Below are 115,343 nucleotides of genomic sequence, written 5' to 3' on the forward strand. Positions count from 1 at the left end.
TGTTATTTCAAGGTATCTAAAACTATAACGTCTTGGCAATTCAAGTCTAGTGGGTAATGTATCCAAATGAATATATTCTTCTTGAATCCAAGACTTACTTAACCATCCCTTATAATTGGCACTATCTTCAGCAAGTTCAACAGGCATTTCCGCAAATTTGAATTTAGGAAATAATGGCGCATCCATAGGTGAACCAAGCTTTTTTATATTCATACTAAATCGACCAACATAATGATCACCAAAATCCAAGATAACTTTTTCATCTTGTGTAAAACTATGCTTTGGTAATTCGCTTATATCAGCAACTTTTTTAATGTTATAGCCGCCCAATGAATTCGTAATTTTGTTCAAGTTACCTAGAGAGGTGGCATTTACAGAATGATAGTTTATCGTTGGTCGATACTGATTTGCTTTATTCAATAGATCTTGATTATACTTGAACTTTATATCGTTATTAATTTGAAAAGTAAATGCCATATCGTCTTCGTTTCTTATGTTGGATCTGAGTCAAGTTTTTAGACACGATTACGTAGAATTTCTAACTGACTAATTGTTCCTTTTCATCTGGAGTTAAATAGCCATCGGCACTAATGATCCGCCGAGAATTATAAAATCCTTCAATGTAACTAAATTGAGCCAAATTGGCTTCATGATAGTCTTTGTAAGTCCGTTGGTAAACCTCCTCCTTCTTGAAGCTGGCATGAAATGACTCCACCACAGAATTGTCATACGGATAGCCACGTTTACTGTAAGAGTGCCGGATAGCGTGTTGCTTCAATGCTGTTTCAAGGGCAGTACTTCGATACTGGCTGCCCAAATCAGTATGCAGAATCAAACCAGCCTTGACAGTTCTAGTTTCACAAGCTTGATTAAGTACGTTGACAACCAACTCGGTTGTCATGTGTCGGCTTAATTTATGAGCGATAATTTTGCGAGAATACAAGTCCATGATGATTGCCAGATAGCACCACCCATCAGTTTTGGTCGGAATATAGGTAATATCAGCAGCCCATTTTTGATTAGGTTTGACAGCTTTAAAGTCTTGTTTTAACAAATTAGGGTAGGTCATTTGGTCAATATAGTTGTTGTGCTCATAGCGCCACTTTTTGACGACAATTGACCGGAGGCCTAGGTGTCGCATCAGCTTTTGAACCAGCTTCAAACTGGCATGATAGCCCTCACGTAAAAGTTCCTCGTGAACTTTAGGAGCGCCATAAACCCGCCGATGATCAAAGTAGATGCGTCGGATTTGCTGGTATAAAACTTGGCGCCGCTTAAACTGTTCGGGCTTAGTCTGGTGCTGGTACTGATAGTAGGTTGATCGACATAAGTGCAACGTCTGACAGACTTCTTTAACGCTATGCGCTGATGCCGTTACTTTAATAGCTGACTGCCAATCTTTGATGCTTACTTTTTTGCGAATATGGTTAATGCTTTTTTTAGGATATCGTTTTCACTTTCCAGCTTGGTAATTCTTGCCTGCATTTCTAATAAGTCGGCCTTGGAGACCCCGGTATCATTATCTTTCTTGTACAAATCATTCCATTTATAAATGGTGGCACTGGCAATCCCATATTCGCTGGTAAGATCAGTGACTGATGTCCCGCTTTCATACAGCTGAACGATCATTTTCTTGAATTCGACAGAATATCTCTTTCTTTTGCTCATAAGACACGATCCTCTCTAGTAGAAATTCTATCAAATCGTGTCCACACTTTCATCCTAAGTCCATGTGTTCTTTATATTAATCTCCATTAAACCATCTTATCAGCTGCTCCACATTATTCATTTCGCGCTCTTGTAGCCGTTTGCCAAGTGTGGTGAGCTTCTTATCATAAACCAGCTTTACAAAGGCTTCTAGATCATTAACTAATTGAATCGAATGCGTTTTCCCGACTGTGCTTAAAACTAAATCTAAACTCTGATCATTATTTTCAATAATAGAAGTCTGGTATAGACTTTCTGACAGGTTATCAGAGAACTTGTGAGTAAGTTGATAATATCTTTGATTTACCTTTTGCGCATCCTTAGACACAAAATGATAAATGTAACCCTTCTGTTTAATTTCCACAATTGCCACTAAGTGTTTATACATGATGTTAGCCTGCTCCTCTTTTAACGTCATTTGCGCCTCATATCTACATTATGTGGACATTAAGAATCACCGTCAAATAAAACTAATCAAAAAAATGTAACCACTTTCTTTATAGCTAACTACCAAAAGTCTGATTACATTTTTTAGATATAAATCTGTTTTCATTTAATTAAGTTAAAAACTTCTTCTTTAGTTTTGGCTTGATGAAGTTCCTGTACGAAGTCCTCATGCGTCAACAGTTTTGCCGTATTTGAAAGGTACTTCAAGTGTGCGCCACTGTCATTTTCAGGAATCAAAAACGAAATGATCGTATCAATCGGTTTACCATCAAAAGTTTGCCACTCAACGGGATGTGCTAATTTAACGACCAACATAGCAGAACTATGAATCGTAGCATCTTGAGCATGCGGAATCGCAATACCGTCTTGCATCCCTGTTGATCCCTCTTCTTCACGTTTTAAATACTTATTAAGCACTTTATCCGCATCAGTGGCTAACCCATTCTGAACGGCAAATTGAGCCAAATACTTTAAGACATCATCTCGTGATTGTACCTCAACATTTAATTGAATATTATTCAGTGTCAAAATGTCTCCTGGATCAAAAGCGACTTCTGTCTTCGTCTCTGGCTGTGCAGGCTGTGCTTCCGTTGTTTCACCAGTCAACACATCAATCGTGCCGACATTGTCAGCTACCGCATGTTTTTTAGCTTGACGGCCGGCAATCATGGCTAATAAGACCCCCGAAACCAAGGCACCAATCACAATCCATAGGACCCACAAGAAGGGATGATTAACTAACGGTAAAATGATAAAACCACCATGAGGAGCCGGGACTTGGATTCTGGTGACATACGTTAAGATCGCAGCAATGGCAGATCCCACCATAAACGATGGAATATTCAACAACGGATTCTTAGCAGCAAAGGGAATGGCACCTTCCGTAATATGCGTCGAACCTAACAGAAAATTGACATATCCCGCACTTCGCTCATTGCTAGAATAAGCTTTGGGATTGAAAAGGACTGCAAATCCAGTTGCCAATGGTGGCGCGATACAAGCTGCCGAAACGCCGGCCATAAAGTAAAAATTACCTTGAGCAAGCAACGCTGTTCCCGTCAGGTAGGCTGCTTTATTGATTGGACCACCAAAATCAGAAGCCGCCATCACACCGATGATTAGCCCCAAAAGGACAGGGCTAGTGTTTTCCATGCCCTTCAAGAACGTCATCATTCCGGTATTTAAATCCTTCATTGGTAACGAAATGAACCACATAATCATTCCTGAAATTAACACGCCTAAAACAGGATATAGGAAAATAGCTTTCAAGCCACGAAATTGTTTATCTGGTAGCGGTTTCAAAAGATGCTGCAATAAAATGATCGTGTAACCTGCCAAGTACCCACCAACAATGGCGCCATGAAGCCAGTCCCGGTGTTAAAAGCAATCATTCCAGTTGCAAAACCGACTACCAAGCCAGATCTTTTACTGATTGCTTCGGCAATGTACGCACACAAGACAGGAACCATTAAATTCATCGTGGTGGACCCAATCGTGTTTAACAAATACGCAAAGTAATTGTATTCACTGCTCTTAGGATCCGCTGAATTGATGCCCCAGAAAAATGAGACAGCGACTAACACACCACCAGCCACAACCAGTGGCAACATGTGAGAAACCCCATTCATCAAAGAAACATAAATGGTGTTCCACCAAGTATCCCCATTTTTACCCGAATTGTTTTGTGAGGACGAGACCTTTTCTTTAACTTCCTTGCTTTTATATACAGGCACAGACTTATCATTTAAAATCCGGTCAACTAATCGATCCGGCTCACGAATTCCCTGAACCACCGGTACCCGAATGAGCTTCTTTCCCGCAAAGCGATCCGCATCCACGTCCACATCAGACGCAATAATGACGCCACTTGCCCCGTCAATTTCTGCTTGGGTCAAGGGATCATCCACACCAGTCTGTCCATGAGTTTCTACTTTAATAGACACACCCACTTTTTTGGCTGCTTGTTCCAAAGCTTCTTGGGCCATATACGTATGCGCAATTCCGGTTGCACAACCGGTCGCCGCAATTAATTGATATTTTCCCATGATTTAATTCCCCCATTCTTCAATCGTTTGAATTTGGATTTGTTTTTCTAAGTTAGGCACATTTTCGAAATTTGTAATCCAAGACTGAAATGCCGTGTCGCTGCCAGCAGCAAGCGCGCGTTTCAAGTTGGTTGGTGCCCTTAAACCCGTGATGAGTCCACCCAAAAACGCGCCTAACATTGTATCTCCGGATCCTGCCGTATTGACTACTTCGCCTTTGGCCGCATTTCCATAAAGAACTTGTGTGTCATTTATATATAAGGTACCTTCAGCTCCCAAAGAAATCAACACATTTTGCGCACCTTTTTGAATTAACGTCTTTCCCATTTGAATGAGGTGTGCTCGATCTGGCACGTCACTGTACCCGAACCAATTAGCCAGCTCATGGTCATTAGGTTTAATGAGATATGGCTGATACGACAAGGTTTGCATCACTGCCGAATAACTAGTATCCAAAACCAATTTAAAGTGGTTTTCCTGAGCAATCTGGGCAATTTGAATCAAGATTTCCGGTTCAATACCTTCTGAGAAGCTCCCGGATAACGACAGGACATCATCTGCTTCCAGTTGACGCAACTTATCCAATAACTGGTCCACTTGTTCAGGCGCTGTATGAGGTCCCTTATTAACTAACTTGTACTCTTGCTTTTCATCCTGAACGCGGGTGAACACATTTATTCTGGTGGGATCTTTCACGTGAACAAAGTCGTTTTTAATACCAGACTGGTCAAGCACCTCTTCAATATAATTTAAAGTAAAGCCACCACCAATTCCTAAGGCAGTATTTGATATCCCCAACCGTTTTAAAATGAAGGAAACATTGACCCCCTTTCCATTAGCCTGAATATCATAATTTTCAGTTCGATTCACTACATTAGGGTGCATTGATTTGGTATCGATAAACAAATCAATGGCCGGATTTAGCGTTAACGTATAAATCATGTGCTCACTCCTCTCTCAATCTTCTTTCCTAGCATACCATTTTCAAAAATGTAAATGTTTTCAAAACGTGCTATCATGAATTCAAACCTGAAAAATTCTTTACATTCTGGAGGTTATCTTGTGAAAGAATCATCCCTTAGCACATCGGAAAGCTATCTCTGGCAATATGTCCAAGAACATGCCAGTGAAATCGTCAACACATCAATCATTGAACTTAGTGAAAAAGCCAATGTATCCACCGCGACGATTGTCCGTACTATGAAGAAAATGGGCTACTCTGGCTATACACCGTTTCGTCAAGAAGCCATTAGAAAATTATCAAATCAAGAACAAGATTTTAAAGTTTTAAAAGAAACCGACCACGAAATTCGGGCCGCCATTTTAAAAAATCAGTACGAAGTGGACAATACCATTCGTAATCTTAATATTGGGGTCATGGAAGACGCCATCCAAAAGGTCAATAATGCTAAACACGTCTATATTTTTGCGCGTGGCTTATCAAAATTGATTGGTGAAGATATTCTCCTTAAATTCGAGTTGTTGGGCAAAGACGCCCAGCTTCACGATGATCCCAACATCATTAAAACTTTGAGTAAACAAATTAAGAGTCGCCATACCGTCGTCATTTTTCTGACGTTAAATGGAAATACGCCCGAGTTAGTTAAAGCAGCACAGTCGTTGGCAAAAAACGAAGTGACCACCATCACATTCACATGTAACAGTCGGGGAAACATCATTCCTTATTCGGATCTCATCTTTTTAGGGGTGAAATCTGCCGAATCCTATTTTCCAAAATATGAAATTCGCTCAAGGCTCCCCTTACAAATCCTTACCCGTATTTTTTTAGATGCTTTCGCAATTCGTATTCAGGAGCATCAAAACTGATGACAGCTGATAACTTAAAATGCGACCGTTACTTTAGTTTCTATAAAGTAACGGTCGCTTGAATTTAAAAAAGGAACTGGAAAAATTCCAGTCCCTTTCTGTTTTTGAACTTTAAACGTCGTATGTGCGAAATAAAAGCACCTTTTCCAACGCTTCTTTAGATCGATTAGGCTTTTTATACCGTGACTCACCATCAGGTCTCACTTATCGGTTTTGATGATATTACATCGGCAAAATATGTATCTCCAAGCTTAAGTACGATTCATGTATCGCGAAATTCAATGGCCAAAGCAGCCTTTGATTTACTCACTGAACAATTTCAAAAACGGCAACTCATCCCCCGGAAAATAACGGTCGGAACAGCGCTGGTCTTGCGAGATAGTAGCATTTAATTTACATAAAACTCCACATCCAACTCATGGATAGCTAGACCACTTTTATAGTTTGGTAGCGTTTTAGTTGACGAACACCATGTCTCTCTGTAATAATGAACGTATAATAACAATTTTGTTATATATACTGATGGGTTACCCAATCTAAGGGAGATGTGTTATGTACTCACAAGATTGCAAAGATGTGCTTAATGAGTTAAAAACTTCACGCCATGATGGTTTAACGACAGCAGATGCAAACGAGAGATTGGCCAAGTATGGGCCAAATGAAATTCAGCAAGAAGTTCAAGAACCAGCTTGGAAGGCCTATTTACATGCTCTAACGGAACCCATTATTATTATTCTTTGGATTGCTATTGGGTTAACTTTAATCAGTGCAAGTTATGATTTCTTTATTAAAAAGGATCCGCCCAGTGGTATGTCCGCGATTTATGAGGGTATTGTCATCCTGATTGTGATTCTGATTAACTCTGGGCTTACTTACTGGCAAAGACTAAGTGCTCAAAAGTCGCTAGATGCCTTAAGCTCAGCTTCCAGACACCAGTCTAATGTGTTACGTGACCAAACTTGGGAGAAAATTGACGCCTCCAAATTGGTCGAAGGTGATATTGTCGAAGTCAAAATGGGTGACTTTATTGAGGCCGACATGCGTTTTCTTTCGGTAAATGAGCTACAAGTTAACGAATCCCACCTTACCGGGGAATCATATGCTATCCAAAAAAACTTCCAAACTTTGCCAGAGCATACTGACCTCGCCGATCGAACTAACATGGGTTTCTCTGGTTCTACTGTGGTTAATGGAAGTGGAATTGGTGTGGTGACAGCCACAGGAAGTCATACCGAACTCGGAAAAATTGCCGATCTTCTCAACCGTACTCCTACCGGTAAAACACCCATTGAGCGTGCGATTAACCAATTAACCAAACGTTTGATGATTGCTGCCATTGGTGTGGTTATGATCGCCATTACCTACGATTTGGTCAAAGAATATTTGGCCACAAATACAATTACTTTTAGCGGTTTGATGGCCAGTGTTTCTGGGGCCATTGCCTTAGCTGTCGCAGCCATTCCGGATTCAATGCCTGTCGTTCTTTCCATTGTGCTCACAATCGGTGCCCGAACACTGGCACGCAATCATGGTCTGATAAAATCCTTAAGTAGTGTGGAAACTTTAGGAGCCACCACCTTTATTGCTTCAGACAAAACCGGAACCCTAACAAAAAATGAAATGACGGTAACCCGCTTTTTCGCCAACGGGCGGCACTTTGCGGCAGACGCAAATGGCTACGATCCTGTAGGCGAAATTACCTCCCTTGAAGAAGATGAAACAGGACAACCAGCTGATTACCTCCCCTTCATCAAAAGCGCAGTGTTAAATAATGAGGCTCAAATTCAACGTAACGAAAATGGCAACTATGAACCGCTTGGTAACCCGACAGACGTTTCCTTAATTGTCCTCGGCAGCAAAGCCAAAATAACGCGTGCCAATTTACTCAATCAAACGGACGATGAAGATTTTGACATTCTTCGTGTCTTACCTTTTGAGAGTGATCGTAAAATGATGAGTACGGTTGTAAAATTTGGCGACTCCTACAAGTTATTCACAAAGGGAGCTCCCGATGTGATTATGCAGCATACCACTGATGTCAGTTTAAAAGACCAAATTGTGCCGCTTGAACAAGGCCGCGAACTTTTAGAAAAACAAATCTTAGATTATGCCGATGACGCTTTGCGTACCATTGCCGTAACCAAAAGAACCTTAACCAAACAACAAGCACTTCATGCCACACAGGCTGAATTGGAACAAGACCTGACACTACTTGGCATTGCTGGTATTATTGATCCGCCCCGCGCTGAAGTTCGCACTTCAATTGCCAATTTGCACAAGGCAGGTGTACAGGTCGTTATGATTACTGGGGATCATCCTGCAACTGCGCAAGCTATTGCCTATCGTCTAGGCATAATTAGAAGCCAACAGGCGCGTACGCTGGAAGGTCAAGAAATTGAAGAACTCTCCGATGCACAACTATTTAAGATAGTACCAGATATTCGGGTTTATGCTCGGGTTTCGCCAGAACACAAGCAACGCATTATCAAAGCTCTGCAAAAACACGATCAAGTTGTCGCCATGACTGGAGATGGTGTCAATGATGCCCCAGCGTTGCGCGCGGCCGATATTGGAATTGCAATGGGCATTAATGGCACAGAAGTCACAAAAGATTCTGCGGATTTAATTTTATTGGATGACAAGTTTACGACTATTGAAACGTCGGTGGCTGCTGGGCGAACCATTTTTGCCAACATTAAAAACTTTATGCGCCAAGAGCTTACCACAAATGTTGCGGAAGTGCTCTCCATCTTGTTGGGAACCTTCTTTATTACGCGGTCGATTGGCCATGTTTCCGAACTCACACCTACACTTACAGCAATCATGGTCTTGTGGGTCAACATGATCAGCGACTCGTTACCTGCGTTTGCACTTGGCTATGACGGCGCAGAACATGATGTTATGTCAGAAAAGCCACGAAATGTACACGAGTCCCTACTAGCCAATCATCTTTTGTCTAGAATTGCTGTCCGGGGTGCCGTTATGGGACTCACCGTCTTTGTCGCCTTTTATTGGGCCGCACAATCCGGCATGCCAGTAAATAAAGCGCAAACTGTCGCCTTCCTTACGCTGGTGTTTGGTCAACTATGGCATGTCTTTGACGCACGAACCACACACACCTTGTTTCGCCGCAATCCGTTCAGCAATCCCTATTTAATGGCCGCCGTACTCTTTGCCGCCATCTCCTCTTTAGCCATTACCATGTTGCCCTTCTTTAATACCTTGATGGGGACTAGCAGCTTGACTTGGCCGGTTTATCTAGCGGTTATTTTCGTTCCCGCCCTACCAACATTTGTTTTATCCGGCTTAAAGGAAATGTTCAGAATTAATTTCTGGTAATAATTTTCATCACAAAAAAACGTACTATCGAAACCTCAAAGGTTAACGATAGTACGCTTTTTAATTAATTAAGTGGTTTTAACCCATTTTCAATCGCACGTTTACGATAAGTTTCTAACTCATCTTCACTAGCACTCACGAAATGTTGCGGGGTGATTTCAACCATTTTTCGTTTTTTGTCATCGAACTCAGGCGAAGCATCGTAAACGACTTGACGACGATTACGTTCAAACTCAGGATCTGGCTGTGGTACAGCAGAAACCAAGCTCTCCGTGTAGAGATGTAACGGATGGTTATAAACCTCTTCCGCCGGTCCGATCTCAAGCAATTTACCATAATGCATGACACCAATTCGGTCACTGATGTACTTCACCATGGATAAATCATGCGCAATAAACAGATAGGTCAACCCTTTTTGAACTTGGAGTTCCTTCATTAGGTTAACAACCTGGGCCTGAATGGAAACATCCAAAGCTGAAATTGGTTCGTCAGCAATAATGAAATCTGGTTGAACAGCCAACACACGCGCAATTCCGATACGTTGACGCTGTCCACCTGAGAACTCATTTGGATAACGACTTGAGTGATCTCGGTTCAAACCAACCGTTTCAAGCAAATCTTCAACTTGATTAGTCCGATCTTGATCATTCTTAGCTAAGCGATGAATATCAATTCCTTCAGCCACAATATCCTTAACCTTCATACGGGGATTTAAGGAAGCATATGGATCCTGGAAAATCATCTGCATTTCACGACGGAAGGCCATCATGTCAGTTTTACTCTTCAATGAAGCAACATCACGTCCGTTAAACAACACCTGACCGTCAGTTGGGTCAAGCAACCGAATAATTGCACGTCCGGTTGTAGTCTTTCCTGAACCAGATTCACCAACTAAACCGAAAGTTTCACCCTTATAAATATCAAAGGAAACATCATCAACGGCACGTACTTCATCTTTTTTTCCAACATTAAAGTATTGCTTTAAATGTTTTACTTCTAGAATTTTTTCTCGTGTATCCATGATTAGCCTCCTTTACTCACCAATTGCGTCATCATCGTCAGTTCCAAAAGTTGTATTACCTGTGGAATGAATATGACCTTGATTGATCGTACCTTCCTGTAAACGCTTCTTGTAAACTTCTTGACGACGTTTAATTTCTACTGGAGGCTCAACATGTGGTGCATCTGGATGTAAAAGCCAAGTTGCAGCATAGTGTGTATCCGAAACCTTGAAAAATGGTGGCTCTTTTTGTTCATCAATTTTCATTGCATATGGATTACGAGCAGCAAATGGATCTCCAGCTGGTGGGTCCAACAAATCTGGCGGTGTCCCTGGAATAGATTCCAGTTTACCTTTAGCTGTATCCAACGTAGGCATTGAATTCAACAGTCCCCATGTGTAAGGATGTTGTGGATTATAAAAGATTTCATCAACCGTTCCATATTCCACAATTTTTCCAGCATACATAACAGCCACCCGATCAGCCATTCCCGCAACAACACCCAAATCATGAGTAATAAAGATGATTGAAGTTGAGATTTTTTCCTGTAATTCTTTCATCAAATCCAAAATTTGAGCCTGTATTGTCACATCCAAAGCAGTTGTTGGTTCATCAGCAATCAAAATTTCTGGGTAACATACCAACGCAATCGCAATTACGATTCGTTGACGCATACCACCTGAAAATTGATGCGGATAATCATTAATTCGTTCTTCAGCATTTGTGATACCGACTAATTTAAGCATTTCAAGAGCCTGCTTATTAGCCTTTTCACGACTGTAACCCTTATGAATACGCAAAGGTTCAGCAATTTGCTTACCAATCCGCATCGTTGGATCCAAAGAAGTCATGGGGTCCTGGAAAATTTCCGCAATATCTTTACCACGAATATCTTCCAACTGTTTTTGAGTCATTTTTAAAATATCTTTGCCACGAAACTTAACTGTTCCTTCAACAACTTCAGCATTGTTTGCTAACAATCCCATAACTGTTTTGGTTGTCACAGTTTTACCAGAACCAGACTCGCCAACAATTGCTAATGTTTCTCCCTTTTTCAAATGGAAAGAAACGTCACGAATCGCCTTAACCGTACCTGCATAGGTGTGGAAGTCAATGGTTAAGTCTTTTACTTCCAGAATGTTTTCTTCTGCATTTTCCATTGTATCTTCCTCCTATCTACGAGCTGTCCGAGGGTCAAACGCATCACGCAAACCATCGGCGAGAATATTGAACGCAATCATGATAATTGAAAGCATAATTGCGGGATACCACATTTGATATGGTAAGAATTGGAAGTTCCTCTGTCCATCACTAATCAATGTTCCTAGTGAAGCTGTTGGTGCTTGAATACCAATTCCGATATAACTCAGGAATGCTTCGAAGAAAATTGCTGATGGAATAGTGAACATCGTTTGAATAATAATGACACTTGAAAGGTTAGGCAGTAAATGTTTAACAGCAATCTTAAACGTTGATTCACCCAACGTTCTAGCTGCTAAAACATACTCCTGTGATTTCAATTGTAGTGTTTGAGCACGCGTTAGTCGCGCCATAGTAGTCCAGCCGTTAAAGGCGATTGCCAAGATAATTGGTAACATACCACCTTTTAAGATCAGCATTAACAAGACCATGATAACGATATTTGGAACAGATGAAATAACTTCAATAATCCGTTGAAGTATAATATCCGTTATACCACCTTTCCAAGCCGAAATAACCCCGTACCCGACACCTACGATTAAATCAATCAAGGTGGCAAATAAACCAATTAATAAGGAAACCAAAGTTCCTCGTAAAATACGTTGAGCAAGTGAACGACCCAAATAGTCAGTTCCCAAAGTATAATGCACCTTACTTGGCACATTGTTTTGTTTATATGCATCAACTCGTTTTCCAGCAACTACAGAGGTACCATTAAACCCATTGATATTCACACCAGGAATTTTTGGTGGTAAATTAGCATAATTTGGATGCGAAGTATTTGGATGTGAAGCTGTTATGGGTGATGTAAAAGCAATCAAACCAATGACAACCAAGATCCATAAACAAACATAAGAAGCCTTGTTTTGACGTAACCGTCGCCAAGCATCCTGGATAAATGTCCGGGAAGGCGCAACGATTTTTTCATCGTCTAATTCATCTTTTTTAGAAACCGGCTCAAAAGCGTCCGGTGCTAACTTCATTTTTTCTTCCATTTATTTACCCCTCTTTCCCAGCAATTCGGATACGTGGATCAATAATTCCGTAAACTAAATCGGTTAACAATAACATTGCACATAGTAAAGCAGAGTACAACATAGTGACACCCATGATAGTTGGATAATCGTTTACCAAGATTGACTTAACAAATTGTTCACCAATTCCTGGTACTGAGAAGATATTTTCAACAACCATGGAACCAGTCATAATAGCCGCCGTTAAAGGTCCAATAACTGTTACCAACGGAATTAAACTATTACGTAGCGCATGGTGCCAGACGATTCCGATTCTGCTCAATCCCTTTGCCCGAGCAAGTTCGATATAGTCGCTCCCCAAAACATCGACCATTTCTGTTCGAACAAATCGAGATGTTTCCGCAAATGGTGAAGCAGCTAACGCAAGTGTTGGTAACACTGTGTATGAAAAGCCGCCCCAATCAGCAATTGGGAATAATTGTAATTTAAGTCCCAAATAATACTGAAGTAAAATAGCAAGGACGAAACTGGGAATAGAAATTCCTAAAATTGAAATAAATGTTGAAGTTCCATCAACCCAAGTGTTTTTACGAATAGCACTTAAAGAGCCAACAATAATTCCAACAACAACGCCGACAATCATAGCTTGACCACCTAATTGTAATGATGGTCCAATTCGACTTGAGATTAAATAAGATACAGGTTGATCACTAAATTGGAATGAAAGTCCAAAATTACCGTGTGCTGCATCCACAATATAACTTAAATATTGCTGCCAAACTGGTTTATTCAAACCATAATGCTCATAGATTACTTTGATTTGCTGTGGTGTTAGTTTTGCCTGGTTATTCAACGGTGTTCCGGGCATCAACTTCATTAAGAAGAAGGTGATACTTGCAATCAAGAATAGCGTTAATGCCAGATAAAAGATTCGTCTTACTAAATATCTTGCCATTTATATTCCTCCCTATCTTTCTTTACCTCAAGCCAACATTGCCTTTATAACAAAGGGGTAAGAGCCAGCAGTTACGCGAACCCTTACCCTTCTGTCCAAAAAATTAACGCTTAATTAATGGAACATTATTTTGTCAGATACAAGCCCTTGTAGTCAAAGTTAACGCCAGCAGTGTTATAAACAACACCCTTTAACTTAGAACTCCAAAGTTGTGATTGAGCTTGCTGGAAGACTGGTGCAACTCCCTGTTCGTTCATCAAAATCTTTTCAGCTTGAACCATGTCATCCCAACGTTTTTGAGGATTTGTGGCATCCGTTGTATTAGAAGCTTTAATCAACTTGTCATACTGTTTGTTGCTAAATCCACCGTTATTCTGTGCATTTCCTGTAACAAATAATTGTAGGAAGGAAATTGGATCAGAGAAATCGGCACCCCAAGCAGAAAGAACAACATCGAACTTACCATTTGATGAGTTAGTCAAACGTGTCTTAAATGGTACGTTTTGAAGACTAACTTTAACATTTGGAATCTTTTCGATTTGTGACTGTAAGAACTCTGTGATTTGCTTTGTTGAAGCTGTATCATCACCAAGAAGTGTAAATGATAGGCTTGATTTACCCTCTTCTTTAAGTCCTTCAGCCATTAACTTCTTGGCTTCGGTTAAGTTTTGAGTAACTGCTGATTTAACTTCTGCTTCGGAAGCAAAATCTTCACCAGTCTTAGGATTGCTTGCTAAACCATTTGAAACAAGCCCCTTAGGATTACCAGATCCATCAGCTAAAACTTTACCAGTTAATTGTTTACGGTTAATTGCTAATGAAATAGCTTTACGAATTTTAGCATTACGGAAAACTTTTTGTTTCTTCATATTATACTGAAGATAGAACATAGAAGATTTTTTCCGTAAAACGTAATCCTTGTTGTTCTTGTATTGTGCAACTTGGTTACCAGTAATATTAGCTACATCAAGTTTTTTACTATTGTAAAGATTCAAGCCTGTACTTGCATCTTTAACAACCTGATACTTAATGGTATCCATCTTGACGTTCTTTTTATCCCAGTAATTGTTATTCTTAACAAGTTTCCAACTTAAGTTAGTACCTGTCCAACCAGTTTGCTTGTATGGTCCATTATAAACAAGCTTATCAGATGCGGTTCCGTACTTAGAACCATATTTTTCAACAACTTTTTGATCTTGTGGGAAGAATGTTGGGAAGCCCATTAATAACTTGAAGTAAGCAATCGGTCGATCAAGCGTAACAACTAGTTTGTAGTTACCATCGGCCTTAATTCCTAACGTCTTATAATTAGCTTTCCCAGCAGCAATCTTGTCAGCATTCTTAATACCTGAGAATAAGTAAGCATATTCAGAAGCTGTCTTTGGATTCACAGTACGTTGCCATGCATAAACGAAATCTTTGGCCGTAACAGCATCACCATTACTCCATTTAGCATTTTTACGAAGTGTAAAGGTCCAAGTTTTACCATCTTTGGATTCCTTTGTACTTGTAGCAAGGGCATTCTTGACTTTACTCTTAGCACCTAAACGATAAAGTCCTTCTTGCGTGTTACCTAATTGGGTAAAACCAACAACATCGGTAACCTTCGACTGATCCATCGTAGCAATCTCAGCACTTTCTTCAAAGTTAACTGATTCTTTTGACGAACTACTATTCTTGGACCCACATGCAGCCAAAACAAATGTTGAAGCTAGCGCGACCGCTCCAACCTTCACTGCTGATCTGACATTCATAATTATTTTTCCAACCCCTTTGTGAAATCTTAACTGATTTCATCATTATGTACTTTCTTAACAAAAGTTGTTCTTATTATATATTAGAAGAAGATTAAATTCAATCGCTTGTTCTAATTATATCAAGATTTTAGCACTACTTTGTTAATACTCACACTTTACGAGGCACCGTCGTTATTGAATGTATGCGTTTTTTATTACATTTTTAAAATTGCTCATTTTTAGCTCATGTAATTGACCGCATAAACTTAATTTTCGACGATTATAATCATCTAATTCTTAGAGAGATCACATTTGAAAAAATAGAGAGATGAGCAACAACATAAATGCTCTTCTCTCTAAGATTTCAATTAAGTTTTCACTTCAGTCTATTTTTCTAAATAAAGACCAGAGTAATCAAAGTTAACACCCGAAGTATTGTAAACTTCACCCTTCAACTTAGTGTTCCACAATTGTGAAGCAGCTTGTTGATAAAGTGGTACGATACCTTGTTCTTGCATTAAGATCTTTTCAGCCTTAACCAAGTCATTCCAGCGTTTTTGTGTGTTGTTAGCATCGGTTGTGTTCGAAGCCTTGATTAACTTGTCGTATTCCTTGTTACTCCAACTTCCGTTATTGTTTGAGTTACCAGTAACGAAGAGTTGTAAGAAGGAAATTGGATCAGCGAAATCAGCACCCCAACCAGTAACAACGGCATCAAACTTACCATTAGTTGAGTTAGTCAAACGAGTCTTAAATGGAATATTTTGAACAGTAACCTTGACGTTGCTACCCAATTTTTCGATTTGTGATTGTAAGAATTCGTTTGTTGACTTACCAGCTGGTGTATCATCAGCCATCAAAGTAAATTTAAGGCTTGTCATACCCTCTTCTTTCAAGCCTTCTTTTAATAACTTCTTAGCTTGAGTCAAGTTTTGGGTAACTGCTGATTTAACTTCTGCTTCTTTGGCAAAGTCTTTACCAGTCTTAGGATTTTCTGCTAATCCAGCAGAGACATAACCAAGTGGATTCTGAGAACCATCTGCAAGAACTTTACCAGTCAACTGATTACGATCGATTGACATTGAAATTGCTTGACGAATCTTCTTGTTTTGGAAATACTTGTCTTTCTTTTCATTCAACTGCAGGTAGAATGTAGAAGCTTCTTTACGTAGCTTGTATGCTTTGTTGTTCTTATACTGAGCAACTTGGCTACCAGTAATAGTTGTGACATCAAGTTTCTTACTATTATATAGGTTTAATGCAGTAGATGAGTCCTTAACTACTTGATAGTTAATTGTATCCATCTTGATGTTCTTCTTATTCCAGTAATCTTCGTTCTTAACTAACTTCCACTTCAAGTTAGTTCCAGTCCAACCAACTGACTTGTATGGTCCGTTATAAACCAACTTGTTAGAAGCCGTTCCGTACTTAGAACCATACTTTTCAACCGCTTTTTGGTTTTGTGGGAAGAAGAGTGCAAATCCCATTAACAACTTAAAGTATGGAACTGGACGATCCAAAGTAACGACTAACTTGTAATTACCTTCGGCCTTAACTCCCAATTGCTTATAGTTAACTTTTCCAGCCGAGATCTTGTCAGCATTCTTAATTCCTGAGAACAAGTATGCATATTCAGAAGCTGTCTTAGGATTTACAGTACGTTGCCAAGAATAAACAAAATCTTTAGCGGTTACTTTGTCGCCGTTACTCCATTTAGCATTCTTACGTAAGGTAAATGTATAAGTTTTCTTATCCTTTGAAACAACAGTCTTGGTTGCCAAAGCATTATGCACTGAACTGTTTTTACCTAAGCGATAAAGACCTTCCTCAGTATTAGCTAACTGAGTTAAACCAATTGTGTCTGTTACCTTTGAGGTATCCATAGTAGGAATTTCAGAAGCCACCATAAAATTAACAGATTGTTTCTTCGAGCTACTACTGCTATTGCTTGAACCACACGCAGCTAGTACTAATGTTGAAGCTAACGCGACAGCGCCAAGCTTAACTGCTGATTTGACTTTCATAGCTTACAACTCCATTTCCTTTTTGTCCTGTTTTTACTCTTTTTAAAAGCTGATATCATCTTACATTAAATTAAGATTAAATACAATAGAAAAACTTATTTTATTTTAATATTTCTTTTGCTTTTTTAAAAAAATATCTAAAAAGTCGTGTGTACCTGCGTTTAATATAAAAATAAGTAATTAATAAGTTCTAATTTATTTTAATTTAATTCACATAAAAAAAGATATCGAGCTTTATATTCGATATCTTTTGTGTGAAAATAATGATTCAATTATTTTGTAAGGTTGAGTTTTGAATAATCGTACTCATTACCAGCAGTGTTATAAACCACACCCTTTAGTTTTGTATTCCAAAGTTGTGAAGTTGCTTGTTGATAAAGAGGTACAATTCCTTGATCATTCATAAGAATCTTTTCTGCCTTAACCATGTCATTCCAACGCTTTTGTGGATGAGTAGCATCAGTAGTATTAGACTTCTTGATCAAAGCATCATATTCTTTACTACTGTAACCCCCATTATTCTGTGCATCACCTGTGACAAAGAGTTGTAAGAATGAAATTGGATCTGAGAAGTCAGCACCCCAGCCAGAAACAACAGCATCAAACTTACCATTACTTGAATCTGTTAAACGTGTCTTAAATGGAATGTTTTGAACGGTAACCTTAACGTTACTGCCTAATTTTTCAATTTGTGACTGTAAGAATTCATTTGTGGCTTTTCCCGCAGTTGTATCATCAGCCATCAAGGTGAACTTCAAACTGGTCAATCCTTCTTCTTTCAATCCTTCTTTCAAAAGCTTTTTAGCTTCAGTTAAGTTTTGAGTTGAAGCAGATTTTACTGCTGATTCTTTAGCAAAATCTTCACCGGTAGAAGGATTTTTAGCTAAACCGTTTGAAACGAGTCCACTCACATTTTGTGAACCATCGGCCAAGACTTTTCCAGTCAACTGACTACGATCAATTGACATTGAAATTGCTTGACGAATCTTCTTATTCTTGAAGATCTTTCTCTTCTCATTTAATTGTAGATAGAAGGTTGAAGCTTCTTTACGTAATACATAAGCTTTGTTGTTCTTGTATTGCGCAACCTGTGTACCGCTAATAGTTGTTACATCGAGTTTCTTACTATTGTATAAGTTTAAAGCTGTTGATGAATCCTTTACAACCTGATACTTAATCGTATCCATCTTAACGTTCTTCTTATTCCAATACTCAGGGTTCTTAACTAACTTCCAGCTTAAGTTAGTTCCTTTCCATCCAACCTGCTTGTAAGGACCGTTATAAACCAGTTTGTTTGAAGCTGTTCCATATTTAGATCCGTACTTTTCAACTGCTTTTTGATCTTGTGGGAAGAATACTGAGAAGCCCATTAACAACTTGAAGTATGGAATTGGACGATCAAGTGTCACTGTCAACTTATAATTGCCATCGGCCTTAATTCCAAGTTTCTTATATTTAACTTTGCCTGCCATAATTTGATCCGCGTTTTTGACCCCTGAAAATAGATATGCATATTCAGAAGCTGTTTTTGGATTAACAGTCCGTTGCCAAGAATAAACAAAGTCTTTGGCGGTTACTTTATCACCGTTACTCCATTTTGCGCCTTTACGAATGGTAAAGGTCCATGTTTTACCATCTTTTGACTCTTTGGTGCTAGTAGCTAAAGCATTATGTACTGAACTGTTCTTACCTAATCTATACAAACCTTCCTCGGTGTTTGATAATTGAGTCATGCTGACCACATCATCCGCCTTAGAGGTATCCATAGTGGAAATTTCAGCTGATTCCATAAAATTAACTGATTGCTTTTTTACTGAACTACTCTTAGCCCCACATGCAGCCAAGACAAATGTGGAAGCTAACGCAACTGCGCTCAATTTTACGACTGATTTTACTTTCATAAAATTCATCTTTCTTTCTAGCATTTATGCTGTTTTTAGTGCACTTTTTTAAAAGCGACTTCATTATAGGTTAAAGAAAAATGAAATATAGCATTAAATACTAATTTATTTTTAATGTTGGCAAATAATTTCGAACTAAAAATCCCTTACATTAGTTTAATACTAGCGTTTAGTTTCATGATGTTACAAAAATAATATTTTTAATGATAATCTCATTAATGACAATATAAGTTGTTTGTTATTTCATTACTAACAATGCTGATTAATCTATGAAACCGTACACCTATGCTATACTGGAGGCATTAAAGAATTCGAGGTGTTTATTATGACCGAAAAAGTTATTATTGCTGGTCTTGAGTTGCCTAATCAAAACATTGATTATTCTATGCAAGAACTAGCGGCTTTAGTTGAAGCAAATAACATGGAAGCAACCGAAAAGGTTATTCAAAAATTAGATCGTCCAAATCCTGCAACTTACTTTGGTAGTGGTAAAGTTACTGAGTTACATGAGTTAGGTACCAGCATTGATGTGCATACCTTAATCGTTAACGCTGAGCTTTCTCCCAGCCAAATTAGAAACTTAGAGCAGGAATCAAAACTTTCAGTAATTGATCGAACGGGTTTAATTTTAGAGATTTTTGCCAATCGTGCCCAATCACGAGAAGCAAAACTACAAGTAGAAATCGCCAAATTAAATTACCAAATGCCAAGATTACGAACTAGTTCATCGCAACGACTTGATCAGCAATCTGCTGGTGATGCTGGCGGTGGTTATACAAACCGTGGTGCCGGTGAAACTAAACTGGAAATGAACCGACGCACAATTCAACAACGGATCAACAATTTAAATCATGAGTTGAAAGAAATGACCACGTCAACTGCCGTTCAACGACAAAAACGTGATCAGACTGGTATTCCTAGTGTTGCATTGGTTGGTTACACTAATGCTGGTAAATCTACCACTATGAATGGTTTGGTTCGCATGTATGGCAAAAATGATGACAAACAAGTATTTGAAAAAAACATGCTCTTTGCCACATTAGATACAAGTGTTCGCCAACTAACATTTCCTGATCAAAAGCAATTATTGCTTAGTGATACTGTTGGCTTCGTAAGTCACCTTCCCCATCAGCTAATTAAGGCGTTTCGTTCCACATTAGCAGAAGCTGCACAAGCTGATTTATTAGTTCAAGTGGTAGACGTCTCCGATCCACATTTTCGTGAAATGATTCAAACCACAAACGAGACCTTGCAAGAAATCGGTGTGACTAAGGTCCCTATGATTGTCGCATTTAACAAGGCTGACATTGCAGGTGTTGAATTTCCAACTCTGGAAGGCAATGAAGAAATTACTTATTCCGCTAAGGATAAGCGATCACTCGTTCTGTTAACCAATATGATCAAACAAAAGGTATTTACTGGTTATCGCGAAGCTACTTTCCTCATACCATTTGATAAGGGTCAAATTGTTGATTATTTAAATCAACACACAAATGTCTTAAAAACTGATTACAAAGCTGAAGGTACCGAGATTACTGCTGAACTTAGCAGTGAAGATTATCAACGTTTCCATGATTACTTGGTGGCTGAGGTTGAAAATTAACAAACATTTACAGACAACTACTACGAATTTTCGTGATAGTTGTTTTTTTTGCAAAAAAATTGTTAACTATCAAATTGGTAAAAACCAACTTAACTAATTAACAATTTTTAGTTTGTCACTTATTTTGTCACATTAAGATTTTTGTAATCGTAATAAATCCCCGCCGAATTATACACAAGTCCTTTGATATTTGATTTCCAAAGTTGAGCCTGTGTGCTTTGATAAATTGGTGCTACACCTTGATCCTTCATTAAGATTTTCTCAGCTTGAACCATATCTGCAAATCGTTTTTCAGGATTTGTTGCATCAGCGGTGTCGGCCTTTTTAATTGCGGCATCAAACTGACTATTTTTCCAACCACCATTATTTTGTGCATTGTTCGATGTTAAAATCTGTAAAAATGAAATTGGATCAGAGAAATCGGCTGCCCAACCGGATAAGGCTAAATCAAATTTCTTATTTGATTCGTCGGTTAAAAATGATTTGTAGGGAATATTAGTTAATGAAATCTTAACGCCGTGCAATTTCTGCCATTCTGTTTGTAAAAATTCTGAAGTCTTTTTACCAATGTCACTATCATTATTTAGTAAATTCAAATTTAGAGATGTTTTATGTTCTTCTTTCAAGCCTTCAGCCAAGAGTTTTTTAGCCTGTTTTAGATTATAAGATACAGCAGAAGGAACTGAGGCTTCTGTGGCAAAGTCTTTCCCGTTAGTTGGATCCTTTGCTAAGCCACTTGAAACATACCCTTTTAGTGGTTCTGATCCATCTGCAAGAACTTTTTTAGTAAGCTGTTCTCGATCAACCGCTAATGAAAGTGCCTGACGGATTTTCTTATTCTGCAAAACCTTGTTCTTAGACTGGTTAAATTCTATGTAAGAAGATTGTGCTAATTTACGACTTACAAAGTTTTTATTTGATTGATATTGCGCTACCTGACTTCCAGAAAGTGTCACGGTATCTAGTTTTTTACTATTATATAAATTCAAACCAGTGGTTGTATCTTTGATAACCTGAAAATTCATTTGATCAAGTTTAACGTTAGATTTATCCCAATAATTTGAATTCTTAACTAGTTTCCAACTTAAATTACTACCAGTCCATCCCTTCTGAACAAAGGGACCATCATAAACCATGTCTTTAGAAGTAGAGCCGTACTTACTTCCATACTTCTCAACCGTCTTTTTATTCTGTGGAAAGAAACTAGGAAAACCCATTAGCAATTTGAAATATGGAATTGGTGTATCAAGTGTAACAGTTAGTTTATACTTGCCAGTTGCTTTGATTCCAAGCGTCTTTACTGGTGCCTTTCCAGCGGAAATCTTATCAGCGTTATGAATACCCGAATATAAATAGGCAAACTCAGAAGCTGTCTTAGGACTAACTGTTCGTTGCCAAGCATACACAAAATCCTGTGCAACTACAGCATCACCATTACTCCACTTAGCATTCTTTCTGAGTGTAAATACGTATTTTTTACCATTTTTTGCTTCAGTTACATGCGTCGCAATTCCTGGTAGGATTTTGCTATTATTGCCAATTCGATAAAGCCCCTCATTAAAGTTTGAAATCTGTGTCAAACTGGTATCGTCAATGGCCTTAGAAGAATCTAATGTGGTAATTTCTGTACCAGTTGGCATACTAATCGTCTTCTTACTGGCTGCCTTTGTCTGACCGCATCCTGCTAAAGTTAAAGCAATCAGGACCGCAACTCCTGACACCTTTAATTTTTCTTGTTTTTTCATAGTTTCCGCTCCTCTTTTTAAATTAACAAGATTTATTATATACACGCACCGTGAATATATCAATAGTTTTGTGAATATTTATTCATATTAATTTAGAAATAGGTTATAAAATATCAATAAATGCTGTTTTTAAACGATTCGGTAGGTTCGGTTTGCTCCGTTCACTTTTTTAGGACAACTACCCAAATCAGTCCCCCAAATCTAAGCCAGGTTCCTGCAGGATTGCGATCCCGCCTACACCTACCTTACATTTGAAGGACTACCCGATTTGCTCCGTTCACTTTTTTAGGACGGTTCGGCAAACCAGAGTCATCGACCTAAGCACGCTTACTGCGAGACTGCATCTCGCATACAGCGCACTTAGCCCAATGGCTCTACCGGTTTGCCTCACCCACTTTTTTACGTTACAATACTACTTAACAATTTTAGGGAGGTATTCTTATGAACAATGAAACCGACCAAGTGACCCTCAATCGCTCACTTGGTCTTTGGTCCGCACTCGCACTCGTCATCGGAACCATCATTGGCTCCGGCGTCTTCGTTCGTCAAGCAGCCGTCTTAGACGATGCTGGTTCCACCACCAACGCCATGTTAGCTTGGCTTGCAGGTGGTATCATCACCTTGACCGCCGGATTAACCATCGCTGAGATTGCCTCCCAAATGCCCAAAACCGGTGGTCTCTACTACTACATGGAAAAGATTTATGGTAAAGTTTGGGGCTTTCTTTCCGGTTGGATGCAAATCATCATCTATGGCCCCGCAATGATCGCTTCATTAGCAGCCTACCTTGGCATCCTTTTAGTCGATTTTTTCGACATGCCTCAAAGTTGGACCGTGCCCATTGCACTTATTGCCGTCGTTCTTGTCGCTGGACTCAACCTACTATCCAATCGCTATGGCGCAACTTTTGCAATTATCACCACAATCTGTAAGTTAGTTCCCGTAATCGCACTTATCTGGTTCGGTTTATTCTATGGTAAAGAAAATGCATTTGCTCAAACTTTTTCCACAGCTAATCAATCAGCAGGTAATTTTGGTGTTGCCATTCTTGCCACCCTTTTTGCGTTTGACGGCTGGATTTTGGTAGCTAATTTAGGCGACGAAATTAAAAATCCAGAAAAACGTCTACCCCAAGCAATTACTTTAGGAATCGTTTTAGTTCTTGCCATTTATATGTTGGTAAGCTTTGGCGTCTTTCGCAGTATGCCGGCTACCTTGATTCACAAACTCGGTATTGGCGCCATTCCTTATATGGCCGAAAAGGACTTCGGCGCAATTGGTGGAAAAGTTTTAAGCATCGGCATCATCATTTCCATCGTTGGCTGCATGAATGGAAAAATCATGACGTTTCCCCGAATCATGTATGCAATGGCACGCGATCATGAATTACCGTTTGCCAAACAACTTTCCTACTTAAATCGCAACACTCAGACACCCATTATTTCTGTTTTAACAACCGTTTCGATTTCTGCTATTATGATTCTTTTTTTTAATGCCGATCGATTATCTGAATTGTGTATTTTTACAGTTTACTGTTTTTATGTTATGACCTTTGTAGGTGCTTTTCTATTACGCAAACGAAATCCAGATTTAAAACGTCCATTTAGCACACCACTGTTTCCCTTTACGCCGATTGTAGCTATCTTAGGTTCTTTATTCGTGATCGTCAGTGAAATCCAATCTGACCTCGTGGGTGTTTTGTTTTCCTTTGTATTTGTTTTAGTTGGATTTCCAGTATATTATTATTGTAAACATCATTATCGAAATCAGATCTAATACTGGAGGTTCTCATTTTGATCAATAGCTACTTGGCAGATCAAAAACATAAATTCGATTTAACCCATGTCAAAGACTGTAGCAACTCTGAAAAACAGCAACTAGTTGCAAAGTTTGGTATCCCTGCTGCTTTACTTGAATATGTAGACGATAAAGACGAACCAGCACGAATTGAAATTGGCGTGGACGGGAAGTATGTCCTCTTAGTATTCTGGGCACCAGTTAAAGGAACATCCCACTCCGAACCAGTATCTGTAATTTTCTACGACGAAAAACTCTTTATTTTTACAAGTTCTACAATGGAAGTTATCAATGAAACTATTCAAGATCTTTGGCAAAACACCTATGAAAAACGGATGGCTTTTCTTCTAGATCTCATTTTACCAATTGTTCGTAAGTACATTGGTCGAGTTTCCAGACTAGAGTATCAATCCGACCAAATTCAAGGAAACCTGAGCGTCCGTAGTCGGGCCAAACATCTTGATGATTTAACTCTAATTAATCAAGATACCATTTATTTACGATCAGCAATCCAAGAAAACTCAAGTTGTTTTGAGGAGATCAAATCTATCTCACAAGATACTGACATTTCATTTGATAAAAAATGTTATCGAAAACTGCACAACGTTCAATTGGAAACTAATCAGTCTGATCGCATGATCGGTTTAATCTCTGAAAGTGTGGAACAACTAAGTAATACCTTTGATCGGTTGATTAATAATAACTTGAACGAAATTATGCGTTTTCTCACAATTTGGTCACTCTTATTGGCTGTTCCACCGATTGTCAGTGGATTTTACGGTATGAATATGCACTTACCATTAGTTGAAGGATCGTTAGCATGGTTAGCTTCACTTGTTCTCACAGGTGTCTTGATGCTAGTTTTAATTATTTATTTGCATAATCATCATTCAATATAAATCAAGCTTTCAAAACATCCATTTTAATGTGATGTTTTTTATTTTTTGCATATAAAATAACCCATCAAAGATCAAGTTAATCTTTGATGGGTTATTTATTTTTCATCTAACATTTGTGTGGTTCAGGGGTTGGCTAAACTTACTTCGATAAACTGTTAGATGTAACCTGAACCTTAGCCCAGTTAAAGTCTTTAGAAGCATTACTTAAGCTCCAATTCTTTACACGGTTATTGACCGCATATGATTGAACAGTTTCAATTTCAGGAACGTAAGCGGCTTCCTTATTCATATAAGCTTGCCATTTTTTAAATGCATTAACACGGTAACTTGTATTGAAAGCTTTTTGTGAATCAATATCATTCAATAGTTTTGTATTTTCTTTTGAAACAAAACGTCCCATGTTAAACGGTGCATTTTCACTATACAAATCCATTGGTGAAGGTTCACTTGAAAGTGACCAAGCTGCTTCAAACATATCAACATCACTTGAATTAGCCTGAACCTTTTCATAGAAATTATTCATATCTAAAAGACGACCATTAGTTAATGTCACACGAAGGCCAATCTTCTTCCATTGTTGAATATAGTTCTTAACAATAGCTTGGGTATTAGAATTTACTTGCATTTCAGCAAGATGAATTGTTAACTTTTTACCGTTTGGATCAGTACGATATCCATCTTTTCCTTTTTTGTATCCAGCTTTATTCAAAAGTGCATTAGCCTTCTTAAGATTTAGAGGAAATCCTTTAGCACTCTTGTCTTGATACTTAGAGAAAGCAGATGGGATGAGAGTTGTCATTCGACTACCTAAACCATAACTAAATTTCTTTTCGACGGCATCAATATTCATGGCGTAGGCAATTGCTTTACGGAGACTTGGATCCGCCATCTTAGCATTTTTGTTCATAACATTTTTTCCAGTTTTAGCGTCATATTTACCTAGATTAAAGCCAAGATAATCATACGCCAATGGCTTTTTACCAGTCATAGTATAACCGGAAACATTTTTAACTTTGGCATAGGTAGATGAACCAAGACCATAAGTGACATCGTACTTATGTGCTTTTAGTGCTGCAGCAATTGAATCAGGTGAAACTACTTGAACGTCAATCTCTTTCAGCTTAGGAGTTCCCTTGTAATAATAGGTATTAGGTACCCATTTTACCGACTCTCCAGAAACTTCCTTGGAAAGCTTATATGGTCCATAAAATAGGGGATGTTTACGAATTTGATCAGAACTTGCAAGTTTCTTGAATGACACATTTTTGATGTAGTGATAAGGTTCAGCATTCTCCCAGAAGTAACCATTTCCAGAAGTTTTCATTCCAGGTTTCATTACTTTGAAGTGAATAACAACTGTACGTTTATTTTTAATTTGAACTCCAGAAATATCTTTTGCCTTGCCCGCATGATAAGCAGCAATACCTTTGATATTTGCAATACTACCAGTATAGTACTGTGAAGCAGTACCTTTATTTGCCAGAACTTTATAAGCATAAGCAACATCTTGAGCAACTAGAGGTTTTCCATCAGACCACTTAACTTTTGGATTAATTTTAATAGTTGCCGTCTTAGACTTCTGGTTAAGTGTTAAGTTAGCTGCACCACCCTTAACAATCTTAAAATTCTTGTCTGTTGCAAATAGTCCTTCGTTACCAAACTGCATCATATCAGCGTCTTCAGCATTAGTTGTTAAAGCATTATCCCAGATTCCTTTAAATGCGGCCGTATTAACTTCAGCAACTTTTAAAGTACCACCTTTAATTGCCGATTTTTTTGATGAATAGGTAAGCGGTAATGTGGGTTTGTTTGAACTAGTACTTGATGCTGATTTACTATTTCCACAAGCTGCTAGTGTTAATGCTGCTAAAACAGCCACTGCTCCAACGCTCCATTTTTTACTCATACGTATCTCCCCTTTTATGTAATAATTTAAATACATCATTCTTTGGTGTCAGTATCATTCAATTGTCTCTAATTTAAGCATCCCTTCTCTCGCTGCTTTTATATTTTCTAACCCCGTCTTTGTTGAGCATCTCCTGCTCTACGTAACGCTTGACCAATATAACTAATACTTAAAGTTAAAACTAAAATAACTATTGCAGCCGGCAACCAAACCCATGGCTTGCTTCCAATGACGTCTGGATCCTGCGCATAACTAATCAATGTTCCTAAGCTAGGAGTGCTATCAGGTAGCCCAAATCCCAAGAAACTTAACCCTGTTTCAATACCTATATTACCGGCAAAACTTAGAGTAGTATCTACAATAATGATCGAACTTAAATTAGGTAAGACTTCGCGAAATAGAATCATAAAATCGTTTGTACCCGAAGTTCGTGATGCAGAAACATAATCTCGTTTTGACTCTGCCAAAGCTTTACTTCGAATTAAGCGAGCCGTGCTTAACCACATAAAGCACGACATAATAACAATAAAGTTCCAAGCATTATATTTAGGAATAATTGTAACTAAAACGATGATAATCATAATTTCCGGTAAAATATTAATAAAATCATAAATTCTCATCATACCGTTATCCAACCATCCACCGTAAAATCCTGAGATCATTCCATATATGATTCCAAAAAGCGAAGAAATTACCGTTACTGCAAAACCAATCATAATTGAATTTCGAGCACCAATAACTAGCATTTTTAAACCATCACGACCGCCTTCATCTGCCCCAAGAATAAAACCATCTTGTCCTGGCTTATCATATTGAGCAAAGATATTAACATTTGTAACTTTTTCAAGATTTAAACTAGCTGCATAAGTAAAAATTACTAAAATTAATACAATTGTAAAAATTAACGAAAACATTGCTAAACGATCATGTCTAAACTCTTGCCAAATCACCTTCAAATTTGAGGGAGTTTTAACGGCTGTTGTTTCCTTTGAATTTGTCATTTTTACTCCCTCCTATTTTATCCGAATTCGTGGATCAACAATACTCATAATAATATCTGATAACAAAGTTCCAAATAACGCTAAAATACCATAAATCATAACTAATGCAGTAATCACTGAAAAATCACGATTACTAATGGAATTCAGAAACAATTGTCCCATCCCAGGATAAGTAAAGATTTGTTCAACAAAGACTGATCCTCCTAATAAGCCAGTGATCGAGTATCCCATAAATGCCGCAATTGGTAAAAGTGAATTTCGCAAAATATGACGTGAAAACACTTTACGTTCTGGAACACCTTTGGCACGTGCAGTTGCAACCATATCTTGATGTTTTTGATCAACAATTTCACTTCTCAAATATTGAACAGTGCTTGTGGTGGATAACAGCGCTGTTAAAACTCCGGGTAAAATCATATGGTAAAGCCTACTCAATATATTTCCAAAAGCCCCACTTGCACTAAGTGAAACAGAACCGCCACTTGGAAACCAACCTAATACATATCCAAACAACCAGAGTCCTAAAACTAAGAAAACAAATAGTGGAATCGCATAGGTAACATAGTTAAAAAACATAATTCCACGATCTAAATTTGTGTCTTCATAACGTCCGGCAAGTAAGCCTAAGGGAATAGCAATTAAGTAAGTTAAAATAACCGTAAACAGTGATAGCCATAAAGTATTAATCGCTCTACCACCGATAACTGTCATAACCGATTCCTTAAACTGATAACTTGTTCCGAAGTTACCATGGAACATATTGACAACCCAATGAACATACTGTGTATACCAAGGATCATACAGTCCTGCTTGAACCTTTAATGCGTGTAATTGTGACGCATCAGTTTGTGGTGTAATCGACCCTGTAAAGGGATCACCAGGCATGAACTTTGCTAAGATAAAAACTAATAAACTCAAAATGATAATCTGCGGAATCATAATAATAATCCGTCGTAAAATCGTTTTCCACATAAGCTCACTCCCCCTTCACTTGATCTTCTGGCAGAGCTACCGAATGTGTTTCAGAAACTTTCTGTAGTGGTAAAACTCGTCCGTTCTTGTCGTAATAACGACTTTGTTCTGTATCAAATACCTTTTCAACTTCTTTTCGATGCTTACGATGAGCATCCCGTTCATCAACGTTCACATCTGGAATCGCTGCTAACAAACGTTTCGTATAAATATGTTGCGGATGGTTATAAATATCATCCCGCGTTCCTAATTCAACAAAACGTCCTCGATGCATAATCGCCATGCTGTCACACATATGACGAACCACTCCTAAATCGTGTGAGATAAAAAGATAACTAATGTTAAATTGTTTTTGAATTTCTTGCATATAATTCAAAACTTGGGCTTGTACGGAAAGATCCAACGCAGAAACCGGTTCATCAGCAATCACTAATTTAGGATTGGTACTAATTGCTCGTGCAACTCCAATTCGTTGCCGTTGACCACCTGAAAATTCAAATGGATATTTAAACAGATCATCGTCACCTAAACCAACAGTGTCTAATAATTCACGTACACGATGTTTTTCTTCGGTATCACTCAACTTTTCAAAATTTCTTAATGGCTCTGCAATGATATCGTAAATTCTTTTTTTAGGATTTAAACTAGATAAGGAATCCTGAAAAATCATTTGAACATCTCGATTGTAATGTAGTGCATTACGTTCTTTTTTAGTAGAAACATCATGGCCATCAAACAAAATTTTACCGGAAGTGATTTTTTCCAGTCCAATGATCGATCGGCCAATCGTTGTTTTTCCCGATCCAGTTTCACCAATCAAACCATATGTTTGACCAGGTTCAATTTCAAAATTCACACCATCCACTGCGTAGACATAATCGTGAATGCGATTAAAAAATCCAGACCGGATTGGGTAGTGTACCTTTAAGTCTTTAACTTCAACTAAACTCATTAAACAGCCTCCCCATTTTCAAATTCAAACGTTTGATAACAGGTGCACAATACGAAATGTCCTTTTTCTGGTTCATGCATGGTCGGCTTTTTTTCATGAGCACTCTCTGGTACCCATGGAATTCGGGGCGCAAAACGGCAGCCATCATGTGGCATTTTCGTTAATGGCGGTACTGAACCTTCGATCGCATATAAACGATCACCTGCACGATCAGCTTGTGGAATTGATTTCAATAATGAACGGGTATACGGATGCAATGGATGATTAAAAATTTGAGATACACTTCCACGTTCAACAACCTGTCCAGCGTACATTACCACAACTTCATCTGCTGTATCTGCAACTACCCCAAGATCATGGGTAATTAAAATAATTCCGGCATGATTTTGTGCTTGAATACTTCTTAACAAATCTAGGATTTGTGCCTGAATGGTTACATCCAAAGCAGTGGTAGGTTCATCAGCAATAATTAATTCTGGTTTACATGCAATCGCGATTGCAATAATAATTCGTTGTCGCATACCACCAGATAATTCATGTGGAAATTGACGTGCGACTCGTTCAGGATTTTCCAAACCAACCTGATCTAAAAGTTCCAAAACAATTTTGTGTTTCTTACTCTTGGAATAATCTGTGTGGTAATCCAAAACTTCTTGAATTTGATCTTCAATTCTCATTAGTGGATTTAAAGCCGCTAATGGATCCTGAAAAATCATCCCCATTTCACTACCGCGTAACTTATCAAACTTTTCAGGTGACGCTCCTACTAATTCCTGATTCTCAAATCCAATATGACCACTGATTTTTGTTCGTTTTAAATCATGTAAGCCAATAATACTTTTCGCCAAAGTTGTCTTTCCACAACCAGATTCACCGACAATTGCCAGAATTTCATCTTTATGTATTTTTAAAGAAACATCATCCACAGCGTCATAATATTTAGTACCTCGTTTAAATGACGTATGTAGATGATCAATCGTTAAAAGTTCTTCTCCCATATTGAACACTTCCCCCGTTCTAGCAACAAATTAAAAATTGATTAAGAAAATTAAGACTTGATAATATTATAGTGCTGCTACATTAAAATGCAAGGATTAATTTAGATAACAATTGCATTTTTAAAATCGTGGTAAGCGTTTTCTATGCATTGCATTCAACGTTTTAAAAGAAAATAAAAAAACTCATAATGAATTAACATTACGAGTTTTTCTATCATAAATTGATAATATTTTTATTAAGCTAACCGTCGTTCCAAATAATGCGACAAAATCGAAAGTAAGTAACAAACCACAAAATACATCACAGCTAATGCCAAGAACATTGGCAGAATATAATTACTATTCTGTCCGTAAATAATTTGGGCATGATACATCAAATCAGGTAAAACAATAATTGTGGCCAACGAAGTATCCTTGATCAGGGAAATAAACTGACTAACAATTGTGGGAATCATTTTTTTCTGAGCTTGAGGAAGAACAATATGCCACATGGCTTGCCAATAGGACAGTCCATTAGCTCGTGCACCTTCCATTTGACCAGGATCAACCGCCCCAATCCCACTGCGAATAATTTCGGCCAGCATAGCTGATTCAAAAATACTCATTGCAAGAATTGACGACCAGATTGGATTCAACCGAATGCCAATATTTGGCAACCCAAAGTAGGTGAAGAAAATGATTAACAGTAATGGTAAATTTCGAATTAAATCAATAATAAACCCAACAGTGGCAGAAAGGTATTTTACTTTAATATAGCGAATTAATCCTAGAATTGCACCTAAGATATAACTAAACACGATGGAAACCACGGACACTTCAATGGTAATCCAAAGGCCTTCTAACAGGTAACGAAAATTAATCCACGAATACGCATTAACAAAGTTTTGCATTTTTCTTCACCTCCTTAGTTCAAACGTTTTTCAAGATAACGCATGTAATAGCTCAACGGCATTGTAATAATTAGATACAAGACACCAACCACAAAATAAGCATTGAGCGTATCAAAACTGGTTGAAGCGATGGTATTTCCTTGATACATCAAATCAAAACCAGCCACAAAGGCCAAAACAGACGAGTTTTTGACCAAGTTAATAAATTGATTTCCCAGTGGTGGGATAACAATTCGAAAAGCCTGTGGTAAAACCACATACCGCATAGCTTGTGAAAATGTCATTCCATTAGCACGTGACCCTTCCATTTGACCGGGATCCACGGATTGAATTCCTGAACGAACGGTTTCTGCAATAAACGCAGAAGTGTAAATCGTGAGCCCAATCGTACCAGCTGTAAACCCGTTCACCTTCACAAAGAAAATCGGAATTACCACATAGAAAAACATGGTAATAACTAGTAAAGGAATATTTCGAAAAATTTCGATATAAACACGGGCAATAATTCGTAAAGTTTTACTTGGGACAACTTCAAAAATGGCGAAGAACGACCCAATGATTAAACTAAAGAACAACGCTAAAATACTACACAATAGAGTTTGGCCTAAACCATAGAGAAGGTCTTGCCAATGATTTGTGATAATACTAATCATTTTTCTGCCTCCTTATAGTCAAATCCTGAAATATTGCCAAACCATTTTTTAACAATTTTGTCATATTCGCCATTAGCTCGAAGTTGTTTTAAGGCTTGATTAATTTTCTTAACAAATGTCTTCTGACCCTTATTCACAGCAATTCCATAAGGCTCTTTGGTAAACGCACCACCGACAACTTTATAGCCAGGATTTTCAACAGCCATCCCAAGCAAAATACCATTATCAGTTGTTAAAGCTTTACCTTGACCGGATTTCAAAGCTTGTAAGGCTTGTGCATAATCCTGTAATTCCAAGACCTTTGCCTTTGGAGCGGCCTTTTGAAAATTAGCTACCGAGTTAGCTCCTGTGACTGCCAAAACCTGGGTGCCACTCTTGTTTAGATCTTTGACATTCTTGATCGGACTATCTTTTTTAACCAGTAAAGATTGCCCAGCATTAAAATAATGATTCGAAAAATCAACTACTTTTTGACGATCAGGAGTTATTGTCATTGTGGCAATAATGGCATCAATATTACCGTTTTTTAGAAGTGGAATTCGTGTCTGACTAGAAACTTGAATAAAACTTGCTTTACCAGTAGGACCAAGAATTTGTTTGGTCAATGCTTTAGCCATATCCACATCAAACCCTTTAATTTGTGAATCATTAACATCCATTAATCCAAACAACTTGGTATCCGCCTTAACCCCCCAAACAATCGTGTTCGTTTGTTTGGCTCGGCTTAATACGCTTTGATCAGAAGCCTTTTTACTTCCACAACTGCTGAGAACCATGACAAGTAAACACAGTGAGGTCAGCAATCCTAAATATCGAATTATTTTTTTCATGCTTCTCCTCCTCTAGTGCTTAATAATTTTGCTAAGGAATTGACGAGCACGCTCATTTGTCGGCTGTCCGTCAAAGAAACTTTCTTTGGTATCGTCTTCCAAAATTCGTCCATCAGCCATAAAGATAACCCGGTCACCCACTTCACGAGCAAAGCCCATTTCATGAGTTACCACTAACATTGTCATACTTGAATCACGGGCAATATCTTTCATAACATTCAAAACATCATCAATCATTTCAGGATCCAGTGCGGAAGTAGGTTCATCAAATAAAATACACTTTGGGTGCATTGCCAAACTTCTTGCAATCGCAATTCGTTGTGATTGACCACCAGAAAGCTGTGCCGGATAGCTTCCAGCCTTATCTGCCAAACCCACACGATCAATAAGTTCCATGGCAACTTTCTTATTTTCAGTTTCGTCTCGTTTTAAAACAATTCGCGGTGCAATCATAATATTTTCAAGTACCGTTTTATTTTGATAGAGGTTAAAATGCTGGAAAACCATTCCCACATTTTTACGGATCTTATTCATATCCGTCTTCTTATCGGCTAAATCAAACCCATCAACGATTAACTGACCACTATTAATGAGTTCCAAACCATTAACTGTACGAATCAAAGTACTCTTACCAGAACCAGAAGGACCGATTAAAACTACAGTTTCACCGGCTTCAATCGTCAAATTAATATTGTGCAGCGCATGAAATTTTCCGTAGTACTTTTCAACATCGTGAAATTCAATCATTGACATAAGTCTTACCTCTTTTTTCTTTCTATGTATTACGTTAGCACTCTATGCTGGGAATACCAGTGACTTTTATAATCATTTTTTTAGTCAATAAAGCGTTATACGTATATCCATTATATCAATTTTAAAGTACAAAAAAGAACCTGTCAAAATTTTAATGATTTTGATAGGTTCCTTCTCATATTTATCAAACAAAAAGGTATTGTCTAGTACGATCTGCGTCGCGTTTGTGTTGGTGTATCGTCGCGTTTTTGATAAGCCATTTGAATTTTCGCACCATATGGCGAATCTTCAGTCATTAAACTTGAACGGCCCGCAAATTTTCGTTGACCGCCAATCAAAACAGCCTGCGCCAGATAAAGTTGGTATTGCTGTTTTGCCTCAAAATAATTAGATAATCCCACACTTACTACCTGACCAATTCGATACAAATTCATCTGATTCATCCCGGCATATATATTAGCCTCGCCGTTTTCTTCTCGAAGTTCAAAGTAAGGGAACGGGATTCCTTGTCCAATGGCGTACAATTCAGTTTCATTAGACTCCTGTAAGTGTGCCAGAATTTCATCATCTGAAAGGCCTTCATAATCTGCCATCGCAAAATTGTTTTGAATCATTTGCTCTGCTAACTGATTAATATTATGGATCTCTCGTTGACTAGATTTAATGGTCGCCGGTAGGATTGTATTTTTTTCAAAAATTCCAGTTAAAGGAACAATTGCGCGATGACCACGTTCTCTTTGATTCAAACGTTGACGTAAATTTTCATTTTCCGCAACTTCACGAGGTTTTCCACCTAGTAATTTTTCGATTTTTGGTGAAATATCAAATGGTGCTTTTTTAGTCGTGAAATAAAAATAAATATTCATGATCAAAAAGTAAAGGAAAATCAGAAAAACGGCAATGAAGCCTAAGCCCCGCACCCAGCGACCATTCTCGAAGAAACGGAAAGCTAGATACAGCATGTAGAAATTACCGACAAACCCAATGATCGTATAAATTCGGTTTTTCAGTTTTACATTTAAATTAATATAGCCCAAATAGTGATTGATCATATCAATAACTGTAAACAAAACTCTTCACTCCTTTCGCGATTAATTAGTCGTATCATCCTGTGTCGTGGTTGCACTGCTACTTGACGCACTGGTCTTAGTAGCCGAGCTTGCTGCACTAGATGATTGGGTTGCAGCACTGGAACTGCTTGCTTTTTTAGTTGTCGATGCACTGCTAGAATATGTGCTACTTGAACTAGCTGGTGTCGTTGAACTCTCAGTTGAACTACTTTGTGTATCATCTGAGCTGGATGAGCTGCTGTCCATTGACGAACTGCTGGAGTCATCTGAGCTTGAACTGCTATCTTTGCTACTACTGCTCGAGCTATCTTTTTTAGAAGAATTTTTGCTTGAATCCGTTGATGCCGAATTTTTGGTGGTCGATTCCGTCTGTGTCCGTACAGAACCGCCGTCTGTTGTGCCGGTCACCTTATTCACCACAACATTGGTGGCGCTAAGTGCAATCAAAACACTGACAATTGCAAATGGTGTGATAAATGGTAGCGTACGATATGCCATAACCGCTTCTCCTCCCCTTTTCTTAAATGGTTAGTTAAATCTTACCAAACTGACTGTTATTTTAAAGGCCAAACATTAAAACCATATTAATTCTTTAAATTTATGGCTCTTTGTCAAATCCTGTTGATGAATAGCTTTTACAGAGTTGAAAGTCATGCGACTTTCAACTCTGTTTTTTTCATTGGTTTTGTTCTCATTTGCCGTAACTTAATACGTGAAATCATATGATGGTAATTACGGAATCCAAATGCTGTGCGTTGAATTTGTTTAATCATTCGATTCATGCCTTCGACTGGGCCATTCGTATAGTCCGATTCACTGGCGTTGAGTACAACCACTAAGTTCTTTTTGAACGTTTGAAACACTGCTTTCATGTAGGGACTTATATTTTGATTTGTATATAGATCTTCCACAAGCTTGTCTTTGTCTTGATTCTTAAGGTTTTCCATGATGCTTTGCATCGACTCGTACGATGCTTTAAGTTCTTCGTTAATTGTCAGTCCTTGTTCTACACGTTCTAGTTGTGTGAGTTGTTTTCGCAGGTGTCGGTCATAAAAGACATGTTCCTCATCTAGATTTCCGGCATACTTCAAATAAAGCCGCCAGGTGAACTTTAACGTGCGATATTCATAGGATCTTTTATTGTACTTTTTCATGGTTTGCACCCGAGTTTGATTAAAAGCTCGAGTCATCATTGCAACGATGTGAAAGCGGTCGATCACAATTTTTGCCTGCGGAAACATTGCCTTGGCAATGTCTTGATAGTAACTATTTAGATCTACGGTAACTGTTTTGACACGTGCTCGAACACTTGCTGGAAATTGTTTAAAATAATCAGTAATACTTTGCTTGAATCGGTCTGGCAGAATTTGTTGAATTTCGTGCTCACCAGCGCCATTAATACAGATGAAATGGAGCCGACCACCAATTCCTCTAAATTCATCCATGGCGAGATGAACCGGTAGATAGTTAAGATTTCTGCGAAATAAGTCATCATAGTTGTCTAAGTAACGACAGACAGTGCTAGCTGATATGCCGGCATCGATCGCAATGCTAGCTTGAGTGCGGTCGTCTTGTAGACTCATAAACACTTTCTGACGCGTGGCTCGGGAGATACAACAGTACTTGTCTACCACATCAGAAGTAGCCATAAACGACGCTTTACAATTACGACAAATGACGCGTTCTTTATGGAGTTCTAAATAAACTGGTTCACTCGCATTCGCTGCCAGATAGGTCACGCGTGATACGTAGTGTCCATTATGACTTAGCTCGCAAAAGCCACAGTTAGCGCAATGTTTCTGGTCGAACTTAACCGTGGCTATATATACTTTTGCGCGCTTAGCTTTAATCACTTGATAGTTATATTTGTAAAAAACTACATTTGGGTCTTTAATACTGAGCGCAAATTTCATATTATTATCTACAGGGTCCATAAGTTTTCACGTCCTTTAAAAAAGATGCTGTAGTGGGTGGATTTTTTAGGTGCGAGGCTTATGGGCCTTTTTTATTTTGCACTAAAAAATCCTGCTAATAGATTACCATGTTAAGTAAGCTATCAACAGGAAAAAGTATAGAACCAAATTTATTAATTGCGCGTTAAACTGTATGCGCTTTTTTGGCACAATCTGCACATAATCCATACAGTTCAAACCGATGACCGGAAATTTCGTAGCCGGGTAACTGCCGTTCGAAGAAATCTAACGGACACATTTCAACTTCTTCTACCTTGCCACAGTTGGTACAAATAAAATGATGGTGATGCTGTTGAGTCACATCGCATTGATACTTAACCTGAGCGTGCTCATCCTTAATAATTTGTTCCACTAATCCGATTTGTTCAAATTCCTTTAAATTTCGATAGACAGTATTATGGCTCATCTTGGGATAATTGGCACGCATTTGACTATCAACTTGGGTAACATCCACATAATTATTTTCATGTTGAGACATAATTTCAATTAGCGTTTGTCGTTGTTTGGTTATTTTAAAATGATTTTGTTGTAAAATTTCAATTGCTTGTGCTACTTTTGCATCCATATTTGTTCCCCTAACTTTAAATAGTAACAATTACTCTTTAAAAGCTTATCATAATTAGGCAAAACATGACAGATTATTGATTGGCAACAGAATTCGTTAATCTCTGCATAATTTGGTCAATTTGTTTTCGCGCTGTTTGCCAATCATCATTCAAAATCACATGAGCCTTAGTTTTTAACTCTGCTGGCAATTGTAAATCGCGCTGATATTCTTCGCTGGCAATACGTTGACGGACCATTTCAGTGTCATCTCCACGCTTTTTCAACCGTTTGACTAATTTTTCATGATTAGAAACCGTTAAATATAAAATGACTACCTGTTCACCTAACTGTTGTTCATAGGTTACTGCACCTTTGGTATCCAAAACGATACTGACAAGTGTGTTTCGTTGCCACCCACGTTCCAATCCTTCATATGAGGAACCATAATGATAGCCCGAATAGACCACATTTTCAAGATAGTGATTATTAAAAAAGCTGCGTTCCGTTTCAAAATAATAATCTTTGCCACTAATTTCGCCTTTGCGAGCCGGACGCGTTGTATGGGTAATAACTTGCGGAACATGATAATAAGTTTTCAAATAGTCACTCACAGTTGTTTTACCAGTACCTGTCGCACCAGTAATTACGATAATTTTATTCATCCTTTTTCCACTCCATGATTATTTCATTTGTCTTTTATTGTAACATGCTGTAGAGTAAAAAAATAAAGTTAAATGTAAGCGATTTCTTTAATTTTCTGAAATCTTTTCAACTTAAAAATAAAAACGAGGAGGGTTATCATTATGACCTTTGAAAAATACAGTAATAATTGGTTCACCATTGCACTCGATACAGAAAAACAAATTTTTATCGCTAACGATAAGACGAACCCTGCCTTTGAAGCAACTGGCATTACAATTGAATCTGCTGTTCACAATTTAAAAACAATTATGGCTATTCAAGGAAATTTGCAGGATGCTTAAGTAATTAAAAAACTAGAACACAACCTCGTATCTTCACAGATTACAACGGTTAGTGTCCTAGTTTTTTTAAATTAAGCCTGATCGATTCAAAATTTTCTTTAATGGATAGTAAAGGATCATTACCAATACAAATGTCGTAATTGAATTCACAATTGTTGCCGGTTCACTTGCAACTGCACCAACCACAGCCGCATGCCACTGCATCCCTTGATAGGCAACACCTTCAATGACCGAATTCCCAAATGAAGTAAAAATTTTAGTAAATCCTGCCACAAATGCCACAAGGACAATATGCCACTTTTTAGTATCATCTCTTCGTAGTAAACGAAAAACAAGGGTCACAACAGCTGCCACGATAACAACTTCCAATACCGTTAAATATGCCGTGCTAGCATACCCATGTGTGACATCAAACAAGCCTAATCCAATGGCTCCCGCTAATGTTCCGTAACCAAACCCCAGAAACATAATGGCCAATGCGGTCAGTGCATTACCAAAGTGAACGAACGGTCGTCCTATTAACGCTGGAATGGGAATTTGAAATACAGAAATTCCGATAAAAATAATGGCTGCAAACAATGCCGTGACAATAATTTTTCTTAGTTGACTATTACGCATAATGCTAATTCCCCTTATATGCCAAGATATTTGATAAAACAGATGATAATGTAATTCCCATGCGTGAATCTCGCTGACCTTGTTTAGCTGTCTCCAACACAGCCTCACTCGTCCATTTATTTGCGAGTTTTAATGCCGTTTGAAAGGTTTCTTTATTGAGAAGAAAGCCCAAAACTAAACTTGAAAAAAGATCTCCAGTTCCAAAAAAGTCGCCCGCTACTTTTTCTGAACTGACATAATGAAATTCATCAGCAGTTAAAAAAGCTGTCCCAATTTGATTATCTAATTCAATACCAGTAATTGCGACATTATCAATCCCAGTTTTTTGCGACAATCTTTTCAAAATACTTGTTAAGTAATGTCTGTTGATTGTATCCGAAACATTTTGTTCAAGCAAAAAACATGTCTCGGTTAAGTTAGGTAATAATATTTGTGCATTTTGGCACAACTTCAAATAACTGGTTACCACTGCCGTTGACATTCCAGAATACAATTTACCATGATCGGCAAATGCTGGATCAAGCAAGACTAGTTTCATGGGATCTTCCTTTAAAAACGAACTAATCTCCTCATAAACTTCCAGTTCATTTCCAAGGTAACCTATCAAAACACTGGAAAATGTCACATTTGCTTTATGCCAGTGGTCGATAAATCTGGGTAAGTTTTTTGCCATCGAAATCGTTGCCGGTTGTCCAAACCCACCCGTGTGTGTTGATAAAATCATTGAAGGCATGATTGCCGGTTGCTCTCCAAAAGCCGTCATTATTGGCATCGCAATACTTAAAGACACCGAGCCCACAGAAGATAGATCTTCAATTAACAATGTTTGTTCAATTATGAAAACCTTCCTTCTCAATAATTTTTTACATTATATCATGATTATGAATAAATTCTTTGTCGTTCTATTTGGATAATGAATGTCAACTTTCAGCCGACTTTTTAGGGTAGCTTTCGTTCCGAAAGTTTCCATTCTCTGTACGTTGTCGATTCTTGTGGCACAACCCAGCCGCATGAACTCGCCTCCATTTCGCTTATTATTTTTTTAAAGCTAACAAACCGTTTCGTTCACTTCTTTTTTCCGCCGAGCATTAGGACAACTCCACAAATCAGGCTTTGAACTATAAGCAGGATTCCTGCGGGATTGCGATCCCGCCTCCATCCCACTTATAGTTCAAAACCTTTCGATTTGCTTCGTTCACTTTCTTTTTAGGACAACTCCACAAATCAGGCATTGATATTTAAGCAGGATTCCCGCGGGATTGCGATCCCGCCTCCATCCCGCTTAAATATCAATACCTACCGATTTGTTTCGTTCACTTTTTTCTCATTGACTTTTAATGTTTTTCTGGATATAGTCTAATAAATAGATTCAAATTGATTCACTTACATATTAGGGAGTGTTGTTTATGTCATTACGCGGACGTATTTTCCGCAAAGAAAGTCGTGATCGTTACATTGAACGCGACAATCGCTTTGAAAAAACCATTTCCGGCGGCGATCTCATTGCCCTCGGAATCGGTGCCGTCATTGGTACCGGTATCTTCATCCTACCTGGTACCGTTGCCGCCACCAAAGCCGGCCCCGCCATCATTCTTTCCTTCGTAGTTGCCGGCATTGTCTGCGCCATCGCCGCCATGTGTTACGCAGAATTTTCTTCTGCCCTACCAGTTGCTGGCAGTGCTTACTCATATGGCAACGTCATTTTCGGTGAACTGATTGGTTGGATCCTCGGTTGGGCCTTAATTTTGGAATACGTTCTCGCCGTCGCGGCCGTTTCAACTGGTTGGTCAGCCTACTTTAGTTCCTTTATTTCTGGATTTGGCATTCACATTCCCCAGGCATTATCAGGACCTTTTGATCCCGCTCATGGTACATACATCAACATTGTTGCCATTATCATTGTCTGCCTAATCGCCTTTTTCTTATCAAAGGGTCTCAAATCCTCAATTCGTATCAACAACATTATGGTTATTGTAAAAATTGCAATCATTGTTTTATTCCTTATTGTTGGTGCCTTTTATGTTAAACCAACAAACTGGCATCCTTTCCTACCGTTTGGTGTCAAAGGCATGTTTCAAGGTGCGTCAACCGTTTTCTTCGCTTACCTAGGTTTCGATGCCGTATCTTCTTCTGCTGCTGAAGTGAAGGATCCTGATCGCAATATGCCCTTTGGTATCATTGGCACATTAATCATTGCGACCGTTTTATATATTGGAGTTTCAATTGTTTTAACTGGTATGATTCCCTTTACAAAGTTAAACGTAGCTGATCCCGTTGCCTTTGCACTACAATCTGTTAACCAAAACTGGATGGCCGGCTTGCTTTCGTTAGGTGCCTTGGCTGGAATGACCACCATGATGGTCACCATGATTTATAGTAGTTCTCGACTTGTATATTCAACTGGCCGAGATGGGCTTTTACCTAAAGTGCTTGGCGAAGTTAGTGCTAATCATTCACCACTTCACGCCATGACAATTGTTACGATTGTTATTGCCATTTTGGGTGGTTTAGTGCCATTAGATCAATTAACGAACTTAGTCAATATTGGTACGTTGATTGCCTTCACCGTTGTTTCATTCGGAATTATCCCATTACGCAAACGAAAAGATATTCCTAATCACGGATTCAAAGTTCCTTTCTATCCAGTTTTACCTATTATTTCTGGATTGTTATGTATTTTCCTAATGACTACTCTTTCAGCAGAAACTTGGATTGCTTCCATAATTTGGTTTGCCTTTGGCTTATTGATTTACTTTACTTACGGAATTCATCACAGCCAGTTGGCACAAAAAGATGACCCACAAAAATAAATAAGAACGAATAAACGCAGAATAAATAGGTAGTTTGTAAATGCCTTTTGTACTGCGCTTTTTATAACCATCAAATTCAAAACTTAAACCAAATACGTTTATTTATGAGACTTATGACAATTTCAAAACATGTTTTTACCAGTTGGCGTATAATTGGTGCCATACAACTTTTCGGAGGTTTTATATTATGAAAAATAATCAATTTGCTATTGAAACAGTGGATTCAGCCACAGAGCTCAGAGAGTTGCGTGCGATTCACTTCATTGATGCTTCAATTGATAATTTGGACGATCCACTTGCAGTTTGGAAAGTTCTACTACACAAAACAATTTTAGAAGCAAAAAGCGAAACAGTTTTTAAACAAAAATTGAACAATTACTTGGCAACTCCCACAGTTGCTCTAGGTGATTTTCTTGAAAGTCAGCAACCACTTACTAATGAAATCTTTTATTGCGTGGCTTTACAACTGCTTCAATTTGATGTGGACAGTGACTTTAAACTCACTGAGCCACTAACAGCCATGAAGAAGATTCAGTTGCCTGTTATGACCGACCCCATCCAATCTAAGGCCGATTTATTGCATGCCTGGTATCTACTTCTATGCACACATACCAAAAACGGCCAAACTTATTTAGATAAATTAACCCAAGATGGTTATTTTGTGTCATTTTATAAGCAAACTACTCAACCTTTGTTCTTTAATGGCAAGGCACAAGCAGTCTTTGATCCCCACCAATTAATTCGCGATGTGGTCTACGTTGAAGCACCTTTAGATACCGATCAAGATGGCAAGCGCGATTTACTTAAGGTAGAAATTCTTCGTCCACAGCAAACTGAACAGGGTTACAAAGCTCCCGTTTTGTATACGGCCAGTCCTTATAATCAAGGCATCAATGACGAAGCTGGTGATGCTGCCATGCACAATGTAGATGTCAAATTGCAAGCGAAGGAACCTAATCAGCTCAATTATAAGGATATCCATTACACTGAAAAGTCAGCATCATTACCTGCTAAACGTCAAATAGCTGGCGAACAAAAAGAAGCTGACGAAACCTTTGCGATGGAGGCTCCTTATACACTCAACGACTACTTTTTGACTCGTGGTTTTGCCGTTGTTTACGCAGCCGGAATTGGTACCAAAGATTCTGACGGAATTCGTGATACTGGTGCCGTTTCCGAAACTGTTTCAACTATTGCTGTCATTGAATGGCTAGCTGGCAATCGTACTGCCTTTACCAATAAAACTGACAACGTTGAAATCAAAGCTTGGTGGTCCAACGCCAAAATTGCGATGACTGGGCGCTCGTATTTAGGTACGCTAGCAACCGCTGCAGCTACAACTGGTGTTGAGGGCTTAAAGACGGCAATTTCCGAGGCAGCCATCTCAAGTTGGTATGACTATTACCGCGATGGTGGTTTGGTTGCCGCTCCTAATACTTTCCAAGGTGAAGATATGGACGTTTTGGCAACTGAAGTATTTAGTCGCATGCAAAACCCCGGCGATTATCTTAAAATCAAGGAATACTTTGATCAAGTTTTAACCATTATGGCTAAAGATCAGGATCGCAGCACTGGTAACTACAGCCACTATTGGGATGATCGAAATTATTTGAATAACGTCAAAAATATCAAAGCTGATATGGTTATGGTTCACGGTTTAAACGATTGGAACGTTAAACCACGAAACGTTGGTAATCTTTGGAATGCACTCCGCGATGTTCCGGTAGCTAAGAAACTTATCTTACATCAAGGTCAGCACATTTACATCAATGCTTTTCGTTCCTTGGACTTCACCGATATGATGAATCTTTGGTTCAGTCATGAATTATTTGGTATTGACAATCACGCCAAAGAATTATTACCAGACGTTTTAATTCAGGACAATACCCAACCAGAGACTTGGCATACTTATGAGGATTGGCAATCACCCGAAGATAGTCACCAAATTTTCAATTTTGAGGCTAAGGAATTGGTTCCTGAAACGGTTCCTGTTCGTACTGCTGCCGCTTCGTTTAGCGACCATCTTGATCCAGAAACATTTGACTTTTACAAAAAACATCTTGATGTTTGGGAACGTGATTTATTAACCACTAACCATGACACAACTGGTGAAAATCGTCTCCGTGACAATCGTTTAATTTTCAAAACAAGTCAATATGATCAAGATACTTACATTGATGGTCGCGTTCAACTACAGATTAGAGTAGCCGTTAATGAGCCATTTGGGATGTTAAGCTTCCAGCTAGTGGATTATGGGGATGCCAAGCGATTGACCGTTAGCCCAACAATTCTCGCATCTAAAGCATTAAGTGGCACATATGACTGGCGTAGAGATAATTTACGTGAATTTACTTTACAAAAGGAAACTACTCCTTGGAAGATGATTACAAACGGCCATATTAATTTGCAAAACCGACACAATAATTATCAAGTAGATGAATTAAAAGCCAATGACTTTTATGATTTGACTGTGGAACTTCAACCGACCTTCTATCATTTATTGACCGGCCATCAACTTGGATTAGTTGTTTACGCGACTGATTTTGGCACAACGGTCCGTGGTAACCAAGAGTTACAATACTCTCTACAAATTAACAAGTGCAAAATGAGTTTGCCGATTAAATAATTTAGTCAACCAATTAAATTGATTTCAAAAAAGATTGAAGAAAAATTTTTCTTCAATCTTTTTAATTTAGCCATTTGTCGGTCGTACATGAACAATTTCGCCACTTGTAATTTTTAACTCTTGTTGATTCGTTTTTAAAATTAACGCTCCTTCATTATCAATATTCGAAACCATACCAGTCACGGTTTGATTTTGGAACTGAACTCGCACTTGCTTGCCTATAACAGATGATTTCTCTCGATATTGTTTCATGAAATCTGCTGTTTGATAGGTATTTAAATGTTTAAAGAAATTAATAATAAACTCACTAACAAAATCAGTTTGGTTTTGACTATCTACCTGATCGCTTAATGAAACTGCAATTTGTTTAATATCGTCAGGAAACTTTTGGGTGTTAAGATTTACACCAATGCCAATAACCACACCTGTAATTTGATTTGTTCGAGGATTCGTAATGGCTTCAGCCAGAATCCCCCCTACTTTGCGATTATTTAAAATTAAATCATTCACCCATTTTATGTACAATTTTACTGAAAAAAACTTTTCAATTATTTCAGCACTAGCCACCGCGGTCATTGTAGTTAGTAACCCTGGATTAAATTTTGTGTACATCGTCGGAATCAAAAAACTAATATACAATCCCGTATCCTTAGGCGAATAAAAATTGCGACTCAATCGCCCATATCCCCCGGTCTGATGATTAGCAATAAATACCTGTGGCTGCTTGAAAGTGTCCATTTGCTGACCTATTCGTTTGGCTTCCGCATTCGTGGAATCAATTTGATCAAAAGTATGAAGTTGCACCGATAACCCTGCGATTGATAAATTACTTTCAATCTTTTTCGAATCAAATTTGATAATAACCGTCTCCTGTTCCTAATTTGTGTTAATCTTACCAATTGATGAACACTAGAACAAGTTAAACATAATTTTTTATCTTCAATTACTTTCTTGCTATGTTATTGTTGTTTTTGTTATACTGCACCATATTAATCTTTGAAGAAAGAAGGTTTCATCATGAATTTTGGTTTGATTGCCCTCATTTTTGCATTAAGTTTTGCATACATCACTATGAACACAATTCGAACACTTTTAGAAATGAAGGGATATAAATTTTGGGCTTCATTGCTTTCGATTGCTGAAATTGTAACTTACGTTGTGGGCTTAAGTTTAGTATTAAGTAAATTAAACAATGTTTGGAATGTTGCTGCCTACGCACTGGGTTATGCAACCGGAATTTATTTTGGGACTTGGTTGGAAGACAAGTTGCGTTTAGGTTTACTAGACGTTAACGTTATTCTCCCTAAAACTGATGAAAGCAAAAAATTCGCAGAGACCATTCGTGAAGAAGGTTATGGCGTTACCGTAAAAAATGCGCAGGGTCGTGAAGGAGCGCGTTTAGAATTTGAAATTTTGACTCCAAGAAAACGTGAACAACATCTTTACAACTTTATCGAAGCTAATAATCCCGATGCGTTCATCATTTCTTACGAACCTAAATTTATTAAAGGTGGTTTTTGGCGCAAAACCATGCGAAGACGTATACAAAATCGAGATCGAAACATTGAGTAGTTAGGATTCTTTTGCTAGAATAAGGGTTAACTAAAACGAAATAGGGTGATCTGGTGAAACAAGGAACAAAAATTATCACATTAGATAACGGTTATCATTTATGGACACATACAGACGGCGAAGATAGTAAAATTCATTTGCTTGCCTTGCATGGCGGCCCTGGTGGCAATCATGAATATTGGGAAAACTTTCATGATGAGCTAAAAAAACAAGGTTTAGACGTTCAAGTTCATTACTACGATCAATTAGGTTCATGGTACTCCGATCAACCTGATTATTCTGATCCTAAAATAGCTGACAAGTACCTTACCTACGATTATTTCTTGGATGAGGTTGAAGAAGTCCGTCAAAAACTTGGCATTGATCATTTTTATTTAATTGGTCAATCTTGGGGCGGTGCCTTAACCATGCTTTATGCGCTAAAGTATGGTAGTCATTTGAAAGGTGCCATTATTTCAAGTATGGTCGATAACATCGACGAATACTTGGAACATCAGGATGCCATTCGTGATGAAGCACTTTCACCTGAAGATGCGCAATTCATGCGTGATTGTGAAAAGAATGGTGACTGGCACAATGACCGTTACCAAGAACTAGTTGAAGTTTTGAATCGTGGCTATGTTGATCGTAAACAGCCACCAGCAATCTCACACTTAGTGGATACTACTGCAATTCCTGTTTACAACGCCTTTCAAGGTGACAATGAATTTGTTGTGACTGGTAAATTAAAAGAATGGGACATTCGTGATCAAATCCACAAAATTAATGTACCAACTTTATTAACTTTTGGGGAACATGAAACTATGCCATTAAAGTCTGCACAACGCATGGCACAAGAAATTCCTAACTCTCGGTTAGTTACAACGCCAAACGGTGGCCACCATCACATGATTGATAATGCACCTGTTTACTTTAAACATTTAGCTGATTATCTTCGTGATGTCGAAAGCGGCAATTTCTAAAGCTAGACTAAAAAATCTGAAATTACGTTTCATTAATGAACTTTTCATTAATGTGAACCTAATTTCAGATTTTTTGTTTAAACCAGTAGATTTTCATTAAAATAGTCGAGTTTTATAGACGAAATTATGCTGAACTTTTAATAACTTATAAAATCAAGTAAAGTGATGGATTTTACTTATGTCAACAAGGTTAAAAAAAGAACTTACTTACATAATTTGCATGACTTTTGCCATTTTTGGATTATTTCTCTGTCGAAGTAATTTTCAAGACATTCATTTTGTAGGATCCAAAACTATTAATCAAGTTACGGTCATTCAAAACCGATTCGGAAAAGTTACCGCCTATGAAGGACAGACTTCTGACAACCATAAAGTTGAACTGACAAAAAAGGACTACCAGGCTTGGGAAAACTCCTCCAATTTATCGATCACAAGAAATATTTATCACAGAGCCGATGATCGTTTGGCAGTTAAAGCCTTAAAAGTTGACTGGCAATTATTACCACTTTTTCTTGGTGGCTCTCTTTTAATCATCATCAGTTACTCGATTAGGCTTATCTTAAAATGTTTAATTTATTTCCGATTAGGTAATTCAGCTGTCATGCAACATTTAATTCGTGTGGATTTAATGATGACAACAATCATCTTAGTAATTGGGGTGACACATTGGAGCTACACGAATTACCTTGAACCATCAGCCTTTGATCATTTTCAGTCCGAAACCCACACAGTTCCGACAACTGCTAAAGTTATTGCAAGAAAGCAAACCACAAGCAGATCGGTAACTTCTCATGGCACATTTTCTACGACCACAAATAAACTAACTTTTCGTTTTCAAAATGATTTGGGCGTTACACAAAGAGTTGTCCGTGAAGGTCCTAGGAATTTTTATCACCACAAAGCTATTCAAGATTCTCTGATTATTTTACCCTACTCTGATAATTCCGGAGGGATAAGAATATCGTTAATCTCATTTATCTTGCCTAATTCTTTTCAATGCTTAATTCTGTTTTTAAATTTTGCTTTGATTTGGGTCCTTCCGCAGATACTGATTAATTTTTGGATTACATTAACTCATCTAAATAATAAAAAAAACTATTTAAAAACTTTCAAAAAGCCAATGATTAGCTCCTTGCTTATTTTAAGCCTGTTCATCTGTGCAACTGGTCAAGGTTATTTCCAAGCACACACCGTGAACCCTAATGCTTCAATTTATATAACACAAAAGGTCAGAAAAATATAAATTTTTCTGACCCTTTTCGTATCTGATAATTGAAAAATGAATCGAGTATGGTACGATTGCGGATTATTAGTGGGTTTTACTAATAATCCTTCTAAAAGTGGAATAGTGCCAGTTCTTGCGGTGCGAACTGCCGCCACAAGAATGGTCATCGTATGGAACATTAGTGATTATTAGTGGATTTTACTAATAATCCTCCTAAAGGTGGAATAGTGCCAGTTCTTGCGGTGCGAACTGCCGCCACAAGAATGGTCAACGTATGGAACATTGGTGATTATTAGTGGATTTTACTAATAATCCTCCTAAAGGTGGAATATCCCAACGATTTATTGGTATTGCCTTTGTCTATATTTATAGCTGAAACGTGCTAAGAGGAGCAGCTTCCTCCGTTTAGCTACGAAACCCCAACGATTCCTAAACCGAATCATTGGGGTTCCTAAGCTATACTCGGAAGCTAAACGCTCCTCTTAGCACTCTTTTATTTGTCCATTCTCAACTTTTCAACATTCAATTCCTTATCAATCCAATTCGTATAAAAACCATCCTCATGGCTCACAACAATCAGATTACCCCTAAATTGCTGCAGCGCCTCACTCAACGCCGCCTTCGTCTCGTCATCCAAATGATTCGTCGGTTCATCCATCACCAAAAAGTTGGACTCCACCAATTCCAACAAACACAATTTAACCTTTGTCTGCTCGCCACCACTCAAAATATGCATCGGTTTCTGCGTATCCGCCGCATTAATTCCACATTTTGCGAGCTTCGTTCGAATTGTCTTTGGCAACATCGTTGGATACTTATCCTGAATCGTTTCCAACGGATTCAATTCCGGATTATCCCAAATTAATTCCTGACTGAAATAATTAACTTTAGCAGACGGTGAAAAAACAGTTGTTCCACTCAAAGCCAGAATCTTTCCCAAAATAGACTTAATTAACGTTGATTTTCCAGCTCCATTAAAACCAGAAAAAGCAATCTTCTCTCCTGCCGTCAAACTAAACGTCACAGGCTCAAGTAATTGGCGTTTCCCATAACCCACCGCCAACTTTTTCACAGCCACTGCATTTTGAGAACCCGTTTCAAGATAAGGAAAATCAAAATGCGACCGCAGATTTTCACTTGGTGGATCAATCCTATCTAAATGAGACAACATTTTTTCTCGTGATTTTGCCATCGTAGAATGCGAACCAGCCTTATTTTTACGAATGAACTTTTCAGCCTTTTCGATCACAACTTGCTGTTTTTCAAAAGCCTTTAATTGAGACTCTTTACGCGCATCCTTTTGTTTCATCGCTGCTTTAAAATTACCACGATATTTTGTGATCTTACCAAAAGCCACGTCACAAATACAATTAGTAATTTCCTGCAAAAAATCATAATCATGCGAAATGACAATAAATGCACCAGCAAAGTTGGTTAAATAGTTTTCCAACCATTCAATATGAGCCGTATCCAAATAGTTTGTCGGTTCATCCAAAAGTAACACATCAGGATTTTGTAAAAGTAATTTGGCCAAAATGATTTTTGACCGTTGTCCGCCACTCATTTCACTCACAATGTGGTCTCTACCGATATCATCTAACCCAAGACCTGTCATCACACGTGCAATTTCCGTATCAATTTCATAAAAATTATTAGCTTCGAGCGTTTCCTGAATTCGGCCAGCCCGCTCCAACAATTCATCATCTAGCTTCTCGGCATAATCAGCATAGTATTGATCCATTTTGTCTTTTAACTCAAATAAACGGGCATACGCTGTGGTTAAAAATTGATAGAGCGTGTCTCCGTCTGGAATATCAGCATACTGATCCAAATACCCATAAGTGACTTTATTTTGCCATTTTACACTACCTTCATCAGGTAAAATTGCACCGGTTAAAATTTTAATTAACGTACTTTTCCCTGCACCATTTTGACCAACAATGCCCATATGATCCTGTTTGTTAAGTTCAAAACCCGCATCTTCATATAACTTTTTATCCGCAAATCCATGCGATAAATTCTCCACCGCTAATATACTCATAATTCTCACTTTCTATCCGTTCCTAAATCGACTAATAGTAACCGTATCACAAAGGTCTAAATACCGTCAACTGCAGTGATTTATAGGGAACGCTTCAATTTCTACTAGATAGTGCTTACATTTTGCTCTAGGCGATACAACAACCAACGCACATTTTTTAATATATTTTTCTGCATGTAATTCACTAAAGTTTTAAAGTACAAAAATTCATAAGAAACGAATATGCTATACTATTGTTAATTAATTCAATTTTATTTGAGTAAGGAAGTTTTTATCATGAACGTTCGCGAAATTGATCATATTGTCTTAACCGTCACCAACATCGAAAAAAGTTTACGTTTTTACCATGAAGTGTTTGATATGCCCATTTTAACTTTTGACGGCGATCGAAAAGCAGTTCTTTGTGGTAAGCAAAAAATCAACTTTCAGGTAGTTGATCATCCTCATGAACCAGTTGCCGACAAACCCACACCCGGTTCGGCCGATTTGTGTATTGTTGTAAAAGACAAGCTTCCCGAAGTTATTAACCATCTTAAAAGTTATTACGTTAATATTATTGAAGGTCCTGTTCAAAAAACTGGTGCGCACGGAAAACTTACTTCCATTTATGTCCGTGACCCAGACAATAATTTAATTGAAATTAGTAATTATTAAACCAGTTCAAAGTATTTAAAAAGCTTTTGGCAAAGTTAGAATCTTAACTATAACCAAAAGCTTTTTATTTTAATTTATTTGCGAACTTGACCATTTCCACGAATGACATACTTTGTTGACGTGATTTCGTTAAGTCCCATCGGCCCACGAGCATGTAACTTCTGCGTACTAATGCCAATTTCCGCACCAAACCCAAACTCATACCCATCCGTAAAGCGTGTTGAGGCATTCACATATACAACAGCGGCATCAATTTTTTTGGTGAATCGCTCACTATGCGCGTAGTTATTGGTGATAATTGCTTCACTATGTTTAGTATTGTAGCGGTTAATATGGGCAATCGCCTGATCCAAATTATCAACAATCTTAATTGCCATAATATAATCGTTATACTCGGTTCCCCAGTCATCATCGTTTGCCAAACTTATTTCTGGCAAAATTTGTTTAGCTCGTGCATCCCCACGTAAATCAACATTAAACGGCTTTAATGCTCGCGCAACCATTGGCAACAGTTTTTCTGCTACAGCCTGGTTCACGACTAATTTTTCCATTGCGTTACATACTGAAGGACGTTGTGTTTTCGCATTGACAACAATATTAGTAGCCATTTGTAAATCGGCTCCTTCATCCACATACACGTGGCAATTACCCGCCCCAGTTTCAATGACAGGAACTTTGGCCTTTTGAACAACCATTTGGATAAATTTGGCACTTCCACGAGGAATCAAAACATCCAGATATTCTGTTAGCTCCATCAAAGCAGTAGCCGTTTCATGGGAAGTGTCTGTCACGAGTTGAATATCATCTGCCAAAATATGCTCACATGTCAGTGCAGCACGCAAGGCAGTTACTAACGCTTGATTAGAATGAATAGCTTCCTTACCACCACGTAAAATAACCGCACTACCAGCCTTAAATGTTAATCCCGCGGCGTCAACGGTGACATTTGGACGCGCCTCATAGATCATGCCAATTACACCCATTGGTACCCGGATTTGTGAAATGTCCAAACCAGCTTCTGTGGTCCATCCTTTAAGAACTTCACCAATTGGATCGGCCAAACTAGCGACTTCCTCTAAGCCATCCGCCATACTGTTAATACGCGCTTCATCAAGCTTCAAACGATCCAGCATCACTTTTCTAACACCGTTATTTTGAGCATAATACATATCAATTTCATTGGCTTTTAAAATGGCAGCGCTATTCTCTCGAATCTTGGATGCCATCGCTTTTAAAACTTGATTTTTTTTGATTGTCGACAATTGAGAAAGTTGCTGTTCTGCCACTTTTGCATTTTGGCCCATTTGCGTTAATGTGATCATGCTAATCCTTCTTTCGTGACAACCTGTTTTGGTTCAAAGAGCGTACCGACTGGTTCACCAGCTAAAATATTATAAATAATGCGTGGATTTTTACCATTCGCTAAAACCATTTTTTGATGATTTTTAAGAATACGTTTGGCTGCTTTAAGTTTGGTCACCATGCCACCAGTTCCAAACTTAGTTCCGACACCACCCGCGGCTTGAATCACCGATCCATCAATACTGGTAATCGTATGATACAACTCTGCGTTAGGATTTGAAAGTGGATTGCCAGAGTAAAAGCCATCAATGTCTGACAACATAATCAATAAATCAGCATCAATGAGATTGGCTACAATTGCGGACAACTGATCATTGTCCCCAAATTTGGTTTTATGATCTAATTCATCAACAGAAACAGTATCATTTTCGTTCACAATTGGAATGACGTTCATCTTTAAAAGTTCCTGAAACGCATTGAAAACGTTTTTCTTACTTTGTGGATAAACCAGTACATCCCGCGTCAACAACATTTGGGCAACTGATTTACCATAGTGCTGAAACTCACGTTCATATATACCAAGTAATTCTCCTTGTCCAACTGAAGCAACTGCCTGTTGAGCAGGAATCGTGTCCGGTCGTGTGCTGAGGCCAAGACGTCCCATTCCCACACCAATTGCACCTGATGAAACCAAAACGACTTCTTTACCTTGATTCTTTAAATCACTTAACACAAAAGCAAGTCGTTCAATCGCACGCAAATTTAATTTACTTGTATCTTGATACAGTAACGAACTTGTTCCGATTTTAATGACAATTCGTTTTGCATCTAAATTTCTTTTATTCATGTTGCCACCGTTTCACTTTATAAGTTTCAATTCATAATTATTCTACACGCGTTCTATCATACCGAAATTCACGTATTTGTCCAAGTATTCGTCTTTTTTATAATAAAAACTAAAAAAACGGCACCTTTAGTTGCTTAGCCCAATTAACTCAATAATTTTTAAAAATTATTGAATCAATTTACACTAATAACTCAAAAGTTAACCGTTTTTCTTACACTATTTATTTTAAAATTTTAGCATCAAAATCTGGTTTCAATAAGTACTTTGCATCAAACTCAGGATCTTGTGAAGTTAAAATCTTTGGACCATCTGTTGTGACAACCAATGTATGTTCATATTGACAACTTAAGCTGCCATCCATGGTTGTGACCGTCCAGCCATCTGGTGCAGACGTGTCACAACGCCAATCACCAACGTTAACCATCGGTTCAATTGTAATTGTCATACCAGCCTTCAAGCGCAAGCCTCGACCTGCATCGCCATATCCAGGAACCATTGGATCTTCATGCATAGTAGGTTGAATACCATGACCGACAAACTCACGAACATCGCCATAACCGTGTTCATCTTCAATGTAGTGTTGCATAGCATGACCAATATCCCCAATTCGATTACCAGGAACTGCTTGATCAATACCAAGATACAATGCTTTTTTGGTCACATCCATCAGATTTTTAACTTCATCACTGACGTTTCCCACTGCGTATGCCCAACATGAATCAGACATATAGCCATCAACACTCACAACTGTATCAACTTTGACTAAATCGCCGTCTTTAATAAGAAGATCTTTACGTGGAAAACCGTGACAAACTTCATTATTAACGCTGACACAAGTTGCATATTCATAACCTTCAAAACCCTTTTCTTCAGGTTTAGCGTTATTTTCAGCCAAATAACGTAAAGCAAACTTTTCAATATCCCAACTTGAAATTCCTGGCTTAATAATGTTTCGTAAGCCAATATGCATCCCGGCTAATACAGCACCGGATTTTTGCATACCTTTAATTTCTCGTTCTGATTTTAATGTGATCATTTCACTATCTCCCAATTTTTTAATTCATCTACTCTATCTTAGCACAAGTCAAAACACTTGGTTTAGTCTGTGCGTTTTCAACCACGTCACTTAATTTTGTGTACTTTCAGAACCGGAAACAAACGTCTGCCAGTCCGGTGCCCAAACAATCCCCATTGATTTTTCACCTGTATGGACGCCCATAAACGGACCGATCTTTCCTGTTTCAATTAAAGCATTTCCATAGCGCTCACCCAACTCTAAACGCCACTGTTTGTTCAACTCGCTATCATTAGCATCAAGGACACTAATGCGTTGATTGCCCGAATTATTTAAAAGTTGTTTATCCATCATTAATTTTACTTTTTTAAACGCATTATCCATATGATGTGCGTTGGTTACCAGCGCTAATCTGCCTGTTTCATTAAACGTTAAAATTGTTCGCGTTCCTAGAATAGCTCCAATCAATGGAGAACGGCTCATGATACGACCAGTTTTAGATAAAGCACGCATATTATAAACAATTAACAGAAATGTGGTGGCTTTTTGGAGAGCCTCAACTTGTTTCAAAATGGTATGAATAGACCTTCCTTGTTCAACAAGTTTCGCAGCCAAAAGTGCAAGATTTCCCTCTGCCGCACAGGCCATCATCGAATCGATCGCATAAACGTCAAGGTCCTTAACCGAAGGGGCAAAAGCCTTCAAATTGGTAATGAAGCCACTTAATCCACCCGAAACACCCACACAAATTGCAGCTTCATATCCCTCTTTAGCTAGATTAGTGAAGACACCTTGCATTTCTGTCATTGCTACTTGGGAAGCAGTCGGAACCGTTTTGTCATTTCTGAGTTTTTCATAGAAGTCAGCAACTGACAGATCGACGCCTTCACGATATAAATGATTACCAAATAAAATTGGTTGATTAATTACAACCAAATGATACTGCTGAACTAGCGTTTCGGGAATATTAGCGGAACTATCAACAACAACCGCGATTTTCATTTTGTCACCTAGTTTTCACTTTTGAATCTAAGTATTTTTTCAACTTATCTTTTGGATAGTATCCAGTAACCTTTTCAACAGCTTTTCCATCACGAAATAACACTAGTGCTGGAATACTCATGATTTTGTATTGTTCTGCAATTTCTTGTTGGTGATCAACGTTGAGTTTACCAAATTTAATTTTACCTTCGTAATTGGATTCAAGTTGATCTAAGACAGGTTCAAGCATTTTACAAGGGCCACACCAAGGAGCCCAAAAATCAACAAGAACGAGTCCATCGGCAGTTTCTTGATCAATATTATAACTTGTAATGGTAACGGCCATGTGGTTTCCCTCCGTTTATGAAGCTTATGAATGAATTATAGCATAGTAAATAAAGTGAGCGTAGCCAGGCGATTAGTCACAGCGAAATAAGAAAGATGGAAGCGGGATCGCATCCCGCTGTGAATCTTGCTTATTTTGATGTGGCTGCCTGGTGTAGCTGTCCTAAGAAAGTGAGTGAAACCAGGCGTTTAGCTACAGCAAAATAAGAAAGATGAAAGTTAAGCCAGCAGACCTCATCCGCTTATTTTTTAATCTTCACACGATAATAATGTACAACCAGCGTGATTAATACAGCAGCCACAACGATTAAAGCAAAAATCCCTGACGGAATCTCCCATCCAATCATTGGAATAGAAACAAAGAGTTTAACACCGATAATGGCAATCAGAAAATAAGCCATGGTTTCCAACTCTGGAATTTTTCGCATGACATTCATAATAATTTCTGCAATTCCTCGCATACACAAAATACCGATCATTCCACCAATTAAAACGATCACAGGATTAGATGAAATTGCCAACGATGCTAAAACAGAATCCACAGAAAAGATAATATCCATCATTTCAATTTGAATCACTACTGACCAAAATAACGACAAATGCCCTCTTTTTTTAACAGTCATATTATTAGTAGGTTGCTTTTTTTCTTTAGATTTGGGCGCAAAGTAGCGATATACCATATATAAAAGATAGAGCGCCCCAATTATTTTGATTTCCCAAATATGAATCAGATATGTGCCAATTCCAATAACTAAGAAACGAAACACATAGGCTCCCCAAAGTCCATAGAACAATGATTTTTCACGTTCTTTTAAATTCGTTAGGACTTGTGTCTGGGTTGCTAAAACAACTGCGTTATCAACGGAAAGCAAGCATTCGATCATGACTAAAGATAAAATAATCATCCAATCATTACTTGATGTTAGCACCGTTTCCCAGTTGTGCGGGTCAAAAAAAGGACCGTATAATTTTGAAATTAATTGCATCGCTGGTGCTCCTTTCCATGGATAAAATAATACCACAATCCATCTTAAACAACCCATTATATTTACCGATTTAAACTTTCTTTTCTTCCTTACATGGACGCAGACACTGCATTGGACTAAAATTACCCTATAAGGACTTAGAACTTCTCAGCGAGGAAACAAAATGATTTCTGAAAAAAAGATCAATTCACAACATACATGGGTGGCAATTAACCAACCAACACAATCTGAAATTGCAAAAATAATTCATCATTATCATGTAACTGAAGAAATGTTAGGCTATGCCGTTGACCCGAATGAACGTGCACGAATCGAAACTGATCGCGATGCCAATATTTTTCTCATTATTTTTGATGTCCTATCTAAGGATATTACCGATAGTGGCAGTACCGAACCAATTGGCATTATGTTGGTTAACGATTATATTTTAACTTTTACGCGAACTTCAACGGAATTTGTTGAAACCATCTTTAACCAACAACTTACTACTGCCATTGAACATGCCAAAACAGAAGTCACGCCATTAACAATTATTTTTCGCACCCTTTACCGACTCTCTGTTCAGTATTTTGATGCTGTTACCAATATCAATCGACAACGACAACAAATTCAAAAAACGATGATTCATCATATCTCACGACATTCTATCTCTGATATGCTTCATCTTGAAACGAGTTTGGTTTATTATTTGACTTCACTAAAAACTAATAACGCACTGTTAACTAGCATGAATCGTATGCAAGATATTCAAATGACGAAAGATCAACATGAACAACTCGAAGATGTTATTGTTGAATCTCAACAAGGTGAAGAAATGGCTCAGTTAGCCACTGATATTATCGAACGTGTTGCCAATGCCAATTCAAACATTTTGGACAGTGATTTGAATAACACAATGAAATTTTTAACCGTTTTTTCTATTGTATTGGCTGTTCCTTCGATTGTTTTTGGTTTTTTTGGTCAAAACGTTTTGGTTCCCTTCCAGCATTCAATAGTCGGTTGGGAAGCCACAATTCTAATTACAATTATTTTAATTTTAATTGTGCTTTTGGTTTTAAATTTCAATAACTTTTTTAAAAAATAATTTTTGAATTAAAAAGCGTATTTAACTCATAGAGCTATCTATTGAAAATAGCAAATACGTAATACATAAGGAATGAACATATTATGCAAAAGAAAAATACCCTTCAAATAGCAAGTTTAATCACCTGGTTTATTCTCTTGGTCGGTATGATTATTTTGCTACCTAATTCGCTCAGTTGGAACTCTAGCTATAGCCAACAGCTCCCTACAGATAGTGCACCAAGTGCAACCATCGTTTACACAAATAAAGACGGCGCTTTGACCACCACTCAAAAAAAGGCCATTCAAACAAATCAGAAGAAACTGAGAGCTAATCAAAAATTTCTCGGCATTCAAAGTGTTGAGATTGACAATGACCCAAGCTCCACACAACGTTTAGATTCGGCAGATAAGTCTACTGTATTGAATGTTTTACATTTTAAACAATCTCAAAAACAATTTCATATTTTAATTCCACAAATTTACAGTTTAATTCAAACACCTGGCGTTCATGCCTACATTACAGGTAACGGTGTGTTACAAATTGCCCGTGTGCAAGCCATTCAAACTGCTAACAAACTTGTAATTATCATTTGTTGTGTATTGACAACGTTAATTATTGGTATTCTTTTTCGATCAATTTTGGCACCACTAATCGCTTTATTACTTTCTGGAATTGTTTATTTAACAAGTTTTTCAATTGCAACACTTGCTGCTCGCTTTTTAAACACGCCATACACGGCCTATACCAACACAATTATGGTAGTCGTTAGTTTTGGATTGGTCCCCATTATTATCAGTATTTTCTACCGCCGCTACTGTAATCACTATGAAAATCAGAATGCCATCAGAACTCTTTACTGGGATTCTTGGCTACCATCCCTACTTAGTATTTTCCCACTAGCCATTGTTGGCACTGCCTTGCTACTGGCAAAGAACTTAACTTTACGTTCCTTGTGGATCTTAGCCGTTGCTCTCCTTATAGCTTGGATTGTTTTCTATACGCTAATGCCTGCAATGACAGAATTTTTAGATGACTTATTTTTCTGGCCTGGCGATGGACGTAATTTCAATCCAACCTCCACTTTTTGGCAGTTCAGCACAGCTTGGGGCAAACACCATGCGTTAATAAGCTTGGGAAGCATTTTTATACTATTTTTGCTTGGTACTTTCATAAAAACGACTCCTTTGAATTGGTCCAGCGTTATTGATACTCCTTTTTCTAGCCAAGCAAAAATTGGTGCAACCGTAATTTCAAGCCATTATCCCATAGGCAAAGTTTCACCAATCACTGTTACAATGACTAACAAGAAATCAACTTTATCAACAAAAAACATGGCAGTCATCAATCAGTTAGCAGAGAAGTTAAAGACTAACAAAAAAGTTGCTAACGTGTATTCAATTTCCCAACCGGGGGGAACACCGTTTACAAACTTGTACGTTAACAAACAATTAGCTAATGTAACTAGTCAACTTGCAGCAGCTAATCTAAATTTAACTAACACGCAAAAATCTCTTAAAAATTCGCAAAAACAATTAAAAGACTTGAATCTAAAAACCGCTTTAAAACAATTAACTAAAAATGCCAGTAATTTAAGTAAAATTCAGTCACAAAGTTCACAAGTGGCAGATCAAGCTTCAGAATTAACAAATGATATTGATACAATTCAATCCCAACAAACTGAACTGACACGAATTTTAAAATCCGAAAATTCAAGTACTGTTTCTGTTCGCCGGGCACTATCAGCTTTAAACACCCAAAGTAAAAACTTAATTAATGATTTAAAAACTCTGCGTCATAACATTCAGGTCATTAGCTCAAATAATAATGTAATTGCGGATAACATTAGTCAAGTTGAAGATGATCAACAAAGTGTGACTGATGATTTTCAAACGGCACAAACTATTCTAAAAAACACGGATAAAGACTTAACCAAGGACAGCAAAAACGTTCAAATTGCTCAACAAAATCTAATTGGTGAGCAAAGCTTTTTAGGTAACTTGAGTAACTCTGGAATCCTAAATATTCTTTATATGACACCGCAAAACTTGAGAACGACTCCAATGAAAAATGCCATTGGTCAGTTTAACAAAACTAAAAATAAAATAACCGTCATTTCAATTGTTCTAAATACAGAATCGGCTTCAAATGCAGCTACAACCAACTTAAATCAGATAAAACACCTGATTAGTTCAACTTTATCTGGAACCTCGTTATCTATAAGTTCAGTAAGTTATTCGGGTGATACAGTTTACGTTGCTCAACAGAAACAAGCTTTGAATCATGACATAACTCATTTGCTTCCCTGGCTAGTTGGTTTTGTGGTAATATATCTCTTACTTTTGTCACAATCGCTGTTTGCCATTTATGCAAGTATCAGTCTATTAATTGCCTTTTTTGGTAGCCTACAGATTACCAATTGGTTTTCAAATATACTTTTGAAAACCCCATTAGTAGCTGATGTACCACTAATTTCAGGTTTACTCTTGCTTTGCCTAGGACTGGGATTTCTCGTTCCTACAATCTTACGAACCACTCGTTGCTCTACAGATAACTACTTAGGTTCACTGAATCAATTTGATCCATTTTTAATTTTGATTGGCATGTTTGAATTTGCGTTATTACTCGCACTTGGTTTTACACAGTTATTGTCCTTTATTCAAATTGCACTAGTCATGTTTGTAACCACCCTCATCTGGGAGTCGCTTTTCCCTGTTGGTATTGCTGCTACGCTACACTTGACCTATGACAAGAGTTAATTAAAACGGGAATAAGTGTCTTTCTCAATCTAAAAAATTTCGATTTATGAACTTTATATCTAAAAAAGTGGAAAATAAGGCTGATTGCTTGGCTTGGCTATGATCGTCAAACGATTCTCAATCGAATCATTTGTCTGTCTAGGCCATGCTTAGAATCTAAACGCCCTATTTCCCACTTTTTTATTTAATTTTTTGCTCTCTTTCGACGTACTTTAACTTCCATTACCCACGTTGTAACCGGGATTGTTAAAATAACACCAATAAACGAAATTAAAATCATCAGTAGCTCTGACACAAAAATCTTATTATTTATAAATTCTCCCCACGTATAGTTCAAACGTTCGAACCAGATAAATAAACTTAAAAATCCACCAAAGAAACCAAAGAATAACGTATTAAAAGTTGTGCCGATAATTTGTTTGCCAACTGATATACCATCTTTAAACAACCGTGCAGAAGGCAGATCTGGATTTTGACTTAAGATTTCACCTAGTCCAGCCGCAATGGCCATTGCAGCTTCAGCAATGGCTCCCAAACTACTTAAAATTGTCGTTGCAATAGAAACGTCCAAAAATCTGATTCCCACAAGTAATGACATGCCCTCAAGATCTTCCGTATTTTCATTACCAAATCCTTGAACAACGGCCCAGTGTTCAATCGGAACAATAAGCAAAACTATCAAGACCATCACTAAAACTGAGCCGTAAAAGGCCGTTTCAGTGGTTAACAGATTGTCATCACCCAAGTAAATCGTAACCGCTAAAATAATTACCGCATTTAATAGTGTTACCCCTAAAATGGGAAAATTTAATCCGATTAAGACAACTGTTAAGAAAATCAAAGCAAAATTAATTGCTAAACTCAAAAAAGATTTTAAACCTTGTAAACCACCAACTAGAACCATAGCAGTAAACAAGATCAACACTAGCACAAAAATTGTGCTCATAGTCGATCACCTCTTTTGAGCAAACTACTGGCAAACCAGCTCGCAGCAGGAATTGCTAGTACAATTCCAATGCCACTAACTAGACTTTGAACCATCCCTAAAGACATATTCATTGTAAACGCATAGCCCCAACTATCACCATTACGCAAATATAACACCATCATACCAAAAGTATCAGCCATAAAAATCAAAAAAAGGACATTGATCAATGGTCCCATAATTGATTTACCAATTTCACGACCAGAAAGAAATAATTGACGCTGGGTAATGTTAGGTGTTTCACGATGGAGGGCGAATAGGCTCGAAATAATATCCGTCGATTCATCCATTACGGCACCCAACGAACCCAGAATTGTTTCAGCGATAAAAACAGGTTGCAGATTTTGGGTAACATATTCCATCATTTCAAAATGTAGTCCCTGTTCATGCGTAAATTTCAAAACTAACAGTGTGACAATCACTGCCCCTACTGTTCCTAAGATTGTGGCTCCAAACGTAACCAACATTTGCTTTGTTTTTCCCAATACTAAAAACAGAGTTAATCCGGCAAAGACAAACGCTAAAATACCGAAAATCAATAAAATATTTGTTCCTTGTAGCCAAACATCTAATTTAATTGCCAAGAAAAATAAAACACCGTTTAATAAAACACTTAGTAAAGCCATAAAGCCACTAAATTTCATCGTTAATAACAATAAACTAATTGCCAAGAAACTTAGAAAAACAATCACAGTGTCCCGTTTTAAATCTGTTATTGTACCTTGTAATTTATGATTAGCCTTTTTTTGAATATTCAAAAAAAGTTGTTGATTCTTTCGATAAGCTTGATCCATCGCATTCGAGGCCGAAAACGTATTTTGAACCCGTAAAACTTTATTTCGATAATGACCATTTAAAATTCGAACCTTTAAAAGTTGTTTCTGTGAAAAATCATGGTTATGAAAGTTGTCGGTCTGAGAAACCTTTTTTTGATTAGTTACCTTAATTACTTGACCAACCGGTGTTTGGTAGAGTGCAGCATCATGTTGTGTTGCCCAGCACAACAACCCACCCAGCAAAATCACTAATATGATCGTCAACCAACTTGCCTGATACTTGGGTTGAATTTTATTCACAATCTTTTCATCCCAATCCTAAGAACTATTTACTTAATTTTTTAATCATTTTGTGATGTGCAACGCCAGCTTCCATTACCTGATCACCAACGACTTTATAGCCATTGTTTAAATAAAAGTTTTGCGCATGATCCTGGGCAAAAAGCCACACTTGATCTACGTCATTAATTTTAGCATTGTGTTCAATAGCTTTAAAAATTTGTGAAGATAATCCCTGGTGTCGGTATTCCTGTAACGTACACACTCTTTGAACCAATGTGCCTTGCTCAGTTGTCATTACGCGAGCCGTAGTAACCGGTTTATTATCAATATAACCTACATAATATAAACACCGATTTTCATTCTCATCTTGTTCAATGGCAGCATCAATTTGTTGCTCTTGAATAAAGACCGCGGTTCTAACTTTCATACTATCATCGTACACTAGATTATCATTACCAAATGCCGTTTTTATTTTCATTTTTACCATCCATTCAAATTTTCTTTTATTTTTAAATTATAAACTTTTTATCGCTAGAAAAACAAACTCAACCTAAATTTAAGTATTTTCTTAATAAAGTTATGTTAAAATGACTTTATGTTTGTGAATCGGATCTTAAGTTAAAAGAAGATTTTCACAGGAAGGTTAGCATTCAAAAATGAAACAGTTTATCTCAAAAATTAATACCCGAATGGGTTTTTTCTTTCTTTTAGTATTCCTTTTTTGGTTAAAGACACTCCTTGCCTACTTTGCTGATTTTTCACTAGGCGTTTCTGGAATTTTTCAGTGGTTTATCATGCTCATCAATCCACTGGCCATTACATTTTTGCTATTTGGCCTAGCACTTTATGCCAAAAAGGCAAAAATCTTTTATCCGCTAATTTTGTTAATTGACATTGGTAATACAGTGTTACTTTATTTAAACGTCATTTACTATCGCGAGTTTTCGGATTTCATGACCATTAACACAATGTTAGGTTATTCCAAAGTTGACCAGGGACTAAGTGGTAGTTCGTTAGCTTTGACTGAACCTCATGATTTACTATTCTGGTTAGATATTGTCATTATTTTAGTTTTAATGCTTATGCGTAAAATTAAATTTGATCAAAATCCACTGCCAAAACGGTTGGGTTTTCAAGTTACGTCCCTTTCTGTACTTTTATTTGGATTTAATTTAATGTTTGCCGAAATCGATCGACCACAACTAATTACACGAACCTTTGATCGTACTTACATTGTTAAGTATCTGGGAATTGACGCTTTTACAGTTTACGATGGTGCAAAAACTGAACAAACAAGCAAAATGCGTTCTAGTGCAACAAAGAGTGAGCTCAAATCGGTTGAAAAATACGTTCATGGTCATTATGCAAAGAGTAATAAAAAATATTATGGTATTGCCAAAGGAAAAAATGTCATCGTAATTCATTTGGAAAGCTTCCAACAGTTCTTAATTGATGACAAAGTAGAAGGCCAAACTGTTACCCCATTCTTGAATAAGATTTATCACAGTAAGAGCACTTACGCTTTTTCTAACTTCTTTAATCAAGTTGGTCAAGGTAAAACTAGTGACGCAGAAAACATGCTAGAAACTGGCACGTTTGGCCTACCGGAAGGTTCCTTATTTGCCCAACTCGGAACGAATCAAACTTTCCAAGCAGCCCCTGCCATTTTGAATCAAGAACAAGGTTATACTTCGGCTGTCTTTCATGGTAACGTTGCTAGTTTTTGGAATCGAAATAATGTTTACAAAAATATGGGTTATCAATATTTCTTCTCAGCTAGTTATTACGATACATCCGGTGACAAATCAACCGGGTATGGCTTAAAGGATAAGTTACTTTTCAAAGATTCTATTAAGTACCTACAATACCTACAACAGCCTTTTTATGCTAAGTACATTACCGTATCTAATCATTTCCCATTTGATTTGGATAAGGAAGATTCTAGTTTCAAAGTACCAAACACAGGTAATTCATCCGTCAACAATTATTTTAAAACGGCTAACTACCTCGATCAATCCGTCAAAGAATTCTTTACTTTCTTAAAGAAATCAGGACTTTATGCTAATTCCGTAATCATTCTATACGGTGATCACTATGGTATTTCAAATTCTGACAATAAAGACTTGGCAAAAACTTTCAGTCAGGATTCTAGCCATTTCAAATCCTATGGAAGCGACCCGGTTGATAACTGGACTGATTGGGATAACACCCAATTGCAACGCGTACCCTTTATGATTCACATTCCGGGCGTTAAGAATGGGGGTATTCAAAAACAATACGGTGGCGAAATCGATGTTTTGCCAACTCTCTTGCATTTACTCGGAATTAATTCTAAGAAATACATGCAGTTTGGAACAGATCTCTTTTCATCACAACATGATCAGGTGGTTGCCTTTAGAAATCAGAATTATATCACGCCTAACTACACATCAATTAGTGGGACTGTTTATGATAATAATACGGGCCAGGTTGTAACTCCAACTGGATCGCTTAAAAAACAAATCGCTAAGGATCAAAAGAAGGTCAACAAACAACTTGGCATGTCTGATTCCCTGAATGAAAAGAACTTGCTTCGTTTTTACACACCAAAGGGATTCAAAGCTGTTAATTCTCAGCTTTATAACTATGCAAACGGACTAAATAAAGAACTTGCCGTTCAAAAGAAGCTTGGTTTGAAATCTACTTCTATGTACTCAAATAACCGTGATCGTTCTCTAGAAGATTTGTACAAGACCGATGCACCTGAAGCATCCCATTCGAAATCTAAGAACAATCGTATTCAAATTACCAATCCAGATTCCAATTCAGGTAACTAAAAAAAGCCGTACAGATGAAGTGAACCCCCGAGATTGGACAACAATCTCGGGGGTTTTATTATGACTAAATTTAATTTAGAGTTACGAATTTCTATTGTGACACAATATTTAACGGGTATTAGTTCCATTCAATTGGCCAGAAAATACCATATTGCCAACAATGAAACGATTCTCCTATGGGTTCATCGCTTTAATCGTTTTGGCATTGCAGGATTAAAACCGAGACCTATGAACTTGGAATACTCTAGTGAGTTCAAGATAGAAGTATTAAACTGGAAACAACAGCACCAAGCTTCGCTTTCAGAAACAGCACTACACTTCAATCTCTCTTCACCAAGTACTATCTGGCAATGGCAAAGAAAGTTTGATTTAAAGGGACTCAGTGGCCTAAATAGAGTGAGAGGAGATCCAAAGACTATGGCTAAGCATAAGCATAAAAAAGTAACCAAACCCACAACAGCACAAATTCAAGCACGCCACGATAAAGATGAGTTAAAGCAACTCAAGCAAGAAAATAAGATGTTAAGAATCGAGAATGAATTCCTAAAAAAACTCGATGCCTTAGATCACGAAAAATCAGCTCACGCGAAACCGTGACCTTAATTGATGATCTGAGGCGAGTCTTCAAAACGTCGATTAGTTTTATCCTCAAAGCCGTTAAGATACCACGTAGCACGTACTATTACACTAAGCACAGCCAGGGACGAAAATATGATGATGACCAGGTTATCCAAGCCATTGATGAAATTCGCCAAACAGATGCCAAGTATACTCAAAAATACGGTTACCGTCGCATAACGTTAGTTATGCATGAACAGGGATTTAAAGTTAATCACAAACGCGTCCTCCGAATTATGAAGGAACAAGGCTGGACATGTCAGGCCTTTAATAAGCAAACTCGTAAATATAACTCATACAAAGGAGTTGTTGGTAGAATCGCCAAAAACAAGTTACACCGGCGATTCAAGACAGATCGACCATATCAAAAACTTGTCGCCGACGTTAGTGAATTTCGATACGGTCAGATGAGTCAAAGTGAACGAATCTATTTAGAGCCCATCATGGATTTATTTTCGGGTGAAATTTTGGCATTTAACATTAGTGCACATCCAACTCTTGAGTTTGCGTTGAAGCCACTAAAAGAAGCATTAGATGGACTACCTGAGCTTCCTTATCGAACAACGGTACACACAGATCAAGGATTTCAGTACCAACATAAGCAGTGGCAAAAAACGCTTAAAACTCATCATACCTTTCAGAGTATGTCCCGTAAGGCGACTTGCTTAGATAACGCCGCCATGGAATCATTCTTTCATCTCATGAAAGCAGAGATGATGGATGAACACTTCGAAAATCCAGAGAGTCTCGCGCAAGCGATGACTGAATGGATTGAGTTTTATAATAACCGTAGAATCAGGACCAAGCTAAAAGGCAAGTCACCAGTACAATACCGAGAACTTGCCAATCAGTTAGTAGCTTAATTTAGTTGTCCAAACTTGTGGGTTCACTTCAAGAATTTAAAATTTCTGTATGGCTTTTTTAGGTTCAATTATACTTTACATTAGGTTACATTTTATGATGATTATACGTGCTTACAGTTCCATTGATGTACTGTGTAAAGGTCCACGGCGATTAGGATATAGTTCCTTCATAATTGCGCTAACCGCCATTGGTCCTTCCGCAAAAGCTGTTGCAATTAAATCCAGTTTCCCGTCATAATCCACACCATCCCCAATGGCATAAATTAACGGAAGATTTGTTTTCATCTGCCGGTCTACTACAAACAAACGGTGTTGTTGCTCTGGTTGAATCTGCCACCGTCTAATTGTTTTATTATTCGAAATAAAACCGTAATTTACAATGACATCGTCTACTTGCTTTTGTAAAAGATGTTCACCTTTAACTTCTTTCATCGTTAGCAGAAGTTGGTCTTGCATTGGTTCAATTTTTTTTAATAAATAGGGAGTTAATAATTCAACTGCGGATTTTTCAAGTAATTCAACACCATGCTCCATCCCGCGAAACTGATTACGCCGATGCATTAAATAAACATGTTTAGCCACCTTTTGTAACATCAAGGCTGTATCAATAGCAGAATCACCACCACCAGCAATCAGAACTGTTTTATCTTGAAAATGATGGGGATCAGGAATCGTATAAAAAATATGCTTGTCTTCTAGCTCCTGGGCACCTTCAACCGCTAATCGCCGTGGACTAAAAGCCCCAACCCCTGTTGCGGTAATCACTGCCTTTGTTTGATACGTTCCTCGATTGGTTACAACCTGGTAGCCATAAGTTTGTTTGCTAAGGTCGGTTACCGTTTCGTTTAAGCGAACGTCCACTGGTAACTGCATCAATTGTTTGTGCAAATGGTCAATTAAATCATTAGCTTTGATTCCAGTAAAACCGGCGACATCATGAATATATTTTTCTGGATAAAGCGCACTTACTTGACCACCAAGCTGTGCAAGGCTTTCAATGATTTGAACTTTAGCGGTTCTTAAACCACTGTAAAAACCGGCAAACATGCCGGCAGGTCCACCACCAATTATTGTAATGTCATAAATTTCGGACACGTTTTATCCCTCTTTCTTTTTATATGATAACTGTCTAATTTTACCACGATTTTATTTTTTCGTGATTTTAAAAATTAGCCTCAAATAGCACAGATTTTAAATTGTATTTATCCGGTCAATTTCGTATGATTAGAATGTACCGACAATAAAATTTGGGAGGTTTCTCATGGCAACACGCAAAATGATCTTAGATTTAGATACTGGTATCGATGACGCAATGGCCATTGCATACGCAGTAGCTGCGCCAGATGTTGATTTGATTGGAATTGTTTCTTCATACGGCAATGTATTAACGCCATTGTCAGCGCAAAACAGTTTAAAAATTCTCGAATTACTAGGTCAACCAAATGTTCCTGTTTTTCTTGGTGAATCTCATTCTTCGACAACTACTCACTTTGATGTGATGCCAATCAGCGCTCAGATTCATGGAAAAAACGGGATTGGCGAAGTCGACTTACCAATGCCTAAACGTCAACCAGAAACTAAATCGGGCGTAGACTTCTTGATTGAATCCGCCCACACTTTCGGTAAAAATCTTATTGTGGTGCCAACAGGTCCTTTGACTAATCTTGCCAAAGCACTAAAGAAAGCCCCAGAAATTGCAACTGAAATTGGCAGTGTAACTTTAATGGGTGGCGCATTAACCGTTCCCGGTAATGTTTCCCCCGTGGCTGAGGCCAATATAAATCAAGATCCAACCGCTGCCGATCAAGTTTTTGAAAGTAAATTAAATATCACAATGGTAGGTCTCGACGTCACTTTACGGACGTTACTTACCAAAACTGAAACTGCTGAGTGGCGTTCATTACATACCACTTCCGGAGAAAAGTTTGCAGATATTGTTGATTATTACATTGATGTATACAAAATTACTAGTCCTCATTTACATGGCTGTGCCCTCCATGATCCTTTGGCCGTTGGTGTAGCTCTTGATCCTAGTTTAGTTTCAACTTTGGATTTAAACATGTTTGTAGATACCAGCAAAGAAATGTGGGGACGCACAATTGGCGATCCGGTCAAATTAACAGACAAGAATCCTAATGTTTCAGTGGCTTTAACGGTCGATCAAGCTACCTATTTGAAACGGTTTATGAGCTATTTATCTGGGCTATTTGCCAAAAACTAAAAATTAATTTCTTAGGATGTTCAAAATAAAGCTGTGGGAAAAATTTCCCTGCAGCTTTATTTTTTAATTTTTATCAATTGAAGTTTTTTCAAACATCTCAAGTCTTACGACACAAGATTTTTACAAGCCATATGGTAAACTAGATGCAGATAAATTTGGGAGTGAAACATATGGAAATCGTTATTTTAGTTCTGGTTCTTGTAATCGCGGTACTGGTTTCAAATATTATTGCCAGTAAATTCACACAAGTGCCACTTGCCTTTATTGAAATTGCAGTTGGGTTACTTGTCGCTTTCATCGTACCTTATTATCGCCATTACACAATGAATCCAGATCTCTTTATGCTTGTGGTTCTAGCACCCTTAATGTTTTATGAAGGATTAAATACAAATATGCGTGTTTTACGCCGATCCTTTTCAACTACGCTCTCATTGGCGGTAGGTCTGGCTTTAGTTACCGTCAGTATTGTCGGAGTTACCGCCCATTTGACCTTAACTGAACTGGCTTTGCCGCTGGCTTTTGCCTTAGCGGCCATAATTACCCCCACAGATGCCGTTGCTGTTTCATCGGTTACCGCAAATATCGCGATGCCAGAAGAGGCCATGCAAACTTTAAAAAACGAATCACTTTTTAACGATGCATCTGGAATTGTCATCTTTGATTTAGCTTTACAGGACTTTACAACGGGAAAATTCTCGTTTACCTTTGGTTTTTTTGATTTTACATACGTTTTTTTGGGCGGTCTGTTACTGGGAATGATTTTAGGCAGCCTGTTAGTTTCCTTAAGAACCTTTTTAATCAGTCATCGGATGGACAACTCTTCCGTAATTGTCACCTTAGGTATTCTTACACCATTTTTCGTTTATTTTGTTGCTGAATTAGCTCATGTTTCTGGTATTTTGGCTGTGGTGGCGGCAGGACTTGTTCACGGCGTGCAGGAAGGCCGTTTACGACTCACTTCAACAAAGATACAGGAGTTAGCAATACTACCTGGGAAGTCCTCTCAGACAATCTGAATGGTTTTGTATTTGTCCTGTTAGGTGTCTCTTTACCTACCGTTATTTCAGATATTTCCTACCGAAATAATACTTTCTTGCTTTTCTTAATCGGTTTAAGCATTTTACTTTATGCGTTGATGACAATTCTACGTTACTTGTGGCTACGTTTAGGATTAGCCACAATTCGGGTACGTCCAGAATATAAGAATACCAATTGCTGGATCATTGCCCTGAGTGGCATTCATGGAACTGTAACGTTGGCGATGGCCTTTTCGTTGCCATTAATGTTACACGGCGTAACTTTTCCTTATCGAAACGATTTGTTGTTTATTGCTAGTGTTGTGATTGTTTTAAGCATGTTGGTTCCTTCATTGATTCTACCGGCACTACTTCCTCGCCAAAAGGAACCGTTTTTACGTGAGGATGCCAACGCAGCTCGTAAAGAAATGATTAACTATGCGGTTAAAAAAATGACCGAATTAAACGAAGATCCTTTAGAAACGCAGGCCGTTATTGCAACTCTGCATAGTCAAAATCGGCCTGAGAAAATTAAAAATCGTCGCATTTTAAAGCAACTGTTTGCGCAAACACGAGATGTTGAAAATGAAGTTTTAGATGAGATGGTATCAAACGACGAAATTTCGGAAAAGGATCGTCGTTTGTACCAACGAACGATGTTGACGCGTGACTTTCATTCTGATAATAGTATTTTGCGTGGACTTTGGTTGCAGTTGTCCTATCGTTTTGTTTACTTTTTCAAACGGTTGATTCACGGAAGAAAAATTAGACAGAATCAGCAACGGATTAGGCATAATCCTAAATTGATGAAAAAGTTCAAGAGCAAACATGATACGCTGGTTGAAATTGAGGACCGAACTACGCAGCAGGTGTTCAAGTATTTAAAGAGTCCTATGGTAAATAAGGAAAGTCATACGGATATTTCGATTGTGCAGCGTTATTACCGTGAGCGTCATCGTCGTTATCAGAACAATTCAAACAGTAATGAGATTCAAGAGGAATTGTTTATTAAGGCGTTTCAGTTTGAATATAACTTTGTGCAAAACCAACTGAGTGAAAATAAATTGACGCGTGAGTTGGCGACGGCATTGTATGAACAGATTTCAAATGACGAATTAATTTATATGCAAAATGACGAAATTTATGATTAAAAGAGTGTTACACAAGACGAATAGCTTTTGAGCATTAACGGAAATACCCCAATGATTCGTACTTGGAATCGTTGGGGTATTTGTGTTAAGCGGAGAAAGCTGTCTTGTGTAACACGTTTCCGCTATAAAAATAGAATGTGATCCCTTTCATTATTTTCAATTGAAATTAGCAGGTTCATGTCCTGAAGAACCTGCTTTTCTTGATCCATTCCCACTATAAAAATAAAATGTGATCCACCCCATTATTTCCAGTTGAACTTACAACGTACACACACCCCAAAAAGCTGCTTTTCTTAGCCCACTTCACTCATAAAACCAAAAAAATGATGTCAGAAAGCCACCTTCCCGACATCATTTTTTAGTTTCAAACGCTCACTTACTAAATTAGTTTACATACTTTGTTAAAAATTTCTTAACTGTTCGTTGATACAGTTTTGGATTAGTTGCCATTGACTTGGCATGTGTGGCTCCTTTAACAATCAGTAATTGCTTAGGTCCCTTATCTGCCTTATACAGTGGATAAACCATCCTCGTTGGTACAAACGTATCTTTATTTCCATGGATAAACAACATTGGTTTTTTATTCTTCGCAACCTGTTTTAAAGCACTGGCTTCTTTGAAATTATAACCAGCACGAATTTGTGTAATGGCGCTTACCGATGGAACCAGCGGCCAGTATGGTAGATGATACATATTTTTGGCTTCGTACGTAATTTCATCATTGACCGACGTATAACCGCAATCCTCGACATAGGCTTTAAGTTGCTTGGGAACATCCTTTTCACCACTAACCATCATGGTCGTTGCGCCACCCATGCTAACCCCATACATCACCAATTGTTGATTTTGTCCTTCACGCTTGAGTAACAGCTTCATCCATTTAATATAATCCAATCGATCAGGCCAGCCAAAACCGATATAATTTCCTTGACTAGCTCCTTGACCACGGTCATCAGGAACTAAAACATTGTAGCCCATTTTATGAAACATGGCCGCAGATGCTCCCATTTTTGTTTTATTGTCCATAAATCCATGAGCAATAACAGCCGTTTTATTACTTTTATGAGCAGCTGGAATATAATAAGCATCTAATCTTAAGTTATCCGTTGCTGAGGTTTCGTGCCAGGTTTGCTTATGCACATTCTGATACCAAAGCTTTTCTTTATAAAGAGGATCACTCTTTTTTAAGGTTGCCGATCCACTCAAAAAATCTTTATGACCAGGCACAACTGCTACATGATAAAAATACGAGGCTGCCCCAATATCCGCTACAACCAAAATTGCAAAAATAATGAGAAGCCATTTCCAAAACTTTTTCAAAATTCTCATCCCTTATCACTCGATTTAAAAAGTATACAGCTTTTTATCAGATAAAAAATGTTTTCTCAATGATTAACCTTATTGGTTCATCGTCAAAATAGCAATTAGTCCCATCAGTCTCAATATTGAAGCGTTTATCTCAATCTTCTCGTTTAGTTGTGACAAATAAAGTAAAATGTCCCACCAAAACTCAAAAAAGACAAACAGAATGCGCCTAACAGTCTGTGGTTATGATAAAATTGAGATAACAGAAAGGGAGTAATCACATGTTTCCTGAAAGACTTCGTGCACTCCGCCATGGTCAAAACATCACCTTGGAAGAATTAGCGGCGGATTTAAATAAACAATATCCTGGACCAGCTGAAAAAGCGAACACCTCTTCTCAAATTGGTAATTGGGAACGTGGCGTTCGTACCCCTTCGTTTGTGGAGGTTCGCAAACTCGCAGAATATTTTGATGTCACAATGGATTACCTCAGTGGTAAGGCCGATCATGATGAATATGATCTAAGCAAATTATTCTTATCTGGCAAACAACTATCATTCAGTCATAAAGTGTTAACCAGTGAAGATCGTTACGAGCTGTTTCAATTAATGGATGGTTATCTTCATGGTAAAAACCGACGTACAACCCATGATGCTAATGATCAACAAGAAGAATTAGACTTGGGACTCGATGATAACAAAAAGTAACTTATCAAGTTAAACGGGTGAATATTTTGAATCAAAAAAAATTAAAGCAACTTCGCAAACAAGTTCATGATAAAAATAAGAAAACTTTCACAGAAGATTATCTTGAACAAATTAAGAAATATGAGCGCCTATTTCAAGAATTCCCTCAAATGACCTTTTTAACTCATAATATTATTGAGAGTGCGCGTTTGATTTCTCAAGGACTGTTACCACAGTCGCTGCCATTACTTCAAATTCCTGATACTTTTCAAGACGAATTGTTTCAATCCATTCTAAAAAAGTATCCCATGGGAAATCCTAAGGGTGATGAATTATGGAATACCTATTCTCAGGCTTTACCCAAATTTGATAAATTACTACGATCCTACCGCGATTATCTAGAAGAACATTACGGAATGTGGGCCTATATTTCTGCTCCTTTTATTAAAGATCTGGCTGGCTTTTTGAACAATGAACCAACCTTAGAAGTTATGGCTGGCAATGGCTATATCTCTGCCGGACTTCGTAATTACGATCAAACACTAATGACAACCGACAGCAAAGGCTGGACACAGGAAAATGAAACTGGTAAACACACATTAACCGAAATTGAGCCTTTAGACGCACTGGCTGCTTGGGACAAATATCATGATGTCGTAAAATATGTCATCATGTCTTGGTCTCCTGATGGTATTCCGGTAGATTGGCAACTTTTACAAAAAATGCGCCAGACTGATCCTAAAGTTATCCTAATTTGTATTGGTGAAAAGTTTGGTAGTTCTGGCAGTCAACAGTTCTGGCAGCACGCTAACTATATTGACCCAGAGAATACAAAAAAACTCAACCAACATTTTACCCATTTTGATTTAGTTCATGATCGAGTTTATCTTATTCAGTAAAAAAGCAACGAAAAAAGGTTGAAGCAAAATTGCTTCAACCTTTTTTAAACGGTACTTGATTGCTCAAATAGATCTTGCACGGTTCACACATGTTTGATCAGATGTTCCACAAAATCCGGTGGAAAAGACACATCCCGTTTCAAGAAAATCACTAGTCACTCGAAAGTGAAACAACCTAAGTTGCCTGATTATACTCGACTCATCGCATAAATTCATATTAACACGTTTCTATGGCAATTACCAATCACCTCACTAGTCATTTAGATCAATTCATTATATGATGAAGGTAGTTTTTACAGAAATGGAGTTCCACTATGCTAAATTTAGTCATTGATTTTTTTATTCATCCACTCAGTTACATCGTTCCTATCGCAGATCAAATGAACGGGTGGATTTATTTAATTTTGTTTATTTGGATCTTTTTAGAAACTGCCTTTGTTATTTTTTCATTTTTGCCGGGACAATCTGTACTCTTCCTAACGAGTACAATAGCCGCTAGTCCCCACTCAAAGTTAAACTTAATTGCTTTATTTGTGGTGTTTTTGATTGCCGCAACCACTGGCTCTGTACTCAAGTTTCATCAAGGTAAAAAATTTGGCAAACATTCTAAAATAACTAAAGAAATTCAATCCTCTGATCAAATGGAAAAAACACAGGCTTTCTTCGATCGTAATGAAAAAAGCTCTCTTTTATTATCCCGCTTTATTCCATTTATCGGTTTGTTTGTTCCCATCATTGCGGGAAATTCCCAAATGAGTTTTCAACGATTTAATAAGTTAAACTTTTTAGGTGCTCTAATTTGGGTAGGTGCCTGTTGTTTAGCGGGTTATTACTTAGGTTCAACTGCTTTTGTCCAAAAATATTTCACACTTATTTTCTTCTTATTAGCTATCTCACCCATTTTAACAAAACAACTTTCTAAACTTGTTTCTCGTAAATAATTGGCAGCCTAATTTTTATTTTCGTGGTAGTCTAAGCTCCCAAACACGCCAACCAATTAAAATCACCACATAAAACAAAGTGACACTAATAATTGTTCCCCAACTCAAAAAATTGATTCTTGTAAAGATGTAGCCAATCAATCGGTACAAAACAAGCACCACAAAAAGGCTGGCGATACTTATGCCAGCATCTTGATACCATTTTCGTTTTTGCATCAAGAACACGCGAATTTTATTTTTCATTTTTACGCCCTCAGTGAATGACAACCTTGGTTCCTTCCTTAATGTTTGTGTAAAGCCATTTTGCATCTGGTACTGAAAGACGCACACAACCATGCGAGTTAGCTTCTTTACCTAGTTTATTTGCCTCTTTGATAAGAAACTGTCCCTGCTCATTCGTAGGTACCGAATGGAATAGATAAACGCCATGATCCTTCCAAGAAACAAAATACTTAGCTCCTTCTTTGGATTCGGCATTGTAAAAGAATTTTCCTCGTTCGGCCTGAATGTGATAAGTACCTGTAGGCGTTGAATTTTTAGCTCCTGTGGAAGCATACATGGTATACAATCGTGTTTGGTTATTCATCACATATACCCGCTGTTTTGCAATTGAAACGTGCAACCAAATATGTGCATATTTAGTCAAATCTGGATAAGCCTTAACTTCTGAAGATTTTTTCCAATTGATTGCTCGCATATAAGCTGGTCGTTTCGATACTTTTTTCTTCGCCTTCGTTTTCTTTTCCTTAGGTAAATTTGAAACTGTTACTTGGCTTGGATCTTGTTTTTTCACTTTGCTAGCGGCTGGATGGAATCGCAAGCTAATTAAAAAGACAGCCAAAAACAAAACCCCAGCCACTGCTAACATTTTAGTTAAACGACTCATAGACAACCTCTACTTTTATTTTTCCTTTTTAGTATCGAGCTTTTCAAACTGCAATAGCACCCAATCTGCAATATTTTGATAAACGTCAGCGTCTCCTGCCAGAAAATCATCGACACTGCCCATTAAATCAATCCGTAAATGTGAAGCATTAATGTCTTCCGCTTCAAAAATTGCGTACAACTTCACATCATAATCCTTGTCCGCTTCCGTTAACTGTTCAATCTTATTCGGATAACTAAACGGTAAATTGATAATGTTTGTTTGAAATTTTAAAACAACTTCTTTTCTGATTGACACATCTGCTTCAACAACTGCAGTATCTTTCAAGGTTGTTTGTAAATAACCAAAGACAGATTTCAAGGCACTTTTAGGATCTTTTTTTAATTTTGTACTCGTAATTTTAAAAGTTTCTGGTGCAAAATTATCATCACGAATTATTTCTAATAAATCACTGGACTTAATCTTCATAATTTTCACTCCTAAATTGGTTAAAGCTTACTTACCTAGTCTAACATCTGAATGAAAAGTTACAAATTACATTTTATTTAAGTTTATTATCAAAAACACGGTATCTAGGCGTTTTGAACTGTTTTAATTTTTGAAAATATGCAAAAATAAATAATGAAACGTTTAGTATGTCCCCAAAATGTCCCCAAGACTAAAATGAATAAAAGCCTCACCAGAATTAATCTGATGAAGTTATTTTATTTGATCCATTTAGAATAAATTAAGTAAATTGCATATACACACCTTATTGAGAGTATAAAATAGTTTGTGTAAATAAATAAAATCCTATTGAAAAGGGAATCCCTTCCCCGTATGATTAAATCGTCAAACCAAACCAAAACGGAGGGATTCCCCATGGAACAGTTTACCAAAGATTTAACCAAAACTCTATTATCAAATGGCGATGTTAAAGAACTTTTTCGCCAACAACTTGAAAAAGCTATTAATCAAATCTTACAAGCTGAGTTAACTTCGTTACTCGGTTATGATCCTTATGAACGTAATGGTTTTAAGGCTAACAATTATCGGAATGGTCAATACTTTCGGTTAATTGATTCCGAATATGGTAAGTTGAAAATTGCTGTGCCGCGTGACCGACAAGGCAAGTTTCATAATCATTTACTTCCAGCTTATTCTCGTCGTCAAGATGCTTTAGAAACTACAATTATTCAACTTTACTCTAAAGGTGTTACCACTCGTGAAATCGCTGATTTGATTGAGAAAATGTATGGTTCTTATTATTCAGCTACAACTGTTTCTAACATTACTGCTCAAGTAACTGAGCAGATTGAAGCTTTTCATCAACGAACCATTAAAGCAAACTATGTTTGCTTATTCTTAGATGCAACTTATTTACCTTTGCGTCGTGACACAGTTCAAAGAGAAGCGGTTTATATTGCCTTAGGAATTACACCCACTGGAATTAAGGAAGTTCTTGATTATCGCATTGCACCCAGTGAAAATGCTGAAGTCTGGTCGGAAATGGCAGCAGATCTTAAGCAGCGAGGGCTTAAACAGGTTCAATTAATTATTGCGGACGGAATGGTCGGACTTCAACCAGCGCTGTTACATGCTTTTCCTAAAGCAAAATTTCAAAGATGTTTAGTTCATGTTATGCGTAATATTAGTACACATGTCCGTTTAAAAGACCGTGAGGTCATTTTAAATGATTTCAAACAGCTTCATTCGGTAACTAATAAAACTGAAGCTCATAAAATGCTTGCCGATTTTTATAGTACTTGGGAAAAGCAATACACAAATCTGATTAGTCACATTAGGTCAATTGAAAAGGAATTATTAGCTTTTTTGGCTTTTCCAGCCGCAATACGCCCAACCATTTATTCAACAAATATTATAGAATCGCTAAATAAAAAGATTAAACGCAAGACTAAAGCAAAAGAACAGTTTCCCAATGAAAAATCATTAGACAATTTCATTGGAGTGCAAGTAATTAGTTACAACGAAAAGAACTTTAATCGAATTCATCGTGGATTCGGACAAGTTAAGGATACATTAGAATCACTTTTCGACTGAAAAGATTTAATTTTATGGAGAAAGGGCAATCCCTTTTTACACAAACTTCTTGACACTCCCACCTTATTTATGAAATAAACTAGTATTCAAAGTAATTAAATACTAGTTTTTAAAAAATTATCAATATCTATTAAAATGGTGTGAGATATTATTTTGATACATGTTATAAAATATAACATAAAGTATTGACTTCAATCATGCACTTCATTTACTCTCTTTTTATAGAGAGGAAGAAAATATTATGAACGTTACTAACACTTTATTTTTAATTATATCTAGTATATTAGTCCTATTTATGACTACTGGCCTTGCCTTTTTTTATGGCGGCTTAGTGTCACAAAAAAATGTTGTTAACACAATGTTATCTGTATTTGTCATGACGGGAATTGCAATTATTCTCTGGATATCAGTTGGATACAGTTTATCCTTTGAAGGGAACATTTATGGAATCATTGGGAACTTACATAATTTCTTTATGAATAATATACGTATGGGATCTTTAAATGACCAAAAAATTCCGACTATGGTTTTTTCTGGCTTTGAAATGACATTTGCTATTATTACACCAGCATTATTTGTTGGATCAATTGTTGGTAGAATTAAATTTAACTTCCTGTTAAGCTTTTTAATTCTTTGGTCAGTATTGATTTACTATCCAATGGTTCATTTAGTTTGGAGTTCACAAGGACTTTTAGCAGGGCTTGGAATTTTAGACTTTGCTGGTGGAACTGTTGTTCATATCAATGCCGGTATTACGGGATTGATTCTATCAGCTGTTCTTGGAAAAAGAATTAAGCCTTCTAATACCCATTACAGTTTGCCTTGGGTTCTGATTGGTACCGTAATTCTTTGGATTGGTTGGTATGGATTCAATTCTGGTTCAGCATTAGGCATTAGTAATATTGCTGTCCAAGCAGCTATGACAACTACAGTCTCAACTGGTTCTGCAATGGTTACCTGGATGATTCTAGATATGATTATTTCAGGAAAACCAAATTTGGTTGGTGTTTGTACCGGTACTCTCTGCGGACTGGTTGGAATTACACCAGCTTGTGGATTTGTAACGCTTGCTGGTTCTTTCTGGATTGGTATTTTTTCTACCTTGTCCAGTTATATTTTTATTCATTATTTCAAAGACAAAATTGGTATAGACGATACACTTGATGTTTTTGGTTGCCATGGTATTAGCGGTATCACTGGTAGCATTTTAGTTGGATTATTTGCTACTAAATATGTAAATCCTATCATATCTCATAATGGTCTCTTCTATGGTGGAGGGTGGTACCAAGTAGGTATTCAAGTATTAACTACCGTAATAACAATTATTTTTGTCTCTGCTATGACATTTATTATCATTAAGGTCCTCTGCTTATTTATACCGATGCGTGTTGAACCTAAGGAAGAAAAGATAGGATTGGACAAAAGTGAACAAGATGAGGAAGCAGATTATACTGTAAACATCAGTAATCAATTGGCTAATTCTCATTCATATGTAAGTATGCATAAACCAGATCAAAGGGATCGATAATTAAAGGACACAATTTAAAAGATGCTTATTAGTAAATATTAAGCTGCTGAGCCATACTACATGTTAACGAAAATAAAAAGCCCCACCACCAATCAAGGCGATGAGGCTTTATAAATTAAATAACAAACCTATCAGTTAAAACATAAAAGAATTATTTTATTTAATACGAATTCTTTGACCAACATAAATCAAGTTAGCATTTCTGATGCCATTTAATGATTTAAGTTTGGCTATTATGGTGTCATACTTAACCGCAATGTAAGAAAGTGTATTGCCAGATTTAACTGTGTAATAAACTTTAGTCGTGGCTTTTGCTGCAGCTCCAGAAACCTTCAAGCGTTCGCCAACGTAGATATAGTTAACGTTAGCAAGCTTGTTAAGAGATTTAATCTTAGCGGTAGTTGTGCCATATTTGGCGGCAATAGCACTTACCGTATCTCCACGTTTAACCGTGTAATAGGCAGCCTTAGCTTTAGCTTTCTTGGTAGTAGTCTTTTTAGTAGTGGTCTTTACAGAGACATAACTCTTCAAAGACTTATTGGAACTGGTATAAACGCCATTAGCCGTCTTAAATACCCAAAAACGACCATTGAAATAGGTGTTGCCTCGGAGGACAGTACCCTTCTTGTGGTACCATTTCTTGCCGGTTAAGTTAGGCTTGCTATAGCTATAACCATTGGTTTTAAACTTAAGGGCTTTAACACTCTTAGCGTTATAGTAAGAATTAATATCTTGAGCTAAAGCCCAACCAACTGCTTTACCATTCCGGTATAATAGCACCGCCTCATTAGACTTAGAGTACGTAACCTTTTGAGTGGATTGTACTCGGTAAGTTGGACTCTTTGCAGAGGCCGGAATCTTAGTACGAGGATTGTACCAGTGAGTAGCTGACTTCTTAATCATAACCTGCCAGTTCTTTTTAATTCCACCATACTTATATACCTTAGTCGATTGCTTAGACGCGTTAGTTGAACCAATCCACCATGACAACGGCTTTTTCTGCCACATCAAAGTAGATGAATCAGTTGACTTACTTAGTGCCGAGAAATAATGGGCATCAGTATTCTGCCACAGCAAGTAATTTTGTGGGCTAGGAACACTAGAAGTGTATGCCGCTAGCCAATAAGCATCATATGATTTATAAGCCGTTGGCACGTACTTAGTTTGGAATGAACGGTAACTGTAGAACACAATATGCTTATTGGTTAAACTGTTCATTTCTGTGTACCAAGACTTAGTAGCATTATTGTAACTAGCTGCCGAGGTCGTTAGAGCTTCGGCATCATTAACGTAGAATAGTGCCGACTTGGAACGGTTATATAAATCTTTGGCTTCCTTTTTCGCATCGCTTGCACTGGTATATTGACTAAACGAATAGACGCCATATGGTACCTTGTACTTAGTCATTAACGCCGCATTGTGAGCAAACGTCTTATCACGGTAGTTGCTACCGTACTGCACTCGCAAAATAACAAATGATACTTGTGATTTGAGTTTCTGGACTTGACTAGCCGTGAAATTTCCTTGCCATTCAGAAAAGTCGCCAACTGGTTTTGGCACAGTTGATGCTTTGGAATTTAGTCCAAAAGAAAAAGCCGCTAAAAAAGTGACCCCAACGAGAAACATTTTATTTACTAAAGAAGAACTTAAAAAATATAACAAAAAACATCGGCCTAACCGAAATTAGTCCGATGCCCAAAATTAATGGTGGTATCTGTATCACCATTACCAATGTACTTATATTGTAACCGCCTTCTTCTAAAAAATCTAGTATAATGCTTAGAAATTATGTATCCCTAAAAATATTATTGTTGGCCGAATACTGCGTATAAATTCAAATTTTTATAAAAGTATGGTTATTAAAAATTGAAAACACAAAAATGTATCTAATTGCCTGGCACAAAAGTGTTCATGGTAACAAAATTAGATTTAAATGCCGTCTTCCAGCAAATTTGGGCTGGAACGTAGTGCGAGTTCTTGCGGCTGATTTTTGCCACAAGAATCGACATCGTACGGAGTATCAAGATTTTCGGAACGAAAATCATTTTTCTACACGTAGTAGTGGGCACGACTTGAAGCCGCAAACCACGTCTTCAAGATTGGCCTTTATCTAAGCGAAACCCGCTAAGATAAATGTCACTACTGAGCCCATTTGCTTCCAGACTAAGTCTAATATTTGCAATCAACACATCGATATAAAAGTTATTATACCGGTGTTATTAAGCATTATTTAACATCAAACGTTCTTAGTCCGGAGGCGATCGGGCTCATGGGACCTAATGGTGCAGGAAAATCAACTCTACTAAATATATTAAGAAAAAGAATTGCTCCTTCAGGCGGGCAAATTTCAAACAATATAGCCGCAGGTTATTTTTCAAATACTGTTAATTCTAAGATTAGTTCATCAATTACTGTAAATCAGTATATTCATAACCATGTACACGATTTATCTTCTTTTAATAAGATGTGGTATGCATTCAAATTAAAAGACCAGTTAAAAAATCAGTTTTTAAAATCGTTAAGTAGTGGTGAACTAACTAAACTTTTATTATCTCTGTTATTAAGCAATCATTATGATTATTACATTTTAGATGAACCTACAGTTTCTTTAGATACTGACGGAATTAACACGCTTAAAGACATTTTGAATACCAAAAACGGCTTTTTAATTGCGAGTCATGATGCCATTTTTTTGAGTGATTTAACTAATCATACAATGATTATTGATAATCAACAGATTTACTTATATAAAACTAACACGCTTTCTGCTACAAATACTCAACGGCGTGTGACAGAAAGCCAGGATAAACAAAGACAAAGGGAAAAGAAGTCTATTAAATTACTTAAACAAAAATCAACCACCTTGCGTGAATGGGATAGAAAATCTAACTCAGATAATACTAAGTTTATAAAACGAGCCAAAAGTATTGAAAAAAAATCAACAAACTCACTAAACAAATTCCCGATATAGATAAAGAAATCAAAAATAATCAGTTAAATTCAGTTTCCACATATTATAAGTCTACCTTAACAGTTGAAAATTTTTCGGTAGGATATAATGAGTATCCTCTTTTTAATCCAATTAGTTTTTCCGCAAAACCTGGTAAAATAATTAGCCTTCATGGCCATAATGGTATTGGTAAAAGTTCTTTTTTAAACTTTATTAATCACACAGCTTCAAGTCAATTGAATAGTATTGGTAAATTACATATTTCAACTAATGCAATCACATTAGTTTCAAAAACACAGACTCACTGACAGTCTATTCTAAAGTTATCTAAAAATAACTATGGCACTGATTTCATTAATGGGGTTCACAAATTAGGCATCGTTAGAGACAAATTTAACACGCCAATTATAAATTTAAGCTCCGGTGAACAAAAGAAAATTGATTTGTTACTTAGTTTGCTTGATAACAGTGCCTTGGTACTCTGGGACGAGCCTAGTAACTATATTGACGTCCGCACCATTCAAATGTTAATTGATTTTGTAAAAATACAATCTAAAACAATTGTCGTTGTCGATCATAATTTCGATTTTCTTAAACATATATCTGATCAAATTATAAATTTATCAGCAGTAATGGATGAAGCTTAATGCAGGTTCGCATACTCGTAGCCATGTTGATTACGAACGACCTATTTATGATTTGTTTCCATCTGGTGTCTTCATTTACATGAACTCAATGGATAATAGTAACAAGCAAAAGCCTTCTATCACAATGATAGAAAGCTTATTTTTTTACAAGAATTCAAAAATTTCTGTAAACAATCACACCAGTACTTGATATGGTAGCAAAAAGTTGTTGTATTCCATTGATTGGTGCTGTAATATACTATTTATAATAATGCAATTAGGAGGAGGTAATATTATGTTAGTTTGGCGTGGAAAAGGTCTTTTGGTACCACTTGCAGGATTTTTAGGTGCTTTATTATCAGGTGCTGTGGCAGGACTTGGTTTTCCTGAAACAATTAGAAACTTTGTTATGTGGTTCGTATGGGGGTTAACTGCTGCAGGCATTAACTATCTATTCTGTCGCTGGTTCATCTCAACAAAAAAGAAAACATACATAGATGGTGAAACAGGACAAATAGTAGAAGTTGGTGATGGCTCTTCTCTATTTTTCATCAAAAATAGAGTTTGGACATACGTTTATTTAGGTTTCTTTGGTCTTCTCGCCATTTTACAATTAATTTAAAGCAAAAGAAGTTACGATTAGTCGCAGCCTGCTATTTCCACGGAGCTTCAGGACGGCTCAGCAGACCAGAAAAAAGAATCTAAGCATAATTCACAGCGGAATTACGATCCCGCCTCCGTCATGTCTTCGCCTTTTTATTTTCGCTGGGCTTTAGGACGGCTCAGCAGACCAGAAAAAAGAATCTAAGCATGACTCACAGCGGGATTACGATCCCGCCTCCGTCATGTCTTCGCCTTTTTATTTTCGCTGGGCTTTAGGACGGCTCAACTGACCAGAAGCAAAAAAATAAACATGATTCCTGCGGGATTACGATCCCGCCTCCGTCATGCTTAGATTCTTTTTTCTTTCGGTCTGCTTCACCCACTTTTGGGTTAAAAACCTTACATTTTTCCAAATTAATGATATGATATTCATAAGAACCCATGAGAATGGAAGGTGAGCAACATGTTACAACAATATAAAAACATTTTAGCTCCAATTGATGGATCAAAAGTCACAGACACCGTCTTGAAAAAGGCCATTGAAGTTGCCAAACGCAATGACACTCGTCTCGATATCCTAAACGTCCTTGAAGTCAATCAATTCAGTGATACCTATGGTGGTGCCGTCAGCGGTGACGTCATCTACAAACTCTCTGAAGATGTTCAAAAACGTTTAGCCGAACTAAAGAAACAAGCCGAAGATGCCGGTCTCAAAGACGTCAGTGTCCACGTTCGTTTTGGTAATCCTAAACCCGTCATCGCTACCGAGTTTCCTAAAGATCATCACAACGAATTAATTATGATTGGTTCAACTGGCTTAAACGCATTGGAACGTTTAATGGTCGGCTCAGTTGCTACTTATGTCAGCCGAAACGCAATTTGCGATGTTTTAGTTGTTAAACCCGAATCAAAATAAACTTTAATCTTTAAATTCAAAAGGCCAATCAGACACTTAGTTTGTTCGGGCCTTTTTTGTTATGGAGTGACCAAATATGAACTGGAATTATCAACGAATGCTCCTTTCCACCTTTCAATCAACAAATTTACGTAATTTATTACAAACTACTTGGGGCCTCTCTCGCAAAGAAGTTCATTTTTTGCGTATCAACCGCGCTGTTTTAATAAACGGTCACTATCAATCTATGAACACCATAGTCCGATCAGGTGATTCAATTAACCTAAAGTTTGCTTCGCCTGATTTTTCAACTCCCATTCCCAGCTTCTTACCTGATAGTGCCGCTAATTTAGAAATCTTATTTGAAACGGATGATCTTCTTATTGCCAACAAAGCCTCTGGTGTAAAAACACACGCTAATCAACCAAATGAAGTCGGCAGTCTCATGAATCATTTGGCGGCTTACTTAAACAACACATCTGCGCATCCCTACAACGTACACCGTTTGGATCAGCAGACAAGTGGTGCTATTCTAGTAGTCAAGAATCCTGTTTTAATTCCTATTTATAATCGTTTTATTAAAAATAAAGTCGTTCACCGGACTTACCTTGCTGTGGTTCAAGGTAAATTTTCAAAACTCAAAGGTCAAATTTCGTTACCAATTGGTAAAACAAGTTTCGACAAACGGCAGCGTGTTGTAAATGGCACAGATGCTGTACCTGCAAAAACGAGTTATCGCGTTTTACAAATGTCTGCACATTACTCACTTGTTGAAATTCAACTTCAAACAGGACGCACCCATCAAATTCGTGTGCATTTTGCAAGTCTAGGTCATCCAGTTGTTGGCGATCCCTTGTACAACCCCGAATATCGCACAGGACAGCGACTCGCCTTACATTCTTGGAAAATTAGTTTTCCACTTCCATTTTCTACAGAAACAAAGACAATTACCGCCCCAATCCCAGAGCGTCTTCAAATCAAAAATTTTAATTAATAGAAAGAAGCCTGAAAAATTTGCCTACTAATGAAACCATCCATTTATTGACCCACCATCGCACCATTCGCCACTTTAAAGAGCAACCTTTAGATCAAAACACCATTCAAACTCTTTTAAATGCTGCCCAACGAACTTCTTCAAGTATGTTTATGCAGCAATTTAGCATAATTAGCGTAACAGACCCATAACTAAAAAAAGCATTCGCCGAAATCACCACTTATCCATTTACCGAAAGTAACGGTCACTTATTTATCATGATTGCAGACCAGCACCGAAATGAATTTATCGGTAACGAAGCTCACGCAAATACAAACCTGCTACATGATGGTGATCGTAGTTTAGCAGCCTTTGACGACGCTGCGTTAGCTGGTCAAAGTATTGTGACTGCTGCAGAAAGTATGGGATTAGGTGCAGTATTTTTGGGAAGTATTCTAAATGATGCCCAACAAGTAATTGATTTATTACATTTACCCAAGCTAACCTTTCCTGTTTTTGGTATTGCGGTTGGTTACCCAAACGAAAAACCGGATCTTAAACCACGCCTACCTTTGAAAAGCGTTCATTTTGAAAATTGCTATCAAGAACCTGATAAAGATACCTTAGACGCGTACGATCAGACTATTCAAACCTACTACGCTCAGAGAAGTTCAAACAATCGAACAGAAACTTTTCGTCATCATATTATTCATGATATGCAGGTCAGTCCCAAAAAACGTTCCGAAATTTTGTCCGTTTTAAACTGGCAAGGTTTTTTCTTAAAAAACTAATCTATCAAAAAAAGACCGAAATTTAAAATTTCGGTCTTTTTATTTTTACTATTTTTAATTACTTAAGTGGTTTCCAAGTCCAATCTTTAACTTCAGGAAGATCGTCCCCGTTATCACGAATATAGTTGTAATGTTTAACCAGTTTATTATCCATTTCTTGAATAAAGTCAGCACCCGTTTGTGCATACTCATGAACATCAGAAATAGCCTCTTTTGCTAAATCAAATCGATCCAACTGGTTTACAACCCGCATATCAAACGGTGTTGTAATGTCCCCATCTTCACGATAACCATGAACATGAATATTATGATTATGACGATCAAAGAATATCGACTTAATCAAATCTTCGTAACCATGGAATGCAAAGATAACTGGTGTATCCTTCGTAAAGTAATGATCAAACTCTTTGTCAGATAATCCACGAGCATTCACTTTTGGACTCTGCAATTTAAGCAAATCAATCACATTAATGAAACGAATCTTCAAGTCTGGGAAGTGGTCATGCAAAATATTGATTGCTGCCAAACTTTCCATATTTGGTTCTGTACCTGCAGCTGCAAAAATAATATCCGGTTTTGCACCCTGATCCGTACTTGCCCAATCAATTATGCCTAAGCCATTTTTAGCCAGTACTTCTGCTTCTTCAATTGAGTAGAACTGTGGTCGTGGTTGTTTTGAAGTAACCAAGATATTAATTTTTTCACGATCATTCATAATCAACGGACTAACCGCCAGCAATGAATTGGCATCAGCTGGTAAATACTCACGGATAAATGCTGGCTTTTTCTCTGCCATATGAGTCAGAATACCAGGATCCTGATGCGTATATCCATTATGATCTTGCTGGAAACTAGTCGAAGTTGAAACAACATTCAAAGATGGATAATCTTTTCGCCATTTCAATTCACTAGCTTTACGTAACCACTTGAAATGTTGCGTTAACATCGAGTCCACAACTCTTAAGAAAGCTTCATAACTTGTAAAGATACCATGGCGTCCGGTCAACGTATAACCTTCTAACCATCCTTCAGCCTGATGTTCAGAAAGTTGGGCGTCCAAGATTCGACCAGCCGGTGCCAAATCTTCATCCCAATCCTTTTTAATCGGATCAATCCACTGACGATTGGTTGTTTCAAACAAACCATACAACCGATTAGACATTGTTTCATCTGGTCCAAACATACGAAAATTTTCAGGATTTAATTTGATCACATCTCGTAAATAATCTGACCAAATAATCATATCCTGTTTAACATTTGCGCCCCGTTTAGTTGTATCAACTGCATACTTACGAAAATCAGGCAATCGTAAATCATGAGGATTTACCCCACCATTGGTAATTGGATTGGCCGCCATTCGTTTATCGCCCTGCGGTGCAATGGCAGCTATTTCGGGTTTAAGTTTGCCATTATCATCAAATAATTCTTCAGGCTTATATGACTTCATCCAATCAACCAATGCATCAGAATGTTGCATGTCAGCCTGATCCACAGGAATCGGAATCTGATGAGCACGGAAGGTTCCTTCAATGACCGCACCATTCCAGGTTTTAGGACCTGTCCAACCTTTTGGTGAACGGAAAATAATTACTGGCCAATTTGGTAACGCCGGATCATTATTTTCACGGGCATGTTTTTGAATAGCCTTAATTTGTTCAACAGCTGAATCCATGGCCGTAGCCATCTCTAGATTCAGCTTTTTAATACCTTGATCTTTCACCTCAACAAAGATTGGATTCCAGTTTAAGCCTTCAAAGTATTGTTTAATCTTTTCATCAGACATTCGGCTAAATAACGTTGGGTTACTTAATTTGTAACCATTAATATCTAGAATCGGTAAAACTGCCCCATCATTAATGGGATTAATAAATTTATTTGATTGCCATGAAGTTGCCAAAGGACCCGTTTCGGCTTCACCATCACCCACAACAACTGCAGCAATTTGATCTGGATTATCCAAAATCGCACCAGTTCCATGTGAAAGTGAATAACCTAGCTCGCCACCTTCATGAATGGATCCGGGAGTCACTGGAGCAGCATGAGATGCTACACCACCTGGCCAAGAAAATTGACGGAAAAGCTTCTTCATGCCGGTCTCATCCTGAGTAATTTCAGGATAGATTTCAGTATAACTGCCATCTAAATAAGAATTTGATACCATGACCTGGCCACCATGACCTGGGCCTTCAACATAAAACATATTTAAATTATATTTATTAATTACCCGATTTAAATGAGCATAAACATAGTTTTGTCCAGAAATTGTTCCCCAATGCCCAATTGGATGAACCTTTACATCGTCTTCTTTTAAAGGACGTTTAAGAAACGGATTATCTTTTAAATAAAGTTGCCCCACTGACAGATAATTTGCCGCACGCCAAAATTTATCAAGATTTTCAAAATATGATTTTGATGAATAATCAACAGTCATTGTAGTGCTCCTTTTCATATAAGAATGTCTATTTTACTATCGTAAAATCCTATCTTCAATACGGATGTCCATCCTCGCTACACTGCTTAAGCAGCTAGTCGGACTGGCTCCTTTTCATAATAGAAATGTCTATTTTACTGACCCAAAATTTTATTTTTAAAACAAATGTTTATTCTAACTACACGAATTAGCTCCCTTCAAATAGTTAACCTTTAAGCATTGTTATCGAATACAACACTATGATAACGCGATCTTTCCTCGTGGTCAACTAATTTGAAAATTGATACGGTCCAATTTAGAAACGATTAAAAAAACAGCTAACCTTTATGTTATGGTTAGCTGTTTTTCAACGTATTATGAATTGAACTAAAGGTTGAAAGTATCAAAATCACTTCAATAATTGATGTTAAACGACTTAGTTTATAAAAAGTAGTCTACTGCCGTCCTGCGGCTCACATGGTCTGGAAGACGGCATTTAAATCTAATTTTGTTACCATGAACACTTTTGTATCAGGCAACGAGATACGTTTTTGTAGTTTCAACCTTTAGAAATTGAAAACAAATTTGTTATTAATACTTCTGTATTTCAATCGTCAGATGTATAAATTAAAGTTTTCGTGTCATCCAAATAAAGGGACAAATTGAATTATTTGTTTCCTTTGTGTTTCTTTTGAGACATAAAACCTGCCTTAGCATATACTTTTTGAGCGCGAACATTAAATTGAGCAACATCTAAAGCAACTTCGGAAAAACTATAATTGTTTTTGATAAATTTAAGTTTTTGATAAATTTAAGAATTAGTTGCAAAAATTCTAAACCCTTTCCTTTACCAATTTCATCCGGTCTCAGCCCTAACCCTACTTCTACTTGTTCTGAATTATTTTCTAAATCCAATGCAAAAAAACCAACCAGTTGGTTATTATCTGTTGTCACTTGAAAATAATGATCTGCTCGAAGGTTAGGTGAAATAATTTCTTCATAATTTTCAGGATCTTCGTTCATATTATAAAAAGCATATTCATCATTATATCGCCAATCATCCGCAATTATTAGAGCATTTTTTGACTTAATTGTGCAACTTTGTATGTCATAACTTTCACCAATTGTTTTTACTTTAACTCCACTAATGCGTTATATTTCATATACCGGTAATGCAAACGCATATTGGATAATTCAAATGGTGTGCCATCGTCCAAGAAAAAGATCCCTGACATCACACCAACGGGCTCCTGAGGTGTTAAATTTAACAATTTTTGATCCTCTTCAGTAGAAGGTTGAGCCTCAATTGATAAAAATGATTTGGTTACCGTTTGATTTTTTTTGTCTTCTAAATAATTAAAAATAGAACCCGAAACAATCGTTCGCGATAATTCGGGTGCAATTTTGATAGGAATATAGCCTGTTTCAATCATAACAGGTTGATCATCCAATAATCGTAGTCTGCGAATCTGATAAACAAAATCTTCAGCCGCTAAGAAAAGATCTGTTTGCATTTCCTTAGTGGCTGGAATAACAGAAAAGTCCAAAACTTTTATCCCCGGCTTTTTTCCATCTGCACGCATGCTGTCTGTGACACCTAAATTAGAACCCTCATAATTAAATAAAGAACGGTTCTTTAAATAAAGTGGATTCACAAATGTCCCTGAGCCACGTTTTTTAAACACAATTCCTTCATTTGCGAGCACATTGAGTGCCCGTTTAATTGAACTGCGGCTCACGCCATACTGACTGGTAAGGGTGCGCTCATCTGGCAACTTTTTTGCCGGAAATTCATTATCAAAGATTCGTTTTTCCAAATCTTTTAAAATTGTTTTATATACCAAATCAGCCAACACACGCACCTCTTCAACTTTTTCATTTATTTACTTTGATTATAGCATATCCCTATACTAGGCGTTTTTTGATCTACACAACATGTAACTGACTTATGCTAAAATGAAGTTCAGGAAGGTGAACATCATTTCTAAAAAAAATAAGAAAAATAAAATAGATAAAACCCTGGTTGAAAAAATTTTGGATAAGGCCAATATGAAATATGAACAGTATGTCTTTCCAACAAAACAAGAGGGCGATGTTGAACAATTACAAGTTGACCATCTTAAAGAGGATGAACATCGTATTTACAAGACCCTTGCATTAACTGGCAACAAAACTGGTCCACTAGTAGGTGTTTTGCCTATTGATGAACATTTGAGCTATAAAAAACTGGCAAAGACTTCTGGTAATAAAAAGGTGGGAATGGTTCCTCTAAAAGAGCTAGTGAAGACAACCGGATATGAACACGGAGCAAATACGCCAATTGGTATTTACGAAACTAAACATTTTCCAATTTATATTTCCGATATTGCACAAAAACAAGGAGCAATTATTGTTTCTTCTGGAAAAATTGGTCGCTCAGTTAAAATAGACGCTAATGATCTTAAAAAACTAGTTCATGGAACCTTTGCCGATCTGACCGAATAAAAAAGATATGACGCAATGAGGTTAAAACTTCATTGCGTCATATCTTTTTTAGCTTCTCCAACTAAAAATAACTGATGTTAAATGACTTGCCTATACTTACCTACAAAAATAGTCTAACTGCCGTCCTGCGGCTCACCAGGTCTGGAACGGGGTGCGAGTTCTTGCGGCTGGTTTTTGCCACAAGAATCGACATCGTATGAAACATTAAAGTTTTCGAAACGAAAACTAACCCTTATGTGTAATAGTGGGCACGAGACCAATCGCCTCCGGACTAAGAACGTTTGATGCTTCAATAATGTTCAATAACACTGATATAATAACTTTTATATCAATATGTTGTTTGCAAAGACAAGACTTAGTCTGGAAGCAAATGGGCTCAGTAGTGTCGTTTATCTTAGCGGGTTTCGCTTAGATAAAGGCCGAGCTTAGAGACGTGGTTTGCGGCTCTAAGTCGTGCCCACTACGTTCCAGCCCGGTTTTGCTGAAAGACGACATTTTAATCTAATTTTGTTACCATGAGCACTTTCGTATCAGGCAACAAGACGCATTTTTGTAGTTTCAATCTTTGGTTTCCTAACTGCTTAACGAAGGTCAATGTTCAGAGCTTACAAGCAAAATCTTAAAAGTTACGCTTGGTTCTTCAAAATTGGTTGCCAACTCTTCATTGCATTTTCCTCTGAATAACGATCACCAATTTCATAAGCCTTTTCACTATACTTGGCCAACGTATCTGGATCGCTCAGTAGATCAATAATAGCGCGGCTAAACAAGAATACGTCACCATCACCTTCGTCAATTAAGCGACCATTTTCTTTATCTTTAATAATTTCACTTGGACCATAATTACTGTTAAAAGCTACGGCCGGAACACCATGCGCCATTGCTTCAATCATGGCCAGTGGCATTGCATCCGATCGACTTGCCCCAACAAACAATTCGGATTGATTATAGACAGCCGTTAAATCATAAACAAACCCACGAAAATGAACTTGTTGGCCAACTTTTAAATCCTGCGCAAGTTTTGTAAAATCATCAACATCCTTTTTACTACCATAACCATATAAATCCAGCGTAACATTTGGAATTTTATCATTCACAATTTGTAAACTACGAATCAAACGATCAATTTGTTTTTCTGGCGTTAATCGGCCAACGTACAACAAACGATTCTCAATTCGATTGCGATGAACAACATGTGGTTCGTTTCTAGTTTTATTCAAAACTGTGGTTCCTGGAATAACATAAATCGGCACTTGCGGATGATTTAATTTTTGCGCCAAATCCCGTTTTTGAGCTTCTGTCATGACAATGATGCCATCTAACTCATCAATTCGTGTCCCAAATACTGGTTCATATGCTGCATCAAACGCACTTCGGACCGGTTCCTGTGGATTAACAGCATGAACGATTGGCAAAGAAACATACTTGTGTGCCAAGGTGACCATGTTTAACATCGGCACATTGGTCTGTGCTGGTCGATCAGCGATAAACGTCTGATGACTACCGCCCTTACGGTTCAATTCATCCAAGAAAAAGGTAAATAGTTCATCTAAATTATCAAAGTTATAATCCTCACCCTTATAGTCAATCAGCTTTAGTAAAGAATTAACTGGTCGACCATTTGCATCATGCATGTAATAAGATTCATACACCCGTTTACCCTCGGGCGTGAACATAAATTCAGCTGCAGGATCTCCCGTTGGTGTGTAGTACTTATCCATAGACTTAAACCCACGCCAATCGTAAAATTCTGTTTTGGCTTTGTTCCCATACGCATCATAATAGTCAACATAGGAAACTTGTCCAAAAGTACTACTGGCAAAATAGACATCTCCGACAACACGATCACCATCATAAATGCGACTAAAATCCGCACCCTGATCAACTTCATAAGCCTTAGGAAGATTTAAATCGATTGTTTTAAGAACTTTAGATTTTTCAATATGTTCGGCATTTTGAAAAAAGTCAAACATATTGACAACATCGTCATCACTTAAACCCAGTTTTTCCATGTTACGATGTAATTCTTGATTATAATCACGAGTCACAATTTTTGCATCGACATGGTTATTTTTAAAAAGGTGAATACGATTTATTTCTGTATATTCAAGTCCCAAATTCAAAGCCATCAAATATTCATTCAAAAAGTAAATCATCTATTCCGCCTCCTTTGCAGTTTGTTTCTCAAAGAATTTATCAGCATCTTCAATCAATTGTTGCCAATCTTTCCAAATTGATTTTTCACTGAAACGTTCACGACTCACATACGCATTGTCGCTATATTGACGTAACTGATCTTGATTTATCATAAGATCAATTAATGCTTGCGCGAAAGCTTTGTAATCGCCGTCTTTGACAAGTTTGCCGCTAAAATCATCTTCAATAATATCAGAAGGTCCATACGGAATGTCATATGCGACCACTGGTAGTCCATGAGACTGAGCTTCCAAAACTGCTAGCGCAAAGCCTTCAACTCGACTTGTCAAAACAGAAACTTGAGCCCTGTCCATCACGTCGCCAATATTTGGTGTATACCCTTTAAACTGCACGGCATCATTCAAACTGAGATCCTTAACCTGTTGTTTCAATTCTTTATCGGTTTTACCGTCTCCATAGCCCCAAAAATCTAGCGTAGTTTGCGGTAATTTTTTATGCACAATGGCAAATGCTTTGACTAAGTGATCCAAGCGTTTTTCAGGGAAAAGCCGCGCGACAACAATGATCTTTCCCAAAGTTCGATCTGTAAATGGAACCTTAGCCTTCTTCATGAGTGCATTTGGCACAATGCCAACTGGAATTGTGAAAATTGGTGTTTGCTTTTCATCAAAACGCAGCTTAGCGTCAGCAGTTTGTCGATGTGTAGAATCAACCACAGCATTCCAATCTGTGAAATTATTTAATGAAAATTCAAAATTATTATTTAACAGTCGATCCATTGGATTATTTGGATCGGCAGTATGGGCATTATGTAAAAACAGGACTTTATAAGCCTTAGTCTTCATGTGAAGTAGTGACCACTCGGTTTCGACTGCCCGGTCTGATATAAACACATTATGACCCGCATCAGCCTTATTAAGTTGATCGAAGAAGAACCGTTGTAATCCTTTTAAACCGGTAAACTCGTAATCTTGTCCATGAAAGTCTACGATGCGCAACAAAGAATTCTGGATTTTTCCTTGACCATCATTAAAGTAGAACGATTCATAAACTAATTTACCTTCTGGCGATAAAATTTGTTCGTTGCTAACGCCGCCCTGGGGATTATGAATTTCAATAATTGATAAAAAGCCGCGATGATCATAGCGTTCTCGGCGCAAAAGATTACCAGCATAGTCAAAATAGCTTGCTGTTTGCACTTGTGAATCATGCTCACTCCATGGTTCAATGCGCACAGCTACTCTTCCGCGTAAATCTTTTGCAGTATAGGTATAAGTACCCTTATCGCGTCGTAATTTACAACCGTGTGGCAACTTGACATCTTTAGCCGTCAATTCTTTGGTCTTAAAATCTTCGGATCCTTGTAAAAATTCAAATAAATTAACATGATTTTTTTCAGAGATTCCGGCTACTTTTAAATTATGATGCAAGTCCACTTCAAAATTGCGAGTCACAATTTTGTTTGCGATTCCATAGTCATTGAATAAATTTACTCGCTTAATTTGAGCATGCTCGATACCAGATTTATTTAAAGGAATGGTCGTATTCAGAAAGTAATACATAAAATCCCACCTTTTCAGTTTAAAATTGAGTTTATGTCCCGATTATAGCAGAAAATGTTACCGTTTTAACAACTGCAATAAAAAACGTTCATATCATTACTGATTTTCAGTAACAATACAAACGTAATTTCAAAAAACTATTTTAGAAATCTAAGCTTTCATGACGTAACTTTGGTAAGCGTTTGGCAACTGTTTTAATATTCAATAGATCCCAATCTTCCAAGTTATGAGAGATAGAGTTTTTACCCCATGATCCACAACCTAAAGTTAATGAAGGTGTGATGTTGTTATACTTGTAGCCAATTGCACCTTGAGAAGTTGGTGTATTAATCAGAATTCGACAAGCATCCATTTCAAGAGCAAAGCGAGTAATTAAATCATCATCTTCGGTATGCAAGCCCACTGTATGTCCTAAACCACCAAGGTTTAAGCCACGTTTCATTAAATGCATTGCATCATCTTGGCTAGTAGCTTTAACCATGGTCAAAACTGGTGATAACTTTTCATGAGAAAGAATATAGTCACCGCCAAGTCCTTCCATTTCAGCTACTAAGAATTTGGCATCCTTAGGACAATCTTCAATGCCAGACCATTGTGCAATTGCATATGCAGATTGACCAGCAACCTTAGGATTGACAGATTCTTTTTCACGATTCATGACAGTGTACGCAAAGTTTTCCATGTCTGCTGATTTAACGAAATAAGCACCACGAGCCTTTAAGCCACTTTTTACTTCGTCATAAATGTCAGCATCTACCACCATGTTTGATTCGGAAGCACAAATCATACCGTTATCAAATGATTTCGATAAAACAATATCATCTAGTGATTGTTTAATATTAGCTGATTTTTCAACGTAAACTGGTACGTTACCAGGTCCAACACCTAATGCAGGTTTACCTGTTGAATAAGCTGATTTAACCATTCCAGCACCACCAGTTGCAACAACTGTTGCGATACCATCGTGATTCATCAAATCAGTTGTAGCAGCCATACTTGGTTTTGTAATCCATTGAACACAGTTCTCAGGAGCACCAGCTTTTACAGCTGCTTCTGCAATTACTTTTCCTGTTTCGACACAAGTTTTTTGTGCAAATGGATGAAAAGCAAATACAATTGGGTTTCGTGTTTTAATTGCCAACAATGCATTATGAAAAACAGTTGAACTTGGGTTAGTTACAGGGGTTGCACTTGCAATAACACCAACTGGTTCAGCAATCTTCATAATACCAGTTTCCTTATCATCACTGATAATACCAACTGTGCGGTCATTTTTAATTGAATTATAGATATCTTTAGTCGCGAATTGGTTCTTAATAACCTTATCCTCATAAACACCACGACCAGTTTCATCAACCGCCATTTTTGCAAGCTTCTGACGAGCATGGTAACCTGCTTCTGCCATTGCGTGCACAATCTTGTCAATTTGTTCTTGATCCATGACACTGAGACGATCTAAAGCAATATGAGCTTTCTTAACAAGGTCATTGACCATAGCTTGTGGTTCATCAATTGCCTTCTTGTTATCTAAATCTTTAATCATATTATATTATTCTTCCTCTCAGAATGAGTATGTTATTTGCTTCACAATTACAATTGTATCTTTCTAATATTCTTTTGTAAATGCAAATTGATTACATAATCTGAAACTGATAGAAATCATTGTTCGCTACGTCATCAAAGGATTTGTACTTTGTGAAAAAAGAATGTCTCATAATTATTGCTACAGATATAGTTTGTGAATTTTAGTACAAAAAGTAATCGCTTACTTCACAAACTTTTTTATGATTGGTAGAACACTCAATTCGGTCAAAACTATCTAATTGTTAAATGGTTCGGTCCAATTTTTTTTGGATTTTAAAATACTTGCTTACTCTCCATCTCACCCTCCCTGCCTTTTTTCGCTAAGCCTTAGGACAGTTACACAAGTCAGTCTTAATAAGCTAAGTAAGATTCCTGTGGGATTACGATCCCATCCTTCAATCACCCTTCTCTGCCTTTTTCGCTAAACTTTAGGACAGTTACACAAGTCAGTCTTAATAAGCTAAGCAAGATTCCTGTGGGATTACGATCCCACCTCCATCTCACTTAACTTATTAAGACTACCCGACTTGTTCCACTCACTAGTTTTAGGACAGCTCGGCAAAACAAGAGGCTGAATATAAGCATGACTCCTGCGGGATCGCTATCCCGCCTACGTCACACTTATATTCAGCCTCTTATCATTTTGCCTTGCTCACTTTAACTTTGTCGGCTTATGCTCCACCGACTTTTGCAACAAACGGATCAATTCTCCCGTCTGCACCTGATCCACAATCATATTCGATGTCACCTGCATCAACTGCTCCGATATATTCTTCGCCACCGTCGTCGTATGCTCCATCCCAATTCTCGCGATCTTCTGATTCACAATATCAATAAACCGATCGTACGCCTGCTTTGGATAATCCGTCGCCGTTATTCGATCAATTCCCGACCTAATCACCACAATCGGAAACGACTGCTTCAACAACGTAATCAACAAAATATCCGCCACCTGCATCACCTGGTACTTTTTCTTAGTTGGCGCCACTACCGCCTTTTGCTTCACATAATTATTAATCATCGTTGGCGTAACCGGATCCATTCCCAATGGTCCCGTATACCCCGTTAAAAGCGCCACCACCTGATCCATATACAGATCAAAGTTTGGTAATTCATCCCAGTGAGGCAGCTTTACTTCCCTAACTGTTTTTAACCAATGATTATACGATTCTAATTCGCTCATTTCATTCACCTCGTCCATAGATGTTACCGTAAGTATATCACGATCAGCTAGTTTTTAGAACTAGGTTGACTGCTTACAATCTATTTTCATGACGAGATGGGTGAAAATGTGCTATTCTTAAAAAAATACTTATGAATTGAGGCACTTATTTTGTTTGAATTTACAAAGAAAAGACGCGTAGCAGATGAAGTCAAGGAAATTATCCCCCAGCCAGTCATTGATGGGATCTGGCAAACATTAAAGAAAATGAAAACTGACAAACTCGTTGTTTCTCCTGTTGTTGCCTTCGTATTTAGTGATGATTATACAGAAGACACAATTTATGTGATGGGTTTACAAAACTCCGGTGCCGTTGCCAAAGAATATGACATTACCTACAAGGGTGAAAAGAAATTTCTTGGACAAGGAACCATCATCGTAATCAAGGACAAACCCAAAACTATGTCAATGAGTATTAGCGAATTAAATAAGCAGTCAAAGGAGTAACAAGTAGTTTTGAAAAATCTTAAAAAAGTTGTCTTACTTTTTACACTAAGTTTTTTAACCATTAGCTTAGCTGGTTGTGGCAAACAAAACACTTCAAAAAGTTCGACGGAAAAGACTACTAGTTCAAAAAAACTCAAGCCTCTAAAAAAGTTATTAAGAAAACCGCTTCTTTGACAGGTCAGCAATTTAAAACACCTCAAGGAACTTTTACTATCACTGAAAATCGTGTTACAGCTTCAGCAACTAAGAATAAACAAGTTTTGATTTTGCGATACACTTTTGCAAATACTAGTAGCGCCCAACTTGTTCCATCAGATTACTGGTATAAATATGTCAAAGCTACCCAAGCTGTTAACGGAAAAGTTAAAAAGTTAAACCAGGGATCCTTACCTTTTTCAACGAGTACCACTAAAGATGACACGCTTGAAAACTCTTCTGTGAATGAGGTTAAGCCTAACCATACGCTTAACGCTGAAGGATCATGGGAACTTGTCAAAAATGGACTTCCAGTAAAAGTTCACTTTTACGACTCTCATCAACAACTAATTGCAACACGACAATATGCAACAAAATAATTTATTAGAAAAAGCAATGATTCAAATTTTACAGAAAAATGAATCACTGCTTTTTTATTTTGAAAAATTGAAAGGTTGAATACATTTTTGCCTTAGGACGACTCTGAGTAACAGAAAGGACGCCATAAGCACGATTCCAGCGGGATTACTCCCGCATCCATCGCTCTTATGGCGTCCTTTCTTTCGTTACTCAGAGCCCACTTTTTTTATGGCATATCATTTCCCGCTGCGTAATAAACGTCATACCATTCTTGGCCCGTCAATTCCACATCGCTTCCTGCCAGCGATTCCTTAATATGCTGCGGATTCATCGATCCAACCAACACCTGGAACTTCGCCGGATGACGCAAAATCCATGCCGTCGCAATTGCATTCTTTGTCACACCATATTGGTCTGCCAATTCCTGCATCTTCTTATTCAACTCTGGGAACTTAGGATTATCAATAAATGGTCCATTAAAGTTTCCCCATTGATATGGCGACCATGCTTGAATCACAATATCATGAATTCTTGAATACTCAAGAAATTGTCCATCATGATCCACACCACGATCATCCTGCATATTAGTATGCATTCCGAAATCAATCATATTACTATGCATAATTCCGAATTGTAGTTGATTAAACATCAATTTTTGTGAAACCGCGCGTTGCAACATTTCAAATTGCATTGGGTTAAAGTTTGAAACTCCAAAATGACGTACCTTGCCCGCCGTTTGTAATTCATCAAACGCTTCCGCAACCTTATCTGGTTCCATCAATGGATCTGGCCGATGAAGTAAAACTGAATCCAAATAATCTAAGTTCAAGCTCTCCAATTCATGATTAACGGCATCAATAATGTGCTGTTTTGAGAAATTATAACGATTCCCATAAGGTTTGCCAGAACCATCATCGTTACCATTTTGAATACCAACTTTTGACTGAATCCACAAATCATCACGACTAACTGATGACTTAGCAAGTGCATCCCGAAAGACAAGATCTGATTTTCCACCGCCATAAATGTCGGCAGTATCAATAAAGTTCACACCGTTGTCAACCGCTGTCTCAATCACTTTTGTGGCTGCATCTGTATCCAACGCATCCATACGCATAATACCTAATGCCACATTAGAAACTTTTTTACCACCAATAACAATCTGTTTCAAAGGTATCACTCCTAATAAATGAATTTATACATATTCGACTACCAGCTTACCACCTTTTAATTCAAAAAAGAATTAATTTGTTACCGTTTGCATTAAGTGGTTGTCATTATCATTTTTTGATAATAAAAAGGTCATAACTCAACTAGTCATGACCTTTTAACACTAATTTATTAATTAGTTAATCGGAATTTGTTTATTACTTTCAAGTTTTTCTTCACTCTTTGGTAAAGTTACTTTTAACACACCGCCATCATATGATGCATTGATCTTATCACGATCAACATTTGGAAGATAGAATTGACGAGAGACATTGCTGTAGCTACGTTCTTGACGAATCAAATTACCCTTTTCATCTTTTTGTTCCTTATCAACATTGTGTTTGCCTGTGACTGTCAATGTATCATTGTCATAATTCAAAACAATGTTTTCTTTCTTAAAGCCTGGTAATTCTGCTGAAACTTGGTAGTCTTTTTCATTTTCACGGATGTCCGTCTTCATTGAGCTACCTTCAGTCATTGATTTGAAGAAATTCTTTCCGAAATTATCAAAAAAATCAAGTGGTGCAAAATCATCAAAATCTCTATTTCTTAACTCGTTAGCCATAATTCAAGACTCCTTTTATATAAAATATTTCGTACCTCATTTCCCGGTACAACTATATAGTAGGACCTTCTAAAATCGAATGCAAGAATTTAGCACTGTGAACTATGGAGTGCTAATTAAATGCTCAATAGCATTGATTCAGAGCCGTTTATCTCATCATTAAAAATTCATTTTATCCTTATTTATGTTCTGGTTTATGTTCTGGAAATCAAAAAAACAGCCGTCTTTAGTTGATTCTAAAATCGCCTAAAGATGAGCTGTTTTTATACTGATTTAGTAAGTAATAATCTTGTGAGTTTCGCTAGGCTTATCTTGAACTTTTAAGTCCAAAGCTTCACCTAAAATATGCAACGCTTTTTCACGTGTTTTTACTTGATCCATGTCAAAGATAATTGATTCAATGGCACCGCCAATGAAATCAAATCGCTCACAGAAAATGTAAGGATCTTCATTATCACGATGATGAAATTCGTCTTCAATTTTTTCGTAGAATCCTTGGCTCCATAAACGATCTTTCATATCTGGAAAATCGTTCTTTGTAACAAAGCCCTTTTCTTCAATCATATCAGCTGCTTGTTTGACGTCTTCTTTATCAAAGTCAATCTTTGCAATCTGTTCTTCATCTGTTTCTACTTTAATTCCATCATCTTTTGCCATTTCTGAGATCTCCTTAATTAATTTTTACGACCTCATCCTAGCACTACTTTTTAGAATCGTTAAGAAAAAGCGCTTTATTTTTGATTCCACATGGCAATAGAACGTCTGTGTTGCCGAATTCCCCACATTTTGTCCAATTCGGTCACCACAAGTACCACAGCTCCTGCAACTATTGGTATTAACCAGAAATACCAGTTCAAACTAGCTGTACTAAATATGACTTGCATAAACGGCAAGTAAGTAATGCCGGCCTGTAAAACAAGCAAAATGGCAATAATGGCAAATGCCATTGGATTTCTCAAAATATCCCTAGATAAAGCCAATTTTGGTGTTCGAATGTTGAAAAGATAAAAAATCTTACCAACTACAATCACGTTTAAAGTCACCGTGCTGGCCACCACTGGATTAATACCTTGTAAAGTTAGCCACTTAAATGCACCAATTCCCAAACCAGCGATTAAAAATGAAACATACACAATTTGCCAAACATCTTTTCGATTCAAGAAAGCTTGATTATTCTTTCTGGGAAGCCGTTTCATGAGTCCTTCTTCTGCTGGTTCAAATAAAAACGCAAATTGAATTGTAATCGCCGACACCATATTAATCCAAAGCAATTGCGTAGGAACCAACGGCATTTCTTGTTGCAAAAGAATCGAAATCAACACAATCAAACCTTCTGCAAAACTGGTTGGTAAGAGGAAACGAATTGTCTTTTTGATGTTGTCGTAAACGTGACGACCTTCTTTAATGGCCGTTGTTAACGTTGCAAAATTATCATCAGCCAACACCATATCAGCAGCTTCTTTAGCCACATCAGTTCCTTTAATTCCCATAGCAATTCCAATATCTGCCTTTTTCAAAGCGGGTGCATCATTTACCCCATCGCCAGTCATCGCCGTAACCAAATCATTTGCCTGATAGGCTTCAACAATTCTTAACTTATTCATAGGAGTCGTACGCGCAAAGACATTATAATCTTGAATAACTGCCTTTAATTGGTCATCAGACAGCTCATCAATTTCTGCACCAGTAATCGCGGAGATCTTGGTATCTAACCCGAGTTTTTGAGCGATAGCAGCCGCTGTTTCGGGATGGTCACCAGTAATCATTTTGACTTTAACACCAGCTTCACGCATTTCCTTCAGTGCTACCATTGTTTCTTCGCGAGGAGGATCAATAATCCCAGCAATTCCAAGAAATTGAACACCTTCAAGAACCAATTCATGCGTTAAGGTATGCACTTCTCGTTCAACTTTACGATAGCCAAGTGCTACCACACGCTCACCATTTTGTGCTAGTTTAGACACCTTATGTGTCCAAGTTTCAATATTAAAATCTGGGTTTGCCTGTTTTGCCATAGCAAAAACTTTGTCTGGGGATCCCTTCACTAAAATAACTCTTTGACCATCACTATCCTCATCCAATTTTGCGATATAGCGATAATCTGAATCAAATGGAATTTTATCTAATTCAACTAAATCTGGTTCGTTCTTCTTAAATACCTTATGATATAGCGTTAAAAATGCACCGTCAGTCGGTTCACCGTTAATTTCCCATTTGCCATCCGTTTCGATGAGTCGTGTATCATTTGCTTCATGACCAGTCACCAAAAGACGATCTAAATCTTCGTCATAACCGGCAGCAACAGGCTGACCAGCTTTCGTAATTTGTCCATCTGGTTGATAGCCAGTTCCACTAACCTCATACTGACCTTTAGCAGTGATTAACGTGTCGATGGTCATTTCGTTTTTGGTTAACGTTCCCGTTTTATCTGTATTGATGACGTCCACGGCACCTAACGTTTCAACTGCGGGTAGTGTTTTAACGATTGCATTAGCTTTTGTCATCTTTTTGACACCCATGGCTAACACAACCGAAGTACTAGCTGGTAATCCTTCAGGGATGGATCCTACAACCATCGTAATGACTGCCACCATTAAAACAGACAGCGAATAAACCTGTGTGATCAGGCCAAAAATCGTTACTAAGACAGCAACGGCCACAATTGCGTAGGACAGATACTTACCTAAATCATTAATTTCTCGCATTAAAGGTGTTGTTTTAGATTGCACTTTTTCCATGCTGTCATTAATTTTTCCGATTTCAGTTTGTGCGCCAGTTGCTGTCACGATTCCCAGACCACTTCCGTTCGTAACGGCCGTAGATGCATAAGCCATATTTAAACGGTCTGCCAATGGGGTTTTGGAATCAAGTAACACTTCATCATTTTTTAAAACTGAATCAGTTTCCCCTGTTAAAGAGGATTCTTGAATTTTTAAATTATCAGCAGTTAGAATTCGTAAATCAGCAGGCACGTTATCACCCGCTTCTAAGAAAACCAAATCTCCAGTAACTAAATCTTCTGCAGCAATATCTTCACGTTTTCCTTCACGAACAACCGTCGCTGAAACTTGAAGCATTTGTTTAATTTTTTCAATGGCTTCTGAAGCCTTACTTTCTTGAAAATAACCAATCAAAGCATTAATAATAACAACCAACCCAATAACAATAGAATCTGAATATTCTCTTAAAAAGAAAGTTGCAATTGCAGCCACAAGCAGAATATAGGTAATACTATTATTAAACTGTTTGAAAAAGCGTTTCAGCTTGCTTTGCTTCTTTTGAATCAGTGCATTGGGCCCATTTTGTTGAAGCCTGTGGTTGGCCTCCTCATTCGTAAGTCCTTGATCAAGTTCAATGTGATCTTGATCTAGCAATTGATCCATCGTTTGCGTATACGGGTGGGGCGGTTTTCCTTTTTTCATTTCCCCGCCATAGTCGTTACTTTCCGAAGCAGAACCTTTTGTCATAATTTAAAACTCCTTCTACTAAAAATTATTATTGTATTATCTCTGGTAAGTAATAGCATATCTGAATTTAGTTTAAGTGTCAAAGGATTACTTATTTATTTTATAAGAAATCTAAAAACATTCACGATGTTTTCACATTAATTATGAAAATATAATAAATTATCTTACATCTATGACCAATTCTGAAAGATTTTTCTGAACAGACGCGCTATAATATAGAGATAATGTAATTACAAAAGAAATGGGGAATGTTCCTTGGACAGTGGTCAGATAATCAGCGATAGTATTATCATTTTGATTACCTTCATCCTGGCATATTTTTTCGTTGCAGCTGAATTTGCACTTGTCGAAAGTCGATTAAGTGCGCTGGAGGAAGCAAAGGAAACAGCAGTTGGCGGACGGCTCAAAAAAATCAATCGAGCCATTCATATGGTTTCAAATTTAAATGAGTATCTTTCTACCACACAGGTTGGAACGTCAGTCTGTGGTATTATTCTAGGTTGGATTGGTGAATCATTTGTAGAATATTTTATTATTCGCTTTTTTGGATTTACGCACTTGATTAATCAGGCTTCGTTACATGCCATCGGAGCAATCATAGGAGTTATACTCCTGACCTACTTAGAAGTTGTTTTAACAGAAATTGTTCCAAAGAATATTAGTATTGATATTCCCCTGAAAGTTTTAATGTCTGTCGTTACACCACTCTACTGGTTTCATACAATATTTTATCCATTTGTTTGGTTACTAAATGTTTCTGCCAGTGGCATCGTTAAATTAGTTGGAATGGAACCCGCAGACGAAAGTAATGAAGTCTTTTCGCAAGCCGAAATTTTAAATCTTTCTAAAAACGCCGTTACTGGTGGTGAATTGGACCAAAACGATTACGTATACATGCAACGTGCTTTTGACTTCAATGACAAAGTTGCAAAAGACATTATGATTGACCGAACTCAACTAGTTGTTTTGGATGTTAATGCCACCGTTAATGAAGCCTTACTCTTATACTTGCAAAAACGTTTCAGTCGTTTTCCAGTGGTTGCAAACAATAATAAGGATAAAATTTTAGGTTACGTTTATAACTACGATTTAATTCGTCAAAGTCGCGTAGATGGCGACATTAAAGTTAGCAAGCTCTTACGAAATATCATTACTGTACCAGAGACTGTTCCTTTACAAGACGTCTTGCAAAAAATGTTAAAAAAACAAACTCCAATCTCTGTTGTCGTTGACGAATATGGTGGAACCAGCGGCATCATTACCGACAAAGATATTTATGAAGAAGTTTTTGGCACAATCAATGATGAAGTTGATGATGTTTCCGGTGACTACATTCATAAAGAAAAAGATGGCACCTACCATGTTAGCGGTAAAACAACCATGTATGACTTTGAACGTTACTTTGGCATTGACGTACCAGGGTTTGAAGGTGAAGATGTTGTAACCCTTGGTGGATACGTAATTGATCATCATCCTAACATTCAAGTTCATGATAAAGTACGAATCGATCGTTACAATTTTGAAGTTCTTGATAACGAAAATGCTCATATCGATTGGTTCCATGTGACTAGAATTTCTGATGAAGAATATAAAAAGTTACAAAAGCATGCAGAGGATGAACGCTTAAATGCTGATGAATAATTTGTAAATAAATAGCACCCAAATCGAATCAATCGACTTGGGTGCTATTTTTTTGAGTATAAAAAGTTTTTTCCGGTAGTTTAAAAATACCTGTATTCTACCGACAGTAAAAATTTAGAACTGTTGACGCTTGTTTCTAAAATGTTTTCCCATCTGATTTTTAACTAAAAATATTAGTAATATTATTGGTCCGAACAACATGTAGGCAAGCCGCACAAAAAAGGTAGCCATGGTATCAAAGTTTCTATCTAGTAACGCAAACTTCTGCGCTGTCAGATTATGTTGTAAATTAGCAAAACTATTATCACCCCACTTATCTTTCTTATGATGCTTTGCATGTTCCTTTTGGGTTTCTTTTGCACCACGTTGTAAAAAAGAATTATTGCGCAATGAGGGAACCCCTTTAGCAAGTATACGGAACTGACATATCCATGATAAAATAAACCATACATTGAGAAAATTTAAGGTTATTTTGACGTGATTATTTTTATCAATGTTAAAAAAAATAAGCAAAAGAATCATGATTAGTGATTGTTCAACAATAGCAGATAAATATTTTTTGCTTTTCATAAGATGATCACTTGGCTTTTTCTTGTTTAAAGTTTTCCTAATTAAGAAAAGATTAAATATTTAATTATTATAAATAACCTGAAATATTCATAAAAAAAGAACTAATGCTAGTGAATCCTTGATATCACTGGCGTTAGCTCTTTTTATTTTGGCACCTTTTAAGTGCTAAAAAATGTTATGTAAAAAAGGAGTCCTTTCTGATATAGTTATTATCGTCTAAAAAACAACCAGGAAGGAAGGATCCCTTTTCATATGACAACTTTACAGGAAAACCAAGCACATTTCAATTCCAAATTACATATTTCTCACACTGGTGGTGAACTTTCAAGTGATGCGGGTTTAGTACTCATCAAAGAGGTCATACACAAACTTGATTTCGCAGACCTTGCTCAAAAATTAGTTTCATTTAAAGATCAACGACGCTATTACCAACACAGTAATGTTAGTCTAATGGAACAGCTATTACTACAGAAGATTGCTGGCTATGCCACCGATCAGGTTGCTACCAGTTTGCGTTTTGATCCTATTTTTAAATTGCTACTTGATAAGCCTGCTATAGCTTCACAGGCTTCTATTTCGCGGTTTTGGCAACGCTGTGATGAAACGACTATCACTTCTTTACAAGTGTTAAACCAGACTCTGCTTGACCGAGGACGCCTGACTACCAATCAAACGGAACTAATCATTGATGTTGATTCGACCCATTCTGATACCTTCGGTAATCAAGAAAGTAGTGATTTCAACGCTCATTATCAAACGAACGGCTTTCATCCATTGGTTGCCTTTGATGGCCAAAATGAAGCTTTTTTAGCGGCCCAATTGCGACCAGGTAATGTTTACACCAGTAAGGAAATTCACTCATTTTTAGAGCCTCTATTACAGCATTATCAAAATAGTCTACCTTGTACTGAAATCCTGGTCCGTGGAGATAGTGGCTTTGCCACGCCGGAGCTTTATGATACTTGTGAAGAACACAAAGCGTTTTATCTAGTCCGTTTAAAAGCTAACCGCCGATTGCGTGATTTGGCTGAAGGCTATGTACAAATTGACGATGAACAACAATGGGATCAAACCGAGATTCACTATTATTCAGCTAAATATCAGGCTGGTTCTTGGGATCAGCCTCGCCAAATCTATATTAAATCAACGCGTGAAGCTGGTGAATTACTCTTTAATCATGAATACGTGCTTACCAACTTAACCAAATTAACGCCAGAAACTGCCTTCGAATTATACCAACACCGTGGTCAAATGGAAAATGATATTAAAGAGGCCAAGGAGGGTTTCTTTTTCGACAAAACTAACAGCACAGGTTTTATTGAAAACCATGCGCGGATGATGCTGAGTGTCTTAGCTTATAATTTAGTGAGTCTCTTCAAACAACTATCCTTACCGCCGCAACACGCCAGTGTGCGTGTTGGAACGCTTCGTCTTTGGTTGTTCAAAATTGCGGGAAAGTTAGTTCGAAGTGGTCGAAAACTGTACTTAAAATTAAGTAGTTCACATGTTTATCAAAAATTGTTCTATCAGGTATTGGCCAAGATTCAACAATTACATTGGTAGCTATCGAATCGCTCTAAATTAATCAAAATTTTCAAAATAACTCTTTGTGAGTTTATTTGAAGCACGCAAATTTTAATTCGTACATCATTTTTGACTTAACGACATGCGATTTCCTTGTTGAAATTCAAACCCATTCAAAAACAGCCCTCGCAAGGGCTGTTTTTTTAAATACATAAACATTATATTTCGATCTATGAATATTTCAGGAATAAAATTCAATTTAAATAAATAGTAAATAGACATTTTTCGAAAAATAATAAACAAAAAAATTGAAGTGGTCAAAATGTACTAACAGAATACGTCAATAACACTTATGATCATCCTGACAATGACACATTTATACTAGTTCTTATTCGCTCACTTTTTAGGACAGCTACTAAAAACAGCTTCAACAATATAAATTTTCCTAGCGCAGGATTGCATCCCGCTGACGGCGCATTTATATTGTTGAAGCTTAACGTTTTTATTCGCTCACTTTTTTTTAATCTAAGAATCTTCTCTTCAAATACTTTGGCAACCCATCCTCTTCACTTGCCTCCGTCACTGCATCCGCCTGTTTCTTTATTTCATCCGCACTATTACCCATTGCTACTCCTGTGCCTACCGCCTTCAACATTCCTAAGTCATTCTTATCATTACCAAATGCTATTGTATGATCCACCGGAATACCATATTGATTCGTAATGGCCCGTACTGCACTTGCCTTATCCACTCTTCTAGGAATCAGTTCAATATTATCAGGGCTTGAAGACGACACATTCAAAACATCAGCATCCAACAGCCTTTGTCTAGCAATTGCCAGTTTATCTAATTCACCTCTCGCAATCACAATTCCATTAATAATTTGTTCGCTCACATCATTTAAATGATCACGATCATGTACATCCTCAAATTTTCCAGCACCATCTTGCATAACTCTCATTCGTGCCAAACGACTCAAATCCCATGGCTTGCGTCTTGTGTAAAACGTTCGATCTGTACTAAAAAAATTGGTTGATAATCCAAGTTCTGTTGTCACATCATAAACGGTACTAATCGCTTTCCAGCCTAAATGATCCATGTATAGATGATGCCCTTTTTTATAAACCGATCCATTTGAGGCAATAACTTCTACTTTTGGATTAATTCTTTTTTGAATGACTTGCGCCAACGAAAGCATGCGACCAGTTGCAATATAAAAGATAAATCCCCGTTGCTGTAGCTGTTCAATCACTTTTTTAGTCATCACAGAAACATTTTGATTATGCGAAATTAACGTGCCATCAATATCCATAAATACAATATAAGGGTCCAAAATAATAACCTCAATTCTTTTTCAATTTAGTCTTTATAGTCTTAGCTTACTACTTTGATAAAACAGTTCCACAATTTTTAAAAATTATCTTTTTTAAAAATTTAAGTGTTACAATGTTAATAATGTTCTACAATAAAAATAGTAAATTTAAGGGGGTTCCATTATGTCGACCATTAACATTTTATACATCTCAGTCGCCGGAAATACACGTTCTTTTACTCAGGATCTCCAAGACTATGCTGAGGAGCAACATTCAAAAGATGCCACCAATCCCCTCATTACACTGAAAGAAGTCTCCGAAGAAACTGATTTTGAAAGTGAGCAAAAACCATACTTTGCCTTTGTTCCTACCTATTTGGACGGAGGAAATGGTGTCGATAACGGTGTCAAAGAATTAATGACAAACGTTTTAGGTGAATATATCGCTTATAAAGACAATCGCAAACTTTGTCTTGGCGTAATTGGCAGTGGTAATCATAATTTTGGGTTGCAATATTGTCTGACTGCTAAACGTTATGCTCGCGACTATGGGTTCGAATATCTAGATAACTATGAATTACGTGGCAACCCTACAGATTGTAAACGAATCTATGAAACCATGAAGAAAAACAACGTGTTGAAGGGTGTTTCAAAAGAAGCTTAAAAACCGTTTAAATTATAAAAGTGGGACTATGAAATTTATCATAGTCCCACTTTTTTGAGTTACTGATTTTTTCAACAATTCCTAAACAGAATAATTGGGGGTATCTAGGCCCCCTTTTTTTATAGCCGAAACGTGCTTAAAAAGGCAGTTTTCTCCGCTTGCCAGTTCTTGCGGTGTGGTCTGCCGCCACAAGAATGGTCAACGTATGGAACATCAAAGATTATTAGTGATTTTTGCTAATAATCATCCTTTGTGTGGAATAGTAGCTACGATAACTAAACGATTCCAAAAACGAATCATTCAGTTATTTAGGCCTTTTCTATTTTTATTGCCGAAACGTGCTAAGGGGGAGCAGCTTCCTCCGCTTAGCTACGATACCCCAACGATTCCTAAACCGAATCATTGGGGTATCTAGGCTATGCTCAGAAGCTGTGCGCTCCCCCTTAGCACTCTTATTCTTTACCACGTAATCGTATCTGGATCCGTTGCCAAACCTGCCACGCCACGCAATCCGTCAATCGTCTTCATATCTTTTTCATCAATCGCAAAGTCAAACAACTTCGTATTCTCTACAATCCGTTCCTCATGAACCGACTTTGGCAATGGCAAGAAACCATGCTGCAATGACCAACGCAACACAACCTGTGCCACCGTCTTACCATACTTCTCACTCATCGTCTTCAGCTCTTCAACGCCAAAAATCTTTCCTGTACCCAGTGGACTATATGCCTCTGACAAAATATTGTGCGCCTTATTATAAGCCACAACCTCTGGCTGCAAATCACTTGGATTTAAGAAAATTTGGTTAACCTGTGGCGTAACCGTTGCTATCTTCAAAAGTGCATCCAAATGCTTGGGACGGAAATTAGAAACCCCGATCGCACGAATCTTTCCAGCCTTTTGTGCCTCTTCCATTGCTCGCCATGTTTCTGCATTAGCTTGTTCCCAATTATCTCGGAATGCAACTGGATTTGGCCAATGAATTAAGTAAAGATCCAAATAATCCAATCCTAAGTTATTTAAGGAAGTATCAATTGCCTTTTTAGCATTTTCATAACTATGATCACTACCAGTTAGTTTGGAGGTTACCCAAAGCTGATCTCGTGCAACACCACTATCTTTGATTCCCTTACCAACACTTTTTTCGTTTTGATAAGCAAAAGCAGTGTCAATGTGACGATAACCTGCTACGATCGCTTCTTCAACTGATTTTTCAGCCACATCACCATCTGGTGTCTGCCATGTACCAAAGCCAACGATTGGAATTTTTGTACCATTGTTTAATTCGTACGTATCTGTTAATTTCGTTAAATTTGCCAAAATGAATCCTCCTATCAATTATTATGTTCATTGTAAAACAAAACTACTACACGTGAAAAAGATTTGGTTTCCGTTCAAAAATATTCTATGATAAACGCATACTAATTCCAGTTGAAGGAAGTTTCGTCGTGAATAAAAAATCCGATTTTAATAAACGCCTCTTTTTTCTAGCCATTTCAATTGTTTTAAACTCTTTTTCTAATGCATTAACAGTGGCCAGTCATTGTGGTAGTGCATTATGGACAGCATCATCCGTTAATCTTAGTGAATGGTTTCATTTTCCTTTAGGTAGCGTTCTTTTTGTTGAGGGTATCGCAGTCGTCATCGCCAATGCGCTACTACTCAAACATTTTGACTGGCATCGCATGCTTGGAAATCTCGTGTTTATGGTTCCATTTTCCTATTTAGTGGGCGCAATTAGCAGTGGCTTAGATAATCATGGTTTATTAAACTGGCCATTAGGTGCTCGCATTATCGCTGATGCACTTGGAATCGTCGGAATCGGTGTTGCAGTTTCAATTTATCAGCGTGCAAACATCGTGCTGCATCCCAATGATGATCTAACCTACATCGTTCGGTTTAAATTCATGAACGGAAAAGCAGCCGTTGCGCAGTGGGTCAGCTATATTCCGGCTATCTCAATTATTTTATTAACTTTTATTGTGACTCATCATATCTACGCAGTAGGGTTAGGTACCATACTTGCCTTTGTACTCCAAGGTGCCGTTACTGGCTGGTCTGATCGACATGTATTTACAACACTCAAACATCATTTAAATGTTTAAACATATTTGGTAGGAAGAAAAACCGGACTGTGCTATCATTTTGCATGTAGGGAATTTCATAAAATCGAAATTTGGGAGGATTTATCATGGTGAGATCACGGGTACTTCAGTTACAAAAAGGTGGCAATTTTCGCGAACTTGGTGGTTATCAAACAATCGATGGTCATACAATTAAGTGGCATAAGATTATTCGTTCTGGCAAACTTGGTAATTTAACTGATCAAGACGTCTCATATTTAAACAATTACGGTTTAAAATATGACGTTGATTTTCGTTCGCCTGAAGAAAAAGCTCAAGCACCAGATCGTATTCCTCAACAAACTAAATATTTGTTTATGCCAGTATTTTCAACTGATGAAACTCAAAACTCAAAACAAACTGATTACCTGCAACGAAAAATGGAAAGTGATCCAACAACTGGTCGTCAGCAAATGCATCACGTTTATCAAGATATCATTACCAACCCACATTCTCAGAAGGCTTATCGTCAATTTTTTGATGTCTTACTTGAAAATGACGTTGAACAAGATACCTTGCTTTTCCATTGTACGGCTGGTAAGGATCGCACTGGAATGGGAGCCATTTTCTTCCTAAGTGCCCTTGGCGTTAATGAAGATACCATTAAGGCAGACTATTTACTCACAAACAAAGTGACAAAACCAGTGTTAGAAGACTTAGTTAAAACCTTAAAACTCAAAAACGCCCCATCTGCTTTTATTCAAAGTATGCGGGACTTACAAAGTGTTCAGATTTCCTTTTACAATACAGCTATGGAACAAATTCAAAAAACTTCTGGAGACATGTCCAACTATCTTCACGAATATTTGAATCTTTCAGCAACTGATATTCACGATTTACAACGAATTTACCTAGAATAATAGTATTGAATAAGTAAAGAAGGCTATTTAATGAAAAAAAAGAACCTCATTGGACTTGGAATTGTAGCCCCAGTAGCTCTGGGAATTTCTGGTCTTACTGCCGCAAGCGCCAAATTATATGACTACGCGTTTCGTCGTGTAGATTACGTTCCTGAAACCTCGGCAGACAAACAAAAATATGCTGATGATTATTATAATTACGTCAACTGGTTTCATAGTGTGTCTTCTGAACAATGGACACTTCATCCTTCCGACTTAGAAAATCGTGTTGAAGCTACCTTTATTCATGCGGCAAATGAACAAGCAAAAACAACAGTCGTCATTGCACATGGCTATAAAGGCAATGGAGAAACCATGTCTAATTATGCCAAGATGTTTTATGACATGGGTTACAATGTTTTATTGCCAGATGATCGTGCTCATGGTAACAGTTCAGGTGATTATATTAACTTTGGCTGGATTGATCGGCTGGACTTTGTTGAATGGACACATTCTGTGATTAATAATGTCGGCGAAGATTCTAAGATTATTATGTTTGGTGTCAGTATGGGTGGGGCCACTATTCAGATGACTAGCGGTGAAAACTTACCACCGCAAGTTAAATTGATGATTTCCGATTGTGGTTATTCAGACTTACGATCTGAGTTGGCTTACTTACTTAAACAACAATTTCACTTATCTCCTACCATCTTTGTTCCAATTATCGACGCAATTAACCATCATCGAATGGGTTTTTCAATTGATGACGTTTCTTCGGTTAAACAATTGCGTAAAAATACCCGACCATTCCTGTTTATTCATGGTGAAAAGGATGTTTACGTGCCAACTTACATGGTAGACGAATGTTTCGAAGCTTGTCCAGAACCCAAAGATATTTGGATTGTTCCAAATGCTTCTCACGCAGAAAGTTTTTGGATGGATCCTAAAGCTTATCAAGCGAAGGTTCAACAATTTATCAATAAATATTTAAGTTAACAAATTAAATAGCTCAAAAAAAGACATGATTGGCGCGGCTCCTTGTCAAGTAGACAGTCAAATAATTAAAATCTTATGCATTTTTTTGAACGGCATGATTCCGGTATTCTTCCGGAGTCATGCCGTTTAGTGTTAGTTGGCGTCGTTCCGTATTATGCCATGCAATGTACGTCTTGATGATGCCGACAAGTTCGATTTCTGAAAGAGGTGCTTTGAAAGCCAATTCTTCTGTTTTCAACTGGCTCCAAAAACACTCCATTGCACTGTTATCACCTGGTGTTCCTGGGCGAGACATGCTGTGCACGATGCCTTCTCCGGATAACAGGGTGTTATAACTACCAGAAGTGTAAGCCGAGCCTTGATCGGAATGAAGAAATTGAGGCTTCACACCGTGGTTTGCTTTCAAGGCTTGCGTGATCGTTTCTGATACTAACTGCGTTGTCTCTGTGCTCGCTACACACCAGGCAATAATGCTGTGATCATAAAGATCTTTGATAGCGCTCAAACGTAATCGTTGTTTTTTACCTGGTCCGAATCTTAGCTCGCTACAATCAGTTACCCAAGTCATGTTTGGTTGCTCAGGAGCGAAATCGTGGCTGCCGTCTTCATGAAGTAATTTATTGGCGAGAATATACTCCTTCTTTTCTGCTTTACGATCGCGTTTGGCCACACGAATCGATGATTGAATACCGTTACGACGCATAATGCGCCGCACACGTCCTTGACTGATATGATAAGGTGTTTCTTTATTAAGATACATAGTCATCGTACGAACACCATAAATATAATTTTTTGACTCTTCACGTGCGATGATATAGGCCAAAATTGCTTTATTTTCGAGTTCTTGCGCTGTAACCTTGCGGTGAGTCCACTTGTAGTATGCAGCACGAGATACACCAACATATTGGCACATGAAACTAACCCCATACACTTGATTTGTGTCTGGGTTTATTTTTTTGGTAAGTGCTTGAACCGTGAGGTACTTTTCTTCTGTAGGGCATCCATCCTTTCGAACTCTTGGAGTTTTTTTAGCACAGCGACCTCTGTGGAGATATTGGCTAACCGTGCCTTGAGACGCTTGATCTCTAAATCTTTTAGTTCCAGTTCAGTCAACTGACCAGTATCTTCCTTGGCCTTACCGCGGCGGTCTGCGAGTGCGTCGGGACCACCTTGCTTGAACTTTTTGACCCAAGCATACGCTTGGCCATAGGACACGTTAAAATGAGTAGTTGCGGCAACATAGTTCATCTCGTTGGCAATGATCCATTGTGCGATCTCGATACGTTCGACCTGTTCTGTCTTTCTGCCATCTTTCATTGGGATAGTCCTCCTAGTGGTTGTGAGTACTTTACCACTAGTATACCGTTTGACCCACTGGTAGATGACAGAACTATTGGGAATATGGTATTGTCGCGCAAGTTGAGGATATGATGTTCCACCCGCTAGATAGGCCTGAATCACCTCCATCATGAACCCCTTTGAATACGTTTGTTGTTGGTGTCGACTTTGTAACGCCGCTACGCCACCTGCATCATAGCGTTCCACCCACTGAGCTATTTGCGAGGAGTGGACATCGTACTTCTTTCCAATGGCCCTGGCTGCCATTCCCTCCTTTATTAAATTAATAT

Annotated in this window: 103 protein-coding genes and 2 pseudogenes (2 of these 105 cut by a window edge); 42 read left to right on the forward strand and 63 right to left on the reverse strand. The window is 37.6% G+C overall.

The window, feature by feature from the left end:
* The 6 genes and pseudogenes from AB3219_RS00300 to pfkB all read right to left on the reverse strand — a co-directional run.
* Nucleotides 1–477: the start of an alpha-rhamnosidase gene (locus AB3219_RS00300; protein ID WP_260365259.1), read on the reverse strand. Its footprint begins 1,107 nt before the window's first position; the window shows 477 of its 1,584 coding nt (coding positions 1–477); it begins with the start codon at nucleotides 475–477; its stop codon lies beyond the left edge, outside the window.
* A 61-nt stretch (nucleotides 478–538) separates the two neighbouring features.
* Nucleotides 539–1,432, reverse strand: a complete 894-nt coding sequence (locus tag AB3219_RS00305) for an IS3 family transposase (protein WP_318528878.1) — start codon at nucleotides 1,430–1,432, stop codon at nucleotides 539–541.
* Nucleotides 1,408–1,668: a transposase gene (locus AB3219_RS00310; protein ID WP_034529615.1), complete on the reverse strand. Its 261-nt coding sequence runs from the start codon at nucleotides 1,666–1,668 to the stop codon at nucleotides 1,408–1,410. The genes AB3219_RS00305 and AB3219_RS00310 overlap by 25 nt, the downstream gene beginning before the upstream one ends.
* 76 nt (nucleotides 1,669–1,744) lie before the next feature.
* Entirely contained in the window at nucleotides 1,745–2,125 is a 381-nt protein-coding gene (locus AB3219_RS00315) for a hypothetical protein (protein ID WP_216754379.1), read from the reverse strand.
* A gap of 131 nt (nucleotides 2,126–2,256) precedes the next feature.
* Nucleotides 2,257–4,199: pseudogene (locus AB3219_RS00320) on the reverse strand (fructose-specific PTS transporter subunit EIIC).
* 3 nt (nucleotides 4,200–4,202) lie between these two features.
* Nucleotides 4,203–5,141 (reverse strand): 1-phosphofructokinase, encoded by a 939-nt coding sequence (pfkB, locus tag AB3219_RS00325; RefSeq protein ID WP_216762587.1) that lies wholly within the window; start codon nucleotides 5,139–5,141, stop codon nucleotides 4,203–4,205.
* A gap of 120 nt (nucleotides 5,142–5,261) precedes the next feature.
* Here pfkB and AB3219_RS00330 point away from each other — a divergent pair, with 120 nt between their 5' ends.
* From AB3219_RS00330 to AB3219_RS00340, 3 genes are all read left to right on the forward strand, one after another.
* Nucleotides 5,262–6,026, forward strand: coding sequence for a MurR/RpiR family transcriptional regulator (locus AB3219_RS00330; protein ID WP_057749001.1), 765 nt, complete (start codon nucleotides 5,262–5,264; stop codon nucleotides 6,024–6,026).
* 182 nt (nucleotides 6,027–6,208) lie between these two features.
* Complete coding sequence (locus AB3219_RS00335; protein ID WP_162259294.1) at nucleotides 6,209–6,418, forward strand: substrate-binding domain-containing protein; 210 nt, start codon at nucleotides 6,209–6,211, stop codon at nucleotides 6,416–6,418.
* A gap of 160 nt (nucleotides 6,419–6,578) precedes the next feature.
* A complete protein-coding gene (locus AB3219_RS00340) occupies nucleotides 6,579–9,365 on the forward strand; it encodes a cation-transporting P-type ATPase (protein ID WP_260365158.1) in 2,787 nt (928 codons plus the stop codon).
* A 64-nt stretch (nucleotides 9,366–9,429) separates the two neighbouring features.
* On the opposite strand, the gene AB3219_RS00345 is transcribed toward AB3219_RS00340, so the two are convergent.
* The 7 genes from AB3219_RS00345 to AB3219_RS00375 form a co-directional block, all read right to left on the reverse strand.
* Nucleotides 9,430–10,389, reverse strand: coding sequence for an ABC transporter ATP-binding protein (locus tag AB3219_RS00345; RefSeq protein WP_216754380.1), 960 nt, complete (start codon nucleotides 10,387–10,389; stop codon nucleotides 9,430–9,432).
* 9 nt (nucleotides 10,390–10,398) lie between these two features.
* Nucleotides 10,399–11,526 carry an ABC transporter ATP-binding protein gene (locus AB3219_RS00350; protein WP_216754375.1) on the reverse strand — a complete coding sequence of 376 codons (1,128 nt, stop codon included), beginning with the start codon at nucleotides 11,524–11,526 and terminating at the stop codon, nucleotides 10,399–10,401.
* Between the two features lie 12 nt (nucleotides 11,527–11,538).
* Nucleotides 11,539–12,561, reverse strand: a complete 1,023-nt coding sequence (locus AB3219_RS00355) for an ABC transporter permease (RefSeq protein ID WP_260290020.1) — start codon at nucleotides 12,559–12,561, stop codon at nucleotides 11,539–11,541.
* 4 nt (nucleotides 12,562–12,565) lie between these two features.
* On the reverse strand, nucleotides 12,566–13,495 hold the full coding sequence (gene opp3b / locus AB3219_RS00360) for an oligopeptide ABC transporter permease (RefSeq protein WP_216762589.1): 930 nt from the start codon (nucleotides 13,493–13,495) through the stop codon (nucleotides 12,566–12,568).
* A 125-nt stretch (nucleotides 13,496–13,620) separates the two neighbouring features.
* Nucleotides 13,621–15,249, reverse strand: a complete 1,629-nt coding sequence (locus AB3219_RS00365; protein WP_260290021.1) for a peptide ABC transporter substrate-binding protein — start codon at nucleotides 15,247–15,249, stop codon at nucleotides 13,621–13,623.
* Nucleotides 15,250–15,617: 368 nt separating this feature from the next.
* A complete protein-coding gene (locus tag AB3219_RS00370) occupies nucleotides 15,618–17,255 on the reverse strand; it encodes a peptide ABC transporter substrate-binding protein (protein WP_216762591.1) in 1,638 nt (545 codons plus the stop codon).
* Between the two features lie 272 nt (nucleotides 17,256–17,527).
* Nucleotides 17,528–19,156 carry a peptide ABC transporter substrate-binding protein gene (locus AB3219_RS00375; protein WP_260365159.1) on the reverse strand — a complete coding sequence of 543 codons (1,629 nt, stop codon included), beginning with the start codon at nucleotides 19,154–19,156 and terminating at the stop codon, nucleotides 17,528–17,530.
* Nucleotides 19,157–19,481: 325 nt separating this feature from the next.
* Here AB3219_RS00375 and hflX point away from each other — a divergent pair, with 325 nt between their 5' ends.
* Nucleotides 19,482–20,759 carry a GTPase HflX gene (hflX, locus tag AB3219_RS00380; RefSeq protein WP_216762592.1) on the forward strand — a complete coding sequence of 426 codons (1,278 nt, stop codon included), beginning with the start codon at nucleotides 19,482–19,484 and terminating at the stop codon, nucleotides 20,757–20,759.
* Between the two features lie 119 nt (nucleotides 20,760–20,878).
* Here hflX and AB3219_RS00385 read toward each other — a convergent pair whose 3' ends face one another.
* Nucleotides 20,879–22,504: a peptide ABC transporter substrate-binding protein gene (locus AB3219_RS00385; protein ID WP_263773368.1), complete on the reverse strand. Its 1,626-nt coding sequence runs from the start codon at nucleotides 22,502–22,504 to the stop codon at nucleotides 20,879–20,881.
* A 441-nt stretch (nucleotides 22,505–22,945) separates the two neighbouring features.
* Here AB3219_RS00385 and AB3219_RS00390 point away from each other — a divergent pair, with 441 nt between their 5' ends.
* Together AB3219_RS00390 and AB3219_RS00395 are read left to right on the forward strand one after the other, a co-directional pair.
* Nucleotides 22,946–24,280 carry an APC family permease gene (locus tag AB3219_RS00390; protein ID WP_216754705.1) on the forward strand — a complete coding sequence of 445 codons (1,335 nt, stop codon included), beginning with the start codon at nucleotides 22,946–22,948 and terminating at the stop codon, nucleotides 24,278–24,280.
* A 17-nt stretch (nucleotides 24,281–24,297) separates the two neighbouring features.
* Complete coding sequence (locus AB3219_RS00395) at nucleotides 24,298–25,200, forward strand: magnesium transporter CorA family protein (RefSeq protein WP_263773367.1); 903 nt, start codon at nucleotides 24,298–24,300, stop codon at nucleotides 25,198–25,200.
* A 139-nt stretch (nucleotides 25,201–25,339) separates the two neighbouring features.
* On the opposite strand, the gene AB3219_RS00400 is transcribed toward AB3219_RS00395, so the two are convergent.
* The 14 genes from AB3219_RS00400 to AB3219_RS00465 all read right to left on the reverse strand — a co-directional run bounded on the left by AB3219_RS00400 (nucleotide 25,340) and on the right by AB3219_RS00465 (nucleotide 38,406).
* Complete coding sequence (locus AB3219_RS00400) at nucleotides 25,340–27,106, reverse strand: oligopeptide ABC transporter substrate-binding protein (protein WP_263773366.1); 1,767 nt, start codon at nucleotides 27,104–27,106, stop codon at nucleotides 25,340–25,342.
* 107 nt (nucleotides 27,107–27,213) lie between these two features.
* Nucleotides 27,214–28,107 carry an ABC transporter permease gene (locus tag AB3219_RS00405; protein WP_263773365.1) on the reverse strand — a complete coding sequence of 298 codons (894 nt, stop codon included), beginning with the start codon at nucleotides 28,105–28,107 and terminating at the stop codon, nucleotides 27,214–27,216.
* A gap of 12 nt (nucleotides 28,108–28,119) precedes the next feature.
* Nucleotides 28,120–29,079, reverse strand: a complete 960-nt coding sequence (opp4B, locus tag AB3219_RS00410; RefSeq protein ID WP_216753652.1) for an oligopeptide ABC transporter permease — start codon at nucleotides 29,077–29,079, stop codon at nucleotides 28,120–28,122.
* Nucleotides 29,080–29,083: 4 nt separating this feature from the next.
* A complete protein-coding gene (locus AB3219_RS00415; protein WP_057805143.1) occupies nucleotides 29,084–30,031 on the reverse strand; it encodes an ATP-binding cassette domain-containing protein in 948 nt (315 codons plus the stop codon).
* Nucleotides 30,031–31,029, reverse strand: coding sequence for an ABC transporter ATP-binding protein (locus tag AB3219_RS00420; RefSeq protein ID WP_216753654.1), 999 nt, complete (start codon nucleotides 31,027–31,029; stop codon nucleotides 30,031–30,033). Before AB3219_RS00420 ends, AB3219_RS00415 begins: the two co-directional genes overlap by 1 nt.
* A gap of 236 nt (nucleotides 31,030–31,265) precedes the next feature.
* Nucleotides 31,266–31,919 (reverse strand): amino acid ABC transporter permease, encoded by a 654-nt coding sequence (locus tag AB3219_RS00425; RefSeq protein WP_216753655.1) that lies wholly within the window; start codon nucleotides 31,917–31,919, stop codon nucleotides 31,266–31,268.
* A gap of 14 nt (nucleotides 31,920–31,933) precedes the next feature.
* Nucleotides 31,934–32,572 carry an amino acid ABC transporter permease gene (locus AB3219_RS00430; RefSeq protein WP_260365160.1) on the reverse strand — a complete coding sequence of 213 codons (639 nt, stop codon included), beginning with the start codon at nucleotides 32,570–32,572 and terminating at the stop codon, nucleotides 31,934–31,936.
* Nucleotides 32,569–33,402, reverse strand: coding sequence for a glutamate ABC transporter substrate-binding protein (locus AB3219_RS00435; RefSeq protein ID WP_367369228.1), 834 nt, complete (start codon nucleotides 33,400–33,402; stop codon nucleotides 32,569–32,571). The genes AB3219_RS00430 and AB3219_RS00435 overlap by 4 nt, the downstream gene beginning before the upstream one ends.
* Nucleotides 33,403–33,414: 12 nt before the next feature.
* The gene (locus AB3219_RS00440; protein WP_272885361.1) at nucleotides 33,415–34,155 is read right to left on the reverse strand and encodes an amino acid ABC transporter ATP-binding protein; all 741 of its coding nucleotides are present in this window, start codon (nucleotides 34,153–34,155) and stop codon (nucleotides 33,415–33,417) included.
* A gap of 203 nt (nucleotides 34,156–34,358) precedes the next feature.
* Nucleotides 34,359–35,225, reverse strand: a complete 867-nt coding sequence (locus AB3219_RS00445; RefSeq protein WP_216753657.1) for a DUF6681 family protein — start codon at nucleotides 35,223–35,225, stop codon at nucleotides 34,359–34,361.
* A 21-nt stretch (nucleotides 35,226–35,246) separates the two neighbouring features.
* The gene (locus AB3219_RS00450; RefSeq protein ID WP_216753658.1) at nucleotides 35,247–35,723 is read right to left on the reverse strand and encodes a hypothetical protein; all 477 of its coding nucleotides are present in this window, start codon (nucleotides 35,721–35,723) and stop codon (nucleotides 35,247–35,249) included.
* Nucleotides 35,724–35,875: 152 nt separating this feature from the next.
* Nucleotides 35,876–37,159 (reverse strand): ISL3 family transposase, encoded by a 1,284-nt coding sequence (locus AB3219_RS00455; protein WP_367369229.1) that lies wholly within the window; start codon nucleotides 37,157–37,159, stop codon nucleotides 35,876–35,878.
* 163 nt (nucleotides 37,160–37,322) lie between these two features.
* Complete coding sequence (locus AB3219_RS00460; protein WP_216762599.1) at nucleotides 37,323–37,763, reverse strand: Fur family transcriptional regulator; 441 nt, start codon at nucleotides 37,761–37,763, stop codon at nucleotides 37,323–37,325.
* A 73-nt stretch (nucleotides 37,764–37,836) separates the two neighbouring features.
* Nucleotides 37,837–38,406 (reverse strand): hypothetical protein, encoded by a 570-nt coding sequence (locus AB3219_RS00465; protein WP_057805152.1) that lies wholly within the window; start codon nucleotides 38,404–38,406, stop codon nucleotides 37,837–37,839.
* 141 nt (nucleotides 38,407–38,547) lie between these two features.
* Here AB3219_RS00465 and AB3219_RS00470 point away from each other — a divergent pair, with 141 nt between their 5' ends.
* Nucleotides 38,548–38,727 (forward strand): hypothetical protein, encoded by a 180-nt coding sequence (locus AB3219_RS00470; protein WP_216753660.1) that lies wholly within the window; start codon nucleotides 38,548–38,550, stop codon nucleotides 38,725–38,727.
* A gap of 66 nt (nucleotides 38,728–38,793) precedes the next feature.
* Here the strand turns inward: AB3219_RS00470 and AB3219_RS00475 are convergent, their stop codons facing one another.
* A complete protein-coding gene (locus AB3219_RS00475; protein WP_216753661.1) occupies nucleotides 38,794–39,345 on the reverse strand; it encodes an ECF transporter S component in 552 nt (183 codons plus the stop codon).
* Nucleotides 39,346–39,349: 4 nt separating this feature from the next.
* Nucleotides 39,350–40,168 (reverse strand): PfkB family carbohydrate kinase, encoded by an 819-nt coding sequence (locus AB3219_RS00480; RefSeq protein WP_216762600.1) that lies wholly within the window; start codon nucleotides 40,166–40,168, stop codon nucleotides 39,350–39,352.
* A 583-nt stretch (nucleotides 40,169–40,751) separates the two neighbouring features.
* On the opposite strand from AB3219_RS00480, the gene AB3219_RS00485 reads away from it, so the two are divergent.
* Together AB3219_RS00485 and AB3219_RS00490 are read left to right on the forward strand one after the other, a co-directional pair.
* On the forward strand, nucleotides 40,752–42,155 hold the full coding sequence (locus AB3219_RS00485) for an APC family permease (protein ID WP_216753663.1): 1,404 nt from the start codon (nucleotides 40,752–40,754) through the stop codon (nucleotides 42,153–42,155).
* Nucleotides 42,156–42,342: 187 nt separating this feature from the next.
* The gene (locus tag AB3219_RS00490; protein WP_216753664.1) at nucleotides 42,343–44,781 is read left to right on the forward strand and encodes a Xaa-Pro dipeptidyl-peptidase; all 2,439 of its coding nucleotides are present in this window, start codon (nucleotides 42,343–42,345) and stop codon (nucleotides 44,779–44,781) included.
* 66 nt (nucleotides 44,782–44,847) lie between these two features.
* Here AB3219_RS00490 and AB3219_RS00495 read toward each other — a convergent pair whose 3' ends face one another.
* Nucleotides 44,848–45,585, reverse strand: coding sequence for a biotin--[acetyl-CoA-carboxylase] ligase (locus AB3219_RS00495; protein ID WP_216753665.1), 738 nt, complete (start codon nucleotides 45,583–45,585; stop codon nucleotides 44,848–44,850).
* A 213-nt stretch (nucleotides 45,586–45,798) separates the two neighbouring features.
* Between AB3219_RS00495 and AB3219_RS00500 the strand changes: the two genes are divergently transcribed.
* The 3 genes from AB3219_RS00500 (at nucleotide 45,799) to AB3219_RS00510 (ending at nucleotide 48,558) form a co-directional block, all read left to right on the forward strand.
* Nucleotides 45,799–46,353: a DUF2179 domain-containing protein gene (locus tag AB3219_RS00500; RefSeq protein ID WP_216753666.1), complete on the forward strand. Its 555-nt coding sequence runs from the start codon at nucleotides 45,799–45,801 to the stop codon at nucleotides 46,351–46,353.
* 53 nt (nucleotides 46,354–46,406) lie between these two features.
* Nucleotides 46,407–47,315 (forward strand): proline-specific peptidase family protein, encoded by a 909-nt coding sequence (locus AB3219_RS00505; protein ID WP_216753667.1) that lies wholly within the window; start codon nucleotides 46,407–46,409, stop codon nucleotides 47,313–47,315.
* A gap of 220 nt (nucleotides 47,316–47,535) precedes the next feature.
* Entirely contained in the window at nucleotides 47,536–48,558 is a 1,023-nt protein-coding gene (locus AB3219_RS00510) for a hypothetical protein (protein WP_367369230.1), read from the forward strand.
* A 475-nt stretch (nucleotides 48,559–49,033) separates the two neighbouring features.
* On the opposite strand, the gene AB3219_RS00515 is transcribed toward AB3219_RS00510, so the two are convergent.
* On the reverse strand, nucleotides 49,034–50,581 hold the full coding sequence (locus AB3219_RS00515; protein ID WP_263749616.1) for an ABC-F family ATP-binding cassette domain-containing protein: 1,548 nt from the start codon (nucleotides 50,579–50,581) through the stop codon (nucleotides 49,034–49,036).
* A 276-nt stretch (nucleotides 50,582–50,857) separates the two neighbouring features.
* Between AB3219_RS00515 and AB3219_RS00520 the strand changes: the two genes are divergently transcribed.
* The gene (locus tag AB3219_RS00520) at nucleotides 50,858–51,235 is read left to right on the forward strand and encodes a VOC family protein (protein WP_216753671.1); all 378 of its coding nucleotides are present in this window, start codon (nucleotides 50,858–50,860) and stop codon (nucleotides 51,233–51,235) included.
* 74 nt (nucleotides 51,236–51,309) lie between these two features.
* Here the strand turns inward: AB3219_RS00520 and AB3219_RS00525 are convergent, their stop codons facing one another.
* The 6 genes from AB3219_RS00525 to AB3219_RS00550 form a co-directional block, all read right to left on the reverse strand.
* Nucleotides 51,310–52,557 (reverse strand): glutamate-5-semialdehyde dehydrogenase, encoded by a 1,248-nt coding sequence (locus AB3219_RS00525; protein ID WP_216753672.1) that lies wholly within the window; start codon nucleotides 52,555–52,557, stop codon nucleotides 51,310–51,312.
* Entirely contained in the window at nucleotides 52,554–53,384 is an 831-nt protein-coding gene (gene proB, locus AB3219_RS00530) for a glutamate 5-kinase (protein ID WP_216753673.1), read from the reverse strand. Before proB ends, AB3219_RS00525 begins: the two co-directional genes overlap by 4 nt.
* Nucleotides 53,385–53,604: 220 nt before the next feature.
* On the reverse strand, nucleotides 53,605–54,420 hold the full coding sequence (gene map / locus AB3219_RS00535; protein WP_216753674.1) for a type I methionyl aminopeptidase: 816 nt from the start codon (nucleotides 54,418–54,420) through the stop codon (nucleotides 53,605–53,607).
* Between the two features lie 90 nt (nucleotides 54,421–54,510).
* Nucleotides 54,511–55,401, reverse strand: coding sequence for a DegV family protein (locus AB3219_RS00540; protein ID WP_216753675.1), 891 nt, complete (start codon nucleotides 55,399–55,401; stop codon nucleotides 54,511–54,513).
* A gap of 4 nt (nucleotides 55,402–55,405) precedes the next feature.
* On the reverse strand, nucleotides 55,406–55,726 hold the full coding sequence (gene trxA, locus AB3219_RS00545; protein WP_216753676.1) for a thioredoxin: 321 nt from the start codon (nucleotides 55,724–55,726) through the stop codon (nucleotides 55,406–55,408).
* 241 nt (nucleotides 55,727–55,967) lie between these two features.
* Nucleotides 55,968–56,711 (reverse strand): TerC family protein, encoded by a 744-nt coding sequence (locus AB3219_RS00550; RefSeq protein ID WP_057805883.1) that lies wholly within the window; start codon nucleotides 56,709–56,711, stop codon nucleotides 55,968–55,970.
* A 163-nt stretch (nucleotides 56,712–56,874) separates the two neighbouring features.
* Here AB3219_RS00550 and AB3219_RS00555 point away from each other — a divergent pair, with 163 nt between their 5' ends.
* Nucleotides 56,875–57,795, forward strand: a complete 921-nt coding sequence (locus tag AB3219_RS00555; protein WP_263807426.1) for a magnesium transporter CorA family protein — start codon at nucleotides 56,875–56,877, stop codon at nucleotides 57,793–57,795.
* An 83-nt stretch (nucleotides 57,796–57,878) separates the two neighbouring features.
* A complete protein-coding gene (locus tag AB3219_RS00560) occupies nucleotides 57,879–60,533 on the forward strand; it encodes an MMPL family transporter (RefSeq protein WP_367369231.1) in 2,655 nt (884 codons plus the stop codon).
* A gap of 184 nt (nucleotides 60,534–60,717) precedes the next feature.
* Here the strand turns inward: AB3219_RS00560 and AB3219_RS00565 are convergent, their stop codons facing one another.
* Genes AB3219_RS00565 through AB3219_RS00575 form a run of 3 tightly spaced genes read right to left on the reverse strand, consistent with a single transcriptional unit; the run spans nucleotide 60,718 to nucleotide 63,054 of the window.
* Nucleotides 60,718–61,479 (reverse strand): YibE/F family protein, encoded by a 762-nt coding sequence (locus tag AB3219_RS00565; protein WP_216753680.1) that lies wholly within the window; start codon nucleotides 61,477–61,479, stop codon nucleotides 60,718–60,720.
* A complete protein-coding gene (locus tag AB3219_RS00570) occupies nucleotides 61,476–62,594 on the reverse strand; it encodes a YibE/F family protein (RefSeq protein WP_263794669.1) in 1,119 nt (372 codons plus the stop codon). Before AB3219_RS00570 ends, AB3219_RS00565 begins: the two co-directional genes overlap by 4 nt.
* A 25-nt stretch (nucleotides 62,595–62,619) precedes the next feature.
* Nucleotides 62,620–63,054 carry a GNAT family N-acetyltransferase gene (locus AB3219_RS00575; protein WP_216753682.1) on the reverse strand — a complete coding sequence of 145 codons (435 nt, stop codon included), beginning with the start codon at nucleotides 63,052–63,054 and terminating at the stop codon, nucleotides 62,620–62,622.
* 178 nt (nucleotides 63,055–63,232) lie between these two features.
* On the opposite strand from AB3219_RS00575, the gene AB3219_RS00580 reads away from it, so the two are divergent.
* Genes AB3219_RS00580 through AB3219_RS00590 form a run of 3 tightly spaced genes read left to right on the forward strand, consistent with a single transcriptional unit; the run spans nucleotide 63,233 to nucleotide 66,873 of the window.
* Entirely contained in the window at nucleotides 63,233–65,392 is a 2,160-nt protein-coding gene (locus AB3219_RS00580) for an LTA synthase family protein (RefSeq protein ID WP_263794668.1), read from the forward strand.
* A 60-nt stretch (nucleotides 65,393–65,452) separates the two neighbouring features.
* On the forward strand, nucleotides 65,453–65,989 hold the full coding sequence (locus tag AB3219_RS00585) for a helix-turn-helix domain-containing protein (protein WP_003645712.1): 537 nt from the start codon (nucleotides 65,453–65,455) through the stop codon (nucleotides 65,987–65,989).
* Nucleotides 65,986–66,873 carry an IS3 family transposase gene (locus AB3219_RS00590; protein WP_012390893.1) on the forward strand — a complete coding sequence of 296 codons (888 nt, stop codon included), beginning with the start codon at nucleotides 65,986–65,988 and terminating at the stop codon, nucleotides 66,871–66,873. Before AB3219_RS00585 ends, AB3219_RS00590 begins: the two co-directional genes overlap by 4 nt.
* A gap of 111 nt (nucleotides 66,874–66,984) precedes the next feature.
* Here the strand turns inward: AB3219_RS00590 and AB3219_RS00595 are convergent, their stop codons facing one another.
* A complete protein-coding gene (locus tag AB3219_RS00595; RefSeq protein ID WP_263794926.1) occupies nucleotides 66,985–67,968 on the reverse strand; it encodes an NAD(P)/FAD-dependent oxidoreductase in 984 nt (327 codons plus the stop codon).
* 166 nt (nucleotides 67,969–68,134) lie between these two features.
* Here AB3219_RS00595 and AB3219_RS00600 point away from each other — a divergent pair, with 166 nt between their 5' ends.
* The 3 genes from AB3219_RS00600 to AB3219_RS00610 all read left to right on the forward strand — a co-directional run bounded on the left by AB3219_RS00600 (nucleotide 68,135) and on the right by AB3219_RS00610 (nucleotide 71,261).
* A complete protein-coding gene (locus AB3219_RS00600; protein ID WP_263794927.1) occupies nucleotides 68,135–69,094 on the forward strand; it encodes a nucleoside hydrolase in 960 nt (319 codons plus the stop codon).
* Between the two features lie 170 nt (nucleotides 69,095–69,264).
* On the forward strand, nucleotides 69,265–70,110 hold the full coding sequence (locus AB3219_RS00605; protein ID WP_367369232.1) for a cation:proton antiporter: 846 nt from the start codon (nucleotides 69,265–69,267) through the stop codon (nucleotides 70,108–70,110).
* Between the two features lie 119 nt (nucleotides 70,111–70,229).
* Nucleotides 70,230–71,261: a hypothetical protein gene (locus AB3219_RS00610; protein ID WP_367369233.1), complete on the forward strand. Its 1,032-nt coding sequence runs from the start codon at nucleotides 70,230–70,232 to the stop codon at nucleotides 71,259–71,261.
* A 384-nt stretch (nucleotides 71,262–71,645) separates the two neighbouring features.
* Here AB3219_RS00610 and AB3219_RS00615 read toward each other — a convergent pair whose 3' ends face one another.
* Nucleotides 71,646–72,590, reverse strand: coding sequence for an alpha/beta hydrolase (locus AB3219_RS00615; protein WP_301554196.1), 945 nt, complete (start codon nucleotides 72,588–72,590; stop codon nucleotides 71,646–71,648).
* A 257-nt stretch (nucleotides 72,591–72,847) separates the two neighbouring features.
* On the opposite strand from AB3219_RS00615, the gene AB3219_RS00620 reads away from it, so the two are divergent.
* The 3 genes from AB3219_RS00620 to AB3219_RS00630 all read left to right on the forward strand — a co-directional run bounded on the left by AB3219_RS00620 (nucleotide 72,848) and on the right by AB3219_RS00630 (nucleotide 75,092).
* Complete coding sequence (locus AB3219_RS00620) at nucleotides 72,848–73,273, forward strand: helix-turn-helix domain-containing protein (protein WP_057805909.1); 426 nt, start codon at nucleotides 72,848–72,850, stop codon at nucleotides 73,271–73,273.
* Between the two features lie 26 nt (nucleotides 73,274–73,299).
* Nucleotides 73,300–74,151, forward strand: coding sequence for an SAM-dependent methyltransferase (locus AB3219_RS00625; RefSeq protein WP_263794929.1), 852 nt, complete (start codon nucleotides 73,300–73,302; stop codon nucleotides 74,149–74,151).
* A gap of 314 nt (nucleotides 74,152–74,465) precedes the next feature.
* The gene (locus AB3219_RS00630) at nucleotides 74,466–75,092 is read left to right on the forward strand and encodes a DedA family protein (protein ID WP_216753689.1); all 627 of its coding nucleotides are present in this window, start codon (nucleotides 74,466–74,468) and stop codon (nucleotides 75,090–75,092) included.
* 15 nt (nucleotides 75,093–75,107) lie between these two features.
* On the opposite strand, the gene AB3219_RS00635 is transcribed toward AB3219_RS00630, so the two are convergent.
* Genes AB3219_RS00635 through AB3219_RS00645 form a run of 3 tightly spaced genes read right to left on the reverse strand, consistent with a single transcriptional unit; the run spans nucleotide 75,108 to nucleotide 76,446 of the window.
* Nucleotides 75,108–75,335 carry a hypothetical protein gene (locus AB3219_RS00635; protein ID WP_143053164.1) on the reverse strand — a complete coding sequence of 76 codons (228 nt, stop codon included), beginning with the start codon at nucleotides 75,333–75,335 and terminating at the stop codon, nucleotides 75,108–75,110.
* A gap of 10 nt (nucleotides 75,336–75,345) precedes the next feature.
* On the reverse strand, nucleotides 75,346–75,978 hold the full coding sequence (locus AB3219_RS00640) for a L,D-transpeptidase (protein ID WP_216753690.1): 633 nt from the start codon (nucleotides 75,976–75,978) through the stop codon (nucleotides 75,346–75,348).
* A 15-nt stretch (nucleotides 75,979–75,993) separates the two neighbouring features.
* Nucleotides 75,994–76,446: a hypothetical protein gene (locus AB3219_RS00645; RefSeq protein ID WP_216753691.1), complete on the reverse strand. Its 453-nt coding sequence runs from the start codon at nucleotides 76,444–76,446 to the stop codon at nucleotides 75,994–75,996.
* A 393-nt stretch (nucleotides 76,447–76,839) separates the two neighbouring features.
* Here AB3219_RS00645 and AB3219_RS00650 point away from each other — a divergent pair, with 393 nt between their 5' ends.
* Nucleotides 76,840–78,018 (forward strand): IS256 family transposase, encoded by a 1,179-nt coding sequence (locus tag AB3219_RS00650; protein WP_057785074.1) that lies wholly within the window; start codon nucleotides 76,840–76,842, stop codon nucleotides 78,016–78,018.
* A 241-nt stretch (nucleotides 78,019–78,259) separates the two neighbouring features.
* Nucleotides 78,260–79,546 (forward strand): ammonium transporter, encoded by a 1,287-nt coding sequence (locus AB3219_RS00655; protein WP_216763095.1) that lies wholly within the window; start codon nucleotides 78,260–78,262, stop codon nucleotides 79,544–79,546.
* 156 nt (nucleotides 79,547–79,702) lie between these two features.
* On the opposite strand, the gene AB3219_RS00660 is transcribed toward AB3219_RS00655, so the two are convergent.
* Nucleotides 79,703–81,106 carry a LysM peptidoglycan-binding domain-containing protein gene (locus tag AB3219_RS00660; protein ID WP_367369234.1) on the reverse strand — a complete coding sequence of 468 codons (1,404 nt, stop codon included), beginning with the start codon at nucleotides 81,104–81,106 and terminating at the stop codon, nucleotides 79,703–79,705.
* Between the two features lie 616 nt (nucleotides 81,107–81,722).
* Here AB3219_RS00660 and AB3219_RS00665 point away from each other — a divergent pair.
* The 7 genes from AB3219_RS00665 to AB3219_RS00695 all read left to right on the forward strand — a co-directional run bounded on the left by AB3219_RS00665 (nucleotide 81,723) and on the right by AB3219_RS00695 (nucleotide 86,384).
* Complete coding sequence (locus tag AB3219_RS00665; RefSeq protein WP_260365690.1) at nucleotides 81,723–82,517, forward strand: ATP-binding cassette domain-containing protein; 795 nt, start codon at nucleotides 81,723–81,725, stop codon at nucleotides 82,515–82,517.
* Nucleotides 82,518–82,627: 110 nt separating this feature from the next.
* Entirely contained in the window at nucleotides 82,628–82,804 is a 177-nt protein-coding gene (locus tag AB3219_RS00670) for an ATP-binding cassette domain-containing protein (RefSeq protein WP_367369449.1), read from the forward strand.
* A gap of 613 nt (nucleotides 82,805–83,417) precedes the next feature.
* Nucleotides 83,418–83,744, forward strand: coding sequence for a hypothetical protein (locus AB3219_RS00675; protein ID WP_260365689.1), 327 nt, complete (start codon nucleotides 83,418–83,420; stop codon nucleotides 83,742–83,744).
* A 444-nt stretch (nucleotides 83,745–84,188) separates the two neighbouring features.
* On the forward strand, nucleotides 84,189–84,641 hold the full coding sequence (locus tag AB3219_RS00680) for a universal stress protein (protein WP_216753235.1): 453 nt from the start codon (nucleotides 84,189–84,191) through the stop codon (nucleotides 84,639–84,641).
* Between the two features lie 76 nt (nucleotides 84,642–84,717).
* The gene (locus AB3219_RS00685) at nucleotides 84,718–85,614 is read left to right on the forward strand and encodes an RluA family pseudouridine synthase (RefSeq protein ID WP_216763091.1); all 897 of its coding nucleotides are present in this window, start codon (nucleotides 84,718–84,720) and stop codon (nucleotides 85,612–85,614) included.
* Nucleotides 85,615–85,634: 20 nt separating this feature from the next.
* A complete protein-coding gene (locus AB3219_RS00690; protein ID WP_253953692.1) occupies nucleotides 85,635–85,805 on the forward strand; it encodes a nitroreductase family protein in 171 nt (56 codons plus the stop codon).
* Nucleotides 85,806–85,871: 66 nt separating this feature from the next.
* The gene (locus AB3219_RS00695) at nucleotides 85,872–86,384 is read left to right on the forward strand and encodes a nitroreductase family protein (RefSeq protein WP_253953635.1); all 513 of its coding nucleotides are present in this window, start codon (nucleotides 85,872–85,874) and stop codon (nucleotides 86,382–86,384) included.
* A 58-nt stretch (nucleotides 86,385–86,442) separates the two neighbouring features.
* On the opposite strand, the gene AB3219_RS00700 is transcribed toward AB3219_RS00695, so the two are convergent.
* The 3 genes from AB3219_RS00700 to AB3219_RS00710 all read right to left on the reverse strand — a co-directional run bounded on the left by AB3219_RS00700 (nucleotide 86,443) and on the right by AB3219_RS00710 (nucleotide 90,647).
* Nucleotides 86,443–88,815 (reverse strand): phosphoketolase, encoded by a 2,373-nt coding sequence (locus tag AB3219_RS00700; RefSeq protein WP_216753233.1) that lies wholly within the window; start codon nucleotides 88,813–88,815, stop codon nucleotides 86,443–86,445.
* A 732-nt stretch (nucleotides 88,816–89,547) separates the two neighbouring features.
* Complete coding sequence (locus AB3219_RS00705; RefSeq protein ID WP_253953634.1) at nucleotides 89,548–89,817, reverse strand: hypothetical protein; 270 nt, start codon at nucleotides 89,815–89,817, stop codon at nucleotides 89,548–89,550.
* 107 nt (nucleotides 89,818–89,924) lie between these two features.
* Nucleotides 89,925–90,647, reverse strand: a complete 723-nt coding sequence (locus tag AB3219_RS00710; RefSeq protein ID WP_216753232.1) for a GntR family transcriptional regulator — start codon at nucleotides 90,645–90,647, stop codon at nucleotides 89,925–89,927.
* 127 nt (nucleotides 90,648–90,774) lie between these two features.
* Between AB3219_RS00710 and ybaK the strand changes: the two genes are divergently transcribed.
* Nucleotides 90,775–91,278, forward strand: coding sequence for a Cys-tRNA(Pro) deacylase (gene ybaK / locus AB3219_RS00715; RefSeq protein WP_216753243.1), 504 nt, complete (start codon nucleotides 90,775–90,777; stop codon nucleotides 91,276–91,278).
* A gap of 626 nt (nucleotides 91,279–91,904) precedes the next feature.
* On the opposite strand, the gene asp1 is transcribed toward ybaK, so the two are convergent.
* The 4 genes from asp1 to AB3219_RS00735 all read right to left on the reverse strand — a co-directional run bounded on the left by asp1 (nucleotide 91,905) and on the right by AB3219_RS00735 (nucleotide 97,764).
* Nucleotides 91,905–93,434: an accessory Sec system glycosyltransferase Asp1 gene (gene asp1, locus AB3219_RS00720; RefSeq protein ID WP_216763090.1), complete on the reverse strand. Its 1,530-nt coding sequence runs from the start codon at nucleotides 93,432–93,434 to the stop codon at nucleotides 91,905–91,907.
* Entirely contained in the window at nucleotides 93,435–94,997 is a 1,563-nt protein-coding gene (locus tag AB3219_RS00725; protein WP_216753230.1) for a glycosyltransferase, read from the reverse strand.
* A gap of 142 nt (nucleotides 94,998–95,139) precedes the next feature.
* Nucleotides 95,140–96,540 (reverse strand): aldehyde dehydrogenase family protein, encoded by a 1,401-nt coding sequence (locus AB3219_RS00730; protein ID WP_216753229.1) that lies wholly within the window; start codon nucleotides 96,538–96,540, stop codon nucleotides 95,140–95,142.
* Nucleotides 96,541–97,233: 693 nt separating this feature from the next.
* On the reverse strand, nucleotides 97,234–97,764 hold the full coding sequence (locus AB3219_RS00735) for a DUF1836 domain-containing protein (protein WP_057805953.1): 531 nt from the start codon (nucleotides 97,762–97,764) through the stop codon (nucleotides 97,234–97,236).
* A gap of 150 nt (nucleotides 97,765–97,914) precedes the next feature.
* Here AB3219_RS00735 and AB3219_RS00740 point away from each other — a divergent pair, with 150 nt between their 5' ends.
* Together AB3219_RS00740 and AB3219_RS00745 are read left to right on the forward strand one after the other, a co-directional pair.
* Nucleotides 97,915–98,250 (forward strand): hypothetical protein, encoded by a 336-nt coding sequence (locus tag AB3219_RS00740; RefSeq protein ID WP_216753228.1) that lies wholly within the window; start codon nucleotides 97,915–97,917, stop codon nucleotides 98,248–98,250.
* A 140-nt stretch (nucleotides 98,251–98,390) separates the two neighbouring features.
* Nucleotides 98,391–98,825 (forward strand): annotated as a pseudogene (locus AB3219_RS00745) (DUF5067 domain-containing protein); the annotation flags it as partial.
* A gap of 206 nt (nucleotides 98,826–99,031) precedes the next feature.
* Here the strand turns inward: AB3219_RS00745 and AB3219_RS00750 are convergent.
* The 4 genes from AB3219_RS00750 to AB3219_RS00765 all read right to left on the reverse strand — a co-directional run bounded on the left by AB3219_RS00750 (nucleotide 99,032) and on the right by AB3219_RS00765 (nucleotide 103,962).
* Entirely contained in the window at nucleotides 99,032–99,976 is a 945-nt protein-coding gene (locus tag AB3219_RS00750) for an aldo/keto reductase family oxidoreductase (protein ID WP_057805959.1), read from the reverse strand.
* Between the two features lie 174 nt (nucleotides 99,977–100,150).
* Nucleotides 100,151–100,579, reverse strand: a complete 429-nt coding sequence (locus tag AB3219_RS00755) for an Hsp20/alpha crystallin family protein (protein ID WP_057805961.1) — start codon at nucleotides 100,577–100,579, stop codon at nucleotides 100,151–100,153.
* 273 nt (nucleotides 100,580–100,852) lie between these two features.
* Nucleotides 100,853–101,236 (reverse strand): hypothetical protein, encoded by a 384-nt coding sequence (locus tag AB3219_RS00760; protein ID WP_216753227.1) that lies wholly within the window; start codon nucleotides 101,234–101,236, stop codon nucleotides 100,853–100,855.
* Nucleotides 101,237–101,310: 74 nt separating this feature from the next.
* Complete coding sequence (locus AB3219_RS00765) at nucleotides 101,311–103,962, reverse strand: HAD-IC family P-type ATPase (RefSeq protein ID WP_263749708.1); 2,652 nt, start codon at nucleotides 103,960–103,962, stop codon at nucleotides 101,311–101,313.
* A 339-nt stretch (nucleotides 103,963–104,301) separates the two neighbouring features.
* On the opposite strand from AB3219_RS00765, the gene AB3219_RS00770 reads away from it, so the two are divergent.
* On the forward strand, nucleotides 104,302–105,687 hold the full coding sequence (locus AB3219_RS00770; protein ID WP_263749704.1) for a hemolysin family protein: 1,386 nt from the start codon (nucleotides 104,302–104,304) through the stop codon (nucleotides 105,685–105,687).
* 114 nt (nucleotides 105,688–105,801) lie between these two features.
* Here the strand turns inward: AB3219_RS00770 and AB3219_RS00775 are convergent, their stop codons facing one another.
* Nucleotides 105,802–106,257, reverse strand: a complete 456-nt coding sequence (locus tag AB3219_RS00775; RefSeq protein ID WP_216753224.1) for a hypothetical protein — start codon at nucleotides 106,255–106,257, stop codon at nucleotides 105,802–105,804.
* Between the two features lie 252 nt (nucleotides 106,258–106,509).
* Here AB3219_RS00775 and AB3219_RS00780 point away from each other — a divergent pair, with 252 nt between their 5' ends.
* Nucleotides 106,510–107,820 carry an IS1380 family transposase gene (locus tag AB3219_RS00780; RefSeq protein ID WP_147156990.1) on the forward strand — a complete coding sequence of 437 codons (1,311 nt, stop codon included), beginning with the start codon at nucleotides 106,510–106,512 and terminating at the stop codon, nucleotides 107,818–107,820.
* Nucleotides 107,821–108,301: 481 nt separating this feature from the next.
* On the opposite strand, the gene AB3219_RS00785 is transcribed toward AB3219_RS00780, so the two are convergent.
* Nucleotides 108,302–109,114, reverse strand: coding sequence for an HAD family hydrolase (locus AB3219_RS00785; protein ID WP_253953689.1), 813 nt, complete (start codon nucleotides 109,112–109,114; stop codon nucleotides 108,302–108,304).
* 163 nt (nucleotides 109,115–109,277) lie between these two features.
* On the opposite strand from AB3219_RS00785, the gene nrdI reads away from it, so the two are divergent.
* A complete protein-coding gene (nrdI, locus tag AB3219_RS00790) occupies nucleotides 109,278–109,757 on the forward strand; it encodes a class Ib ribonucleoside-diphosphate reductase assembly flavoprotein NrdI (RefSeq protein ID WP_216753223.1) in 480 nt (159 codons plus the stop codon).
* 459 nt (nucleotides 109,758–110,216) lie between these two features.
* Here the strand turns inward: nrdI and AB3219_RS00795 are convergent, their stop codons facing one another.
* Complete coding sequence (locus tag AB3219_RS00795; RefSeq protein WP_263773398.1) at nucleotides 110,217–111,077, reverse strand: aldo/keto reductase; 861 nt, start codon at nucleotides 111,075–111,077, stop codon at nucleotides 110,217–110,219.
* 128 nt (nucleotides 111,078–111,205) lie between these two features.
* Here AB3219_RS00795 and AB3219_RS00800 point away from each other — a divergent pair, with 128 nt between their 5' ends.
* The 3 genes from AB3219_RS00800 (at nucleotide 111,206) to AB3219_RS00810 (ending at nucleotide 113,715) form a co-directional block, all read left to right on the forward strand.
* Nucleotides 111,206–111,862, forward strand: coding sequence for a YitT family protein (locus AB3219_RS00800; RefSeq protein WP_057805975.1), 657 nt, complete (start codon nucleotides 111,206–111,208; stop codon nucleotides 111,860–111,862).
* Between the two features lie 86 nt (nucleotides 111,863–111,948).
* On the forward strand, nucleotides 111,949–112,740 hold the full coding sequence (locus tag AB3219_RS00805) for a tyrosine-protein phosphatase (RefSeq protein ID WP_057805977.1): 792 nt from the start codon (nucleotides 111,949–111,951) through the stop codon (nucleotides 112,738–112,740).
* Nucleotides 112,741–112,770: 30 nt separating this feature from the next.
* Nucleotides 112,771–113,715, forward strand: coding sequence for an alpha/beta hydrolase (locus AB3219_RS00810; RefSeq protein WP_057805978.1), 945 nt, complete (start codon nucleotides 112,771–112,773; stop codon nucleotides 113,713–113,715).
* Between the two features lie 73 nt (nucleotides 113,716–113,788).
* Here AB3219_RS00810 and AB3219_RS00815 read toward each other — a convergent pair whose 3' ends face one another.
* Together AB3219_RS00815 and AB3219_RS00820 are read right to left on the reverse strand one after the other, a co-directional pair.
* Entirely contained in the window at nucleotides 113,789–114,667 is an 879-nt protein-coding gene (locus AB3219_RS00815; protein ID WP_216763231.1) for an IS3 family transposase, read from the reverse strand.
* Nucleotides 114,664–115,343: the 3' portion of a helix-turn-helix domain-containing protein gene (locus AB3219_RS00820; protein WP_216754746.1), read on the reverse strand. The gene runs 46 nt beyond the window's last position; 680 of the gene's 726 nt are visible here — the last part of the coding sequence; the start codon falls outside the window, past its right edge — the gene reads right to left on this strand; it ends in the stop codon at nucleotides 114,664–114,666. The genes AB3219_RS00815 and AB3219_RS00820 overlap by 4 nt, the downstream gene beginning before the upstream one ends.

The sequence above is a fragment of the Pediococcus ethanolidurans genome (genome assembly GCF_964062635.1).
Taxonomy (GTDB): Bacteria; Bacillota; Bacilli; order Lactobacillales; family Lactobacillaceae; genus Pediococcus; species Pediococcus ethanolidurans.

Excerpts from the sequence above, each read along its gene's own strand:
- AB3219_RS00805 (WP_057805977.1), top strand. The coding sequence starts at position 111,949 with ATGGTGAGATCACGGGTACTTCAGTTACAAAAAGGTGGCAATTTTCGC.
- AB3219_RS00550 (WP_057805883.1), bottom strand. The coding sequence starts at position 56,711 with ATGCAATTAATTTCAAAATTATACGGTCCTTTTTTTGACCCGCACAAC.
- AB3219_RS00500 (WP_216753666.1), top strand. The coding sequence starts at position 45,799 with ATGAATTTTGGTTTGATTGCCCTCATTTTTGCATTAAGTTTTGCATAC.
- AB3219_RS00370 (WP_216762591.1), bottom strand. The coding sequence starts at position 17,255 with ATGAAAGTCAAATCAGCAGTTAAGCTTGGCGCTGTCGCGTTAGCTTCA.
- AB3219_RS00490 (WP_216753664.1), top strand. The coding sequence starts at position 42,343 with ATGAAAAATAATCAATTTGCTATTGAAACAGTGGATTCAGCCACAGAG.
- AB3219_RS00620 (WP_057805909.1), top strand. The coding sequence starts at position 72,848 with ATGTTTCCTGAAAGACTTCGTGCACTCCGCCATGGTCAAAACATCACC.
- map (WP_216753674.1), bottom strand. The coding sequence starts at position 54,420 with ATGATCACATTAAAATCAGAACGAGAAATTAAAGGTATGCAAAAATCC.
- AB3219_RS00355 (WP_260290020.1), bottom strand. The coding sequence starts at position 12,561 with ATGGAAGAAAAAATGAAGTTAGCACCGGACGCTTTTGAGCCGGTTTCT.
- AB3219_RS00605 (WP_367369232.1), top strand. The coding sequence starts at position 69,265 with ATGGAAATCGTTATTTTAGTTCTGGTTCTTGTAATCGCGGTACTGGTT.
- AB3219_RS00375 (WP_260365159.1), bottom strand. The coding sequence starts at position 19,156 with ATGAAAGTAAAATCAGTCGTAAAATTGAGCGCAGTTGCGTTAGCTTCC.
- AB3219_RS00525 (WP_216753672.1), bottom strand. The coding sequence starts at position 52,557 with ATGATCACATTAACGCAAATGGGCCAAAATGCAAAAGTGGCAGAACAG.
- proB (WP_216753673.1), bottom strand. The coding sequence starts at position 53,384 with ATGAATAAAAGAAATTTAGATGCAAAACGAATTGTCATTAAAATCGGA.
- AB3219_RS00780 (WP_147156990.1), top strand. The coding sequence starts at position 106,510 with ATGACAACTTTACAGGAAAACCAAGCACATTTCAATTCCAAATTACAT.
- AB3219_RS00400 (WP_263773366.1), bottom strand. The coding sequence starts at position 27,106 with ATGAGTAAAAAATGGAGCGTTGGAGCAGTGGCTGTTTTAGCAGCATTA.
- AB3219_RS00385 (WP_263773368.1), bottom strand. The coding sequence starts at position 22,504 with ATGAAAAAACAAGAAAAATTAAAGGTGTCAGGAGTTGCGGTCCTGATT.
- AB3219_RS00485 (WP_216753663.1), top strand. The coding sequence starts at position 40,752 with ATGTCATTACGCGGACGTATTTTCCGCAAAGAAAGTCGTGATCGTTAC.
- opp4B (WP_216753652.1), bottom strand. The coding sequence starts at position 29,079 with ATGTGGAAAACGATTTTACGACGGATTATTATTATGATTCCGCAGATT.
- AB3219_RS00430 (WP_260365160.1), bottom strand. The coding sequence starts at position 32,572 with ATGATTAGTATTATCACAAATCATTGGCAAGACCTTCTCTATGGTTTA.
- AB3219_RS00435 (WP_367369228.1), bottom strand. The coding sequence starts at position 33,402 with ATGAAAAAAATAATTCGATATTTAGGATTGCTGACCTCACTGTGTTTA.
- AB3219_RS00725 (WP_216753230.1), bottom strand. The coding sequence starts at position 94,997 with ATGTATTACTTTCTGAATACGACCATTCCTTTAAATAAATCTGGTATC.
- AB3219_RS00510 (WP_367369230.1), top strand. The coding sequence starts at position 47,536 with ATGACTTTTGCCATTTTTGGATTATTTCTCTGTCGAAGTAATTTTCAA.
- AB3219_RS00540 (WP_216753675.1), bottom strand. The coding sequence starts at position 55,401 with ATGAAAATCGCGGTTGTTGTTGATAGTTCCGCTAATATTCCCGAAACG.
- AB3219_RS00465 (WP_057805152.1), bottom strand. The coding sequence starts at position 38,406 with ATGAATAAAATTATCGTAATTACTGGTGCGACAGGTACTGGTAAAACA.
- AB3219_RS00565 (WP_216753680.1), bottom strand. The coding sequence starts at position 61,479 with ATGAGCACAATTTTTGTGCTAGTGTTGATCTTGTTTACTGCTATGGTT.
- AB3219_RS00640 (WP_216753690.1), bottom strand. The coding sequence starts at position 75,978 with ATGAGTCGTTTAACTAAAATGTTAGCAGTGGCTGGGGTTTTGTTTTTG.
- AB3219_RS00390 (WP_216754705.1), top strand. The coding sequence starts at position 22,946 with ATGAACAATGAAACCGACCAAGTGACCCTCAATCGCTCACTTGGTCTT.
- AB3219_RS00425 (WP_216753655.1), bottom strand. The coding sequence starts at position 31,919 with ATGCAAAACTTTGTTAATGCGTATTCGTGGATTAATTTTCGTTACCTG.
- AB3219_RS00600 (WP_263794927.1), top strand. The coding sequence starts at position 68,135 with ATGGCAACACGCAAAATGATCTTAGATTTAGATACTGGTATCGATGAC.
- AB3219_RS00365 (WP_260290021.1), bottom strand. The coding sequence starts at position 15,249 with ATGAATGTCAGATCAGCAGTGAAGGTTGGAGCGGTCGCGCTAGCTTCA.
- AB3219_RS00685 (WP_216763091.1), top strand. The coding sequence starts at position 84,718 with ATGAACTGGAATTATCAACGAATGCTCCTTTCCACCTTTCAATCAACA.
- AB3219_RS00340 (WP_260365158.1), top strand. The coding sequence starts at position 6,579 with ATGTACTCACAAGATTGCAAAGATGTGCTTAATGAGTTAAAAACTTCA.
- AB3219_RS00760 (WP_216753227.1), bottom strand. The coding sequence starts at position 101,236 with ATGGCAAAAGATGATGGAATTAAAGTAGAAACAGATGAAGAACAGATT.
- AB3219_RS00420 (WP_216753654.1), bottom strand. The coding sequence starts at position 31,029 with ATGGGAGAAGAACTTTTAACGATTGATCATCTACATACGTCATTTAAA.
- AB3219_RS00655 (WP_216763095.1), top strand. The coding sequence starts at position 78,260 with ATGAACGTTACTAACACTTTATTTTTAATTATATCTAGTATATTAGTC.
- AB3219_RS00560 (WP_367369231.1), top strand. The coding sequence starts at position 57,879 with ATGCAAAAGAAAAATACCCTTCAAATAGCAAGTTTAATCACCTGGTTT.
- AB3219_RS00630 (WP_216753689.1), top strand. The coding sequence starts at position 74,466 with ATGCTAAATTTAGTCATTGATTTTTTTATTCATCCACTCAGTTACATC.
- AB3219_RS00350 (WP_216754375.1), bottom strand. The coding sequence starts at position 11,526 with ATGGAAAATGCAGAAGAAAACATTCTGGAAGTAAAAGACTTAACCATT.
- AB3219_RS00315 (WP_216754379.1), bottom strand. The coding sequence starts at position 2,125 with ATGACGTTAAAAGAGGAGCAGGCTAACATCATGTATAAACACTTAGTG.
- AB3219_RS00415 (WP_057805143.1), bottom strand. The coding sequence starts at position 30,031 with ATGAGTTTAGTTGAAGTTAAAGACTTAAAGGTACACTACCCAATCCGG.
- AB3219_RS00735 (WP_057805953.1), bottom strand. The coding sequence starts at position 97,764 with ATGAGCGAATTAGAATCGTATAATCATTGGTTAAAAACAGTTAGGGAA.
- AB3219_RS00675 (WP_260365689.1), top strand. The coding sequence starts at position 83,418 with ATGTTAGTTTGGCGTGGAAAAGGTCTTTTGGTACCACTTGCAGGATTT.
- AB3219_RS00755 (WP_057805961.1), bottom strand. The coding sequence starts at position 100,579 with ATGGCTAACGAGTTAAGAAATAGAGATTTTGATGATTTTGCACCACTT.
- AB3219_RS00460 (WP_216762599.1), bottom strand. The coding sequence starts at position 37,763 with ATGGATGCAAAAGTAGCACAAGCAATTGAAATTTTACAACAAAATCAT.
- AB3219_RS00440 (WP_272885361.1), bottom strand. The coding sequence starts at position 34,155 with ATGTCAATGATTGAATTTCACGATGTTGAAAAGTACTACGGAAAATTT.
- AB3219_RS00475 (WP_216753661.1), bottom strand. The coding sequence starts at position 39,345 with ATGCGTAATAGTCAACTAAGAAAAATTATTGTCACGGCATTGTTTGCA.
- AB3219_RS00765 (WP_263749708.1), bottom strand. The coding sequence starts at position 103,962 with ATGGATCAATTGCTAGATCAAGATCACATTGAACTTGATCAAGGACTT.
- AB3219_RS00405 (WP_263773365.1), bottom strand. The coding sequence starts at position 28,107 with ATGACAAATTCAAAGGAAACAACAGCCGTTAAAACTCCCTCAAATTTG.
- AB3219_RS00450 (WP_216753658.1), bottom strand. The coding sequence starts at position 35,723 with ATGGCATATCGTACGCTACCATTTATCACACCATTTGCAATTGTCAGT.
- AB3219_RS00580 (WP_263794668.1), top strand. The coding sequence starts at position 63,233 with ATGAAACAGTTTATCTCAAAAATTAATACCCGAATGGGTTTTTTCTTT.
- AB3219_RS00700 (WP_216753233.1), bottom strand. The coding sequence starts at position 88,815 with ATGACTGTTGATTATTCATCAAAATCATATTTTGAAAATCTTGATAAA.
- AB3219_RS00515 (WP_263749616.1), bottom strand. The coding sequence starts at position 50,581 with ATGAGTATATTAGCGGTGGAGAATTTATCGCATGGATTTGCGGATAAA.
- AB3219_RS00645 (WP_216753691.1), bottom strand. The coding sequence starts at position 76,446 with ATGAAGATTAAGTCCAGTGATTTATTAGAAATAATTCGTGATGATAAT.
- AB3219_RS00810 (WP_057805978.1), top strand. The coding sequence starts at position 112,771 with ATGAAAAAAAAGAACCTCATTGGACTTGGAATTGTAGCCCCAGTAGCT.
- AB3219_RS00635 (WP_143053164.1), bottom strand. The coding sequence starts at position 75,335 with ATGAAAAATAAAATTCGCGTGTTCTTGATGCAAAAACGAAAATGGTAT.
- AB3219_RS00470 (WP_216753660.1), top strand. The coding sequence starts at position 38,548 with ATGACCTTTGAAAAATACAGTAATAATTGGTTCACCATTGCACTCGAT.
- nrdI (WP_216753223.1), top strand. The coding sequence starts at position 109,278 with ATGTCGACCATTAACATTTTATACATCTCAGTCGCCGGAAATACACGT.
- AB3219_RS00455 (WP_367369229.1), bottom strand. The coding sequence starts at position 37,159 with ATGGACCCTGTAGATAATAATATGAAATTTGCGCTCAGTATTAAAGAC.
- AB3219_RS00695 (WP_253953635.1), top strand. The coding sequence starts at position 85,872 with ATGATTGCAGACCAGCACCGAAATGAATTTATCGGTAACGAAGCTCAC.
- AB3219_RS00615 (WP_301554196.1), bottom strand. The coding sequence starts at position 72,590 with ATGAGAATTTTGAAAAAGTTTTGGAAATGGCTTCTCATTATTTTTGCA.
- AB3219_RS00705 (WP_253953634.1), bottom strand. The coding sequence starts at position 89,817 with ATGAACGAAGATCCTGAAAATTATGAAGAAATTATTTCACCTAACCTT.
- AB3219_RS00610 (WP_367369233.1), top strand. The coding sequence starts at position 70,230 with ATGACAATTCTACGTTACTTGTGGCTACGTTTAGGATTAGCCACAATT.
- asp1 (WP_216763090.1), bottom strand. The coding sequence starts at position 93,434 with ATGATTTACTTTTTGAATGAATATTTGATGGCTTTGAATTTGGGACTT.
- hflX (WP_216762592.1), top strand. The coding sequence starts at position 19,482 with ATGACCGAAAAAGTTATTATTGCTGGTCTTGAGTTGCCTAATCAAAAC.
- AB3219_RS00575 (WP_216753682.1), bottom strand. The coding sequence starts at position 63,054 with ATGAAAATAAAAACGGCATTTGGTAATGATAATCTAGTGTACGATGAT.
- trxA (WP_216753676.1), bottom strand. The coding sequence starts at position 55,726 with ATGGCCGTTACCATTACAAGTTATAATATTGATCAAGAAACTGCCGAT.
- pfkB (WP_216762587.1), bottom strand. The coding sequence starts at position 5,141 with ATGATTTATACGTTAACGCTAAATCCGGCCATTGATTTGTTTATCGAT.
- AB3219_RS00555 (WP_263807426.1), top strand. The coding sequence starts at position 56,875 with ATGATTTCTGAAAAAAAGATCAATTCACAACATACATGGGTGGCAATT.
- AB3219_RS00585 (WP_003645712.1), top strand. The coding sequence starts at position 65,453 with ATGACTAAATTTAATTTAGAGTTACGAATTTCTATTGTGACACAATAT.
- AB3219_RS00680 (WP_216753235.1), top strand. The coding sequence starts at position 84,189 with ATGTTACAACAATATAAAAACATTTTAGCTCCAATTGATGGATCAAAA.
- AB3219_RS00775 (WP_216753224.1), bottom strand. The coding sequence starts at position 106,257 with ATGAAAAGCAAAAAATATTTATCTGCTATTGTTGAACAATCACTAATC.
- AB3219_RS00520 (WP_216753671.1), top strand. The coding sequence starts at position 50,858 with ATGAACGTTCGCGAAATTGATCATATTGTCTTAACCGTCACCAACATC.
- opp3b (WP_216762589.1), bottom strand. The coding sequence starts at position 13,495 with ATGGCAAGATATTTAGTAAGACGAATCTTTTATCTGGCATTAACGCTA.
- AB3219_RS00730 (WP_216753229.1), bottom strand. The coding sequence starts at position 96,540 with ATGATTAAAGATTTAGATAACAAGAAGGCAATTGATGAACCACAAGCT.
- AB3219_RS00650 (WP_057785074.1), top strand. The coding sequence starts at position 76,840 with ATGGAACAGTTTACCAAAGATTTAACCAAAACTCTATTATCAAATGGC.
- AB3219_RS00310 (WP_034529615.1), bottom strand. The coding sequence starts at position 1,668 with ATGAGCAAAAGAAAGAGATATTCTGTCGAATTCAAGAAAATGATCGTT.